This is a genomic window from Chloroflexota bacterium, assembly GCA_026706485.1.
GTDB lineage: Bacteria > Chloroflexota > UBA11872 > UBA11872 > UBA11872 > JAJECS01.
Genome location: JAPOYR010000002.1, coordinates 1 through 115,343 on the forward strand (window position 1 = coordinate 1; position 115,343 = coordinate 115,343).

General features: G+C 63.6%; 102 protein-coding genes, 4 tRNA genes and 3 pseudogenes (1 of these 109 running past the window's edge). 53 read left to right on the forward strand and 56 right to left on the reverse strand.

Annotated elements, in window-relative coordinates; translation table 11 throughout:
• Nucleotides 1-131 precede the first annotated feature (131 nt).
• A complete protein-coding gene (locus OXG79_00345; GenBank protein ID MCY3782221.1) occupies nucleotides 132-1,082 on the forward strand; it encodes an IS1595 family transposase in 951 nt (316 codons plus the stop codon).
• A 234-nt stretch (nucleotides 1,083-1,316) separates the two neighbouring features.
• Here the strand turns inward: OXG79_00345 and OXG79_00350 are convergent.
• The 13 genes from OXG79_00350 to OXG79_00410 all read right to left on the reverse strand — a co-directional run bounded on the left by OXG79_00350 (nucleotide 1,317) and on the right by OXG79_00410 (nucleotide 15,494).
• Nucleotides 1,317-1,411, reverse strand: a tRNA-Pro gene (locus OXG79_00350).
• A gap of 38 nt (nucleotides 1,412-1,449) precedes the next feature.
• Nucleotides 1,450-2,139, reverse strand: a complete 690-nt coding sequence (locus OXG79_00355) for a DNA methyltransferase (GenBank protein MCY3782222.1) — start codon at nucleotides 2,137-2,139, stop codon at nucleotides 1,450-1,452.
• Between the two features lie 703 nt (nucleotides 2,140-2,842).
• Nucleotides 2,843-3,187, reverse strand: a complete 345-nt coding sequence (locus tag OXG79_00360) for a hypothetical protein (protein MCY3782223.1) — start codon at nucleotides 3,185-3,187, stop codon at nucleotides 2,843-2,845.
• A 337-nt stretch (nucleotides 3,188-3,524) separates the two neighbouring features.
• Nucleotides 3,525-3,824: a M48 family metallopeptidase gene (locus OXG79_00365; protein ID MCY3782224.1), complete on the reverse strand. Its 300-nt coding sequence runs from the start codon at nucleotides 3,822-3,824 to the stop codon at nucleotides 3,525-3,527.
• Entirely contained in the window at nucleotides 3,811-6,816 is a 3,006-nt protein-coding gene (locus tag OXG79_00370; protein ID MCY3782225.1) for an HsdR family type I site-specific deoxyribonuclease, read from the reverse strand. The genes OXG79_00365 and OXG79_00370 overlap by 14 nt, the downstream gene beginning before the upstream one ends.
• 120 nt (nucleotides 6,817-6,936) lie before the next feature.
• Nucleotides 6,937-8,346 carry a putative DNA binding domain-containing protein gene (locus OXG79_00375; protein ID MCY3782226.1) on the reverse strand — a complete coding sequence of 470 codons (1,410 nt, stop codon included), beginning with the start codon at nucleotides 8,344-8,346 and terminating at the stop codon, nucleotides 6,937-6,939.
• Nucleotides 8,343-8,972, reverse strand: a complete 630-nt coding sequence (locus tag OXG79_00380) for a hypothetical protein (protein ID MCY3782227.1) — start codon at nucleotides 8,970-8,972, stop codon at nucleotides 8,343-8,345. Before OXG79_00380 ends, OXG79_00375 begins: the two co-directional genes overlap by 4 nt.
• A 186-nt stretch (nucleotides 8,973-9,158) precedes the next feature.
• Nucleotides 9,159-10,415: a restriction endonuclease subunit S gene (locus OXG79_00385; protein MCY3782228.1), complete on the reverse strand. Its 1,257-nt coding sequence runs from the start codon at nucleotides 10,413-10,415 to the stop codon at nucleotides 9,159-9,161.
• 34 nt (nucleotides 10,416-10,449) lie between these two features.
• Nucleotides 10,450-12,303, reverse strand: a complete 1,854-nt coding sequence (locus OXG79_00390; GenBank protein ID MCY3782229.1) for an N-6 DNA methylase — start codon at nucleotides 12,301-12,303, stop codon at nucleotides 10,450-10,452.
• A gap of 42 nt (nucleotides 12,304-12,345) precedes the next feature.
• Nucleotides 12,346-13,071 (reverse strand): hypothetical protein, encoded by a 726-nt coding sequence (locus tag OXG79_00395; protein ID MCY3782230.1) that lies wholly within the window; start codon nucleotides 13,069-13,071, stop codon nucleotides 12,346-12,348.
• Nucleotides 13,068-14,006 (reverse strand): AAA family ATPase, encoded by a 939-nt coding sequence (locus tag OXG79_00400; protein ID MCY3782231.1) that lies wholly within the window; start codon nucleotides 14,004-14,006, stop codon nucleotides 13,068-13,070. The genes OXG79_00395 and OXG79_00400 overlap by 4 nt, the downstream gene beginning before the upstream one ends.
• Nucleotides 14,003-14,521, reverse strand: a complete 519-nt coding sequence (locus OXG79_00405; GenBank protein MCY3782232.1) for a hypothetical protein — start codon at nucleotides 14,519-14,521, stop codon at nucleotides 14,003-14,005. The genes OXG79_00400 and OXG79_00405 overlap by 4 nt, the downstream gene beginning before the upstream one ends.
• A gap of 7 nt (nucleotides 14,522-14,528) precedes the next feature.
• Entirely contained in the window at nucleotides 14,529-15,494 is a 966-nt protein-coding gene (locus OXG79_00410; GenBank protein ID MCY3782233.1) for a CBASS oligonucleotide cyclase, read from the reverse strand.
• A 1,299-nt stretch (nucleotides 15,495-16,793) separates the two neighbouring features.
• Here OXG79_00410 and OXG79_00415 point away from each other — a divergent pair.
• The 3 genes from OXG79_00415 to OXG79_00425 all read left to right on the forward strand — a co-directional run bounded on the left by OXG79_00415 (nucleotide 16,794) and on the right by OXG79_00425 (nucleotide 21,354).
• Nucleotides 16,794-17,300: a hypothetical protein gene (locus OXG79_00415; protein MCY3782234.1), complete on the forward strand. Its 507-nt coding sequence runs from the start codon at nucleotides 16,794-16,796 to the stop codon at nucleotides 17,298-17,300.
• A 468-nt stretch (nucleotides 17,301-17,768) separates the two neighbouring features.
• Entirely contained in the window at nucleotides 17,769-19,574 is a 1,806-nt protein-coding gene (locus OXG79_00420; protein ID MCY3782235.1) for an ABC transporter ATP-binding protein, read from the forward strand.
• A complete protein-coding gene (locus OXG79_00425; protein MCY3782236.1) occupies nucleotides 19,567-21,354 on the forward strand; it encodes an ABC transporter ATP-binding protein in 1,788 nt (595 codons plus the stop codon). The genes OXG79_00420 and OXG79_00425 overlap by 8 nt, the downstream gene beginning before the upstream one ends.
• A gap of 367 nt (nucleotides 21,355-21,721) precedes the next feature.
• On the opposite strand, the gene OXG79_00430 is transcribed toward OXG79_00425, so the two are convergent.
• The 5 genes from OXG79_00430 to OXG79_00450 all read right to left on the reverse strand — a co-directional run bounded on the left by OXG79_00430 (nucleotide 21,722) and on the right by OXG79_00450 (nucleotide 27,424).
• Nucleotides 21,722-23,209: a serine/threonine-protein kinase gene (locus OXG79_00430; GenBank protein MCY3782237.1), complete on the reverse strand. Its 1,488-nt coding sequence runs from the start codon at nucleotides 23,207-23,209 to the stop codon at nucleotides 21,722-21,724.
• A 122-nt stretch (nucleotides 23,210-23,331) separates the two neighbouring features.
• On the reverse strand, nucleotides 23,332-23,493 hold the full coding sequence (locus tag OXG79_00435) for a hypothetical protein (protein MCY3782238.1): 162 nt from the start codon (nucleotides 23,491-23,493) through the stop codon (nucleotides 23,332-23,334).
• Nucleotides 23,494-23,767: 274 nt separating this feature from the next.
• The gene (locus OXG79_00440) at nucleotides 23,768-24,367 is read right to left on the reverse strand and encodes a hypothetical protein (GenBank protein MCY3782239.1); all 600 of its coding nucleotides are present in this window, start codon (nucleotides 24,365-24,367) and stop codon (nucleotides 23,768-23,770) included.
• Nucleotides 24,368-24,802: 435 nt separating this feature from the next.
• On the reverse strand, nucleotides 24,803-25,258 hold the full coding sequence (locus tag OXG79_00445; protein MCY3782240.1) for a hypothetical protein: 456 nt from the start codon (nucleotides 25,256-25,258) through the stop codon (nucleotides 24,803-24,805).
• 1,002 nt (nucleotides 25,259-26,260) lie between these two features.
• Entirely contained in the window at nucleotides 26,261-27,424 is a 1,164-nt protein-coding gene (locus OXG79_00450; protein MCY3782241.1) for a Fic family protein, read from the reverse strand.
• A gap of 53 nt (nucleotides 27,425-27,477) precedes the next feature.
• On the opposite strand from OXG79_00450, the gene OXG79_00455 reads away from it, so the two are divergent.
• The 4 genes from OXG79_00455 (at nucleotide 27,478) to OXG79_00470 (ending at nucleotide 30,413) form a co-directional block, all read left to right on the forward strand.
• Nucleotides 27,478-27,663: a hypothetical protein gene (locus tag OXG79_00455; GenBank protein ID MCY3782242.1), complete on the forward strand. Its 186-nt coding sequence runs from the start codon at nucleotides 27,478-27,480 to the stop codon at nucleotides 27,661-27,663.
• A gap of 175 nt (nucleotides 27,664-27,838) precedes the next feature.
• Nucleotides 27,839-28,432, forward strand: a complete 594-nt coding sequence (locus tag OXG79_00460) for a hypothetical protein (GenBank protein ID MCY3782243.1) — start codon at nucleotides 27,839-27,841, stop codon at nucleotides 28,430-28,432.
• The gene (locus OXG79_00465; protein ID MCY3782244.1) at nucleotides 28,425-29,042 is read left to right on the forward strand and encodes a redoxin domain-containing protein; all 618 of its coding nucleotides are present in this window, start codon (nucleotides 28,425-28,427) and stop codon (nucleotides 29,040-29,042) included. The genes OXG79_00460 and OXG79_00465 overlap by 8 nt, the downstream gene beginning before the upstream one ends.
• A 1,014-nt stretch (nucleotides 29,043-30,056) precedes the next feature.
• Nucleotides 30,057-30,413 carry a cytochrome c gene (locus OXG79_00470; protein ID MCY3782245.1) on the forward strand — a complete coding sequence of 119 codons (357 nt, stop codon included), beginning with the start codon at nucleotides 30,057-30,059 and terminating at the stop codon, nucleotides 30,411-30,413.
• Nucleotides 30,414-30,554: 141 nt separating this feature from the next.
• Here the strand turns inward: OXG79_00470 and OXG79_00475 are convergent, their stop codons facing one another.
• From OXG79_00475 to OXG79_00490, 4 genes are all read right to left on the reverse strand, one after another.
• The gene (locus tag OXG79_00475) at nucleotides 30,555-31,010 is read right to left on the reverse strand and encodes a hypothetical protein (GenBank protein ID MCY3782246.1); all 456 of its coding nucleotides are present in this window, start codon (nucleotides 31,008-31,010) and stop codon (nucleotides 30,555-30,557) included.
• Between the two features lie 83 nt (nucleotides 31,011-31,093).
• Nucleotides 31,094-31,270 (reverse strand): hypothetical protein, encoded by a 177-nt coding sequence (locus OXG79_00480; GenBank protein MCY3782247.1) that lies wholly within the window; start codon nucleotides 31,268-31,270, stop codon nucleotides 31,094-31,096.
• On the reverse strand, nucleotides 31,240-31,572 hold the full coding sequence (locus OXG79_00485; protein MCY3782248.1) for a transposase: 333 nt from the start codon (nucleotides 31,570-31,572) through the stop codon (nucleotides 31,240-31,242). Before OXG79_00485 ends, OXG79_00480 begins: the two co-directional genes overlap by 31 nt.
• A 250-nt stretch (nucleotides 31,573-31,822) precedes the next feature.
• Complete coding sequence (locus tag OXG79_00490) at nucleotides 31,823-32,158, reverse strand: hypothetical protein (GenBank protein ID MCY3782249.1); 336 nt, start codon at nucleotides 32,156-32,158, stop codon at nucleotides 31,823-31,825.
• Nucleotides 32,159-34,721: 2,563 nt separating this feature from the next.
• On the opposite strand from OXG79_00490, the gene OXG79_00495 reads away from it, so the two are divergent.
• Genes OXG79_00495 through OXG79_00510 form a run of 4 tightly spaced genes read left to right on the forward strand, consistent with a single transcriptional unit; the run spans nucleotide 34,722 to nucleotide 38,039 of the window.
• Nucleotides 34,722-35,315, forward strand: a complete 594-nt coding sequence (locus OXG79_00495) for an SIR2 family protein (GenBank protein MCY3782250.1) — start codon at nucleotides 34,722-34,724, stop codon at nucleotides 35,313-35,315.
• Nucleotides 35,299-35,982 carry an SIR2 family protein gene (locus tag OXG79_00500; protein ID MCY3782251.1) on the forward strand — a complete coding sequence of 228 codons (684 nt, stop codon included), beginning with the start codon at nucleotides 35,299-35,301 and terminating at the stop codon, nucleotides 35,980-35,982. The genes OXG79_00495 and OXG79_00500 overlap by 17 nt, the downstream gene beginning before the upstream one ends.
• Nucleotides 35,969-37,834: an ATP-binding protein gene (locus tag OXG79_00505; GenBank protein MCY3782252.1), complete on the forward strand. Its 1,866-nt coding sequence runs from the start codon at nucleotides 35,969-35,971 to the stop codon at nucleotides 37,832-37,834. The genes OXG79_00500 and OXG79_00505 overlap by 14 nt, the downstream gene beginning before the upstream one ends.
• Entirely contained in the window at nucleotides 37,827-38,039 is a 213-nt protein-coding gene (locus tag OXG79_00510) for a KTSC domain-containing protein (protein ID MCY3782253.1), read from the forward strand. Before OXG79_00505 ends, OXG79_00510 begins: the two co-directional genes overlap by 8 nt.
• Nucleotides 38,040-38,558: 519 nt before the next feature.
• Here OXG79_00510 and OXG79_00515 read toward each other — a convergent pair.
• Both OXG79_00515 and OXG79_00520 read right to left on the reverse strand, forming a co-directional pair.
• On the reverse strand, nucleotides 38,559-39,305 hold the full coding sequence (locus tag OXG79_00515) for a hypothetical protein (protein ID MCY3782254.1): 747 nt from the start codon (nucleotides 39,303-39,305) through the stop codon (nucleotides 38,559-38,561).
• Nucleotides 39,302-40,900 (reverse strand): annotated as a pseudogene (locus OXG79_00520) (N-6 DNA methylase). The gene OXG79_00515 and the pseudogene OXG79_00520 overlap by 4 nt, the downstream one beginning before the upstream one ends.
• Before the next feature lie 783 nt (nucleotides 40,901-41,683).
• On the opposite strand from OXG79_00520, the gene OXG79_00525 reads away from it, so the two are divergent.
• Nucleotides 41,684-42,601: a hypothetical protein gene (locus OXG79_00525; GenBank protein MCY3782255.1), complete on the forward strand. Its 918-nt coding sequence runs from the start codon at nucleotides 41,684-41,686 to the stop codon at nucleotides 42,599-42,601.
• Between the two features lie 7 nt (nucleotides 42,602-42,608).
• Here OXG79_00525 and OXG79_00530 read toward each other — a convergent pair whose 3' ends face one another.
• The 5 genes from OXG79_00530 to OXG79_00550 all read right to left on the reverse strand — a co-directional run bounded on the left by OXG79_00530 (nucleotide 42,609) and on the right by OXG79_00550 (nucleotide 49,636).
• Complete coding sequence (locus OXG79_00530; protein MCY3782256.1) at nucleotides 42,609-43,514, reverse strand: replication-relaxation family protein; 906 nt, start codon at nucleotides 43,512-43,514, stop codon at nucleotides 42,609-42,611.
• 990 nt (nucleotides 43,515-44,504) lie between these two features.
• Nucleotides 44,505-45,518, reverse strand: a complete 1,014-nt coding sequence (locus tag OXG79_00535) for a tyrosine-type recombinase/integrase (GenBank protein MCY3782257.1) — start codon at nucleotides 45,516-45,518, stop codon at nucleotides 44,505-44,507.
• A 208-nt stretch (nucleotides 45,519-45,726) separates the two neighbouring features.
• The gene (locus tag OXG79_00540; GenBank protein ID MCY3782258.1) at nucleotides 45,727-46,371 is read right to left on the reverse strand and encodes a M23 family metallopeptidase; all 645 of its coding nucleotides are present in this window, start codon (nucleotides 46,369-46,371) and stop codon (nucleotides 45,727-45,729) included.
• A gap of 80 nt (nucleotides 46,372-46,451) precedes the next feature.
• Entirely contained in the window at nucleotides 46,452-47,387 is a 936-nt protein-coding gene (locus tag OXG79_00545; protein MCY3782259.1) for a hypothetical protein, read from the reverse strand.
• Between the two features lie 335 nt (nucleotides 47,388-47,722).
• The gene (locus OXG79_00550) at nucleotides 47,723-49,636 is read right to left on the reverse strand and encodes an ATP-binding protein (protein ID MCY3782260.1); all 1,914 of its coding nucleotides are present in this window, start codon (nucleotides 49,634-49,636) and stop codon (nucleotides 47,723-47,725) included.
• A gap of 171 nt (nucleotides 49,637-49,807) precedes the next feature.
• Between OXG79_00550 and OXG79_00555 the strand changes: the two genes are divergently transcribed.
• Complete coding sequence (locus OXG79_00555; protein ID MCY3782261.1) at nucleotides 49,808-50,164, forward strand: hypothetical protein; 357 nt, start codon at nucleotides 49,808-49,810, stop codon at nucleotides 50,162-50,164.
• 82 nt (nucleotides 50,165-50,246) lie between these two features.
• Here OXG79_00555 and OXG79_00560 read toward each other — a convergent pair whose 3' ends face one another.
• The 4 genes from OXG79_00560 to OXG79_00575 all read right to left on the reverse strand — a co-directional run bounded on the left by OXG79_00560 (nucleotide 50,247) and on the right by OXG79_00575 (nucleotide 53,360).
• Complete coding sequence (locus OXG79_00560) at nucleotides 50,247-50,687, reverse strand: hypothetical protein (protein MCY3782262.1); 441 nt, start codon at nucleotides 50,685-50,687, stop codon at nucleotides 50,247-50,249.
• The gene (locus OXG79_00565) at nucleotides 50,684-51,019 is read right to left on the reverse strand and encodes a hypothetical protein (protein MCY3782263.1); all 336 of its coding nucleotides are present in this window, start codon (nucleotides 51,017-51,019) and stop codon (nucleotides 50,684-50,686) included. The genes OXG79_00560 and OXG79_00565 overlap by 4 nt, the downstream gene beginning before the upstream one ends.
• Complete coding sequence (locus OXG79_00570; GenBank protein ID MCY3782264.1) at nucleotides 51,016-52,383, reverse strand: AAA family ATPase; 1,368 nt, start codon at nucleotides 52,381-52,383, stop codon at nucleotides 51,016-51,018. Before OXG79_00570 ends, OXG79_00565 begins: the two co-directional genes overlap by 4 nt.
• A 341-nt stretch (nucleotides 52,384-52,724) precedes the next feature.
• Entirely contained in the window at nucleotides 52,725-53,360 is a 636-nt protein-coding gene (locus OXG79_00575) for a LuxR C-terminal-related transcriptional regulator (GenBank protein MCY3782265.1), read from the reverse strand.
• Between the two features lie 219 nt (nucleotides 53,361-53,579).
• Here OXG79_00575 and OXG79_00580 point away from each other — a divergent pair, with 219 nt between their 5' ends.
• Nucleotides 53,580-53,942 carry a helix-turn-helix transcriptional regulator gene (locus tag OXG79_00580; GenBank protein ID MCY3782266.1) on the forward strand — a complete coding sequence of 121 codons (363 nt, stop codon included), beginning with the start codon at nucleotides 53,580-53,582 and terminating at the stop codon, nucleotides 53,940-53,942.
• Complete coding sequence (locus tag OXG79_00585; protein MCY3782267.1) at nucleotides 53,939-54,436, forward strand: ImmA/IrrE family metallo-endopeptidase; 498 nt, start codon at nucleotides 53,939-53,941, stop codon at nucleotides 54,434-54,436. The genes OXG79_00580 and OXG79_00585 overlap by 4 nt, the downstream gene beginning before the upstream one ends.
• A 325-nt stretch (nucleotides 54,437-54,761) precedes the next feature.
• Here the strand turns inward: OXG79_00585 and OXG79_00590 are convergent, their stop codons facing one another.
• Both OXG79_00590 and OXG79_00595 read right to left on the reverse strand, forming a co-directional pair.
• Nucleotides 54,762-56,078 carry a hypothetical protein gene (locus OXG79_00590; protein MCY3782268.1) on the reverse strand — a complete coding sequence of 439 codons (1,317 nt, stop codon included), beginning with the start codon at nucleotides 56,076-56,078 and terminating at the stop codon, nucleotides 54,762-54,764.
• Nucleotides 56,079-56,242: 164 nt separating this feature from the next.
• Nucleotides 56,243-56,638, reverse strand: a pseudogene (locus tag OXG79_00595) (DDE-type integrase/transposase/recombinase).
• A 126-nt stretch (nucleotides 56,639-56,764) separates the two neighbouring features.
• Between OXG79_00595 and OXG79_00600 the strand changes: the two are divergent.
• Together OXG79_00600 and OXG79_00605 are read left to right on the forward strand one after the other, a co-directional pair.
• Nucleotides 56,765-56,875 (forward strand): annotated as a pseudogene (locus OXG79_00600) (NADP-dependent oxidoreductase).
• Between the two features lie 230 nt (nucleotides 56,876-57,105).
• Entirely contained in the window at nucleotides 57,106-58,017 is a 912-nt protein-coding gene (locus OXG79_00605) for a phosphotransferase (GenBank protein ID MCY3782269.1), read from the forward strand.
• A 958-nt stretch (nucleotides 58,018-58,975) separates the two neighbouring features.
• On the opposite strand, the gene OXG79_00610 is transcribed toward OXG79_00605, so the two are convergent.
• Nucleotides 58,976-59,254 carry a hypothetical protein gene (locus OXG79_00610; GenBank protein ID MCY3782270.1) on the reverse strand — a complete coding sequence of 93 codons (279 nt, stop codon included), beginning with the start codon at nucleotides 59,252-59,254 and terminating at the stop codon, nucleotides 58,976-58,978.
• Nucleotides 59,255-60,838: 1,584 nt separating this feature from the next.
• On the opposite strand from OXG79_00610, the gene OXG79_00615 reads away from it, so the two are divergent.
• Nucleotides 60,839-61,579: an HAD family hydrolase gene (locus OXG79_00615; GenBank protein ID MCY3782271.1), complete on the forward strand. Its 741-nt coding sequence runs from the start codon at nucleotides 60,839-60,841 to the stop codon at nucleotides 61,577-61,579.
• Between the two features lie 507 nt (nucleotides 61,580-62,086).
• On the opposite strand, the gene OXG79_00620 is transcribed toward OXG79_00615, so the two are convergent.
• The 3 genes from OXG79_00620 to OXG79_00630 form a co-directional block, all read right to left on the reverse strand.
• Entirely contained in the window at nucleotides 62,087-62,341 is a 255-nt protein-coding gene (locus tag OXG79_00620; protein ID MCY3782272.1) for a helix-turn-helix domain-containing protein, read from the reverse strand.
• 2,227 nt (nucleotides 62,342-64,568) lie between these two features.
• Nucleotides 64,569-64,645 (reverse strand) — tRNA-Arg (locus OXG79_00625).
• 66 nt (nucleotides 64,646-64,711) lie between these two features.
• Nucleotides 64,712-66,283 carry a M23 family metallopeptidase gene (locus tag OXG79_00630; protein ID MCY3782273.1) on the reverse strand — a complete coding sequence of 524 codons (1,572 nt, stop codon included), beginning with the start codon at nucleotides 66,281-66,283 and terminating at the stop codon, nucleotides 64,712-64,714.
• A 155-nt stretch (nucleotides 66,284-66,438) separates the two neighbouring features.
• Here OXG79_00630 and OXG79_00635 point away from each other — a divergent pair, with 155 nt between their 5' ends.
• The 7 genes from OXG79_00635 (at nucleotide 66,439) to OXG79_00665 (ending at nucleotide 73,102) form a co-directional block, all read left to right on the forward strand.
• Nucleotides 66,439-67,464: a YihY/virulence factor BrkB family protein gene (locus OXG79_00635; protein ID MCY3782274.1), complete on the forward strand. Its 1,026-nt coding sequence runs from the start codon at nucleotides 66,439-66,441 to the stop codon at nucleotides 67,462-67,464.
• A gap of 78 nt (nucleotides 67,465-67,542) precedes the next feature.
• On the forward strand, nucleotides 67,543-68,688 hold the full coding sequence (locus OXG79_00640) for a glycosyltransferase family 1 protein (GenBank protein MCY3782275.1): 1,146 nt from the start codon (nucleotides 67,543-67,545) through the stop codon (nucleotides 68,686-68,688).
• Nucleotides 68,689-68,714: 26 nt separating this feature from the next.
• Entirely contained in the window at nucleotides 68,715-70,157 is a 1,443-nt protein-coding gene (locus tag OXG79_00645; GenBank protein ID MCY3782276.1) for a sugar transferase, read from the forward strand.
• A gap of 28 nt (nucleotides 70,158-70,185) precedes the next feature.
• On the forward strand, nucleotides 70,186-71,295 hold the full coding sequence (locus OXG79_00650; GenBank protein ID MCY3782277.1) for a glycosyltransferase: 1,110 nt from the start codon (nucleotides 70,186-70,188) through the stop codon (nucleotides 71,293-71,295).
• The gene (locus tag OXG79_00655; GenBank protein ID MCY3782278.1) at nucleotides 71,296-71,967 is read left to right on the forward strand and encodes a hypothetical protein; all 672 of its coding nucleotides are present in this window, start codon (nucleotides 71,296-71,298) and stop codon (nucleotides 71,965-71,967) included. It begins immediately after the preceding gene.
• The gene (locus OXG79_00660) at nucleotides 71,964-72,575 is read left to right on the forward strand and encodes a hypothetical protein (protein MCY3782279.1); all 612 of its coding nucleotides are present in this window, start codon (nucleotides 71,964-71,966) and stop codon (nucleotides 72,573-72,575) included. The genes OXG79_00655 and OXG79_00660 overlap by 4 nt, the downstream gene beginning before the upstream one ends.
• A complete protein-coding gene (locus OXG79_00665; protein MCY3782280.1) occupies nucleotides 72,575-73,102 on the forward strand; it encodes a hypothetical protein in 528 nt (175 codons plus the stop codon). Before OXG79_00660 ends, OXG79_00665 begins: the two co-directional genes overlap by 1 nt.
• A 142-nt stretch (nucleotides 73,103-73,244) precedes the next feature.
• Here the strand turns inward: OXG79_00665 and OXG79_00670 are convergent, their stop codons facing one another.
• Complete coding sequence (locus OXG79_00670; protein MCY3782281.1) at nucleotides 73,245-74,261, reverse strand: aldo/keto reductase; 1,017 nt, start codon at nucleotides 74,259-74,261, stop codon at nucleotides 73,245-73,247.
• Between the two features lie 137 nt (nucleotides 74,262-74,398).
• Here OXG79_00670 and rplU point away from each other — a divergent pair, with 137 nt between their 5' ends.
• From rplU to OXG79_00720, 10 genes are all read left to right on the forward strand, one after another.
• Nucleotides 74,399-74,734: a 50S ribosomal protein L21 gene (gene rplU / locus OXG79_00675; protein ID MCY3782282.1), complete on the forward strand. Its 336-nt coding sequence runs from the start codon at nucleotides 74,399-74,401 to the stop codon at nucleotides 74,732-74,734.
• Nucleotides 74,735-74,754: 20 nt separating this feature from the next.
• Complete coding sequence (gene rpmA, locus OXG79_00680; GenBank protein ID MCY3782283.1) at nucleotides 74,755-75,009, forward strand: 50S ribosomal protein L27; 255 nt, start codon at nucleotides 74,755-74,757, stop codon at nucleotides 75,007-75,009.
• Between the two features lie 12 nt (nucleotides 75,010-75,021).
• Nucleotides 75,022-75,097 (forward strand) — tRNA-Ala (locus tag OXG79_00685).
• Nucleotides 75,098-75,459: 362 nt separating this feature from the next.
• The gene (locus OXG79_00690) at nucleotides 75,460-77,091 is read left to right on the forward strand and encodes a HEPN domain-containing protein (GenBank protein ID MCY3782284.1); all 1,632 of its coding nucleotides are present in this window, start codon (nucleotides 75,460-75,462) and stop codon (nucleotides 77,089-77,091) included.
• A gap of 234 nt (nucleotides 77,092-77,325) precedes the next feature.
• Complete coding sequence (locus OXG79_00695; GenBank protein ID MCY3782285.1) at nucleotides 77,326-77,553, forward strand: DUF6364 family protein; 228 nt, start codon at nucleotides 77,326-77,328, stop codon at nucleotides 77,551-77,553.
• On the forward strand, nucleotides 77,550-77,957 hold the full coding sequence (locus OXG79_00700) for a PIN domain-containing protein (protein ID MCY3782286.1): 408 nt from the start codon (nucleotides 77,550-77,552) through the stop codon (nucleotides 77,955-77,957). Before OXG79_00695 ends, OXG79_00700 begins: the two co-directional genes overlap by 4 nt.
• A gap of 43 nt (nucleotides 77,958-78,000) precedes the next feature.
• Nucleotides 78,001-78,076, forward strand: a tRNA-Ala gene (locus OXG79_00705).
• 139 nt (nucleotides 78,077-78,215) lie between these two features.
• Complete coding sequence (locus OXG79_00710) at nucleotides 78,216-79,205, forward strand: phosphoribosylaminoimidazolesuccinocarboxamide synthase (GenBank protein MCY3782287.1); 990 nt, start codon at nucleotides 78,216-78,218, stop codon at nucleotides 79,203-79,205.
• Between the two features lie 29 nt (nucleotides 79,206-79,234).
• Nucleotides 79,235-79,879, forward strand: a complete 645-nt coding sequence (locus OXG79_00715; protein ID MCY3782288.1) for an HAD family phosphatase — start codon at nucleotides 79,235-79,237, stop codon at nucleotides 79,877-79,879.
• 70 nt (nucleotides 79,880-79,949) lie between these two features.
• Nucleotides 79,950-81,317, forward strand: a complete 1,368-nt coding sequence (locus OXG79_00720; protein ID MCY3782289.1) for an FAD-dependent oxidoreductase — start codon at nucleotides 79,950-79,952, stop codon at nucleotides 81,315-81,317.
• Nucleotides 81,318-81,330: 13 nt separating this feature from the next.
• Here the strand turns inward: OXG79_00720 and OXG79_00725 are convergent, their stop codons facing one another.
• Nucleotides 81,331-82,044: a hypothetical protein gene (locus OXG79_00725; GenBank protein ID MCY3782290.1), complete on the reverse strand. Its 714-nt coding sequence runs from the start codon at nucleotides 82,042-82,044 to the stop codon at nucleotides 81,331-81,333.
• Between the two features lie 347 nt (nucleotides 82,045-82,391).
• On the opposite strand from OXG79_00725, the gene OXG79_00730 reads away from it, so the two are divergent.
• The 3 genes from OXG79_00730 (at nucleotide 82,392) to OXG79_00740 (ending at nucleotide 83,852) form a co-directional block, all read left to right on the forward strand.
• Nucleotides 82,392-83,066 (forward strand): class I SAM-dependent methyltransferase, encoded by a 675-nt coding sequence (locus tag OXG79_00730; protein MCY3782291.1) that lies wholly within the window; start codon nucleotides 82,392-82,394, stop codon nucleotides 83,064-83,066.
• Between the two features lie 109 nt (nucleotides 83,067-83,175).
• Nucleotides 83,176-83,457, forward strand: coding sequence for a type II toxin-antitoxin system prevent-host-death family antitoxin (locus OXG79_00735; protein ID MCY3782292.1), 282 nt, complete (start codon nucleotides 83,176-83,178; stop codon nucleotides 83,455-83,457).
• Entirely contained in the window at nucleotides 83,454-83,852 is a 399-nt protein-coding gene (locus OXG79_00740) for a type II toxin-antitoxin system VapC family toxin (protein ID MCY3782293.1), read from the forward strand. Before OXG79_00735 ends, OXG79_00740 begins: the two co-directional genes overlap by 4 nt.
• 117 nt (nucleotides 83,853-83,969) lie before the next feature.
• Here OXG79_00740 and OXG79_00745 read toward each other — a convergent pair whose 3' ends face one another.
• From OXG79_00745 to katG, 4 genes are all read right to left on the reverse strand, one after another.
• Nucleotides 83,970-84,992, reverse strand: a complete 1,023-nt coding sequence (locus tag OXG79_00745) for a succinylglutamate desuccinylase/aspartoacylase family protein (protein ID MCY3782294.1) — start codon at nucleotides 84,990-84,992, stop codon at nucleotides 83,970-83,972.
• 10 nt (nucleotides 84,993-85,002) lie between these two features.
• Entirely contained in the window at nucleotides 85,003-85,902 is a 900-nt protein-coding gene (rimK, locus tag OXG79_00750; GenBank protein ID MCY3782295.1) for a 30S ribosomal protein S6--L-glutamate ligase, read from the reverse strand.
• A complete protein-coding gene (locus OXG79_00755) occupies nucleotides 85,899-86,447 on the reverse strand; it encodes an ATP-dependent zinc protease (GenBank protein MCY3782296.1) in 549 nt (182 codons plus the stop codon). The genes rimK and OXG79_00755 overlap by 4 nt, the downstream gene beginning before the upstream one ends.
• A gap of 66 nt (nucleotides 86,448-86,513) precedes the next feature.
• Complete coding sequence (gene katG / locus OXG79_00760; GenBank protein ID MCY3782297.1) at nucleotides 86,514-88,718, reverse strand: catalase/peroxidase HPI; 2,205 nt, start codon at nucleotides 88,716-88,718, stop codon at nucleotides 86,514-86,516.
• 203 nt (nucleotides 88,719-88,921) lie between these two features.
• Here katG and OXG79_00765 point away from each other — a divergent pair, with 203 nt between their 5' ends.
• A complete protein-coding gene (locus tag OXG79_00765) occupies nucleotides 88,922-89,365 on the forward strand; it encodes a DUF1801 domain-containing protein (GenBank protein MCY3782298.1) in 444 nt (147 codons plus the stop codon).
• Between the two features lie 129 nt (nucleotides 89,366-89,494).
• Here OXG79_00765 and OXG79_00770 read toward each other — a convergent pair whose 3' ends face one another.
• Complete coding sequence (locus OXG79_00770) at nucleotides 89,495-90,100, reverse strand: class I SAM-dependent methyltransferase (protein ID MCY3782299.1); 606 nt, start codon at nucleotides 90,098-90,100, stop codon at nucleotides 89,495-89,497.
• Between the two features lie 118 nt (nucleotides 90,101-90,218).
• Between OXG79_00770 and OXG79_00775 the strand changes: the two genes are divergently transcribed.
• The gene (locus OXG79_00775) at nucleotides 90,219-91,091 is read left to right on the forward strand and encodes an amidohydrolase family protein (protein MCY3782300.1); all 873 of its coding nucleotides are present in this window, start codon (nucleotides 90,219-90,221) and stop codon (nucleotides 91,089-91,091) included.
• A 22-nt stretch (nucleotides 91,092-91,113) separates the two neighbouring features.
• On the opposite strand, the gene OXG79_00780 is transcribed toward OXG79_00775, so the two are convergent.
• The 5 genes from OXG79_00780 to OXG79_00800 form a co-directional block, all read right to left on the reverse strand.
• Nucleotides 91,114-92,253: a DUF1295 domain-containing protein gene (locus OXG79_00780; protein ID MCY3782301.1), complete on the reverse strand. Its 1,140-nt coding sequence runs from the start codon at nucleotides 92,251-92,253 to the stop codon at nucleotides 91,114-91,116.
• Nucleotides 92,254-92,388: 135 nt separating this feature from the next.
• A complete protein-coding gene (locus tag OXG79_00785) occupies nucleotides 92,389-93,528 on the reverse strand; it encodes an ergosterol biosynthesis protein (GenBank protein ID MCY3782302.1) in 1,140 nt (379 codons plus the stop codon).
• A gap of 163 nt (nucleotides 93,529-93,691) precedes the next feature.
• Nucleotides 93,692-94,114 (reverse strand): VOC family protein, encoded by a 423-nt coding sequence (locus OXG79_00790; protein ID MCY3782303.1) that lies wholly within the window; start codon nucleotides 94,112-94,114, stop codon nucleotides 93,692-93,694.
• A gap of 93 nt (nucleotides 94,115-94,207) precedes the next feature.
• Complete coding sequence (locus OXG79_00795) at nucleotides 94,208-95,386, reverse strand: SpoIIE family protein phosphatase (GenBank protein ID MCY3782304.1); 1,179 nt, start codon at nucleotides 95,384-95,386, stop codon at nucleotides 94,208-94,210.
• Between the two features lie 21 nt (nucleotides 95,387-95,407).
• Nucleotides 95,408-95,890, reverse strand: a complete 483-nt coding sequence (locus OXG79_00800) for a response regulator (protein MCY3782305.1) — start codon at nucleotides 95,888-95,890, stop codon at nucleotides 95,408-95,410.
• A 339-nt stretch (nucleotides 95,891-96,229) separates the two neighbouring features.
• Here OXG79_00800 and OXG79_00805 point away from each other — a divergent pair, with 339 nt between their 5' ends.
• The gene (locus tag OXG79_00805) at nucleotides 96,230-98,272 is read left to right on the forward strand and encodes an ABC transporter substrate-binding protein (protein ID MCY3782306.1); all 2,043 of its coding nucleotides are present in this window, start codon (nucleotides 96,230-96,232) and stop codon (nucleotides 98,270-98,272) included.
• Between the two features lie 408 nt (nucleotides 98,273-98,680).
• Here the strand turns inward: OXG79_00805 and OXG79_00810 are convergent, their stop codons facing one another.
• A complete protein-coding gene (locus tag OXG79_00810) occupies nucleotides 98,681-99,832 on the reverse strand; it encodes an FIST C-terminal domain-containing protein (GenBank protein MCY3782307.1) in 1,152 nt (383 codons plus the stop codon).
• Between the two features lie 178 nt (nucleotides 99,833-100,010).
• Here OXG79_00810 and OXG79_00815 point away from each other — a divergent pair, with 178 nt between their 5' ends.
• From OXG79_00815 to OXG79_00855, 9 genes are all read left to right on the forward strand, one after another.
• On the forward strand, nucleotides 100,011-100,451 hold the full coding sequence (locus OXG79_00815) for a DUF5069 domain-containing protein (protein MCY3782308.1): 441 nt from the start codon (nucleotides 100,011-100,013) through the stop codon (nucleotides 100,449-100,451).
• Between the two features lie 83 nt (nucleotides 100,452-100,534).
• Nucleotides 100,535-101,425 (forward strand): NAD(P)-dependent oxidoreductase, encoded by an 891-nt coding sequence (locus OXG79_00820; protein ID MCY3782309.1) that lies wholly within the window; start codon nucleotides 100,535-100,537, stop codon nucleotides 101,423-101,425.
• Between the two features lie 130 nt (nucleotides 101,426-101,555).
• Complete coding sequence (locus OXG79_00825; protein ID MCY3782310.1) at nucleotides 101,556-101,948, forward strand: cupin domain-containing protein; 393 nt, start codon at nucleotides 101,556-101,558, stop codon at nucleotides 101,946-101,948.
• Nucleotides 101,949-102,122: 174 nt separating this feature from the next.
• Nucleotides 102,123-103,301, forward strand: coding sequence for an ABC transporter substrate-binding protein (locus OXG79_00830; protein MCY3782311.1), 1,179 nt, complete (start codon nucleotides 102,123-102,125; stop codon nucleotides 103,299-103,301).
• 140 nt (nucleotides 103,302-103,441) lie between these two features.
• Nucleotides 103,442-104,827, forward strand: coding sequence for a branched-chain amino acid ABC transporter permease (locus OXG79_00835; GenBank protein ID MCY3782312.1), 1,386 nt, complete (start codon nucleotides 103,442-103,444; stop codon nucleotides 104,825-104,827).
• Nucleotides 104,828-104,831: 4 nt separating this feature from the next.
• Nucleotides 104,832-105,869 (forward strand): branched-chain amino acid ABC transporter permease, encoded by a 1,038-nt coding sequence (locus OXG79_00840; protein ID MCY3782313.1) that lies wholly within the window; start codon nucleotides 104,832-104,834, stop codon nucleotides 105,867-105,869.
• Complete coding sequence (locus tag OXG79_00845) at nucleotides 105,866-106,621, forward strand: ATP-binding cassette domain-containing protein (GenBank protein ID MCY3782314.1); 756 nt, start codon at nucleotides 105,866-105,868, stop codon at nucleotides 106,619-106,621. Before OXG79_00840 ends, OXG79_00845 begins: the two co-directional genes overlap by 4 nt.
• A 2-nt stretch (nucleotides 106,622-106,623) precedes the next feature.
• Nucleotides 106,624-107,382 (forward strand): ABC transporter ATP-binding protein, encoded by a 759-nt coding sequence (locus tag OXG79_00850; protein MCY3782315.1) that lies wholly within the window; start codon nucleotides 106,624-106,626, stop codon nucleotides 107,380-107,382.
• Nucleotides 107,383-107,450: 68 nt separating this feature from the next.
• On the forward strand, nucleotides 107,451-108,827 hold the full coding sequence (locus tag OXG79_00855; GenBank protein ID MCY3782316.1) for a hypothetical protein: 1,377 nt from the start codon (nucleotides 107,451-107,453) through the stop codon (nucleotides 108,825-108,827).
• 103 nt (nucleotides 108,828-108,930) lie between these two features.
• Here OXG79_00855 and OXG79_00860 read toward each other — a convergent pair whose 3' ends face one another.
• From OXG79_00860 to OXG79_00875, 4 genes are all read right to left on the reverse strand, one after another.
• Complete coding sequence (locus OXG79_00860; protein MCY3782317.1) at nucleotides 108,931-109,623, reverse strand: class I SAM-dependent methyltransferase; 693 nt, start codon at nucleotides 109,621-109,623, stop codon at nucleotides 108,931-108,933.
• Nucleotides 109,623-110,396, reverse strand: a complete 774-nt coding sequence (locus tag OXG79_00865) for a metallophosphoesterase family protein (GenBank protein MCY3782318.1) — start codon at nucleotides 110,394-110,396, stop codon at nucleotides 109,623-109,625. Before OXG79_00865 ends, OXG79_00860 begins: the two co-directional genes overlap by 1 nt.
• A 112-nt stretch (nucleotides 110,397-110,508) precedes the next feature.
• Nucleotides 110,509-110,865, reverse strand: coding sequence for a Rieske (2Fe-2S) protein (locus tag OXG79_00870; protein ID MCY3782319.1), 357 nt, complete (start codon nucleotides 110,863-110,865; stop codon nucleotides 110,509-110,511).
• 5 nt (nucleotides 110,866-110,870) lie between these two features.
• On the reverse strand, nucleotides 110,871-111,989 hold the full coding sequence (locus OXG79_00875) for an amidohydrolase family protein (GenBank protein MCY3782320.1): 1,119 nt from the start codon (nucleotides 111,987-111,989) through the stop codon (nucleotides 110,871-110,873).
• Between the two features lie 311 nt (nucleotides 111,990-112,300).
• Here OXG79_00875 and pyk point away from each other — a divergent pair, with 311 nt between their 5' ends.
• Nucleotides 112,301-113,731, forward strand: a complete 1,431-nt coding sequence (gene pyk, locus OXG79_00880; GenBank protein MCY3782321.1) for a pyruvate kinase — start codon at nucleotides 112,301-112,303, stop codon at nucleotides 113,729-113,731.
• Nucleotides 113,728-115,343 carry the 5' portion of an LUD domain-containing protein gene (locus OXG79_00885; protein ID MCY3782322.1) on the forward strand. It continues 514 nt past the right edge of the window, so the window shows 1,616 of its 2,130 coding nt (coding positions 1-1,616); the start codon lies at nucleotides 113,728-113,730; its stop codon lies beyond the right edge, outside the window. The genes pyk and OXG79_00885 overlap by 4 nt, the downstream gene beginning before the upstream one ends.

Below are 115,343 nucleotides of genomic sequence, written 5' to 3' on the forward strand. Positions count from 1 at the left end.
TAATCAGCAAGATCATCACCGTAATCGTGATGATAGTTCGCAGGACATTCAGTAAGGGGATTATATACTTGGCTTGACAACGGGGGCGGATTCCACTACTCTTAGGGTAGGTAGTGAAGGGAGCACACGACATGGCCGGACCTGGACGAGCACACCGCGAGGGCATCAGCCTGATGGAACTGGCCGACCGGTTCCCGACCGAGGATGCCGCCCGCCAGTGGTTCGAGAATCAGCGCTGGCCGGACGGCGTGCGTTGCGCCCGCTGCGATGGCGACAAGGTCACCCCGGTAGCCAGCGGCCAGCCCATGCCCTACCGCTGCCGCGACTGCCGCAAGTACTTCTCCGTCCGCACGAACAGCGTCATGGAGCGCTCCAAGATCACGCTGCGCAAGTGGGCGTGGGGCATCTACCTGAGCACCACGAACCTCAAGGGCGTGTCGAGCCTGAAGCTCCACCGTGACCTCAACATCACGCAGAAGTCCGCTTGGTTCATGGCTCACCGTATCCGCGAAGCGTTGACCGCCGACGGTCACCTGCTGGCCGGGCCGGTCGAAGTGGACGAGAGCTATTTCGGCGGACGCGAGAAGAACCGCCACGCGAAGGACCGCCAGCACGCGGGGCGCGGCACCGTCAACAAGGCTCCGGTCATCGCCATGCGCGACCGCACCACGCGCGAGGTTCGCGCCAAGGCGATCGCTACGGTCACCCGCTCCCTGCCAGCCAGCTTCATCGCCAGCAACGCGGCGCCCAACGCGATGATCTACACCGACGAGCACCCCATTTACTCGCACCTGTCCAACCACGAAACCGTCCGCCACAGCGTCGGCGAGTACGTCGCGGACCAGGCGCACACGAACGGCATCGAGTCGTTTTGGGCCATGCTCAAGCGGGCCTACCACGGCACGCATCACTACTTCAGCCCGAAGCACTTGCAGCGCTACGTGGACGAAATGGCGACGCGCCAGAGCTTGCGCGAGATGGACACGGCGGACCTCATGGGTGAGCTCGCGGCCCGCATGGTCGGTCAGCGGCTCACCTACACCGACCTCACCGCCGGCGGCCCGGCGTACCCCAAGCGGTAGCAGCGGGAGCGCTTGTCAAGAAATGATGGACGCGCTAGCGTACGGCTATCGCGTGAACGTGATTGCCCATGGGGAGTGGATAGGCCATGCGCAAACGGAGGGCCACCAAGCCAGCGCGACGGCTACCCGTCGTCGTGCCACCGAATACCGCAACGCCCGAGGAATTGGCCCAAGCCCTGTTGCGGCCGCCGGCCCCAGCCCCGAAAGTCTCCCAACCGCGCTAACATCCTGTTAGGCGGAGGGCGGCGGACTCGAACCGCACCGGATGGGTTAGCATCCGGCCGTGGGTGTCCAAGACCCCGGCAGATCCTCTCTGCTTCACCCTCCGCAAAACGCTAGCCGTAGGGATTGTGTGGGGAGCCTACGGCTAGCGCCCCAACTGGAGCTTGGCCCGCAGGTAGGCCATGCCGCGGTCACCCTTGACGCGGTTGCACGCGCCACAGAGCAGTTGGAGATTGCCCACGTGGTCGGTGCCGCCTGCGGCCCGCGCGATGATGTGGTCCACTTCAAGATTCTGGATGCGAAAGTGCTCGCCGCAGCCCGCGCAATCGCCCCCCTGCTCGCCGTATAGCGCCGTCTTGTGCGCCACTGGCGGCGGGAGCGGCCCGAGGTCCGTGCGAGCTGGCCCGTCCGTGCGCGTCGTGACGTAGCCGTGGTGAAACAGTGAGCCGATGCCTAGCGGCGGCGGCTCTTGGAGCCGGAGGTTTACCAGCTCGACGGCTTTAGGGCTGATATCGACACCCGCCCACTGGCGGTCCAGAAGTTCCGCCGCGACGCATGCCGTGGCGCAGCCGCAGAACGGGTCCAGCACGACGTCGCCAGGGTTGGAGCTGGCGGCGATCAGCCGCTGAAGGAGCGCGAGCGGTTTCTGCGTCGGGTAGCCGATGCGCTCCTTGGCGAAACCGGCAATAATCCCGATATTCCACACGTCGCGTTGTGGCGTCCCCTTGGATCGTTCGCCGGTTGTGAGCTTGCGGGAATCGGTGACGGGGTCTTGCAACACCTTCTCGCCCTTGAAGCGCCGAAGCGTGGACTCGCTGGGCGGCTCGAAGCTCACGTTGAACGGGTAATCCCCCCCCCCCCGTGTAGAACAGCAGCACGTCGTGCATGCGCTGAAAGCGCTTCTGCTTCGCCGGCCAGCGCCGATAGGACCAGATGACCTCATTTTGAAAGTTGCGCCGCCCAAAGATCGCGTCCATCAGTAGCCTGAGATAGGGGCTCATGGTCGGATCGCAGTGGACGTAGATCGACCCCGCCGGCTTGAGCACGCGGCGCAATTCGAGCAGCCTGGCGGCCATGTAGGCGAGATACGACTTGTCGCCGTCCGTCATGGCCGCCAGCAGCACGCGATAGACGCGCGGGTGCTTGGCCTCGATGAGATTGATCCACTCCGCGTCAACGTCGGAGAGCGTCCATGTGTCGCTGAATTCCGCCCCGGCCGCCCGTGAACCGATGGGCGCGGCATAGTCGGCGTTGGAGTTGAAGGGCGGGTCCAGGTAGATCAGGTCAACGCTGGCGGCATTCATCCCCCGCAGAATCGGCAGGTTGTCGCCGGTCCACAGCGTGCGATTGCGCCAGTTGGGAGCCATGGCGCGGAGGGTAGGCCGATTGGCTCACCGCGTCAAGCCAAGTATATAATCCCCTAAGCAAAACACAGGCGAAGTCCGCATCAGTCAGTGCCTCAAGCTTCTCTATCAGTGTATCCCCGACACCTGGAATATTCTGCAAGATGATCGGGTTTACCTGGACTCGTCGCAGGATCAGCTCCAAATCATCTCGAGCATCCGTGTTGTGACCGTACACGACGAACACCCTACGTTCAGATTCACTAGGAGCTTGGGGGGTTCCCTTTTCAATACCATGCTCTTGTCCCCAGCATCTGCCGCATCTGGCCCTGCCTTGACGAATTCCTCAACTGCCGACTTGAAATCGCTCTTGGGTCCACCGAATGTGAACTTTCCTGTGTTATACAGATTGACCTTTACACCCTTTATCAACTCGAACTCGACGGCGTGCTCTATGTCACGTGAGTCGAGAACCCAGCCTTTGCTATTGAGAGCAGCCTCTAACTCGTCCTTTCTCCATCGTGTCATCTTTGCCTCCACTCACGCCGGTTTGGGCCGTAAATCACCGACCAAGTCTCTATCGCGGCAGCACCACTTGGTAGCATACGACTCCCTAGTTGCCCTCTGTTATCGGCTCTGGTGCTTGGGGGGCTTCGACCGGGCGCAGTCCGAATCTCGCAACGACTTCAATGGTTCGACGGGCGCAGTCCGGTACGCTCACCCCGGCACTCTCGTACTCCCGGCGCAGATTCGATAGCTCACGGCGGACCAGATTGTTCCTGCCGATCGAGAGGGCTTGGTCTGCCTCGCGGAAAGGGACCATGTGCTCGGCCGACACGCTTGAGACGGCGAAAAGGGGAGCAACGGGTTCGTGCGTCTACTTCGCTATCTCGTGCGCCCTCCAAGCGGGCACATGCGCCGTCATAAGCGCCTTGAAGAGCTTCCCGTGGTTGGGCACGTGCAGATGGAGCAGTTCGTGCACGATCACGAAGTCTTGGAACCCGCCTTCCTGGTAGCTCAGGTCGGTCGCGAGCGTGATGATTCCAGACGTCGAGCAAGACCCCCACTTGCGTGTCATGTCGCGGACACGTACTCGCGGCGTGCCAACGTGCAGACGCTCCGCCCAATACTCCACGCGTTGTCGCATGTCCTCGTGCCGGTTGTCATGCGTCGGCATCAGCGTCTCCGCCCAGCAGGACTATTAGGACGTGATCGACGATTCGACCCCGCGCGTGACCGTCGACGCCCAACAAGGGGTGATACAGCGAAGCTCGCAACCGCCGCCGCTCGTCAGCGTTGACGGCGGCGTTGGGGAACCGACCCACAAGGGCCTGGGCCTCTGCCGCGAACTGCATCACGCTCACGCCGGCGGCTGTGAGCGCCGGGTCGTCCTTCAGCGTCCAGTAGATCGCGAAGGCTCTATTAGGGAGGGTACTCTCCCTCGCGGCGGACACGGCGATATCCTTCTCCCTGGCGAGGGTCTCGAGGACCTCCATCGCCGCGAGTCCGGTTGTCGTGCGCTCCTCAAGATCCTTGAGCACGTGCTCGGCGCGTTCCTTGATGGGTCGCAGCACAGACTCAAGTTCCGGCTCGCGTTCTACCTCTGCCTGAAGACCGCGCACCAGGTTGAACACCTTGGCTTCATCTGGCCCGGATTCCTTGCGGAGCGCGGCGAGCGTGCGGAGGTCGAAGGTCACGGCCTTGGTGAGGTTCCCCAGGCCATACATCGCCGCCGACTCTTCCACGAGCCGCTGCGTCTTGTGGGCCAGCTCGGTCACGAAGTCAGAACGGTCGGCGTAAGCGTTGCGGACAACCGCGTAGAGCCTGACCAGCCGCTGAAATGGTCTGATGTGGTCGCGCAACTCGGCTGATGGAGATAAAACCTCCCAGAGCGCTTCGATCTCCTTATAGGCCGAATAGAACTCCTCCCTAGCTTCAGGCGACAGGAAGCGACCAAAAACGATCTGCTCTAGGTGCGCGTCATCGTCGGCGCTCGTTACGTACTCGGCGCTCGCTTCGGCCGCTTGGAGCTGCCCTTCGGCGTGGTCAATCGGCACGTCCAGGTATTCCGCTCGGGCCTTGGACATCTTGGATCGAAAGTCCCGCATCAGCAGGTCCAGGTCCTCGATCACGCCGCTCACGTCCGACGAGTCGAATTGCAGCGCCTTCCTCAGTTCGCGCAGGACACCCACGAAGTCCACGACCAAGCCGATGGGCTTGCCAACGCCATTCTGGTCCACGTAGGGCCGGTTCACGCGTGCGATGGCCTGCAGCAGCACGTGGTCGCGCATGGGCTTGTCGAGGTACAGGCAGTACAGCAAGGGCGCATCGAAGCCGGTCAGCAGTTTGTCCGTGACGATAAGGATCTTCGGGTCCCCGTTCGCCTTCTTGAACGTCAGGCGGGTGTCCTTTTCTTGCACCTCCGATAGCTGCAGCTCCGCGACGAGCGGCCGTTCGACCACGTCATTGGTGTTCTCCGAGTACACCGGCACGGTCCATTCCGCGGGCAGCAGCTGGTCCAGCGCACGCTTGTACTTGGCGCAAGCCTCGCGGTTCACACCTACCAGGAACGCCTTGTAGCCGAGGGGCAACACGTTCTCCTGGAAATGCTGGGCCACGAACGCCGCGACCTTCTCGATCCGGTCGGCCGCGGTCAGAAATGTGCGCAGGCCCACGGCTCGGTCCAGCACGCGATTAAGCTCGTCGACGTCAGTGACGCCTTCCATTTCCGCCAAGGCGAAGAACTCCCGGTCGAGTTGTGCTGCGGGCACCGTCAACTCGCTGGGCGCCAACATGTGGCGAAGCGGCAGCGTCGTCTCATCCTCGATGGACTCGGCTATCGAGTACTTGTCGAGGTAGCCCTGATGGTCGTCGGCGCCGAAAATCTTGAAGGTGCCTTCGCCGTGCTCCGTTCGGGCGATTGGCGTGCCGGTGAATCCGACGATGGTCGAGTTCGGCACCGCCGCCATGAGGTACGTGCCCAGCTCCCTCGCCACCGATCGATGCGCCTCGTCGATGAACACGTAGATGTTGTCGCGGAGATTGGCGTCCTTCTCGATGCCCTCGAACTTGTGGATCATCGAGATGATCAGCCCTCGCTTGTCAGTGGCCAAATGCTCCCGCAGATGCTCCTTCGAGCTGGCGCGCCAGACGGTAATGTCCTGCTGCTGCATTTCGCCCAGCAGCCGCTCGACCCAACCGGCAAGTTGGCCCTCCAGCTCCCGGCGATCCACCACGACGACCACCGTCGAAGCGCCAAACCGGTCCTTGGATTCCAGGATCAACCGGGCGGCGGTCAGCAGCGTGAACGTCTTGCCGGAGCCCTGGGTGTGCCAGACGAGGCCCCGGCGCTTCGCCGGCTCGGCGCAACGTTCGACGATGCGGTCAACCGCGCGGCGCTGGTGCTGCCGCAGCACGGTCTTCCGCGTCTCGCCGTCCTCCACGTAGAAGAGAATCCAGTCGCGCAGCGTGCGCAAAAAGTCGGTCGGCTCGAAGAACGATTGGACGGCGAAGCGATAGCTCTCCTCGGGGCGCTCCTTCCACCGCGCCATGTAGCGACGAGACAGGTTCCAGGTGACGCCGTACCAGTAGTCCACCAGGTGGGTCACGTTGAAGAGCTGCGCCGCGCCCATCAGTTCGGGCGTCTCCGTCTCGTAGCGCCGCAGCTGCGTGAGGCCCCGCTCGATAGCGTCGGCGTCCGTCGGATTCTTGTGCTCGACGATGGCAACCGGCACGCCGTTAATCACGAACACCACGTCGGCGCGGTTGCCCTTGCGGGCAGGCGGCTTGAGCCGCCATTCCCAGGTCACGTGGGGGACGTTAGTCGACGGGTCGTCGAAGTCGATGAGCGTCACCCGCCGATTGCGCCGCTCGGCCTCGTCATACCATTGCCGCTCGCCTCGCAGCCAGGCGAGCATCCGCCGGTTGCCCTCGATGGTCGGCGGGAGCGCTTGCAAGTTTTCCACCACGGAACGCACGGCGTGGTCCGTCATCCAGGGGTTGAATTGGCGCAGCGCTTCTTCGAGCTCACCCCGGAACACCAGCCCGGCCTCGCCCTCTCGCATGGCCAGGGCATCCACTGGCCGCACAGGAATCCACCCGACCTCCGCCGCGTGGCGGACCATCGGAAACTGAACTGTGCCGGCTTCTGTGATGTTGAACTCAGTCATGGTCGGACTCTATAGGCCCTATCGCGTCCCCGATTGCACCCCATCGTGCCCCTGTCTCTGCTCTTGCCCAAGACGCCCTCATAACGCCCCCAAGACGCCCCTAAACGCTGTATAGCGCCCCTAGCACGCCCCCTGTTCACGTCTCCACCGCCCAGATCGCCCCCGACCTGGGGACATCACCAACCCTCTATCCCTCAATTCCTCCAATATCCTCCGCACCTGGCGCTCACTGACGCCAGGACCCAGCCGGGCATGAATCTCGCGGCGCGTCAAACCATCCGGCGCACCGTCCAGCAAGGCGAGGACATCCTCCTGCCTTTCGGCGGGGCCGGCCTCGCCGCTGCGTCGCTGTGGGACGAATCGACCATGCCGGAACCGGACAGTCACGGCCCCGCCGTCATCCTCGATCTCCGGGCCCGGAAGGCCGGCGCTGCTCGCGAGTTCCGCCATCTTCAGCGTCCCACTTCCCCACTCCTCGATGATCCCGCGCCGGTAGAAGGTGCGCGCGATCAACGGGTTCCACGGCCTGGACTCGTGTGGACCAAATAGCTTCTCCGGCGTCAGGCCAAAGTGCAGCGAGCCGGAGGACGTGACCTCAAGACGGTCGTCGTAGACCGCTATGCCAACCGAGCCGCCGCCGATGGAGTAGTCACGATGGCACAGGGCGTTTGCCAGCGCCTCCCGAGTGGCCAGGGGCGGGTACAGGGGCTCGTCAATCCGCTCGAAACGGTCCTGCTCGAACCGCCCGGCGATGGGCAGGGTATCCCGCAGGAATCGCTCCGCGTTCGCCAAGAGCATGAAGGCGTTGCCATTGAACTGGCGATTGTCCAGGAACTCCATCCGGTCGAGTCCCCGGAAACGGGCGATACGAAGCAGGCACTGCGGCATCTCGAACTCCAGCCGCTCCGTGCTGCCGAACAGCACCGCCGCCGCCCGAAGCAGCACGCCGTCACGCAGTAAGCCGAGTCCGCGTAGCAGGTCGGTTGGTTCTCCGCTTACAGGCTCCTCAAGCCGCCCGCGCCTGACCGCCTCCGCGACAGTCCGGCGAATCTCCGCCGCGTCAAGGTCGTCGACGGACCACCCGGCGGCGGGCTGGTTCTCCCAGCGCTGCTCGCTGTGCATCCGCTCGAAGAGCATTCGGTTGTACTCGTCGGCGGACATTCCCAGCGTGGTGTTCCCGATGCGGCGGTAAGCAGTACCCCGGTAGGAATACGGCCTCGATGCACCCCGGGCTGTGCTGACCAAGATGACTTCACGGCCGCCGTCCACGGGGACCCGCTCGACCTTCGGAAACGCTGGAGGGTCGATTCGCCGAAGCTCGGCGCTCAACTCCTCGATGGTGCGCTCGCTGACTTGCTGCCCAACCACGTCTCCGTCTGAGGTCACACCAAACAGCACCTGCCCGCCGCCCTGGTTCAGGAAGGCGCACGCTGTCCTGGTGGCATCCCGGCGCGTCCCGGTCGTAGTCTTCAATTCCAGCGTCTCAGACTCACCGGCTGCAACGAGAGCTGTGACTTCGTAGAGCCTCAAGGCAGAGACCTTGTACCAATCCAGTAGTTCAGATTATCGTGGAGATCGAGGTGGCGTGTCAGGTTAAAGAGAATATCCTTGGTTTCTTCCAGGTATTTCTCGGCTTCCATACCAGTAGGCCGATAGCCTCGTTTGTGAACGACAGCATTGCGTATTACATTGATATCTGTATGTTTCAACCGTACAAGAAACGGAACCATTTCCCTATCACTCAGATCTCTGATCCTGCATTCTGACGTGTTCTGAGAATTGAGGGATGCAATTCTTCTTTCAGACGTGTCTAAATCCGGCACTGGAAGTTGATCAGTGGCAACACTCAGAAAGATATTTCGCATTTTGCCAAAGGCCCATCCCCGTGTCTTACGTTCGAGCTTCCTGGATAGCGTATTCATCCGATCTAACTTCTCCGAATGCCTGAGATTAGGATCTGCGATAAAAAGTTTATACAGAAGTTCAACTCGTAGGAATAGACTGAAAAACATCTCATAGGCCATAGTCAAATTGAGAATGCAGTACATGTACTGCTTACGCTCAAAAAGCTGGTGGCAATCGAAAACAAGCATCTCGTGACGCTCGTTTGCCGTGTCACTAACAATACGGAACGGCTTTTGACAGCTGTCTTTCAAGCACTTCACATCCTCCCCCCATATAGGCTCAAATGTTCCAATATCAGACGCGCGGTTGAATATACACTCGTGACCGCACCAATGGCAGTCTGCTATGACATTCTCGTAATTGGCGTGCTTTATGTAGACTATTGGAAGCATGCATTCCCCCTTATGGCTGCGATGGCGCAGCTTCAACGTAGTCGGCTATCTGCCATTGGTCCTGTTTGAAGCCCTATGAAATGATAAGGGATCCAACTCCCTCGCCCGTACCTCACCCGTCATCAGCTTGTGCAGCAGAGTCTTGAACAACTCCTCTAGGATCATCTGCTTCCTTCTGTGCAGATCGATCTTGCGGTCGACCGAGTCGAGGACGGCGACGATACTCCGCTGCTCGTCGATGGCGGGCAGCGGAAACAGTACCGTACGGAGCTTGGTCGCATTGATGTTAGCTTGCCCGACGGCGCGGCTAGCGAGCTTCTTGATCTCCCCCTGCGTTCTCGGCCAGTTCATGAAATAATTCAGAAACTCCGGGATGCATCGGCCGGCATCAACCACAACGCGTACGAGATAGGACGCAAAGACAGCGGGTCTATCCTCGTCAATAATCGCCATGCGCCCAACCAAGTCGATGCTGTTTGTGCGATTGAAGAGGAGATCGCCAGGCTTTACCCGGAACCGGTCGTAACTCTCGGCATCTAGATCGACGAACTGGATATCTCGATAATGCACCTTGCCGTCTTCCTGGCAGTTCATTCGCAGGATTGGGTAGGTACCGGACGTTCGGCCGCGCATTGATAGGCCGTATTGAGTGGCCACGGCCACGTCGTTGATTGTCGTAATCTCCCAACTCTCCGGCACCGGCCCAATCTCCGTCTCCTTCTGCGCCTCTCCCCGCAGCCCGTGCGTGAACAGCGTCTGCATCGTGGCGCGCTTGAGAGATTGAGTTGTTTGAATCGATTGCGTCTCAAAAGCCTTCAGCCGTTGAATCATCTCCAAGGGGTCCGCGATTGCCGTTTGCTCTTCGGGCTCGAATCTTGGGAACGGCAGATTGAGGAGCACCTCGGTGGGTACGCGCTGTCGCCCGGTCGTGCCTTCCATACGCTCGGCGACGTGATGGCGGACATCAGGATGTAACAAATAGAAGAACAACAGCCGCCTGTCTTGTCCTTCCTCGCGCGGTCGAAGCGGGATCACCTCGGTAGTGGCGAAACCGAAGCGTGCCGGTAACTCGGTCGCTAGAGCTTGCTTTCCGTTCTCGAACGATGGCGTGATCTTGGCGATCAGAGCATCGCCACGCTCGAAGTAGGTTCCACTCCTGATTTCACCCGGCGATCTCAGTGCGTAGTCAGGCTCGTACGCACCGCCTTGCGGAACGGCGCCCATCGGCACGAACGGGACTACAGGCAACGAATCCATGTCAAGACCACGAGGCTTTTTCGTGACTTCGTAGGCGTCTCCCACTCGATCCCACTCGCGAGCTTCAGTGAGTGCAGCGTCAAGGAGACTCATCAGCAACCCCAGCCAAGAGTTTATGCAGCGAAGCTGAAAGCTTGTTCGCTTCCTCGTCGAGAGCGACAAGCTCCGCAAGCAGATCGCGAACCGAACCCGCTTCTGTTGAGTTTGTCTGCCCCACCCATCGACTCGGACTAAGGTTGTAGTCAGCCTCCGCCGCCTGCTCCCGCGTGACGACGGCCACCTCGCCCTCCACCGGCTCGCCTTTCAGGAACATCGCTGCCAGCGGACGAATGTCGTCCTCCGGGATGTAGTTCTTGGGCCGCCCTTTGCGCACACGCCGGCTGGCGTTCAGCAGCACGATCTTGCCCTGGCGCACAGCTGGCTTGCGCTTGGATAACACAATGATGATTCCGGCGGCGCTGGTGTTGTAGAAGAGGTTGTCCGGCAGCAGGATCACGCCGTCGACCAAGTCCCGCTCCACGAACCACCGGCGGATGTTGCGCTCCCGGTCCTCGTGCCGGCTGCCGGAGCCGCGCGTCACCGCGCCGGTGTCCAGTACCACCGCCGCCCGCCCGCGCTCGTTCAGGCAGGCCAGGGCGTGCTGCAGCCAGGCCCAGTCCCCCTTGCCGGTGGTGACGCCGCCGGCGCCGCGGAACCGGTCGAACGGGTCGTTTTCAAAGACATCGGGGCTGAAAGGCTGATTCCACATTGGATTGGCGACGACGATGTCATGGGTGGCGATGCGCCCGGCGGCATCCTTGAACTTGGGATTGAGCATCGTGTCGCCGCGCTCGATCCGGACTTCCATGTCGTGGACGATGGCGTTCATGTGGGCCGTTGCATAACTCTCGGCTTGCAGCTCCTGTCCGTACAGCTTCAGTGGGACGCGACTGGTCGGATCGAGTTCGCGGGCGGCGAGTTCAAGCTTGACCAGCAGCCCTGCCGAGCCGCACGCGTAGTCGTGGCAACTCTCGCCAGGCCGTGGGCGCATGATGTGCGCCATCAGGAATCCGACCTCAGTTGGCGTGAAGAACTCGCCGGAGCTGCGACCGGAGCCTTCCGCGAACTTCCTGAGCAGGTATTCGTAGGCACGACCCAGAAAGTCGGGCTGCACGTCGGCGAGGCCGAGGCGGTAGCGGGGGTCGGAGAAGGTCTCGACTACGGTCGCCAGGCGGGCCGGATTGACGTCCCGCTCCCCGCTGCGCTCAGCCGCAAAGTCCACCAGGTCGATCACGCCGGAGAGCGACGGGTTCCACCGCACGACCGCGCGCATCGCCCGCGTCAGGTGCTCGCCGATGTCGCGGGGGCGGGTGCTGCGGCCCTGGGCGTCCAGGGACCAGTCGTGAGTCTCTCGACCGTTGACCACGCTCCACCGAGCCTCAGGCGGCAAATAGAATCGCAGCAGGTCGTGGTCGCTCTCCGCGATCTCTTGCGCGACTACACGATCCCCGAACTCTTGGGCTAGACGCTCGATCTCGTCGTCGAACACGTCGGACAGGCGCTTGAGGAAGAGGAGCGGTAGCAGGTAGTCCTTGAACTTAGCTGCGTCCTTGGCCCCTCTGATCGAGCAGGCCGCATCCCACAGCATCTGCTCCATGGGCTTGGTTGTGGGAACTGCGGCTTGCCGGCGACGGGACCGCCGCCGAGTCACACTGGCCGCTGATTCCACCTCGTCAATGGCCAGATCAGTGGTGTCAATGCCTGCATCGGCAGCAAGGGCGGCGATCGCCGTCCGCGCCGCCCTCTGTGGCGTCGTGACACCCCCCTCCCACCGATTCACTGTGGCGAACGACACGCCAAGCCGCTCCGCCAGCTGCTCCTGTGTCAGATCCAGCTTGGCACGAACGGCGTGTAGGGTCGCTCGGACCGCCTGCTTGTCTGCTACACTTACCATGTACAAGTCTCAGGTCTTGTAATACCGCTTAATTCGGCTGAGTCATCGCGATAGCCACGCAGCATAGGCTTCAACGTCAATCATCGGGACCGTGCCGCTAAACTGAAGCTGCGAGATCAGCGTTAGCAGGAATGCAGTCGCGGTCTTACCACCTTCATAGGTCTCGTACCGCGAGTTGGCCTCATCGAATCTGAAGTACCCGTGAGCCGCAACACAACCAAGGTCGAGATGGTCATCACTCTTCCCATCACCAAGTGCTGTGCGCAAAGGTTCGCCAAGGGCGGGCTGCCAATCACTGTCTAAGGTCAACAGCCCTCCACATATTGGAATAAGCGGCTTCGGTGGATAGGTTCCTCCTGCATGGGGAATCGGTAGACTGGTTCGGTGAAGCTGACGAACACTGGCCACCTTCTCACGTGCATATTTGACGTGCTCTGCATTGAGCGTCTGCTTCGCCTCAAACGCAGCATAGACGCTTTCTGAGGGAATGATTTTCTGCTCTTCGTAGCGGAAGATGAAAGGTGAATACTGACGGTCGTATATGACCACATCGATCTGATCACTGAATGCTCCTTTGCTATCGACCACATGGGCTTTGGCGGCCTGGTATCGTTTGGGCAAGTACGTGTTGAGAAGGTCCAACCAAACACCCTCGGTGGCATCTCCCTTTGTGCCTGGGTGTGCGAAACTTTGGCGGGCGGTCTCCAGGCGTCGCTGGATGTCGTCGTGCAGTCCGGTGAGAAGTTGGTTCAGTGACCACTCGCTCACGATGCACCATCCCGAAACGGTGCTGTCGGGGACATGTTTCGAGCGATTTCCAGTGCTCGGTTGGGATCGGCTGGACTATCCGGATAAGCATCAAGCACGATGGCCGGCAAGAGCCGTTGCGTGAGATCCGAGAAAGTAAAGCCGTAGCCACAGTCCTGTTGAGGTCCCGTGGCTGCGATCAAGACCGAAACTTGTGGGTCTGAGAAACCCAACTGGTGCAAGGGCGGCTCTAGCATGGCCAAGCGCTGCTCGGCGTCCGGCCGGGCGAATGTCAGGATATCTGCTGCGCGGCGTTGTACCGCCGGGTCTAAGGCCCCGAGCCGGTTTGTGCACATGATGACGGCAGCGGGGAGTTTGCCACGGCCAAGGCGATCTATCCCTCGTATAAAAGCGTTGACGCCTGCCCTATCCTCATGGTGCATTTGATGTGCCTCGCGCGATTGGGCGATGGCGTCCGCCTCATCTACCAGGAGAATGACGGCTCCTCGTGAAGTCCCGCTGGAGTCCTTGAGCTTCCGAGCTTCCTCTAGAGTGTGATCGAAAGCAGCGGACAATAGCTGGGTCATCTCGCCCACGCGTCCCTGTCCACGCGTAGAGAGACTCATCGGGAAAAGGTTGATGCTAACGCCCTCCCGGCGGGCAACATCGTCGCCGATGGTCTCCGCGAGCTCAGATTTTCCGGATCCGACATCACCAGCAAGTACAACAAGAGGCGGCCTTCTCAGCACTACATCGAGCAGGCTATTAGCTCCAGGGTGGTACTTCCTCGCCCAAGAATCCAGGCCGGCCGGGTTGATGAGTAGTCCTAGGATTTTCGCTAAGCGTGCCTTATGTTCATCTAGCCCTACCAGGCGAGCCAAACGCTCCCGCGCATCCACATCTGGATAGGTGATTGGACGGTCAAACAGGACATCGATGGTCGGCCGAGTCGTCACCGGTAGCTCCTCAAGCTGGCGCGATCAAGGGCACGACCACCCGCCGAGTAGGTCAGATCTTGGCTCCAGTATCCGTTGATGCCGGGTTCTGCTCCCGCAGTTCTTTGGAAGGGGAGCCTCTTGGCGAACTCCTCCTGCTGCTTCCACGTCAACTGGTTCCACGCAGAGTTGTAGGTTAGGTAGCTGTAGAAGGACGCTCCGCTTACCTGGGCGCCGGGTCGAATCCGTCCGGGGTCATCATCGTTAGCAGTGATACCCATTAGATCTCGTGCTGTGTAGAACAGCGTCGGTTCGATCCAGTAGCCATTCCTTCGAAAGCCATAGGCCACAGTGTCAAGGAGACCTTCCTTGAGGCACTCGATGGCCTTCGCTTCAAAGGCGCCGATCCAGTCGTCCGATGGCTCGTCGTAGAACCTCTGCATCCGCTTGAGGTCGGTGGCGACCTTCGCTGCTATATGCCTCGCATGTGTCCGGGTGAAGCTTATGGTGTCGGCAACCGTATAGCTGTAAGTCATCTTCTCCTCACACTTGAAACGAAGGGTCAAAGACCTTCCGCCAGTAGTAGACTGTCTCCTGCTTTGTCGGCGCAGCGAGGGCTGCGTCGATAGCATCGCCCGCGTCGAGGGCGGCGTCTACTATCGCGTCAGCCTCCGCGTCGGTATACAGAGCGGCAACGTTGTTCTCCTCATTTACCGGGTCGATGATCTGCACCGGATCGGAGAACTGACCAACCGCCGATGCTCGGTAATAGTCGGTGAATATGATCTTTTCCCGCATGTCGGTACGGGCGACGTACGTGAAGAAGTGCTGAAGGGCCTCAGGGTAGTCGGAAAAGTCGAGCCCTTTGTCGCAAAGATGGGAGAGGATCATCTCTATCATGAAGGACTTGAATCGAAAGCCCGGTAACTCAGTCTTTACCCTATCTGCCCAGAACTTCACCAGGCGTACCACCTGGGCAAAATACTGCTCTTGCGCCTTCTTGCGCGTGCCTATGAATTCAAGGTGAAGCGGGATACTGGTCTCTAGGAAGGAACCATCGTCTTGGCTGACAAGCCTCCCGTACCACTGCGGATCCCCATCGTAGAGGATCGGAACCACATCAACGTCGAGTCCCGTCCCGCGAAAAGAGACCGTGACACTGTATGTCTGGGGCTCTACCTGGTCTGGACTGAAGTTGGGGAACGCCTTGCGGAGGCGCTCAGCCAGATAGTCGAGGAGATCTGCCACATCCTGGGGTGTGTCAGCACCGCTGATGTAGCAGGCCAGGTCGATATCATTCAGCGAGCGCAGCGCCGTCCCCTTCGCAAGGCTGCCGGATAGCAGCATCTTCTTGAGAGTGAAGTCGGGATTCTCACTCAGATATCCGTCGAGCTTCTCCCGGAGGCGGCGAGCCTGTGCCCGAAATTCACTCGCCTTGTCTCGCGGGAGGTTCACCCTGTCCTGGGCGAACCTCGCGATGTCGAGATGATCAACATGCTGTCGCGCCATAGCCCTTACCTTGACCGGTCACCAGACTCTTCGGCAGCCAGTGCGGGGTGTCCGCCCGCAGCCTTCTGGGGCATGGTCGCGCCGCCCTCCCAGCGGTTCACCGTGGTGGACGACACGCCGAACAGCTCGGCGAGCTGCTCCTGGGTGGGGTCTATCCGTGCCCGGTTCGTCTGCAGAGTCGGGAGAATATGCCGAAGGTCTGCCATATCTGCCATGTATGCAGTATAGCATTTCATCAGTCAATGGCCTATACACCCGCCGGTAGTGCCCCAGAGGGCGGAGCTTGATGCAACGAGGGCCGGCCCTGCCCTTACAGACTCAGGGCGAACCTCAGGGTGAAGGTTCTTGATTTTATCCAGTTTGGTGGGCCGAGCGAGACTCGAACTAGGAAGCCAAGCGATTAGAAGAACCGCGCCGACACGCGCCGCTTCTGAGCGAGGCCAAACCTGTTACGGCTTCGAGGCCGATTTACAGGCCGTTGCCCCCTTCTTGGAGCAATGGCACGGAAATTCTACGCTATTTCGAGGGTAATTCCGCCTACGCCGGCGCCAGGAACTCGCAGGTCACGGCCTCAACCACGGGTCGCCGATGTACGGCACACAGATGCGGGCGGCTACGCAGGCGCAGACGTGCCGCAATGGCGACCATTGGAGCCCTCGCAATAGAGCTTCAGTGCCAGACCTGCAGTGGCTCCAGCACCGCTGAGGCTCGCTCGGTGGCCTGCTGGAGAAGGGCTCGCGATGCATGCCCATCGGCGAAAGCGCTGGCGTGCCAGGCGCCTCACTCCAGCAAGGCCAGGCAGGGCCGAGCCGAGCAGGCGATTGCCATCCGCGCGATGGTGCAAGGCATCGTCGACCCACCAGTGGCACGCCGCAATCGGCCGGCAACTGCGACGCGGTGCACGGTGAGGACTTTTCTTCCCGACGAACGGCACGGTAGCGGCCTGAGGCTCTCGCAGCCTAGGTGTGCTCTGTCGGAATGCCCCAAGGGTGCCGGAACTTCGCCCCGCCCGGAAGACAGGATTCCGTAAGCCGCCAATTCCCCCTTGATCGTTCGAGACGCCCGAGGCAGCCACTCTTGGTACGCGTAGCCAAGAGTCACCGGCCATCGCCTCGAAAGTGACGACATGCGTCCATCTAGAGTCACTGACCTGAAGAGTCCAGAAACCTGAAGAGCGCCGTGGCGTTTGGTAACTGAGGAGTACTTGACCCATCGTTAGGCGTCTTAATAGTCTTGGGCAGAGAAGACGACCTGCTTCGTCAACGACTACGCCTCGTAGCGCACGGTCGGGGGAAAGACATGGCCAACCGGATTCGGCTGCCGCACGAGGGCGAATGGGTGGATCGACTGTTGCGCGAGGTCAAAGATGCCGTCTGGGAAACCCGGACGGTGGTAATCGCCGACGTCAAGGTCACGTATTCGATCTGCGACCCATGGCCACTTGGCGGAGAGATTGCGATCTACGATCACGACGGAGACATCTACCTGCCAGAGAGCTATGTCAGATCCCACCCGTCGAATGCGGATCTGGTCGCATACCACGAACAGATCGAGATCGGCCACAAGCTCGCTGGTAGGTCACACGCGTACGCCCACCGTCGTGCACTGCTAATGGAACTATTGGCAGCCAAACAGAGCTATGACGAGGTCGGGCTGAGAGCCTACGTTCACCAGAGGGTGTTTGGCTATCCAGACTGGAAGATTCCTGACAAGGACGCCATTGAGGAGAGACTGTACGAGCTTCTCTCAGCTGATCGGCCGTTGCGGGGCAGGCTGATAGCGGTGATCACCGAAGCCAAGATGTAGGGCGATGGCGAATGCCTGCGAATCTACGCCCTGCGAGCTCGTTACGGAGCATTGGCCGCACACACGGACGACCAATCCAGTGGAGTGATCCCCCGTCTTCCGCGCGCTTCGCACCGGAACGACCACCACGCCCAAGCACCGCCAGCGCAAGTGCGTAGGTTCAAGTGGCGCACACGACTCGCCATGCCAACCGCGGCGTCACTTTGACAGTGCGGCGGAGCGCTTACCGGGGACAGCGGGTCCCGGCGGCGCCGGCAGTGTCGCCATGTTCCCTCAAGCCAGCACCTATCTCTTTCCCACGCCAGGTGCGGGCTGAGTATCGGTGCAAACGGGCCGATCGTGATCAGAGTCCCGACTCCTTCGGCCGCGAGTTGCAGCACCTAAGCTAGGCAGATGGCATGGCGTAGGCCCTTGTCCTTTCGCCCAGGCCAGGATGCACGCTGGCTCCTAGCCCGTCGGCTCCCCGCGGTGAGCGGGCCTCTCACGACGTTGCTTGGCGCACTCATCGTGGTGGGCGTACTCCAAAGCCTCGGGTTCATTCTCGCGACGGGGGTGCTCGTCGGCGCGGTGCCAGACGCCATCGGCGGAGGGCTCGGCTCCGCCGCGGGAACTCGCCTGCTGACCGCCCTCGCGGTGGTCGTGGTTCTCTTTGTGGTTGGGCAGGTGGTCGAGCCGCTGCGGTCCACGGTGGCCGACACCCTCGGCAGGCAGCTTGAAGGACACCTGCGGACCAGGATCATCGCCGCCTCGGTCGGCCTCCATCCGCCGACGGGGATCGGGCATCTCGAGGATCCGAGGCTTCGCGATCTCATCGCACGGGCACGGGGTGCCGCGCTTGGACAGCACACGCCGGCGATGGCCTTGCACGGGCTCGTCTACGTTGCCACCACGCGCCTGGAGCTGGTCGGCGTGGTCGCCATGACCGCGATCTACTTCCACTGGTGGCTTGCCGCGGGACTGACTGGAGTCCTGCTGGCGGCGAGGGTCCTCGTGCGCCGCCCATCGGCAGGCGTAGTGGCGGCGGTCGCGGACACGACGGCCGATCTGTGGCGGTCGGACTACTACGCCGACTTGGCCCTCGCACCCGGCGTGGCCAAAGAGACGAGAGTCTTCGGACTCGGCGACTGGATCGTCGACCGGTTTCGCGGCCACTGGTTCGAAGGCATGGAACGACTCTGGGCCGCCCGGCGTGCGGGCACCCAGGCGGCCGCTCCGTGGGTCGTCGCGATTGTCTTCCTCTCCGTACTCGCCACCCTGGTCATCGCCGGGCGTGCGGCCGCGAACGGCGACCTGAGCTTGACGGCCCTCGCCATCGTGGGCCAGTCCGTGCTCGGCATGGCCGGCATCCTCTTCAGCTTTCCCCAGCAGGAGCGGTGGCTTGACGAGGGGTCCCTCACAGTGCCCGCCGTTGAGGAGTTCGAACGGGAGGCGCGGTCGCATCGGCTGACCTCCGGCACTAGGAATCCAAGGTCGGCGGCCGGCACAGATATTCGCTTCGCAAACGTGTCGTTCGGCTATCCGGGAACCGACGTCGAGGTCTTGCGTCATCTCGATCTCAGAATCCCCGTCGGTCGGTCGCTGGCGATCGTTGGGACCAACGGTGCGGGCAAGACGACCCTCATCAAGCTGCTGTGCCGACTCTACGAGCCGACGGACGGCCAAATCGCGCTGGGTGAATCGGACCTGCGTGACCTCGATCTCGTCGCCTGGCGGCGCGAGATCGCCGTCATATTTCAAGACTTCGTGCGCTACGAGCTTACCGCCGCCGACAACGTGGGTCTCGGTGCGGTCGAACGGCGCTGGGACCGTGCACTGCTGGAGCGGTCGGCGCAGCGGGCTGGAGCCGACGACCTGATTGCGGGGCTCCCACACGGGTGGGACACGGTGCTGTCGCGGCAGTACCGCAACGGCTCGGACATATCGGGGGGAGAGTGGCAGCGCGTGGCCATCGCTCGGGCGCTCGGTGCCCTGGAGGCAGGCAGCCGCGTGCTGGTCCTCGACGAGCCCACGGCGCACCTCGACGTGAGGGCGGAGGTCGAATTCTTCGATCGATTCCTGGAGCTCACGAGGGGCGTGACGACGATCCTGATCTCGCATCGCTTCTCGACGGTGCGAAGGGCCGATGCCATCTGTGTGCTCGACGGCGGCCGTGTCGTGGAGCGCGGTACCCATGACGAGCTGATGGATCTTGGCGGCCACTATGCGCGCATGTACTCGATCCAGGCCGAGCGGTTCAGGGAACAGGCGGCTGAAGGTGTGGACCCGGATGGGTAAGCCCCTGCGCTCGATATGGCTCGTCGTGACGTTGGCCGCGCGCGCCGACCCCCGGCGGGCTTTGCTGGTCGCGCTGATGGAGCTGGCGAACGGGCTCTGCGTCGCGACGTTGCCGCTGTGGCTGAAACTGCTGGCGGACGCCGCCGTCGACCGTGACGCGACCATGGCGCTCGTGGCGGCCGCGGGCGGAGCGTGCGCGGTCACGATCGGGATCTTCGCGGGTTGGCTGGGAGCCAACGGCCAGACGGTTCTGCGAGAGCGAACCGGTCTCGCGCTCGAGGAACGTCTGGCCCGGCTCAGCCTTGGCGTTCCCGGCCTGGAGCATCACGAACGCCCCGACTATCGGGACACGCTCGCCCTGCTGCGCGAAGAGCGAGGCAGGCTCGGCGACTCCTTCTACGCGACGATTTCGGGGCTGCAGCTGGTAGTGCGCTTCGGCGCGACCCTCGTCTTGCTGATCACGGTCCACTTCTCCCTGGTGCTCTTGCCCGTCTTTGGGCTCGTTCTCCTGGAGACTGGACGAAAGGCCGAGCGGCTCCGCCAATCGGCGATGGCGGAAACGGCAGAGCCGTTGCGAACGGCGAACCACCTCGTGGAGACCGCGACCTCCGCCGGGCCCGCGAGAGAGCTGCTGGTCTTCGGTCTTGGGGATGAGTTCCTGCGGCGGCATCGAGCCATCTGGGGCGGGATCGATCGGGCGCGGACCAGGGCGGCTATCCACGAGGTGGCGCTCAAGACCGCGGGCTGGGTGGTGCTCTCGGTCGGCTACGCGGCGGCGGTTGCGCTTGCCACGTGGCTGGCCGTCGAGGGTCGGGCAACTGCCGGTGACGTCCTGATGACGCTGAGTCTGGCCGGCCAGGTTCACGGGTACGTCGCGGGCGGCGCGGGCCTGTTCGCGTGGATATTGGGCACCCTCAAGGCTGTCGAGCGGCTTCTGTGGCTGTCCGACTACTCGTCGGATGCCGCCAGGACCGATACCGGTCACACGCCTTCGCCGCGACGGCTTACGGCCGGCATAGACCTCAAGGACGTGTCCTTCACATATCCGGGAACCGGCAATGAGGTGCTCTCTGATGTTTCCCTGCACCTGCCGGCTGGCAGCACGGTGGCGATCATCGGGGAAAACGGTGCCGGGAAGACGACGCTGGTCAAGCTCCTGTGTCGGTTCTACGACCCGTCGCAGGGGCGCATCGTCATTGATGGGACGGGGCTCGATCAGCACGACCTTGAAGACTGGCGAGCGGGAGTAACGGCGGCTTTCCAGGACTTCGCTCGCTTCCAGTTCGTCGCCCGGGAGACCGTCGGCGTTGGGGACCTGCAGGCTGTCGAAGACCTATCGGCCGTGGAACGGGCGGTTTCCCGGGCCGGCGCCGAAGATGTCTCAGCGGGTCTGCCTTCTGGCCTGGAGACGCAGTTGGGACGGGAATGGAAGTGTGGGGTTGAACTCTCCGAAGGTCAATGGCAGAAGCTGGCTCTGGCCAGGGCGCTGATGCGGGAGCGGCCCGTATTGCTGATCCTGGACGAGCCGACGGCCAGTCTGGACGCGGAGACGGAATATGCGCTGTTCGCCCGGTATGCGTCCGCGGTGAAGGCGACGGCTTCTGAGGTTGGGACGATCACGATTCTGGTCTCGCATCGCTTTTCCACCGTTCGCATGGCCGACTCAATCGTCGTGTTGGACAGCGGCCGGGTGATCGAGGTCGGCAACCATGACGCGCTGATGGCTCGTGGCGGGCTCTACGCGGAACTCTATGGGCTGCAGGAGAGGGCCTATCGCTAAGGACGATGACGTCTTTGAGACCATACCCCCAAAGTGATCAAGCTCGGACGACAGATCCAGAGCGAATCTCAAGCGAGAGTTCTCGATGTTATCAAGTGTGGTGGGCTAAGACGCACGGACTCGCAAACTCTTCGGTGGGAGGCACACGTTTCAGGACTAGACCAGACGGCACCCAATAGGCGCGGCGATCATCCAGCCTTCAGGGTTGGAGACTCTTCCTCTATCTCCGACCATGCCGAGACATCCCCTGCTGTGGGACTCGTCTTCGCGGCCTCACCCCGGCCAAGACTTGACCGTCCACTCGGATTCGCCGGGCGTGCCCTCCACTCGAAAGCCACGCTTCGCTCCTACCCTGACTGGAAGAACACTAGCTCGCCCGTCTCCAAGTGCCACTGGGGTCACTTTCTGGCAGGTGGATTGGACGGTGGAGGAGATCTTGTGCAGCCTGGCCAAACCAACCAAGCCAACGCTCAACAAAGTAGATCTCATCTCCCTGGTCAATCGCCTCAAACGGCCGGGCAACCTGGAATTCCGCTGTGATTGGCGCAAGCGCGATATACGCTTCGCGCCCGGGACCTAGTGCAAAGGGGTCAATACGGCCTCGTTTAGCAATGAACGCACTGATCATGAACGCAGTTTCGTACCACCGGAACACTCCGGCTTCTTGGGCGTCACAGTACCAAAGCGAATGAGATCGCCCTTCGAAGCCATGCGAATCTGGTTGAATCTGGAGCGTTATGCTCGAGTAAGCCACGATTTCAAACGGTGAGCCATGGGTATCACCGTCAGGGCATTCCTCCGCCATCCGAGAGGGTTCTACACTCAATTTCGCTTCATTCAAAGACCATGACCATCCTGGAATCGGTCCTGAATGCTCGGACGCGGGTGCATTCAACATGATCTGTGCGTGCAACAGACCGATTACACGCGCCAACGACCGATCTGCTGCCCTACACAGTTCAAGGCGTCGCATGGCTTCTGATCGAGCTACAGATTCTTGCCGATCTTCTTCGGCCTGCCGACTAACGGCAATTGCGTTCGCCCTTTGTAGGCTACCTGCTCCCTCCGAAGCTTCCCGTAAACTCTCGCCCAGTCTCGCCAATAGGTTGCGAGGCCGCGGTCTTGCTTCGGGACCTTTGTAAATGCACTCATCTATCAAGGATTGCATCTTCAGAGGAATACCTGAGATTGACTCTGGAGTCTCTTCGAGGTGCTGACGCCGGTAGTCATGCACCTCCGGGCCTACAAATGGCACCTGTCCGGCAAGCAACTCGTAGGCGACAATTCCCAGGGAATACACGTCTGTGGCACTGCTGGCTCGCTCTCCTCGCCACTGCTCAGGAGCCGCGTAGCGGGGAGTCATCGCATACTTATGCGTGTCTGGTGCCGTGGTGGCCTCGGCATATCTGGAGATTCCAAAGTCTGCCAGGCACCACTGTCCATTAAACAGGAGAATGTTGTCGGGCTTGATGTCCCGATGTACAACTCGTGCTTCGATTGCTGCTAGGGCTTGAGTGACATCAGAGAGCACTCGCACCGACTCATCAGCCGAGAGTTGTTCGACGTTTTCGCAAAGATACTCTCTCAGCGACTTTTCGGCCTTCGGCATGAGGAGGACCCAAAAGTCGTTCCACTCGCCCCGGTCGATGACAGGCACGATGTTTGGAACCCCGTCCAAGTCCTCAAACAGGATCTCTCGGTCGGCACCTGGGGCCTTCGGAATGAGCTTAATCACTGCGGTCTCACCGGATTCTGACCGAGCGAGGTGAACGCGCGCAAAGCCACCTGAACCGATTTCGTGCTCGATACACCACTTTCGGCCAAGGCAGATTTCGCCCCCGATGTGGTTGGGCATGACGTTCAGCGGCTGCACGCTTTCGAATGTCCGGATTCTGCGGAGCTTTCGCTAAGACGATGGTAGTCCAATTCTGATCCGAAACCGCGAATGAGGCCGATCCACCCAAGGGATTCCCGGGGTCAGGGCTTCCGACAATCCCGGGTCGTGATGTCGAAAAGGCCAGGCTGCACCACGCCCAGGTCCCCGTCCAACGACGTGTCGGACGTCTGGAGAAGCTCGCCGAAAACGGCTCGTAGCCGCGCGGTGGCCTCGTGCTGGAAGACCATGGTCGCGGTAGCCAAGCGACGATTCACCGCAGTGTCGTCCACCACGCACTGCTGCCATGCGTGCCGCAGACGGCCAAGTGTGATTACGGTCTCCCGCAGGCTGGCCTCCCCGTGCTTCGCCTCTTGTCGAAGGCTGCCGGCAATTCAGCCAACTCTGCCACCACCGTCCCAATCTCATCGGAAGGCGCGACAGCTCATGGATGAGGCTGTCGACCGCCGACCGACCCAAGGGGCGAAAGACTAGGCGCCAGCCCCGCCGTGCTCCGGTACCAGAATCCAGAATGAACCGCTAGACATAATCGTCCATGGACGGCTGTGCGTCGCGATATGCATCGATTGCGTCAATTGTTCCACTAAAGAGATTTCCCAGCCCCTCCATAACATGCGCGACGTTTGCCAGCGGAACCCTGTCCTTTTGTGTTTCGATCGGCTTACCGTCTTTACCAACGTCATATCGATAGGCCGTCGATGTTGGATCTACCTTCATAAACGCCTTAATGTTCGCTTCAACGACATCGTGTGGCTCGTTTGACTCAGGAAAGATCTCGTCAAGCATTGGCCTACACTCGCGCCACAACTTCCACAAGTTATGTCCCGTTGGATATGCACCACAGTGCCCGAGCAGAGAGCGCGCATCTACAATCACCGTCTTGAGCTTCAATTCGAGGTAATGCCTATAGGAAAACATGATTGGATACACGAGGGAATCTTGGTCCATCTGGGTAGAAGCCACATGTTCGACAAGCAGATCACCAGCCTGGAGAAAGCCGTCAGCTATTAGACTTACCCCGCCGGATTGTCCGACGATGGCAGTATTCCACCAGTCCTCGTCTTCCTTGAACAGTTCGTCATCCGGACTGGGCCACTTCGGGTCAGGCGAGTCGAACAATTGTCCTCCGAATCTTGATCGCATACAGGCTATGGTGGCATATCCTTGAGTCACCGTTCGGGTGCCGACGGCGAGAGCTCGACGGGGCGGTCGGGCCCCCATCCAAACTCTTCGTCATTGACCTCGAACCCGAGCACCTTGTCCTTGCCATCGTCTGCGTCCGTCAGATCTCTGCCTTCGGCGCTAGTCTTGGCTTGCCGACTCATTGAATGCGCTGACCCGGACTTGGCAAACCACCCACGAATGATCACGCTAGACGATCCGCTCGACGGCGATGCCCGCGCTCGCTAAGTCGATCAACGCGAATTCGACCTCGATCTTAGAAGAACCGCGGGAAAAACTGCCGCGTTTGCGCGACGCCAAACCTGATACGGCCTCGAGGCCGATCTACAGGCCGTTGCCCCCTTCTTGGAGCAATGGCACGGAAATTCTACGTTATTTCGAGGGAAATTCCGCCTGTGCAAGTGCCAGAAACTCGCGAGTCACGGCCTCAACCGCGGGTCGCCGATAGGCGGCCCATAGATGCTGGCGGCTCCGAAGTCCCAGGCGCGCCGCAATGGCGGCCATCGGTTGGCCCTCGCAATAGAGCTGCAAAGCCAGCACTTGCCGCGGCGTCAGGATCGCCGATGCCCGCTCGGTTGCCTGCTGAAGGAGCGTACGGGCCGCATGAATGTCGGCAAAGGCGCTTCGTCGAAAGCGCTGGCGTGCCAGGCGTTGCACGCCCGGCAGTCCGACGAGAGCAGAGTCGAGCAACCGATAGCCGTCCGCACGGTGACGCAACGCGTCGTCGACCCACCGGTAATAGGCGGCAAACGACCGCCGGCCGCGCCGCAGCGTTCGGCGGTGCGCAAGTCCACGCCCAAGAATTGGCATGTGGGCAGCCCCGGTCATCTGCAGGCTCCGATCGAACGAGTAGTACGGCTCTAGGATGCAGACGCAGAGTCCTGATGGGTATGCAGGATTCCATAAGGTCGGGGAGGCAGACGTCGCCGGGTGTCCCCTTGCTGAGTGCAGTCTTCGGACCTCGATGCCGCTCCAAAGTCGAGACTTAACCATCCAGTCCCGAGTACGGCGACAGCCAGCGTCCGCCCATTTTGAATGCGGATTGGCGTGTGGCAATTGGAGACGGACAAGTCCCGCACCAAGTGCAGGCACCGGGCGGGTGCCACGCTGAGGCACACGTTGGACTGCCTATGGCAGCTAACACTCACATCCTGGCACCACGACGCTCCTCCTTCCGCCCGTCCGCGGACCGTCAAGGCCCGCCGCGTCCTAGCGCTGGCGGGCCGCGAACACCATACGGCGGCACTCTGGCCGGCGGCTCGATCCGCCGCCAACGAAGTCTGAAGTCCCGAGCGACTTCCCACCGCTCGGGCATCTTTACACCGACGACGGGCACGACCTCCCGGGGCGTCGTCGTCCTCATTCTCGCGACGCGGACGACCTCCCGGCGTCCGGTCGCACTAGTCAGTGCCGCAGGCCCGCGTCGATTGCTCGCTGCGCGGGATATGCGGTACCCCCAGCATGCAGCTTCGGTCGTTGCGGCTACCCAGGCTTCCGCAATTGGCATTCCGCGGATGACCGACGGCACCGCAAACCGACACGTGGACGCTGCCGATGGTCGGTACGGCTGCGACGCGGTTGGAGGCGTGATACAGGGCCAGCCGGCACGATGCCGATCCGCCGGTCATGGAGTCATATACGCCCCGCGGTCGCGGCCATAGGGCTCCCCCACACGTCGAGAAGCTCGCGCGGTGTGTCCTCGTGCTAGTACGGCTGAGAGCGGGCCACGTCGGAGGTGCGGGCGGCGCCAGCCGAGCCGACCCCGAGAGCAGATCTACGCAGCGACGGGGTTCGACCGGCAAGAGGATCGGCCGCTTGATTCCGGGGCTGTCAGAGCGCCCGACGTAGGCGTGCCAGCCGCGGTGATGCGTCAGGGATACCCGCCGGTGGCACAAGTGGTGGCGCAAGTTTGGCGCGAGCTGTGGCGCAAGTCTTGACGCAAGCTCGGACCGCGCCGCCTGCCAGCACGTACTCCAGGCGGTTGGTCCGCCCGCAACGTTTAAGCGCACCCTTCTCGACCAGCGCCCGTAGATCCCGTTGCAGGGTGCGTCGCGGAGCTCCCGGAACTCGGTCTTGAAACTCGGCAATCGTGAGCCAGCCATGCGCAAGCACTGCGCCTAGCGCAACCACTTGCCGCCCGGTCAGGGCGTGACGGCGGGCCAGCACATCCTGCCGCATGGCGACTTCGCCGCGCTGTTTCACCTCGGCGCGTTGCGTGGCCAACCCGTGCGTAAAGAACTCGATCCACCGCGTCATGTCCATCTGCATCTGCCGTACGCTCTGGATGGCGTTGTAAAACGCGACCCGGTCCTGGTCGTGGTATTCGCTGATCGCAAAGAGCCGCTTGAAGTCGTAGCCGGCCCGGTAGAGACACAGCATCGACAGCAGCCGCGACGTGCGACCGTTGCCGTCAAGGAACGGATGAATGTGCACCAACTGAAACTGCGCGATGGCGCTGGCGATCACCGGATGCACGTCGTGCGGGTGGTTCGTGCACCGGATGAGATCGCGCATGAGCTCCGGCACGTCATCGGCCGGCGGGGCGGGACGTAGATCACATCGCCCGTGGCTGAGTCGATGGTGTAGTTCTGAATGGTTCGCTACTCGCCGGGCGCGGCAGCGCCACCACGGACGCCCCGCCACGAGGCGATGGTGAATCTCACGGACGAGGCTCTCCGTGATTGGCCCGCCATCGTTCAGATTCCGGCTGACGAATTCGAAGGCATCGCGGTAGTTGAGCAATTCGCGCGCGTCATCGGGATCGGCACTGGGAACCGAGGCTCCGGCAAGGAGCTCGGCCGCCTCGTCGATCGTGAGTTGCGTCACTTCGATGTGCGTCGCGTGGTGGGCTTCCAGTAAGGAAGCCGTGGACTGCATGGCGTGAATCCACGCATCTGAGAGCGTGGTGGCGTCGAGGAAGCCGCGGGCCCGTTCGATGTCGGTCAGCGCAGCCGCGATCCGATTCGTGATCGAAGAGCGCGGGACGAAGCTCATGGCAGGTGCTTTCGGGGCCGCGCGGCCGCCGGAGCGCTGCGGAGACGGCGGGGGTGCCGCTGTTACGCGAGATCCCACTGGACCCAGGCATTCGAATGGGCGGCGACCAGGGCCGACCGCCCGCCGCAGCGGGCGCCGACGACGCACTCAGGTCGGCGTATTTCGACGCCGCGAAGCGCATGACCGCCCAACTGAGCCCGCTCACCTCCGCCAAGCCGGAGCCGTTGCCGGTGCTCTAGCTCGTTCGACTCCCCCGAGATGCGCGCACGGCCGGTACCTCGGGCGAGCGGCTGCGAACGCACCACTAAGTTCACGCGCTTCCGGCAACCACGCAATATTTCTGGCCCGAATTGTTTGACAGCGTATATGCTTCGGTCTAGAATCAACGTCCGAACACGAGGTTGAATCCGTCAGATGGACGTTGCGCTGCTTGGCCTTGCCGAAGGGGCTCAGTTGGCGCTTTCGGCAGTGTTCTTGGCCGCTGGCGCCGGCAAGTGGCGCAACTACGACGAATTCCGTGAGGCGGTAGACGCACACAATCTTGGCCCTGCGGCCGCACGGAATGCCGCCTCCCGTGTGATACCGGGACTGGAAATAGCTCTTGGCCTCGCCTGGTTGATCCCCGGTTTGTGGCCGATTACTTCGAGCGTCTCGATAGGCCTCTTGGCCTTCTTCACGGCCGCAATCGTGATCAACGTATTCCGGGGTAACCGCGTCTCCTGTGGATGCTTTGGGATTATGCAGTCAAATACGATTGGCTGGCACTCTGTCGGTCGCAACGCGGCTCTCGTCACCTTGGCTCTCCTTCCATGCGTCGCATATGGAACTTCATCACAATCCGACGTATTCCAATTCATGCTTTCGCTTAACGCGACGCCCGTTACGCTCGCATCGCTGGCATTATTTGTTCTTCTTCCAATATGGATCGATGGATACGTTCTTCTGCACTCGCACAGCAACAAATACACGGCTTTTTTGAAGATGCACCAGGCAGGAACAAATGGCTGACAATCTGCCGCTCTTGATCTCATACATAGTTTTGTGGGTTTTCGTGATAATTCTGGGGATTCTGATGGTCGCGACGCTACGACATTTGGGAGTGATGTTCGAGGCCGTGGATCCTGTACTCCAGTTCAGTCGTAGCGGTTTTCGGCTTCGTCCAGACGAACCGCTGCCTCAAGCGGAGCTAGCAGATTCAAGCGGATCTGTCGTAGGAATAGAGCAACTTGGCGACTCCAACCTGGTGCTTTTGCTGGTCGATCAGGGCTGCCCAACATGTGCGGACGCACTTGCCGCGCTTAGCAATGGTGAGACCGAACGCTGGAGCGACAAATGGATGCCAGTCGTTGTTGTTCGATCGAATCCACAAGATGTATCGGCGATCACAGAGTCATATAGTATCCATGAAGGTATTAGAGTATTGTTTGATGTGGCAGGCAAGACGTCGAAAGCATGGGGGATCACCACCACGCCATTTGTGATAGTCGTTGATAGCGCACGACTCGTGCGGCGAACATATCCGGTTGTAAGTGGTAGCCAGATTCGCGAAATCCTTCAGAATGATCCAAAGGACCTACTTCGCCCGGCGATTTGGGATTCTAAGTCAATAGAAGCTTAGCACGAAGCTTGAAAGGAGGAGGCGTCAGGTCGAAACCCCGAAGAGAGGAGGCATCCCATTGATGGCATGGTGGGGTAGGCATCTTCTCTGTGAAGGACTAAGGAGGTTTGAATGAGCGAAGGTGGAGTGACCGGGTTGTATGTCGGACTCGCTCGGCGCTTCTCGCGGAGGGGGTTTCTTGGCACCGTTGGTATTGGAGCTACGGCTGGTGTAGCTGCCGTATTGACTCGGATGGGCGTCGGTGCTCCCCCGGTGTTTGCTGCCTCAAACTGCACTGCTGCTAACGGGCCGTGCCATCCCTGCGCATCCATTGTGCACACGATCAGCCCGGACACAAGCTGCTACTGCCGGATGATTTGTGTGTGTTACAAGTGGGAGCAAGGAACTGGAAGTTGTGGACGTGCTATCGCGCTACTTCTCTGCTGCAATAACTGCATCGGCAACGTCGGCGCATGCATTCAGTGCTAGGGGCAGCTGCAATCCCTGCTCACAGTATGCTTGTGAGCTCATACTAGAAAGGTAAGGGGGACACATGGCTGAAGATTCTGCTGCGAGTGGCTCGGTCGAGACAGTCACGAAGCGATACCCGAGCGGTTGGGAGGCGACAAGCACCTTCCGACGCACAAGCGGCGGCTCACTTGGGCCGCCGCCCCGAATGGGTGCTGATGACGCCGCCTACCAGGGCCACCTGGAGATCGAGTTGTGGAATCCCAGCGATCAATACGATGACGGCGTGCGAATGTCCGTGCAACTTCCAAACCTCGCGACGGGATCCACAGACGAGGTCGTCAGGCAAACGCATGAATTCGCTCTCGCGGCGATTGATCGTCTGCGCCCACGGTTGTTGAGAGTGCTCGGTCGGGAGTAGGAGTAGCCGTAGGTATTGTCGTCTCCGCAGCTCCGGCGCGGCGTGCTTGGGGGGCTGCAACACGACAGTGTGCAATAGGCGGCGGTCGCGCGGCGATTCTGTTCCTGGTCTGGATTGGGCTCACGGTCAGCGGCTGCTCAGCGTCGGTGCCCGTTGACGGAGACACCGCGCACGGTGCGATGCTCTATGCCAAGCACTGTCAAGAATGTCATGGCGACCGGCATGGCGTGGGCAAGCATGCCCAGGCGCCCTACCACGGTCCCAGCGGCCACACATGGCTCCACGCGGACAGCGTGTTGGAGTGGATAATCCTCGAGGGTCTGGGGCCGCGTGAGGATGGGACCGGGGGTGACGGTGAAGTTCGCCTGAGCATGCCGGCCTGGCGAGGCGTACTATCCGACGAGGAGATTCGAGACGTCCTCAGCTACCTCAAGACTTGGTGGACGCCGCAAGTCTGTGAGGTGCGCGTAGAGATGTTCGGCGCGGCCGAGGGCAGTTGCTAGGCAAGTCTTGCTGCGAGCGTCGTCTGCGACTCAAGCCAGCGGCCATTAGTGTTGGCCTGGCGACGAATTGCCTTGCATCCTCCCTGGAGCTCGAATTGGCCTGTGCAAACTCCGCCACGAGTGGTGACGTCAGTCCGTCGCCTACCGCACGCTCCCGCCGCTTCCGTACTGGCGACCCAGCAGCAGCGGGCAGGTGGCGCAATCCGGCGTCGAGCCGCAATGCGCCTTGCCCAGCCGCACGAACAGCCCGTGCGCCTCGGCAAGCTGCCACGGATCCCGCGGCAGCGCCTCCAAGAGCAGCGCTCGCAGCGCCGCCCGTAGGACGCTGCCGGGAATGACGCCCAGCCGCTCCAACGCGCGCTGCGTGTAGGCGTCCACCACGAAGCTCGGATTTCGCGCGGCGTGGAGCAGGATGGCGTCGGCCGTCTCCGGCCCAACGCCCCAGATGCCGAGCAGCTCGCGCCGCAGCGGTTCCATGGGGGCGCGCAACATGTGGTCGAGGTCGCCGTCGTGGGCATCATGCACGTGCCCGGCGAAGGCCTTCAGCTTGGCGGTCTTCTGCCGAAAGGGCCGCTCGGACGTACCAGCTCTTGGCACCGCAGCTCGTCCAAGCCCAGCACGCCGTAGACCGACAGCGCGCCGGCGGCTTGAGGGTTCTCGATCGCCTTCGCCGCCCCCGCTCATGCAGTGTTCTGCACCAGCAGCGCGCCGGCGATCACCTCGAACGGGTCGGTATCGGTCCACCATCGCTGCGGGCCAAAGTGGTCCGCCAGCACCTCGAGCAGCGGGTCCAGCCGTTCGGTGAGCGCCGCCGGCGAGGGGAGCTTTACTCGATGCGAATCACGCTGTGCACGCATGCGGCAGCGGCGCCCCGCGCCGTCAACCCCACAAACCGCTGCTCCGCCACGCTGTCGTACAGCGTGTCTTCCATCGCCGCGTCGCTGAGGTTGTAGAACAACTGAACGCAGCGAATCCGCAGCAGCAGGGCCAGCGGATACTGCGGCCGCCCGCTCTCGCCGGTGGGGTAGACCGGGCGGATGCGCGCTTCGAGCCGTGCCCACGGCAGCCGCGCGTCCATGCGCTGGAGAAAGCGTTCGCGCCGAGTCTGGCGCGGCTGTCCGTCACACTCCACGTCGGCAAATGAGCGATGGGGATGCATCGAGGCCCGCACCGGCTAGCGGTCACCCCTGAACATAGGTCCTGCCGTCGGGCCGCGACCGGGGACTAAATCAGAGCTTTCCTGGGTGTTCGGCCAGTTGTTCTTCCGACAACTCATGCCCACTGGCACCGCAGCCGATGGTTGCCATGAGATTGTTGGCCGCGACGGCCAAGTCGGCCGCGTGGGTGGGCGAGGCGGGACGGCCGTACGCTTGGATCGTCCAGTCGAGCGTCCGGCTCTCGCCGCCACGCTACAAGGTCGGCAGACGCGCCTCGGGAATTGGCTCAGCGAGCACGCGGGCGGCGGTGCTGATGCCGGCCAGCGTGTCCGTGAAGTCGTCGGCGGTTACGCGGTGGGGGGCCGCCACCGCCAGAATCACAAGAGCGCGATAAGCCAAGATGGCGCGCCCCAGCTTGCGGGGAGCGCCCACGTCCTCAATGTTGGTTGGCGGCTTTCGGTCGACGTCGTTGTCGGGGGACGCTTCGGCAGCCACCATGTGCTCCTTCTGCGCGGCGGCAGGCGTCACGACAGTCAGCAGCCCCGGGTAGTAGCCACCTGGCGGAGTCCATAGCCCCCGGACGCTCAAGCAGTCTGCGCAGCGGCCGATGGAAGACCACACCCATGCGTCGGCGCACGTGGCAATCTCGTGGCTTGGCCGGACGGGTACCAGCGGCGTGTGATGAGGCGCACCAGGGCTCGATCAAGCAGGGCGCGGCGGTACCTGCCGAGGCCGCCACCCCCTACGCCCTCCTCAGGGCGTATCACGTGTGCGCAGCGTGCCCGACGTCCCCACCAAGAGTTGCAGGAGCCGGGCGACCACGATGCCGCTAGAGATAACCACGTCTCGATGCTGATCACCTCGCCCGAGTGAAATTGAGCGAAGCGGGCATCCTGCCACATTCACACTCACGAATTGCCGACCAGCTGCGCTGCATTGCCTAACAGCCGCAAGCTGACCGATTGGGCGATGAGCTGGCTCGCTGCCACGGGTAGCGGGAGTTAACCGGCTCTATGACCTGGGTGACTGCCACTCTTCGGTTGTCCACAAGGCTACACGGGCCTCGGGACAACGCCTGCAAGCCTGCAAAACTCGATAGCACTACGTCTCGCACGGCGACATTGGCTGTCGTGGGCATCCAAATGTCTGCGGGCAAGCCGCCGCGCCGGGACCGGGTCTCCGGGTGGGGATCCTAAGGTCGATCGCGCCAGCGGGTGTCCGCTCCATGTCTGGTCCGAGTCTGGCCTAGGTCGGGTCGAGGCGAGGAAAAGGCCATTGGCTCCCTTATGTGAGACGCACCACACGGGATACGGGCCGCTTCCTCAGTCCGAGACCCAACTTGCGCGTCTCGGATGTTCGCCACTCCGGGTCACTGGCACCGACTTGAGTGCGCAAGCCCCCGACCATTGGCTTAGAAGAACCGCGGGAAAATCTGCCGCGTTTGAGCGACGCCAAACCTGTTACGGCATCGAGGCCGATCTACAGGCCGTTGCCCCTTTCTTGGAGCAATGGCACGGAAATTCTACGTTAATTCGAGGGAAAGTCCGCCTGCGCCAGTGCCAGGAACTCCCGAGTCACGGCCTCAACCGCAGGTCGCCGATAAGCGGCCCACAGATGCTGGCGACTACGCAGGCCCAGACGCGCCGCAATGGCAACCATTGGCTCCCCCTCGCAATAGAGCTTCAGTGCCAGGACCTGTCGTGGCGTCAGCACCACCGAGGCTCGCTCGGTGGCCTGCTGGAGAAGCGCTCGCGCCGCATGCACATCGGCGAAGGCCCTCCGTCCAAAACGCTGGCGTGCCAGGCGTCTTACTCCGGGAAGGCCTATCAGGGCTGAATCCAGCAAGCGATAGCCGTCCGCGCGATGGCGCAGAGCGTCGTCGTCCCACCGATAGTACGTCGCAAACGATCGCCGGCCGCGGCGTGCCGCATGGTGGGCATGCGGTCGTCGTGGGATTGGTATCGCAGCAGTCTCCGGCATCCGCCGACTCCGGTGAACGAGCACTGTGGCATCAGGATGCCGACGCAAAGCTGGCGGTGAGAATGCAGGATTCCGTAAGCGCCGGACGGCGTCCCCGAGATTGAGAGGTGCATTGCGGGCCTTTACTCAGACCCTCAAGCGGATTCTCCCTGCGACCCGGGAGCATTGGACCACCCTAGTCCTCAGCGAATGGATCTATCTGAACCCAGAACATCTGCCTTCGACTGTCAGCGTTCGCCGACTCAAAGTCAGCGCCAGCATCAGCATCTGTCGCCGGGCACCGAGCGTTGGCAACTTGGCTCCGCTGACAGCCAAGCTGAGTACCGCTCACCTCGGCCGTTCCCGGCGGACTGCCGGGGTCTCGGGGTTCCTTCCGACACTTCGCTCACCCATGTGTCCGATCACTGAGCACTTCATTCACTCATCGAAATGTCACTCCCCGAACCTGTTCCCCAATGGCAGTCATCGCGCTGGCTCCCGGTGGATGGGGAGCGTCATGTCACCTGCAACTGCAGACGAGTCGCCATCCTTGCACCGCCACCAGCAAGCTGAACGCACGTAAACAGCCCGCTTGTGTAGGCGTCCGACCATCCGCGTACTCTTGGACCCAATCCCCGCACTCCTCTCCTCGTCCCTGCTCCCGCTTCCTGAACAGCAGCGTTGCAGGAGATAGGCTGCAGAACCTAGCTTGACTCCCGGCTACAATATTGTTGACGGCCACAGGCTAGTTCCCGTTCAAGACCGCCAACTCGGGCAGACCTCATCGAGCCCATCCAACACTCGGAGCCGACTCAGCTGACTCACGATCTTTGCGAGCACACCCGCTGTACCACGAATTGGCAACCCGACGACTCCGGCCGAAATCTACCAAGACGCATGTATTGCGCATTCACGAAGTGGTCGAGAAGCCGATCAAGCGATCACCAAAATTATCAGCGCAACGCATCGTGACCTGCACAGCAATCAACCATCCATACGCACTCCCAGATGGAAGTGTGCAGGCCGCTCCCGGAAGACTCATGGACCTCTCGACAACACCGCCACCGCGAGATCATTGCGTTCCGAATCCTGCCACCTTCCTATTGCCGCCCACCCTTCCGCGTGCACGGCGAGACCAGCATTCCAAGAACTCTCGGCCTCCGAGACCACAGACACTTAAGTAGACTTTCCTATGCTGATGCACGCAACCGTCCACAATCCCGATCGCTTTATGGGCGATCTGCGTCAGATTCTCGCTCAAGGCCGTAAGCGCATTGGCCTCCTCATCGGCGCGGGTGCACCTACAGCTCTTCTCGTGGACGACGCCAATCAGGTTGTAGACGAAGGTAATCCCCTCATACCGGATGTTGAAGGTCTCACAGACATCGTCATATCCCGCCTGTCACAAGACGACCAACATGCTATTGAGAGTATCAAGGAAGAGATTCGAAAAACTGGAGAAATAATCAATATCGAAACAATTCTAACCCAGATCCGTAGGCTCGCTCAGGCTATTGGTACCGAAAGCGTCCGTGGATTGACAGGCCACGAGTACAGCCAGTTGGCCGACCGGATCTGCCAAGGGATCGGAAAGGTGGTCTCCGCGATCCTTCCCGAGTCACCCAACCCTTACTCAGAGTTGGTTTCTTGGATATCCGGCACTCAGCGGGAACATTCTATAGAGATATTTACAGCAAATTACGATCTCCTCATTGAAGAGGCGCTTGAGCGGTCTCGGATTCCCTATTTCGACGGATTCGTAGGCGCACATGTTCCCTTTTTTTGATGCCGCAAGCGTGTCATCTGACGATTTGCCACCAAGATGGTCACGATTGTGGACGCTCCACGGGTCACTCGGATGGGCAATATCCAAAGGTATAGTTGTACGATCCGGTGGTCGAGAAGCCACGGAGTTGATATATCCAGACCACTTGAAGTATGAGCGTGTAACTCGCCTTCCATATTCCGCTCTTTTTGAGCGGCTGCGAAAATTCCTCATGACACCGGATACACTCCTGCTATGTTCGGGGTTTTCATTTCGCGATTCCCACATCTGCGCAATATTGGACGAAGCCCTAGCCGCTAATTCGCACGCAGCAATCCTGGCCATTCAATATGGTCCATTGGAAAGCGAATCGGAAGCAAGACAGCTAGCGTCTACTAGGCCGAACATGAGCGTCTATGCGCGGGACGGAGCTGTGATCAGTGGAATACCAGGCTCCTGGCGTTGCGGTGAGGCACCAAGTGAATACTGGGAAGATATACGATCCACCTTTTGGCGCCCACATACTGACGATACCCTTGGAGAGTTCGTTCTTGGAGACTTCGCCGAGTTTTGTAGATTCCTTGCGTTGACCAGAGCTCAGCAAGTCACGTCAACCGAATCGGGGAGTCCTCCTACCACCGAGGCGTCGCTAAACGTCGTTGACTCCCGGCCAGATGCCGAAGCTTAGCAACGACCCTACCTTTCTTGGCGAAGTGGCCTCTGTTTCTGGAGCTGCCATTAACGTACAGCTGGCGCCCTCAGTCGCTTCCGGTACCTCAATCATCAAAGGCCACACTTACCGCGTAGCCCAAGTCGGCAGCTTTGTGCGCATTCCGCAGGGCTATCAGGATCTCTTCGGTGTGGTATCCGAAGTTGGAGCCGCTGCCGTACCTGATCACGTGCAGGCAGTAGATGAAACTGGACGCTGGATGAGAATCGAGCTGGTCGGCGAAACTACCGGCGGAATGTTCGAGCGCGGCGTAAGTCAATATCCAAATATTGGCGATCCCGTCCACATTGCAATTGAGGAGCACCTCCGCAAGATCTATGAAATAGACGGCCAAGGTCACATAACCATAGGAACCCTGTCCAGCGCAGAGAGCATTTCGGCCAAGGTTTCCTTAAACGAGCTCGTCACGCGCCACTCAGCCGTACTTGGATCGACCGGATCTGGAAAGTCCACCACAATTGCCAGCTTGCTGCGGGCCGTTACGTCGGGCACGGACCCCGATCCTCACTATCCGAGTGCCCGTGTACTCATGCTTGATATCCACGGCGAATACTCAGAGCCACTAGCCGATGTTGCCCAAGTGTATAGCGTCGAGCCTCAGTACGGAGAGGAGCGCTTGTATATCCCCTATTGGGCACTCGAAGCGAACGACCTTTTGGGTTTTCTGGCCGGCGGCCTGGAAGGCCCTCGCGAGACGGCATTTACTGACAAGATATTTGAACTAAAACTCAAATCTCATACCGACATGCAATTCCCTGGTATTGATCCGACTTCCATCACCGTGGATTCTCCACTACGTTTCAGCCTCAAGAAGCTCTGGTATGATCTCATAGACTTTGAACTTACGACATTTGAAGGACAGAACCGCGACGAGCCGACACTTCAGGAATACGGAGACCCGGATACACTTTCACCGCCAGTTTACAAACCACATGGCTTGGGAACTGTTGGACCATTCTTAAATCAGCGCGCAATTGGTATATTGCGTCCATTAAACTTACTACGATCCCGCCTTCTCGATCGACGATATGACTTTATGCTCCGACCAGGGCCATGGGAACCTAACCTTGACGGCGAGCCATCCAGGGACCTCGATGCACTCTTGGCAGGATGGCTCGGCGGTCCACGGCCAATTACAATACTGGATCTTTCTGGCATACCTAGTTCAGTCCTAGAGCGCCTTGTCGGATCAATTCTAAAAATTGTATACGAAGCGTTGTTTTGGAGCCGTGAGAAAACAGAAGGTGGAATTGAGCGACCGCTCTTGATTGTCATGGAAGAAGCACACCGTTACCTTTCAGATGACTCAGGTGGTTCCGATGCTACTGCGACAGCATTGGTGCAGCGAATCGCAAAAGAAGGCCGAAAGTACGGTGTAGGAGCTATGGTAGTGAGTCAACGACCGTCAGAAGTCAATGAGACTATTCTCTCGCAGTGCGGAACCTACTTTGCCCTGCGTCTCTCCAATCCGACCGATCGAGCTCGGGTCCAAGGCACCCTCCCCGACGGCCTTGTTGGACTACTTGACGTGTTGCCCATCCTTCGCACAGGGGAGGCTGTAGTTACCGGCGAGGCAGCTAAGCTGCCGATGCGGTGCCGGGTGACGCTACCGCCGAAGGAGCATAGGCCCCGTAGCGAGGATCCAGAAGTGAGTCTAAAATGGCAGCTCTCACGGCGAGACGAAAGCTATGAGCGAGTTGTCACTTCGTGGCGCTCCCAGAGCCCACTCGCAGTTCCGCATCAATTGGATATAACCCGCGTTGAGGTAGACGACGAATCCGACGTCGAGATAGGGGGGGATTATGAATAGATCACTGGTAGCGTCATCGAACGTTCGCTCGATAGGGTATGATCGCGATAGCGAAACCCTTGAGATTGAATTCAACAGCGGATCGATCTATCAGTATTTCGGTGTACCGGAACAAATGTATGACGAGATTATGCGAGCCCCATCGAAGGGACGTTTTGTCCACCAGTACATCAGAAACCAATATGCGTATTCCCGGGTCGGTTGACCGAACACTTGCTGTTGGTTCTTTAGGTGCCAATTCCTAGGCCGGTGACCGGCGGGTCGGTTCGCCTCCCACTTAGTCGCGTGCTGAACCTACAGCGCACCACCGGCCAAGCGATACTGCCAAGGCACGGCAGGTACGTTGTCGGCACGTCCCCAGAGCGACCCGCCGGCAAGGACCACAGTTGTCCACCTGGCGGCCAGGGCGAGGGTAGACCGAATTCCGCTGATTGTGAGTCGGAACGGGCACACCAATCGATGGACTTCAGTAGCCAGACTGGTAGCCTCTGGAGCTTGTAGCCGCTCTCTGAGATCAATCACATAGGTCGACCATTAGACTAGCCAGCCGCCGATAGCTACCCCGCCGCAGACACTCCTGATTCTCCACCAGATAATCTATGGTCTCACCGAGCCACATCGATTGCCTAATCCTAGACGTGAATACCTTTGGCGAACATATCAAGGGACGAGATCCAAATTCGCGTTGCGATGACTCGATCGAGGAGAAAGAGCGATGCTCGATCTATCGTGAGCGGCGCAGGCTTAGTCCATGTCCGTCATAATCATAGGCATCTCCGTTACGCTCCGCCACAGTCCCGAGTGCTTCGGTTATGACTTCGTCCAACGCAAGTTCCGACTCAGGTTCACCGGCCCTCGCAAACGACATTTCCGATCTCTCTGCACTTGCCGATACCAACCCCAAATAGAATTTCTCATATTGCTCGTCCCGACCTGCCGGATCATCACGGCCAGTAAACAGTCTGAGGCCTCGATGCGCATTCTCGATTGTCGAGGCACGCCGCTCGGTGCCGTCAAATTGAGCACCGTTGTCGAATACGAATATGCCAACCAAAGTCGCGTAGGGGAATCTTCGATGGAGAGTGACTGCCTCAAATAACATATCTCCGCGCCTATTGGTGAAGTTCTTTTGATAATTCCTCGACCGCCTGTCAGCGAAATTGATACACTTCACCGAAAATGCAATGAGCAATCCAGATTCTTCGGTTGCCCAAGTGACATCTACTTTCTTGTCACCAATCCCCCCGGCCATTCTGCGTTCCGAACCAGAAGTACCCCGATTTCCCGGATACGGCCGAGCCTCACCTAAACCACGATTCCTGAGCGATTCGGCGATGACTTGAGCAAGCGCTGCTGACATCAACTCCGAATAGCCCTTCTTAGCGCTCGCACCAGCCTCCAGAGGCGGCTTGGGGTCAAGCTTACAGAGTGCATCGATCAGCCGCTCATGATCACTAGGTATCATGGTCATGTTCGCGAAAACCTACGCGATCGGAGCGCGTCCCTTGCCCTCTTTACCTGAGAAAGCCGGGCAGTTGTAGCACTACGCCTTCGATTAAGAACTACTTCATCGACCCGAACGCGAACTGCGTCGTGCATGCCGTCTCGAAGCAATTCCTCCGCCGATGCTTCCATTGACACCAGTTTATCTGCCAAAGATACGACGGCTTTAGGCGACGGTACAGGCAAGTCGGCAGCTTCACGTGGCTCCATCTTAAGTACACCGCCACCATATGAACGACCGATAATCTCTGCACCCAAGGCGGTTACCGAGTTAAGCATCGCAAGTGGAAGCAGCTCACGTGCAAATCGAGTCTCGGCGTTTAGACACAGACCGTGTACCGAGTTGAGGGCATGAACTTCCGCTGTGTTTGATACAAGACGTGGCGAGTCGTGGCTCATATAGCTAATGAAGATGTCGGCTATCTTTGGGAGCGGAATTCTCCACCACGGACGCCGCACCTTGCACTTGTAGGCTTCATGGACACACTGTTGTTCACCAACAGCTACGTATGCACGAGCTGCAGACGAGGTAAGATTGTCATCCGGATAGAACAAGAGAGTTTGAGCTTTTCGTTCAGCAAGGTGGCGGTGCACTTCAGAGGAATATTTTAGGCCGTGAAGAGCATGAGAACCCGGCGGCAAGACATCAATGAGATCGTTGGAGTCCAGGGCCAATTTCTCTGCGCGGTCGTGCGACATTCGAAAATAGGAGTTGTTTCCGCTAACTGCTCCCAGCTGGATTGTTCCCCAGGTTGAAAGAGGCACAAAGTCTTCCGAGTCCAGCAACGTGCGGTAAACGTCGAGTGACTCCGGCGGAACTAGCGCAGGCGTCCACTTTATCTCTTCCGGGGCAGGCGTCCACGCTCTCCGTCTAACTCTGCCGTTCTGAAGACCATCGATATCTTCAACCTGCATTAGATCAATTGAGGTAGTAGAGCCAGTTCCTTGAGCAAGTAACAAGACAATCTCGCTGAGCACTCCTGGAAATACTCGCTTTTCGAATGTGACCAAGGTCACTCGGGCAAACCTTCCCATCAGATACTTGCGGACGGGCGCCGCATACCTGACGTGTAGTAATTCGGCAGGAAGGATGAGTGCCATTCTGCCGTCGTGCCTGAGGAAGCGAGAAGCGTGAATGACGAATGCCGCCCAGGAACTGGCGAGGCCATTGAGTCTGACTCCGGCTGCCAGCGCCGCTCGTTGCGCTTTCGCCCGGGCAGCGCCCGCAAATTCCTGATAGCGAACAAATGGAGGATTCCCGACCACTGCGTCTGCGGTCGGCGCGGGAGCGACATCAAAAAAGTCAGCCGTCTCGATGCGCACGCGCGCACCCAAGGCGGCAACAGCCGAACGAGCGGTGTCGCTAGCCGCCGGATCAAGCTCGAATCCGATGATGGACTCGCCCTGCGGGGTATCAGGAAGGCTCAGGGCCTGTATTCGCTTCCACGCAGCCTTCAGGAATACGCCCTCTCCGCAGGAAGGCTCAATAACCTCGTCGCACGGCGTGCAAATCGCCCAGGCAGCCAAGTATTCGGCAATCTGCGGCGGCGTGTAGAACGCACCGCGAGCCTTCCGAAACGAGCCAGCGACCGTCTAGTCCCTCCGAAGGCTGCCTGATGCACCGTAGCACGCTTGTTGCGCGCGTTCGAAGTCGGTGTCGCTGGTAGGCAGCCGCCGGAGTTTCAAAACTTTCGGCCCGGACCCTGAACATTCTGGCTGCCGAGGAGAACGTCATGAACGTTGAAAGCCAGAGTCAGCCGACGGCGAACCAGAGTGGCTGACCCTCACGCGGCGTGACGCACGATGGCCGTGCAACGGTGTCCTGTCCCAGGCCATGGCTGACCCTCACGCGGCGTGACGCACGTCTTGCCTTGGCGGACGGCGTGAACCTCAAAGGCCTGATGCACGACCCCTTGGTCCTGTACTAGGTCAGCGGTCAGCAGACCCTAGGATTGGGACTGGCATAGTCGAGGTTGAGGACGTTTCCGAGCCCCTTGGGTGCCCAAGAGATCTCACCAGTTGGACCCCAGTGGCCTGGACTTCGCCGCAAGTCTTCGAGATCTGTCTCGGCAATTCTCGGAAACCACGCGAACGTTGCCCATCCGCCCGAGCCGTCCACATAGTGCAACTCTACGAGGACACTGAGACGTGAGCCAGCCATTGCAAATGACCAACCACCGGATCCCGGCGTTGAGAGGGCACGCGATTTTGGAGCCACCGGACAGCCTGTACAACGAGTGCGCCATTTGTTCAGAGACGTGCCCGCAAGTGGCACGAAATCGCCATTCCTCGGCAGCCAACCGGACGCTAGTTGGACGGCAGCTTCCGTGCCCGTAGCGTGTGCGCATGAGCATTGACTTCGAAAGCCCGTTTCGCACGGAGCTTGCCGCCGGCCTGCGGCGCATCGCCGAACGCACCGGGATCGCAGAGGAACACCATCGCCGCTCGTTCCTCGTCGAACAACTGCTAGTCCGACTTCTGGCCGACGCTCCCGACCGCTGGGTCCGTTTCGACGATTGGCGGCTGGAATACCGCTACGACGGCAGAGTTTCCGCACAGGGCGTGTCTGAAGAGGCCCGTGAGCATGCTCGCGCGGCCGTGGACGCTGCGTTGCGGCGGGCCACCGAGTACCAGGGACTTGAGCCGGTGCAGCTGGCGGTCCGTCACAGCCATCGGTGGCCACAGGTTCTCCATGGGCCCGCCCTGGCCTACCACGTCGAGGCCTCCGACGGCGATGAGGATATCGGCGACGTCGACCTGCTGGTGGGGTTTGCATTCCCCGCCGAAGACGAGATCGAGCGGATCGCCGGCCTCGACGTGCTGGCGGCCAAGGACGAACCGCCGCCGTTGCTCCCGACGCGCACTCGGCTAGCAAAGAGCGCGGACCGCTTTGGGGCCTACACGGGCCTCACGAGCCGCTTTCCCGGCTGCCAGGACCTGCTGACCATCGCGCGTTTTGCGCAGCATCTGACCTGTACGGCGCATGAGGTGCGGCAGGCGCTGGCGCGCACGTGGCCGTGCAATGCCTCGCCGACCTGGCCGCTGGCAGTGCCGGCGCCGCCGCCATGGTGGGCCGACGAATATCGACTCAGCGCGGTCGAACTCGGTCTAACGCCAACTCTGGCTGTCGGTCACGCGTGGGCCGCGGCCCTGCTGGATCCCATCCTCAGCAGCACGGTTCCGCCGGGGGCGCAGTGGGATCCCACGGAGGCCCGGTGGGATCAAAGTGTCCCGGAGGGCTGCCGTAGTGCCTCCGGGGCATGAAATCGCCTCAGTCGCCCGCAGAGGCGCCTAAGGACGGGCCTGCGGACGCCGAGGGGCCGTCGACGCACCACGCGTGCCTGGCATCGCGGGGACCGTAGGCCGGCCGCCAGATGGCCCCGAATGGATCGGCCACCAGCTCCGCCTCCGAGGTCGCCGCCACGTACATCCCGTTCCGTAGGCGCTCGTAGGGCAACTGGTCGAACTGGTCGATGACATCCGTCGCCAGTTCCGCGATCGCCGCCGCCCGCGTCGCCGTGATGCTCACCACCCGCAAGGCCGGGAACATCGGGTAGACGGACGGCCAGGTCTTGGAGAGCCAGAAGCGGGCGTAGCGCCGGACCTTGGCGGCATAGCGCTTCAGGGGCTGGGTCCCCCGGTCGATCTCCAGGAACGCCCAGTGCTCACGATCATGGACCTGCAACATGACGATGGCGTCGGGATGCACGCTCCGCTGGAGCTTCGCTCCCCGTGGCAGGTACCGCACGCGACTGAAGGGGTCTGAGGTCCACTGGTGGACGTGGGTTCCGGGACTCTGCCTAGAGGCTTGCCAAACAGCCACGAGACAACGATTGGCAGCGAGCTGGTGATGCACGAAGACTGATTTGGCGGTGGGAGCATCGGGATCTACGGGGATGTCCACGATCGGAATGTCGGCAGCCTGGGAGAGCACCTGAGCGCCTGCAGGGGCGAGTGCATAGATGTAACTGGAACGACCACCACCAAGACCACCACGAGTGAGTTCAAAGCGGTGAACGTAGCCTTTGCGATGGAGCTTGGTGCAACAGGCCTGACAGGCGCGCCGGCTGGAGGTGGTGAAGACGAGGGCGGCAATCTGCTCCACGGAGAGATAGCGGTGAAGACGAAGCACCCGCAGGACTTGAAGTTGCCGGGCGAAGGGGTGCTGGGCGGGCATCGGGCAGCAGAGGTTATTCCAAGGATTCGGAGCTCTGAAGGAGAAACGGATCCGGGAATAACGTTCGGCGATGCGTACCCCCGGAATCTGGGGGGCCGAGGCGTCCAGGGACAGACCGGCCCTTCAAGAGATGGTCTCGGGTGGGCCGAAATTCGCGAGGCGACGGTGTTTGGCTCCAGATGCAATGCAGGGCGCACCGGTTGCCGTACCAGACGGCGCAACGATCGCTGGGGCAACGCTTGACTCGCAGGGCTGAATGCATGGAGTCCAAGGGCTGCGTTGCTCGGACACCGGGACGCCGGATGCAGGCATGAACCGGCTTGGCCGGCGCCGGCAGTCGGACGGCGAGCACGGCCAGAGCCGAAGAGTGCCCGGCCGCAAGCGGCGCGGCAACGGATGCCAAGTCGCAGGCCATGACCTGAGGATGCCTCCCGATGACCGGGCGGACGAGGGCATGTCCGGCCGGCGTCCGGTCGCGCCGGCTTGCTCGCCCGGCCGGCAGTCGATGTAGCCGAGGCCTGCGCCACGTACAGAAAAACCCAGGCTGCATCGAGGTACTCGCCGTGGCACGGCGCTCTGGGCGGTCCAGAGGCGCCCCAGCGTGCCCCTCTGATCATGCTGCCGACCACAAGCGCTCGCCTCCGGGGCGCGGCGCTCGCCTGTCGCCGGTTGGGACCATCTGTGCAAGGCCCGTCGGACACCCGGATGGCGGGGCTTGGCCGACACGACGGTCGCCCAGCTGCGGCGAGCCGTTGCCGCGTCGCCGCTGCGGGCGATGCGTAGCCCCGTCGACTTCGACGCCTCAGTAACAGACGGCGCCGTCCTTCTCGAAGCACTGAGGCCCTGCGGAGCCACCTAATCGCCGCCGCGGCGGTTCGCGATCGATGCAGCAGTTCGCGTAGCGGCCGGCACAACATCGAGCCGGCCATGGGCACCGGGCGACAAAGGAATGACGCCTTTGCCAGCTCCGCAGCCCAATGGGCCGTCGGCCTAGAGATTGTCGAGTGGGCTGCTGCGTCGGTGGGCCTCCACCAGGTCGCCCGTCGCCAGCGTCACGTAGCGGTTGGTGGTCGCCAGCGAGGCGTGCCCCAGCAGCCGCTGCAGCGTCAACGGGTTGCCGCCGTTGCGCAGGAAGTGCACCGCGAAGGTGTGCCGCAGCAGGTGGGCATAGAGCCGCGGGATGCGGGTGCGGCGACGCAGCCGGCGCACGATGTGGCTGACCTGCGCGGTGTCCAGCGCCCGTCCCGAGGCCGTCACGAAGAGCCGGTCGCTGGATTGGCCCAGGCCGGGCGGGCGGTGATGCAGATAGCGCCGCAGCAGGCTCAGGGCGCGGCGCCCCGCCACCACCACGCGGGACTTCTCCCCCTTGCCCACCACCCGCAACTCGCCGATGTGGAGATTGACGTCCCCGTGGCGCAGGGCCACGAGTTCGCCGGTCCGCATGCCGGTGTCCACCAGGAGTCCCACGATCGCCGCCGTGCGCCGGTCGTAGGTCTTGCGCGGATCGAACACCGCCAGCAGCCGTTCCACCTCGGCGGCGGTCAGCGGTTGGATCTCGGCCTGCGGCACCTTGGGGAGTCGCAGTCGCTCCAGCCGGTGCTCCGGCGTGATGCCCTCGTCCCACAGCCAGCGGGCGAAGGCGCGCAGGGCGCGCGCGTGCTGGTTGAGGGTGGCCGGCGCCAGCTTCCCGCCGCACCGCTCCGGCACGTCGACGAAGCGCGGTTGCTGCTGCAGGTGCACCAGGTAGCCTCGGGCCGCGTGGCGGCTGAGCGCGTCGCCCGTGGGCGCGTGCCCCAACTGCGCCTCCAGGAACCGCGTGAAGCGGTCCAGGATGCGCGTGTACATCACGATGGTGCCGCGGCTGCGGCGGGAGGCCTGGAGGTGCAGCAGGAAGGACTCGCCAAGGTCGGCCAGGGGTGGGCTGGCGTGCGGCGGCCGCGGCGTGTGCATGGGTCCCAGGATGGGGATCCGCAGGTCGATCGGGCGAGCGCCCGTCCGATCCATGTCCGGTCCGGGTCCGCCGCCGGTCGGGTCGAGGCCAGAAAAAGGCCGTTGATCACTTCGCATGAGACGCACCGTCTGGGCACGGCCTGCAGATGCGCTCCGAGACCCGGCTAACAGGTTTGGATCGCGCGTCACCTCTGATGAGCGGCACCCCCGGCGGGATTCGAACCCACGACCGTCGGCTTAGAAGGCCGGTGGTTGCCACGAGCTAGGCTCCAAGGATTCGCGTCGGATCGACGTGAGCTCCGTTCTGCCTAACTTCGAAGTGCAGATGCGGACCCGTCGACGCGCCCGAGCTTCCCAGCCCGCCAATGGCATCTCCTCGGTGAACCGCCATTCGAATGGTCATTCCGTAGCCACTCAACGTGCCCGGCTGGAGATGCGCATAGAGCGTCTGCCAGCCACTGCCATGGTCCAGAACGATGAAATGTCCGTAACCGTCAGGATCCCAGCCGATCGTGGTGATCACGCCATCAGCGGCCGCCCGCACCGGCGTGCCGAGCTGAGCCGCGATATCGATGCCCCAGTGAGGACACATGGCGGCCGTGCAGCCTCCGTAATGCGTGGTCATGCGCCCAACCACCGGCCACAGCCAAGTCCGGGGAGGTTCCTCGCCGACGATCAATGAGTCGGGTTCGACCTGTTGACGCCAACCCGGCGAGCCGTGGTCGATCCCTGCCACGCCTGTGCCGAAGGGCCCAAACACGGCGGCCAGGAAAAGAGACGCGGCCAGTAACACGGTCATCGCAGGCAGCACACCTATCACCGCAGCTGCCCCGAGTGCACACGCGGCCGCAGGATGCACGTCGCGCGATTCCTCCCGCGTGCGCGCGACCAAGATCTGCGCCGCCATTCGTAGCCCGAAACCGACTAGGCGCCGGCCTACAGCACCGAGCCAAGGCGCAGGCATCGCGACGTGCTAGTCCTGCATCATCAGCGACCGGGTGGTCGTCGCGGCGCCGTGCCGGCTGCACGGACAGTTCGCGCGTCGCGCACCAGATTTCGGACGGCCACGTATTGATGGACCCCACGGCCCCACACGGTCTGCGGCGTGATGGCCGGCAATTGCGACATTCCGGCCATGAGCCATCGCGGGAATTGGAGCACCACCCCGAGACTCACGATCAGCATGGCGATCGAGAGCAAGCTCGGCGGCTGCGCCGCGATGATTCCGAATACCACCACCAATCCAAAGACGATGGCCGCCTTTTCGAAGACCACGTGCGCGACTCGCTTCACCCAGGCATCCATCAGCCCGCGGGCAAATGGCAGCAGACTGAGCACCATGACCAGTGGCGCCGCCACCACCAATACCCAGATCCAGATCATTCGCAGGGCGAACTTCATGGCCAGCAGCACAACTTCGAGCAAGAGGATCAAGTAGAGCAGCGTGCGGAACAGGGTCGTCCAGAGCCCGCCGACGACGCCTCCGGTTCCCGCGGTGCCCCAGCCCCAGCGCTCGAAAAGCTCAATTGGGCTATCGCGGTCGATCACATCGCCCCCAAGGGTCACGAACGCCTGCACCAACAGATTGTTGAGCTGCAACATGGCTTCGACCATGGCGTAGCTCGCCAGGGCAAACCCCACAGCCACCACCGTCTGCCCGGCGAAGGCTCGCAGATCGACCGGCGCTCCCATGAACACCTTGTAGAGCGCGAAACCGACGAAGATCACCACTACCAGGGAGATCAACGGTGTCTGCGCATTCAACGCCAGATCGCGCGTGCGATCCCACATGGCGCGAAGCGCCTGGTTGGCTTTGGAAGGGACGTAGAAGTCCTTGAGGGCCGTACCGCCCGGCACGGCGGCAAACGCGCGGTCCATCGCACCGCCCGGGTCCGGCTCGATACTGTCCGGAACGGTCAGCATCCAGCGCCAGGACTAGGCCAAGGGGGCATGCAGAGCCTGGGTCAGCGAGGTGGTGGCACCCAGACTCGCCGTCGCGGCGACGGATCCGGGATCGCGCCACACCGGTGGAAACAGTGAGGTTAGCGTCACTCGGAGCGTCTCACCCAGGCGGTCTGCCAAGGGCTCGGTTAGCTCATCGGCGATATCGTCCGCCGAGTCGGATGAGACCGTATCGCCAGGCGTAGTCGTATCGGCGGTCGCAGGCGTGTCGGCCAATACCGGAGCCGGCAAGCAACAGACGAGCACCGTCGCCAGACCGAGCACGGCCGCGACGAGCCACCGGCACATCGCGGCCGCTAGGCGCCGGGCTTGGGCGCGACACCGGCGCGACGGCGCGCGCCCACTGCATCCACCCTAAACGCCGGTGTCTCCAACGCCACCCGCTCGCCGGCGCCAACGAGCGCCAGCCCTTGACCGCGACGCGCCTGCGCGAGGATGGCGAGCTCTTCGTTGCTCAGGGCAAAGGCCTCGCGCAACGCCCGCTCGTGCGTCCGATGTTGGCGGAATAACAGAGTCGCGGCGCAGTTCGCGAGGATCGCGCGCGCCTTCGGCTCCTCGACGAGGTCGGAGACATCCTGCGACACCAGCAGCAGCATGGTCTGCAACGCCCGCGCCGTCTTGGCCAACTCAAGAAGGAAGTCGGCGCCCTGCTCGCAGCCGAGCAGCGTCCACGCCTCGTCCACCACGATCACGCGCCGCCGGTGCTCGCGATCCATCCAGTTTCGGAGATGGAGCAGGATCACGTAGTAGACCAGCGGCAGAATCTCGGCCTGGTCGGCCCGCTGGTCGCGCAGGGCAAACACCGTGCAGTCGTTGCTCAGATCGACGTTGGTTGGACGATTGAAGAGCTCGGCCAACTGCCCGGTCGTAAAGCGCTTCAGCCGCTCCAGCAGATCTCGCGCGGCTTGGCCGTACATGGCGTCGTGGCCATATCGATCCTCGATGAGCCTCACGAAGTCGGATGTGGTGGGTGGCGACCGGCCGTAAGTCGACGGATCGGCCGCCTCAATGTGCCGTCTTCGGAAGGTGGGCTCGATGGCGTTGTCGATGATGGTCCGCTGCTGCTCGCTGAGACCCCCGAGGGCCAGCCGCCAGAATCCGCGCAGGCCGCTCGCCACCCGTGCGAAGCCGCGGGCGTCGCTCACGCCGGCCAGGTCCCAGACGTTGATGGCCTGCGACGACGCCATCGCCGGCTTGAGCATCTGTCCGTTGCAGACTCGGGCGAGGGCGCCGTATTCATTCTTGGGGTCGAGGACGGTGAGGCTGGCCCCTGAGAGCCACAACCCAAAGGCGATCTGCTTGGCGCAGTGGCTCTTGCCGCCGCCGCTCTGGCCCAACACCGCGAGGTGGGGATTCTCGTGGCGTTCGGCAAAGGGATCGATGATGACCGGGGCATGGCCGTGGCCGCCACCCACCGTCGTGCCCAGGAAGATGCCACCGGGCTCCGCGAGACCCGGCGCATGAAATGGAACTGCGGCCGCCAGCGGGCCGGTGGTCAGTCCACGCCAGCGGCCGAGGCGATCCTCTGCCAACGGCAGCAAGCTGTGCAGGCCGTCCTGCTGGTAGCCGACCACGCGAGAGGCCGACATTCCGTGTCCCGCAAGCTCCGCCTCGACATCCTGGGTGGCCTGCTGAAGGGATTCCGCACTGTCCGCAGCAACTCCGATCACCAGCGAGGTGCGAACGTAGCGCTCGCGGGCCCGGAATGCCTCGTGGACGTCTTCGAGATCTTCCAGCCGCTGACGCGAGGCGCGGGCGGCCGCGGGGTTCAGTTCTTCGCCAGCTGCCACCTCGCTGAGCAGCTCGCGCTCGGTGCTGGACAGACGACGGCGAATCGTGCGGTCGTCGACCGGCGAGACGAAGAGCGCCAGGTCGAGGTCGTGCTTCAGCGTGGCGAACCAGCGCAGCCAGCCGGCGTCGACTTCCCGCGGGTAGCCACGCAGCGCCAGGATGCGCAGGTGGCGGGCCTTCGGCCCTGGACCCTGGACAACCAGATGGTCCGGTTGGCACGCGATCCACTCCGGAAACGGATCGGCAAGGTCAAAGCCGAAACGCGTGACCGGGAGCGCCCCGCTCCGGTATTTGATTCGGCCACCGGAGCCGTTCGCTCTCATCGCATCCTGCACTTGCTGCACGGGCGAAGATTCCGATCGAAATAGGCCCTCGACCAACTCAATGAGGTCGAGCCCCTCGAGGCGCCGACTGCTCATGCCGGCTCTTGCTAGGCCCTCGCAGACCAACCGCACCCGCGCCTCAAGCGCGCCGGGATTCACAGGTCCGTGGTCGGAGGACGGTCGCCTCGACCACCATCGACGTGAGCGTGACGGCTGGCCGTGCGCCAGCAATACAAAGCAGCGCACCTGCCGCATGTGCCAGCGACCGTGGGCAGCACGTACGGCCTCGGCATACGTCGTCGGCCGTGGGGCGTCACCATCGACCTCGGCGGTCGCCACTCCCAGCAGCCGGTGCCGCAGGTCGAGCTTGTCATCCCACGTCGCCGACCAATGGCGGACTGCATCGGTCAAGTGAGTGGCCGGTTCGAACGCGCGATTGCGCAGTACGATCTGGACCGGACACGGGAGACTTGTCAGCAGTTGCGCCAGCCCGGACACGGCCGATGCCATTCGCGCTTCGGCCAGCAGATCGAGATTGAGTGGCCGGACTTCGAGCGCGGCGACCAGCGCGCCGTCGGACCGCAGAATGCCCTGCTGCCCGATCCCGCGCACTCCCAGCGGTAGCGGTGGATGGTCGTACGGGCCGTCATCAAGGTCTTGCAGACGTCGGAGCTGGGGCTCTCCGCTCGACGGCTCCCTCGACCGGCTATCCGTCGACACGGAATCCCCACCTGTGCCGGATGACGGTGGCAGACGCTTGATCCGGCAACTCCAGGAGATAGAGCGGATCGGGAATTCGCAGACGCCGTGGTGCCCGCAGCGGTGGTCGGCGTCGGGCGACGAGACGCGGACGCAGCCAGAACCGGCCCAGCGCCACGAGGTGTCGGTCGAGCGGTTGATCATCGACCCGCACCCGCATGAGCGACCACCCAAGCAAGACCGGAAGCGCGAGGGCGAACCCCACCAGCGGGCCGAGACCGAGCCACGGCACCAGGACCGCGATCAGCCCGAGCTCGAACCCACCCAGAGCCACCAGCCAGAGCAGCTCGCGGTTGGTCAGGCGAAAGCCACCCAACGGCCAGCGGGCCGGCACATGTTCCAGATCCTCCGGGATGACGAAGCGCAGGGGCGAGGCCGGCGACGTCACGTCCGGCCACCCATCGTGTCGACCAGAAACTCGACCGCGGCCTGCAGCAGCCCGAAGTTGAAGGCCATCACCAACCCGTAGACCACCAGCGCCTGCATGGCGAAGCGGCGGGCCTCGAGCTGCGCCTCGACGCTATTAGAGGTCCAGGCGGCAATCGCCTTCCAGCCAATCGCCGCAGCCACCGCCAGGCTGGCAATCGCGGCCAGAAAGCCCTTGAGGGACTCCACCGCAAATGTGATTGGGTCGGTCGTCTGCGCAAACGCAGGCACGGCCGGCAATAGCATCAAGGCCAACAGGGTGATCGCCAGGCATGCGCGTCGACCTATGCTCACGGCTGCACCTCGCACGCCGCCTCGGGCACGGAGGCAAAACTCCGCACGACGCGGCGCAGCACGGCACGCAGTCCGCCGGGGCCGCTTCCAGGATGCGGGGGCCTCGACTGCATGAGCCCCAGGCGCTCGGCCACCTCGTCGATGGCCGAGCGAAAGGCCTCGAGCTCGTCGATCATCCAGCTGTGCGGGAGCTCACCGCGACTCTGGGCCACCCCCACGTAGGGATGTGCGTCCGGGATCACCCCGATGACTGGGATCTCGAATCCCACGCCCTCGGCAACCAGCTTGGCGATTTCTGAGACGCGGCGGCGGTCGCGGGGTCGAACGCGGTTCAGCAATAGGAATAGCCGGTCCTCAGGCATGAATTCCGGCCCAATGTCGCGGCGGACCATCGTGATATCGCGAATGGCATTGACGATGTCGGCCTGTGCCGGAGTGACCACGTAGAGAATGCGATCCGCCCGCGCCAGCGGCTGGAACCGCCAGTGGCCGTATTCGGTGGGCAGGGTGACCACCACGGCTCCATAGGGAAAGTCACGCGCCGTGACCAGCAGCTCGCGGATCAGGTTCGGCTCTTCGCGCTCGAAGCGCGCGTTCCACTGCGCGGCTAGGTGGTCGTCGGCCAGGCCGACCATCACATGAAAGTTGCGGAATCTCTGTAGACCCGCCTGAAAACCGTCACGATTGGGCTGGCGCAGAAACGCCGCGACGCCGGGAGTCGCATCGACCCCGCAGTAGGCCGCTAAGTCATCCTTGGGATCGCTCCCCATCAGTAGGACCGGCACGTTGCGCTCGGCGATCGCCCAGGCCAGGTTGGAGGCGAGGGTGTCCTTGCCAATCCCTCCCTTGCGCGCCGTGAGGCAGACGATCGATCGCCCCGCCGGCGGCACGGCCAATCGCTCCGCCAATTGCTCGGCGGCGGCCGTCTCATGCTGTCGTGCCCGCTGCTGCGCGGCCCGTGTGGCGCAACCGAGCGTCCAGGCCCGTCCGATCACCTCGGCGGCGTCGACGGGCCGATAGTGCACGGCATCGACGGCTGGCAAGCGCTCTAGGTCGTCGTTCATGCCGTCGTGCCAAACCTCGATGAGCACTATTGCGCGCGTGCCCTGTGCTTGAAGATCGGTCAAGAACACCAGCAAGCCGTTGTCGGCGTCCTCGGGGAATAGCTCGGTCCCGACGATGACAACGTCGGGCTGGCTCGCCGCTACGTGGGCCGCGGCGTCGGCGCCATCCGTGGAGAGGCCGGCCAGCTCGAGTTGGCCGGCCGGCCGCTGGGCCATGGCGGCACGGACCTCCTGAATCTCGGCGGCGCGCAGCAGACACAGGTGTACCCGGATCGGCAGGCTGGTCCCCTGATCGCTCACGACCGGGTCGGGCTCCTTCGCTCACGCAGGGCGGCGGCGTCGGGGAGGCGCGACGCCGCCGCCGGCGTGCGGGTGCGCGCCAATTGCGCGCTGAGATCAATCTAGAAGCGCGCGAAGGGTTCTGGAATCCAGGATTCCGTAATCGTCGCGGTCAGGGGGGACTACCGCGGATCGAGTGGTCGACACGTTCGTCGTGCGAGCGGATCGGCCTAAGCATCCATGGATCACGGCGCACGGGACCGTGCCGCGGCGTTGCTCGCCACACCTGTTGCCTGCACCCCGACCGATCCAACCGTCCCGTGTACCTCCCAACAGAGTCGGAGTCTGAGTCGAGCACCGATCTAGCGAACTAGTCCGCGCCGTGCGGCGATCAGACAGGCCTCGGCTCGATTCCGGGTGCCGAGCTTCCGGTAGATCACCGTGAGAGCCTTGTCCACGGTATTCACGGCGATATGCAATTGGTCCGCGATCTCACGCGACGTCAGGCCACGGGCACCGGCGGATATGATTTCGGTCTGGCGCGGCGTGAGCTCTTCCAGGACCATTTCAGGTTGCTCACCGGCAGGCGCGCACGCGTTGAAGAAAGCATCGCGCACGGACTGCCCGATGGTGACGTGCCCAGCGGCGGCGCCGCCCACAACCTCGTGCACTTCCTGCGATGGAGCCGTGGCGGCCAGCAGGCCGTCGGGCCTCGTCAGCAGCGTGTCCCACAGGCGCTGCTTGCTGTGTAGCGCCACAACTACTCGGGTGGCCGGGTAGCGGGTCCGGATCGAAATCGCCCGTTGCAATAGCCGGGTACGGGTGGCCTGCGCCTCGGACACTGTCACCACGACGTCAACGCGGCGACGTGCGCACGCGACGACCGCCGCATCGGCACTGTGCACAATCCCGATCACCTCAATCGACGGTTGATCCTCCAACTGGCATCGAACCCTGTTGGCCGTGTCTGGAACCGTAGCCAGCACCAGCACACGCACGCGGGGTGGCCGATCACCAGAGGCACCAGCCACTGTTGCTAGAGAGACCGCCGGCGGTCGTCGGGTGGGACCCGCCCTCCAGCCTCGTGCGTGTGTTGACATCGCAGACCAGATCACTATGGTGGTGACCGATTATCGTAGTGACGGCCGGGAGGCCCTGTCAATACTATTGTGCCGATAGTTCACAATAGTGATTCACAGCTCGGGGACCTGGAAGACATGTCCCTGCGCATGCGCTATCTGTTTGCCACGGTTCGCAAGTCCGATAACACCGCCTACACCGTCGAGGAGGTCGCGCACGGAACCGGCGTCTCCCTGACCTACCTTCGCAACATGCTGGCCGGACGCCAGGACAATCCCAGCCGAAAGGTCATCGCTGCAATTGCCCGCTTCTTTCGCGTCTCGCCCGCCTATTTCTTTGACATGGATGGCGAGAGCAACGCGGAGCGTGAGGCACCGGCATCCGAGATCGAGGTGGCCCTTCGATCGGCCGATCGCCTGGGGCCGGAAGGGCGGCAAATCCTGCTTGACATGATTCGACTCGCCCAGCGGATTGTGGGGCAACGCAGTCCGGACTCGTGAACGCGCTGCTCGAGGCGCGGACGCTGTTGTGCAAGCTGGGACTCAGTGGCTGCCACTTCAATCGCGATCTCTTCCTGGAGCGGCTGGAGTCGCGTATTGAGATCAAGGTCGTCGCAGTGCCGGACTCTCGATTGCCGGCCGGTGGAATCTCCGGCGCGCGAATCACAACCGACGGATCCCACGTGGTGTTCTATCCCGCCGGCGCCTCCCACCGACTGCAACTGGCAGTCATCTGCCACGAGTGCGCTCACCTGGTGCTCGACCACACCAGCCGATCCGTCAATGATGTTCTCGCCGGGACCAACACATCGTCGCCCAACGACGAACTCGCCGCCGAAGCGTTAGGGGCCGCCCTCGTGCACTTCGCCGAACGGCCGGAGCGGCTACGGTCGCTCGTAGAGGGCGTGGGTCTGCAGGGAGAAAGCCAAGGGCACCGGGAATTACGCGCGAGTCTTCGAGACTTCTTTAGACCACACGCACCGCGTAATTCTTAGGAACTCTGCTCAGTCGGCATCGGCCCGCTAGCGCCTCACCCCACGGTTCACGCTGGCTTATCGTCGGCGATCTCCAGCCAATCGTTGCCGGAGGTCACGCCTCACTTCGCCCCATGACGCAAGCGTAGCGACCCGTACGTGGCGGCGTCACGCCGTCCCAAGGGGTAGCGCCGCCTGAGCCCTGTCACAGCCGGGGGAATCGACTGTTCGCGCCGTGCGACAGCACGCAAAGACCTGAAGGATCTGAGAGCCAAATCCCTCCCCCAACCGTTGGACCAAGGGACCGGCAAGCGGCCGCGCGTAGGTAGGTAATCCCTGCTGGGCCCTAACCCGTTTCATTCTCGACGAGCACGCGCCGAAGCGCCGCTGTTTCTTCCCAGCCTGGGTATCGCCGCTCGACCAACGCCAGCGCCGGCCTTGAACCGCCTAGCACTCCGCTACCTCGATGCCACGATTCCGCGACCGCGACGTAGCTGTCGACCACCTTCAGCACCCGCGCAACTCGTGTTCTCGGCATCGGCAGCTCCACCTCACCCAACGCGTGGATCACGTCGGCTGGCACCCACACCGTCCGTGCGACGGCGGAATGCACCCCATGGTTCTGTCCGCCGGCCGAATCCCTGCTCCCGTCCAGCGTGTCGTCAGGCAGTGGACAATTCACAGCACGCAGCACCAAGTCCGTGTGCATCAGCGCGGCAGACAGGCGCAAACAGGCGATTTCGTCGTAGCTGCACTGCATCGTCCGGGCCACGTGGTCAACGAGCGCGATCAGTTCAGCGCGCCATCCCAAATCGCGACCACGAACGAGATCGTCCTTGGTCTGGAGCGCAAAGGCGATGGCAAAGTCCCGCGCCACCGTAGCGTCGATTCGGGCCGCCAATGTCATCAGGATGCGTGGCGGCGCGAGAGCCAGCCAAGACAGCACGCCATATCCGGATAGGAACTCAGAGAGTGTTCCCTCGGCTGCCTCAGGGCTCAGACCAAGCCACTTCGCCTGAACGCTAACGAAGAGCAGGCCCTTCATTCCCGCGTATGCCAGAGCGGCCACCGCCGCCGCATGGAGGAATCGCAAGTTCATCAGCTTCGACAGGGGCAGTCCGACTCGATAGCGGGACCTGCCAACTTCGAGCAGGCTTCCCGCGATGACAGCCATACAGACCAGGTGCAGCCCCATGCCTAGCCAGATACTCCAGGTGGAAGTCTGGCCGAGCTCCACGACCGAACCATGACCGGGCAGCCACCAAACCAAGAGTGCTGCGGCTAGGGCCGAGACTAGAAAGATCGGACGGTGGCGTTCGCGTATTCCGAACGTGGTGGTAACCAGCGCCAGAACCAGGAGCACCGCCACATTGCACAGATTCTTGACCAATTGACGGTGATCGACATCTGCGCCCACTTGCAGGAAGAGGGGCCAGAGGACTTCGATCACTGCGGCGCCCAACCAAGCACAGAAGCCAACCAGAACCAGCAATTGAGCCGCTGTCGGCCGCCCACCGCGAATCCGGCCGACCACGGTCACCATCCCGTATGCGGCACAGGCCATCTGCACCACCTGCCAAAGACTTGACGACGGCACGCTCGAACTCACCTTCAGATCGGGCGCCTCGCTTGCCAGAACCGCGGTCGCCTTGAAGTCGACCACCGGTAGTCACCAGACTCTGTCTAGCTGTACTGACCACAAGGGTGTGCGACACGGCGAACGGGTGGGAGGCCGCCCAACGAGCCGTGGGGACGCCGCCGGTTATACCACTGCAACCAGCCGAGGAGCGCCCGCGTGCAGTGAGCGCTGGTTGGGTAGGCGAAGGCTTAGGCACACGTGTGTAAGAGGATTTGAACGAAGCGTTCGGCTTTGCCGGTGGTCCTGGGCGAATAGGGCCGGGTGCCCAGGTGCCGCAGGCCGTGCGTCATGCATTGCCGGCGCCACGCGGCGGAGCGATAGGCCGAGCCGTTGTCCGGCATTACCGCCTGCACCGAGATCCCCTGGGCGCGGAAGCACGCCGGCACCCGCTCCACGAAGGCGAGGGCGTCGCCGCGCCGGTCCGTGGGCCGCACCTTCGCATAGGCCAGTCGCGAGTGGTCGTCGACGGCCACATGCACGTGCTGCCACCCGGCGCGGGGGCCGCGCTGGACTCCGTCGCGGGTGATACGGTCGCCCACGTGCCAGAAGCAGCCCAACTTCTTGGTGTCCAGGTGCAGCAGCTCCGGGGGCCGCGGGACTCGGGGGCGGCGGCCCGAGAATCTCCCTCACCGAATTCGCCGATGTCGCCGAGTCTGAATGACCGGCGGCACAAGTGCCTTGGCCGCGCTCACCGAGGGGGCACGACCCGTCAACTCACCCACCGCAAGAACATCGTGGCGGGGATCGAAAGTGCGCCGGCAGCCTTCGCGGGCCTGTTTGCGGGGGAGAACATCGGCAAGCAACTCGTGCGCGTGAGCTCCGAAGAGGTATCGGTAGTCGAGACGGTGTGGCCGATTCTTTCGGCGAGAGCTAGTCCGGATCAACACGCGCGGCCACCCACCGCCAGCGGAGCTGACCTCACGAGCGCACTCTCTAATTGTCTTTTCACGAAGGGTTGGGCTTAGGAGCGTGACTCATCGGTAGAGCATGCAACGAGGAAGGCATGGGACTGGCACCGCCGGATCGGGGCGCCAGAATTGAATGGGCGGAAATGCCTAGGCACGTCCGTAGCGAGATCGAACGGTGGCTGGGTGGTGCGGTCGTCGGCGCAGTTACTCAGCCCACCGGCTTTACACCTGGGGTGGCAGCGCGGCTGACCGTGGACGACGGCCGCCGATTATTCGTCAAGGCGGCCGGTCCCGAGCCCAACACGGCCACGCCTAAGGCGCACAAGAGCGAGATCAATATAGTGACCGCTCTACCTCGTGCCGCACCCGTCCCGCGGTTGCTGTGGTCCCACGACGAGGGAGAGGGCGGTTGGGTCGTGCGGGCCTTCGAGGACGTGGACGGTCACCACCCGATGCAACCGTGGCGAATCGACGAGCTAGACCGCGTGGTCGCAGCCTTGGAGGAGCTCAGCACCCTGCTGACTCCAGCACCGCTGCCAGCCGCTGTGAACGGGAGGGCCCGCGACAACTTCTCTCGAGGCTGGCGTCAACTCCTCGATGAGCGCTCGTCCCTGCTGGAGTACTTGGATGGGTGGTCGCGCCGTCACATTCAAACTCTGGTGGCGATCGAAGAGACGATCGGGCCTGCGCTGGAGGGCGATACACTGCTGAACCACGACATCCGCGCAGACAACATCTTGCTCGCGCCCGACCGTGTCTGGTTCGTTGACTGGCCCCATGCCTTTGTCGGTCCTTCGTGGTTGGACGCCGTCGGCTTTGCGCCCAGCGTGACGATGCAGGGTGGTCCACCTCCCGAGGCGGTGATCTCCCGGCACTCCGCATGTCGCCACGCCAATCGTGACGCTCTTACGGCGGCGGTTGTGGCGCTGGCCGGATTCTTCACCCACCGGGCCGTGCAGCCACCACCGCCCGGCCTACCCACGGTGCGCGCGTTCCAGGACGCGCAGGGCGTAGTGGCACGCGAGTGGGCCGCCCAACGCACAGGGCTCACTTGATGGACGGCTACACGAAAAATCTGAGTCATGGAGCGGGGCCTATTGGATAGCGTCGACCTCCGGCCATGCGACTGCGTGGCGAGGCGCGACGTTAGACAGGGTCTCCGGATACGGACAAGCGCCAGCCGCTTGCGATGAGGTGAGACTGGATCCTCATGGGTTCGGCGACCATCTGCATTTGCAGTGCGTTGTACGGCGGAGACATCGGGGGCGATCACATCGTTACAGGTTCGCCGCGCCGCCCGGCTATCAGATCTCGACGCCGTGTTGAACGTACGGCAATGACAATCCCAGATCCCGCACCATCGCTCTCGGGCCCAGAGTTGCTGTGGCGCCAGGTCCGGTAGTATTCCTTGCCGAAGCGGACGAAGCAGCGAACTGTGCGGCAGGTGCAGGGGCATGGTCGTGGGATTGGGATGTTGACAGTGATTCCAGACCATGAAGTGCACTTCCAGACGCCGAACTTCTTAGGACGATTCGACTGGTGAATATCCAGACCCTGGAAGAGAGTCCTAGAAACCATAGAGGCGGGCAGATTTCTCACCTGCTGCTCGCCCCGGATCGGTTTGCGGCAAAGAATGTCGCCATTACGTGGGCGGAAGGCCAGCCCGGAAGCGCGCAGCCGATCCACTCGCACCCAAGCAGTGATCAGGTATATGTGATTGTTAAGGGGCACGGTGCAATGACCGTAGGGGACGAAACGCGGGAAGTCGGGCCGGGAACTGCAGTCCTCGTGCCGCCCGGGACAGGCCACTCCATACGCAATGTCGGAGAATACCGGCTCGTCTTCATCACAGCGACCTCGCCGCCCTTCGAGATGCCCACACCCGATAGCCCATTCGCATACTCCACGGCACCGTAGTCACACCGTTGGCCGTAAAAGGCCTCTTAATCCACGAGCGTGCCGGATGTACTGCATGGATAGCTGGCAATCACTTCGCACCCTAGGAGAACATTTCTAGATAGCCGAGTACAGTACCGACTTCTTCGAATCTTCGAGTGCGCGGCCGAAGCTATCCCGACGGCGGGCCGACTTTGGGGTACCGATGCGTACCACGTCGGCAGAACTTATGTGCCGAGACTGGCACCAAAGCCCGTCCTGGACATGGTGCCAATAGCCACAGGCCGGGCAGAACGCCTCGAAGCCTTCGAACTGATGCCCGCACTCTTCTACCGGTACCGTGGTAAGAATGGGATTGGCGGACAGTTTTTCTTTGATCGAGTCGTAGCGTCGCACACGCTCCTCAGCGACGCCGCCTATCCAAGTCCTTTACAAGGCCAAGCCGTTGCTCAATGCCGAGTCCAAGCCGTTGGTGTAGGAAGCGCTGGCCCTCGCGGATACGATCGTGCTGCTTGACGAGGGCCACGTGCTTGATACCCGCCGACTTTGCAAATCCGCATTCACTCCAGCAGAACACTTCTGATTTGGGCAATTTGGCTGTCGGTAAGGCCGATGTGTTCTGCGTATGGCTGAACGCCGCCATATTGAGCCATAAGGTATTGAAGCGTATTCTCCATTGCGACTCGTGGGGCAAGTCTCATTGGATGATTGATGTCTTTTCCGACCAAGTATTCCGGTCTTCCTTCACACAAGACTCGACGTCTCACTCCGATAGCACTAAGCGCGTAATCCTCAGCGATGGTCTCCTCGGACACTCCTACAAGACCCAGCAACAACCCGGCAATGATTCCTGTTCGGTCAGTCTCCGTCGCGCAATGAAAGATCGAGGTATGCCCAGCTGTCTCGGCGAGCGTGACTAGAGCCTCGCAAATCTCTTCCTGTCGCCCGTCGACAAGCACACGGTATAGCCTTGATGTCCACTCAGCGGTCGACAGTCTAGCCGACTGAAGCTCAGCGTATCCGGGAGGATCCGTATCTCCAATTATGTTCACATGGTAACACTCGACGCCTTCCACGCTTAAGAAGGCGCTCGGAGCATCAATGGTCTCCTGGGTGCAGCGAAGGTCAACAGCTGTCCGAACACCGTACGCGACCAGGCGATTCGCGTCCCACTCGGTCAGATTATCGAGACTGTCTGCCCGAAGGAACGCATGCCAGCGCGTTGTGTTGCCGTCCTTCGTCGGGTAACCCCCGAGGTCACGTACGTTGTACATCCCAGGAACATGCAGCCAACGAGAGTTGGTCACGAAGGATTCCCTTTGCCAACGGTCTGACTAATGTAATTGATCTCGCCCATACGGTTCTGACTATATCCATAAGTCTTCCGGGTAGCGGGTTGACTCATCAGGTATTCTAAGCTGATCTGACCTACCAGAACCTTTGCCATTCCTATCATCCCAACAAAGCGGCGAAGAGTTAGGGGGCAAATCGTTTCCTTTCCAATCCACTGGACTGCTCCCAATATCAAAAGCGTCGACCCCATATCTTTCGCGACCCAACTCCTTCGTCAAGATGAATTCTAGTACTTAGTGGAGCCCTTCTATTGTTGACGGGTTATCTGCCCTGATCTCGGGATGACTTCCGATATCCCACTTCGAACCACGGTGATGAATCACGATCTACAGAGTCTATCACGAGCTGCGCACGATATATCTTGTTATATGACCTGTCACCCGCCAGAACTCTCCTCACACACATCGCCATCCATCTGGTGATGCGGCAGCGGCATGTGTGACTCCTTCGACGAATTGACGGTCCTTCAAATGAACTTAAGTCGACTAGGCGCATGCCTGCCGTTGGAGTTTTTCACAAATCGATGCGCAGTACCTGGCCGCTGCCTCGGAGAGGCGCGGACACCAACGATAAGCCACGCTCACGCACGTTTGGTGCGAGCGTGTCGACTCATTGCCGAGGAATGGGATGGCTGATCAGCGTCAAGTATCAGGTAACCCGACATCCGTGGCGGCGGTAGTCTTCGACCTCTTCAACACGCTCACCGCCCCGATCGACGATTTGGTGTTCCGATCATCGCTCAAGGAGATGGCCCGTGCCGTCGGCACGGGCCCCGTCGCCTTCACGCAGGGCTGGCTCGACCTATGGCGGCAGCTATTCGATGGCACATTGCCGACGACCGAGGCTGGTGTGCGGGCCGTATGCGACGCGATCGGAGTTCCGGTCCATGCGGAGGCCATCAGCGAGGCAGTGAAGATTCGCGCCGAGTTCTTACGGGGCACCCTGCGACCGCGGGTGGACGCAGTTGCCACGCTGACTCAGCTGCGCGCGCTGGGCCTCCGAACGGCGCTGATTAGCAACTGCTCGCCTGGCGTGCCCGTCCTTCGGCCCACGACGCCGTACGCCGACGTGATGGGCCTACCGTTGTTCTCCTGCGTGGAGGGACTGCTCAAGCCCGATCCCGCCATCTTCTTGCGCGCCTGCCAACGTCTCGACGTGGACCCGCAGGCCTGCGTGTACGTTGGCGACGGAGGCGATCATGAGTTAACAAGCGCTGAGAGCGTTGGGATGCGGGCGGTCCTGATTACGACCCCAGAGGAAAGGACCGCTGCATACGATTCAGAACGAGCCTCATGGCGGGGAGAAGCGATCGAAGCGCTCAGCAAACTCTCAGGTCTCACCACCGGAGCGGAAGCCGCCGCCGATTGACTAGGAGCAACGGTCACGGTTGGCTGTGACTAGCACGACAGACATTGCCGTGGTGTGAGAGATCTCATCCGCTCGGCAGCGGTTTTCAGACAGTTGCAGCAATCGGCCAGCAGAGTCCTTCACTGGGTTGCGGGAATCTAACCACTGCCAGACCAGGCGAGACAGCACCCACCACTCTCAGCCCGACGCCCTTGCCCAACCGGCGCTATGTCACCTATTTTGCCTCAAAGGGTGCGACCGACCGGGCTAAGTTTCATCGGACACTCTGACCTCCATCCCAACCAGGCTGCCAACGTCCTGCCAACATTCGGGCCCAACTGCCGTCCTACCCGTGGCCCTTGGGACGCATTCGGCACAGCGGATTACAGGAGTGGCAGGGGTTGGCGCCCGCTGGGTAAAGTTGCGGAGTACCCGAGACTCTGGACTCTCAATCCGACGGCGGCTGCGGCCGCCGCGGTGCACAGAGACCGCCCGGCAGCAGTGGCCGCATCTGCGCCTGCGCCCCCGTCATGCGGTCCAAGTCTCGTCGGGGCGGTGTCTCGGCCCCGGCTGCCCGGCATCGAGCAGCGCGTGCAGGTCTTCGTGCAGCGTATGGCTGGGGATGCGGATCCAGCGACCGATGCGGATGTGGCGGATCAACCCGGCATGGCACATGCGGCGGACACGTACCTCATGGAGCTGCCACAGGTCGGCCACCTGCTTCACGGTGAGCAATCGCGGACCGTGGTCCGCGGCCGTGGTCCGGCGGCGGGTCGGCGTCACGCCGGCCGGGCCCGGTCGCGTCGGCGAACGCCGGCTGCCGTCGCAGCGGTGAAACGCAGCGCAGCGGGCGCTCGCCGCGGTCCGACCGGGCCGTGTCGATGCGCCGGCTTGCGATGTGGATGCCGTCCGTGCACGGCCCCATGATCCGCGCCGGTGCGACATCGGCCACCCCAGGTTTCCGTACATTCTGTGAAGACGGGCGACCCCGCAACCTTGATCGTCTGCGCACCGCAAGGCGGCACACGTTCTGCTGCTTGGGCGAGACTTGGCACCTCCGTGGTCAGTACAGCTAGCAGAGTGATGCGAGGGTAGCGGCGAGAATTCGTGTCGGGGTGCGCGCGAGCTGGGGCAATTCACGAATCGGTCACTGAACGGTCCGTGCCTGGAGGCTCGGTTCTCAGTTTCGAGTTTCAGAACCCAAGTCCAGCACGCTCATCTGGGCTTCTGTCGGCCGCGAGTCAAGTGTGTGACATAGCCTGGATCTTCCAGCCGAGCGTCGTGCATCTCGACGACCACCTGAACGGGCACCGGTCGGGTCGACACCTAGTCAATCTGTTGCACGGCGCTCGCGTCAACGACATCGCAGGACTACGGAATCCTTGCTTCCATCTTCCCAGCCCACGTCTGAGACTCGAGTGATTCGAGCCACTTGAGTGCTTGAACGCGTGGACGCAACCAACTATCGATGACTGACCTTGACATGGTTCGGGCCACAGAGCCGGAATCCTCACGCGACCTTCGGCGTGCCATTTCGCCTGACCGGGATCGACTTACCGTTGCCCCTCGCGAGGCGGCAACGATGCTCGGTGTGGACGTCAGCTTTGTCTACACTTGGGTTCGGACCGGCGAGTTGCCCCACTTCATGGCCGGTCGGGCGATCAAGATCCCAATCGAGGGACTTCGGGAGTTCATCCGGCAGAAGTCCGGTCAAACCAGCCGCCGATCTTTAGCCTCCAGAGTCAACGAAACGACCTGAAATGCCGACCTTTCGCCGACGCGGCGACCACTGGGAGTGCCGCATCTTCAGCCCGCAACTCAACCGACAGGTGTCGCGCAGCGCACGCAGCAAGCGCGCCGCGCGCCAGTTGGCCGAAGCTCAGCTTCGCGATCTGGAGACCGGCGCGACCGCTCCAACAGATCCCACCACGGTTGCCGAGTTCCTCGATCTATGGCTTGACCAGCACGGCACCAATATCTGGACGAACACACGCACCCGCTATGGCTATCTTGCCCGTCTGCACGTCAAGCCTTACCTCGGTGGGACACGTTTGTCGAAACTTCAGCCGCTAGATCTGGTCCAGCTCTATTCGACGCTCCTGACTAAGGGGAGACGTGACGGGAAACCCGGCGGACTCCATCCGCGCCATGTGGGACACGTACACCGCATGTTGCACAAGGCGCTGGGGGATGCCGAGGCCTGGGGCCTTGTCGCACGCAACGTTGCTGACGCCGTGAGTCCGCCGAAGGTCCCGCGGACCCCGGTGCGGCCGCCGAGCCAAGCCGAAGCCCGCGCGGTGCTAGCCCTGGCCAAGGACGCTGGCATCTACGCGGAGATCGCGACGGCTGTGGCGACCGGCATGCGGCCAGGCGAACTACTCGCCTTGCGCTGGCGGGACGTCGATCTCGACGCCGGAGTCGCCTGGGTGCGTCAAGCAGTCCAGCGCGTTCCCGGTACGGGGCTCGTCTTCAAGGACACGAAAACACACCGGAGCACGCGGCCGGTTGCGCTGCCGCCGTTTCTGGCCGCGGTTCTCCGAGAACATAGAGCGGCGATCCGGCAGCGCCGCCGGACGGCCGGCCCGGCCTGGCAGGACGAGGACCTCGTCTTTCCCACTGCCCAGGGCACTGTGCGGTGTCCCCGCAACTTCCGACGGGCATTTCAGGCAATGTTGAAGAAGGGCGGACTGGCCCCCAGGCGCCTTTACGAATTGCGGCACTGGTTTGCCAGCTTGCTCCTCAACGCCGGTGCGCCGATCAGCGTAGTCAGCGAAGCCATGGGCCATGCGGGGATTCAGGTGACGAAGGATGTCTACGGCCACATCTCGCTGGGTGCCCAGCGTCGGGCTGTCGCCCGACTCGCCCCGCTGTTTCCCGACGCGCCCGGACAGCCGTCTCCGGCGGAATATCGCAACCGTACTCAAATTGTTACTAGAGCAAAACTAGAGCAAGGCCGATTTGGCGAGCCGCGGCTCGATCACTGGATGGTCGCGCAACAGGTTTGGGAGCGTGGCACGCCCGGAGGGATTCGAACCCCCGACCCCTGGTTCCGAAGACCAGTGCTCTAATCCGCTGAGCTACGGGCGCCTGGCGGCGTGACGATTCTAGCGAGGTGCGTGAGCGCCGCGGCGGACTCGGACTCTGGCCGGCGCGCTATCCGGCTACGGGTTCGTCTTCGCCGACCGGGGCGCGAATATAGGACTCGGCATCGCCGAGCATCTCGAACGGACCTTCGATCCACCGGACGGGATCGACGGCGGCGCCGGCGACGTACATCTCCCAGTGGATATGCGGGCCGGTTGAGCGCCCGGTCGAGCCCACCAGACCGACCGTGGCGCCGCGCTCGACCACCTGACCGAGCAAGACTGAGAAGTCGTGCAGGTGATAGAAGAGCGTAAACACGCCAAAGCCGTGATCCAGGATCACCGTGTTGCCGCGGATCGTGAGCGGCCCGACAAAGGCGACGCGCCCTCGGTTCGGCGCGGGGATTGGGGCTCCGGTCGGCGCCGCGTAGTCGACACCCTCGTGCACCGACATGAACGACCCCGGCTGCAGCGTGCGGCGCTCGCCGTAGGGCGAGGTGACCCGCCCGCCGCCGGGCCGCTGGAACGGCCCGGTCCACAGCGGCCCTCCATTTACCCGCTGGACGATGCTGTGGAGAAACTCGCGCTCTTCCTGCGCGACCTCGGCGTCGAGCAGGTCTTCGTGGCTTTCGGGGATATGGAACTCCGCGGAGGGGTACTCACGCTCCGCGAGCTCGACCGAGATGTCGACCATGCGCTCGCCGACGCTCACCCGAAGGTCCTGCGGGCCCGTCATGGCCGTGGAGGCCGTCCCGATCATGGCGTGCCAGGTGCCGTCAAGGCAGAGCAGCGGGGCGGCCTGCCCATTCCACGTCACCGACACACCGGGGGCCGCCGTGTGGACGCGAATGCCGATCGCATCACCCGGCTGCGGCATCTCGGAGTTGATGGTCACCAAGTCCGCGTCGGCAGGCGGAGCGTGGGGGTCAATGGGCGTGATCGCCGCCGCCGGAAACAGGCCGGCTTCCTTGGCCAGATCACCCGAATTGGCGAAGACGACCTGCCCGGCGCGGGCCCACGGGACATCCACCAGCCACTGTTGCAGCACGGCGCGCTGGGTCCGCATCGCGACCATGCTGCCGTAGTCGCCGTAGGCGATGGGCAGCCCGAGACGCGTGAGCCAACTGGGCACGGCGAAGTAGGCGTCGCGAATGGCCGGATTCACGTCCAGCAGGGCCAGGTGGTTCTCCATGATCTGGGAGAACGGCACGCCGGCATCCTCGGGCAGGGTGGCGTGCCGGGGAACCTGCCGGAACGACTCCAGCCAATCGTCGTGGCCCTCTCGATTCATGACGTCCATGGTGTTGGCCACGTTGACGCCGTCCTTGGACGGGTCCCACTGCAGCACCATCTTTTGAAACGCTTGCACGAGAAAGCCATGCAGGAGGAATCGGTGCGACACCGGATAGCCGACGACCTGGATGCCGCCGAGTTCCTGAAACGCCGTCCAAAACTTGGCGGCGTCGTCATCCCGCACGGGATAGCCGCCGCCGGTTCCGCCCCCCGTCTGGGTGAAGAAGCGACCGCCGTTGATCGGAAAGTCGGGGCCGAAGCCACAGGCGGTACCGAACGGCACCTCGGGCACCTCGGCCGCCAGCGGCACGGGCAGCGCGGCCAGCGCGAGGGCAAGGACGAGAGCCACGGCCACACGGCGCATGGCGGACCGAGTGCGGGGGGATTTCACAGGCGATTAGCCTAGCATCGGAACGGCGGCGGCACCGGTGATCAAACGCCGGCGCACGCCCGGCGTGACGCGCCGCCGCGCGCCCGCGACTCTGGCACTCTTGGTCGCAGATCATGGACGGCGACGCACCCGTGAAGCAGCGCGGATTCCGACGGCGGGCGGTCGGGCTGGCTCGGGCGGCGCGAACGATGTGGCGGAGCGTTCCGGACATCGCGCGGCGGGCCCAAGATCACGTCGGCGGAACCGTTGAGTCGACCACCGACGCGACGATGGCGTGGATCGAAGCCCATGCGCAACTCCGCGTGCTGTATCTGACGGCCGACCGGTTTGGCACGCAGCAACTGCCCACGTTCGCCGCCGCCATCAGCTTTCAGACCTTCGTCTCCCTGTTTCCGCTGATTGGGTTCATCACGGCGATCGCCGCGTTTCTGGTGGAGCCCGACGTGTTGGTGCAATTCGTCGCGGATCAGTCCGCTGACCTGGCCCCCGGGGCGGAGGATTTTCTGGAGAGCACGCTGCCGTCCATGGCCGCCGTCCGCGAGAGCGTCGGCGTCATCTCCCTGATCGCGCTGTTGTGGACCGGCAGCAATCTGTTTGGCGCGCTGCGTCGCGGTCTCGACGCGGCGACGGGCGCGACGCGGCGGCGCACGTTCGTTCAGGGCCGCGCGCTGGATCTCGCCACCACCATGGCTACCGGCGTGTTGCTCGGCGTGTCCGTAACCGTGACCGCGGTGCTGACGTTTCTGCTGCAATCCGAGCTGCTCGGCGGCGGATCGCCGTTTGCCTGGCTTGGGTGGCTGCTGCGCTGGCTTGGCGTGCTGCTGCCGATCCTCTTCGCCACCGGCGTGTTCGGTCTGATGTATCACCTGGTGCCGGCCGAGCGCCTAGCGTGGCGTCCGGCGCTGGCGGGCGGACTGGTGGGAGCCGTCGGGTTCGAGATCGGGAAGAACGCCTTCGTCTGGTACACGGCAAACTTCGGTTCGTTCAACGCGATCTACGGCCCGATTGCGACGGTTGTCCTGCTGCTGATCTGGCTCTATTTCAGCAGCATGATCTTCCTGGCCGGAGCGGCGTTCGGCTCGGCGGTGTCCGCCGCGATGGCGCCCGGTGAGCCCCCTCGCGCCGGCGCGGGCGCCTAAGGCGCCACAGGAACGTTACATTCGTCACCTGTGAGACACATGCGTCACGAGCGCGGCGTTGTAGGGTAGGCATTTGGGATGGCTCACATCGCTCTCAACGCGCTGCCGGTATACACCGAAGCCACATTTCGCAACGCGGGCGTGAGCCGCTTCAGCGCGCGCCTCATCGATGCCGTGCTCGAGGCCGACGCCACGCACCGGTACTCGGTCTTCCTCAACGACCGCGTGCGCGAGCCGCCGTTTCGCACCCGGCCCGGCGTCCGTCTGCGGCGCACGCGGCTCCCAACGTCGCGCACCTGGGTGCGGATTCTCTGGGAACACCTGGTGGCGCCAGGGCATCTCGCCCTGGCCGGCGCCGACGTCGTGCATTCGTTTCTGAATGTGACGCCACTGGCCGCGCCGGGGCGGCATGTGGTGGTCGTTCACGACCTGTCCTTCCTGCGGGCGCCCGAAACTCACCCGGCCCACCGACGGTGGTATCTGCATGCGGCTACCCGGTTGTCCACCCGGCGAGCGAGCGCCGTGCTGGCGGATTCCAAGTCGACGCGCGACGATCTCATTGAGCTGTTCGGCGTGCCGCCGGACAAGATTTCCGTGGTCTACGCCGGAGTGGAACCGCAGTTCCATCCGCGCCCCGAGGCCGAGGTCGAGGCATTCTGCGCGGCGCACGGCGTGCGGCAGCCCTTCGTGCTCAGCGTGGGAACCATCGAGCCCCGCAAAAACGTCGACGTGCTGATACGCGCATTCGCCCGTCTGCGGCGCGAGGGCCGTTACGCGGGCTCGCTGGTCATCGTTGGAGGACGTGGATGGATGGGCGTTGATGTTCCCGACCTCATCCAAGCGGCACAGGTGGTCGATCACGCACGCTGGCTCGGTTACGTCGATCAAAGGGAGCTTCCCTTTTGGTACAGTGCAGCGGACTTGCTGGTGTACCCCTCCAGCTATGAGGGGTTCGGCATGCCACCGCTTGAAGCCATGGCCTGCGGCACGCCCGTGATCACGTCCAACCGGTCGTCCTTGCCGGAAGTCGTGGGCGACGCCGGGATCACCGTCGAGCCACGAGATGAAGCCACCCTGGCCGACGCCATGCACCGAGTCCTTCAGTCACGGGAACGCCGCGACGCCATGCGCTCGCGGGGCCTCGTCCAAGCCCAGCGATTCAACTGGCCAGCGGCAGCTGAGACATGTCTCAACGCGTATCAGAGCGTCCTGAAATCGCGGTAACCGCACCGGCGCCCCCACCGGAGCCTGTGGGCCGCGTCCGCGGGACGCCGTGGCGCGTCCTCACCTCGCGGTGGTTGACCGCCGTGGGCGATGTGGCGGTGCTGTTCGGCGCGTTCGTGTTCGCTTACGCCCTGCGCTACGTCTGGCGCCTGGGTCCGGAACTCAACGAGTTTCAGTTCACGCCCATCGACGCCTATTGGGTCGTCGCCGGTCTTTTCATCCCCGTCACGGTGCTGAGCTTCTACGTGCTGGGGCGCTATTCGGGGCGGCGCAGCGTGTCGCTCCTGGACGAGTTGCCACGGATTGCAGCGGGCGTGGTGATTGGCACGGCGGCGGTGGTCTTCGTGTTCTTCGTGTCGCGGCCGTTGTTCTTCTCGCGCCTGATGTTCATGTACCTCGGGGCGGCCGGCGCGGTGGGCACGCTGGTGTGGCTGGGTTTGCGGCTGGGCCTGGTGCAGGTGGTGCGCCGGGCCGGCTTCGACAACCAGCGCATCCTGGTCGTGGGCAGCGGGGTGGTGGCCAAATATCTGATGCAGCAGCTGTCCGCGTCGCCGGCGTCGGGCAACCGGGTGATCGGCTACCTGGAGGAAAACGACGACCAGGTCAATGGCGCGGGGTTCGGCCGGTTTCAGCGACTGGGCGACCTCAACGACCTCGAGGTGCTGATTCGAACCGAGACGATCGACGTGGTGTATATCGCACTGTCGGGAACCACCCAGCACAACTTGCAACCGCTCATCGAGCGCTGCCGCGTCCATGGCGTGCGGTTCCGGGCGGTGCCCGATCTCCTTGAGGCGCAGTTTGGCCGCATGGAGATCCACCCGTTGGCGGGAATCCCCCTGGTCACCCTGAGCGACAACGCCATCGTCGGATTCAAGTTCGTGCAAAAGCGCGCGCTGGACATCGTGGTAAGCCTGGTTGGGCTCATTCTCAGCGCGCCGCTGTGCCTCGTGATCGCGATTGCCATTCGGGTGGATTCGCGCGGCCCCGTCCTGTTTCGCCAGACGCGCATCGGCAAAGACGGCGCCGAGTTCACCCTGTTCAAGTTCCGGTCGATGGTGGTGGACGCCGAGGCCTTGAAGCGCCAGATGATCGCCGGCGGGCCGCACCCCGCGCTCTTCAAGATTCGCGACGACTCGCGGCGCACCCGGGTGGGACGCGTCCTGCGCCGCATGAGCCTCGACGAGCTGCCGCAGCTCTTCAACGTCCTGACCGGCAGCATGAGCCTGATCGGACCGCGGGCCCAGGTTTCCGACGAGGTGGCCCAGTACGACGAGTGGGCGCGGCACCGCCTGCGCGTGCATCCCGGCCTCACCGGGCTGTGGCAGGTCAGCGGACGCAGCGACCTTCCCTTCGAGGAAATGGTGATGCTCGACACGTACTACGTCGCGAACTGGTCGCTCGGCCTCGACCTGAAGATCCTGGTGAAGACGATTCCGGCCGTGCTGTCTGGACGCGGCGCATTCTGAGATCGCGCCGAGCCGCCGGTGCACCGGAATGAGCGTCGCCCTCGTCCACGACTGGCTCAATCAGCAGGGCGGCGCCGAAGTGGTGCTGGACCAGCTGCACGCGATGTATCCGGACGCTCCCGTCTACACCTCGTTCTATGCCCCCGACCTCGTGGACCCCGGCTTTCGCCGCCTGGACGTTCGCACCAGCTGGCTGCAACACCTGCCCGGCTGGCGCACGCGGCATCAGGCCTTTCTCCCGCTCTACCCGCTCGCGTTTCAGTCGACGCGGGTACGAGACGCCGAAGTCGTGGTGAGCAATGTGAGCGCGTTTTGCAAGGGCATTCAGTCGCCGCCAGGGTCGGTGCACGTCTGCTACTGCCTCACCCCGACGCGATTCATCTGGATGCCGGAGGCGTATCTGCTGCGCGAGGGCTATCCCGCCTGGCTGCCCCGAGCGCTGGCGCCGCTGCTCTGGTGGATGCGGCGGTGGGACCGCGCGGCGGCGCAGAAGGTGACGCAGTTCGTCGCCATCTCGCAGGCCGTGGCCGAGCGCATCCGCCGTTTCTACGGGCGGGAGGCCCTGGTGGTGCACCCGCCGGTGCACACGACCCGGTTTGCGCCCTCGACGGAGGTGGACGACTACTTTCTCGTCGTGTCCCGCCTGATTCCCTACAAGCGCATCGACCTGGCCGTGCGCGCGTGCACCGAGGCCTCGCTGCCGCTTCTGGTCGTGGGCGACGGCCGCGACCTACACTCCCTGCGTCGGATGGCCGGTCCGACCGTCAAGTTCGCCGGCCGCGTGTCCGACGACGAAGTGCGACGGCACATGGCGCGCTGCCGCGCGTTCGTGTTCCCCGGTGAGGAGGATTTCGGCATCGCTCCGGTAGAGGCCCAGGCCGCCGGCCGCCCGGTGGTGGCATACGCCGCCGGCGGCGCGCTGGAGACCGTGCGCGACGGCGAGACGGGCGTGCTGTTTCCCGAGCCGACCGTGCCCAGCCTGCGGCAGGCCCTGGAGCGCGTCACCGACGTGACGATCGATTCCGCACGCCTCGTCGAACATGCCGCGCAGTTCGACGCCTCCGTGTTCCGGTCCAAACTGCGGCGGGCCATCGAGTTGACCATCGAGCGGGCGCGCGCGCCCGAGGCGGCGGCGTAAATGTCGTCGGCACGCTTCGCGCGAGTGGTGCAGCGCTGGTGGATTTTCATCGCCGCCGTCACCGGCGCCACCCTCATCGCCGCCATCCTATGGCAGCTCGTGGGACCGGTGGGGCTGCGCGCTGAGGCTGAACTGGTCCTCACGCTGAACCTGCCGGAGGAAAGCCAGCGCCTGCAGTACGGCGCCGAAAGCAGCCGGGCGCAGGCGGCGGGAATCGTCATCGAAGACTTGGCGCGCCTCACGCGCGGCCGAGAGTTGCTGCGGCTGGCGCACGCCGAAGTGACCGACGCCGGCCACACCATGGACTTCCGCACCATGTTCGAGACCATCGACGTCTATCCGCTCTCGCGCGGGCTGCGCATCGAGCTGGATTGGGGCGACGGCCCGGCGGCGCAGGCGCTGATCGACAGCATCGTGACGCAGCTGATCGACAACCAGAATTCCTACTACCCCACGCTCGGTGAGATCGGCACGCTGCGTCTGATCGACAAGACCGACGAGCCCGAGCGCCCGCCGCGGGCGCTGGCGGCGCTGGACGTGGTGCTCAAGTCCGCGGTGGCGCTGATTCTGGCCGTTGCCGTGGCGCTCGTCGCGGATTGGCGGCTCAACCGGCTGCACGAGTCCGACGTGACCGACCTGATCGACGCACCGGTGATCGGCCGCCTGCCGTGACGGAATCCCACCCCGGATCGACGCGTTGGCCATTCGTCGCCATCGCGGGCGCGGCGGCGGCCGTGATCGCTGTGATCGTGAGCGCCGTCGTGGTGGCGGTGGCCGAGCCGGTCTACCGCGCGTCGACGGATGTCTCGATCCGACCAAGAATTGCCGACCTTGGAGCCTCGGAAGCCGCGTCGCGCCTAATCCGCAACTACGCCGTCTGGGTCGACTCGGAGGACTACGCCATGCGGCTGAGCTCGGAGGCTCGGGGCGGCCTATCCGACGCCGAGGTCGTCAAGCGCGTGCGGACCAACGGCGACTCCGACCGGCTGGTGGTGACCATTCAATCCGAGGACGAGGACGCCGACCGCGCGGCGGCGGTGGTGAACGGGCTGGCCGACGCGCTGGTGGCCGAAGTGGCCACGCCGGCGCGCTTGAACGACCCGGAAAAGGGACTCGAGATCGCGGTCATCGACGCAGCGAAAGCGCCCGGCGCCCCGACGTGGCCGCGGGGCGAGGTGGTGATCCCGGTCGCGGCCATCGTGGGCGCCGTGGTGGGCGCTGCCGTGGCCTGGCTGATCACGCCGACGCTGCCGCCCGCGCGCAACGAGGGCGGCGCCTGATGAGCCAAAGCGGCGGCGGAGCAGCCATGCCCGGCATCGACGAGTTGCGTACCAATGTGCTTGTGGCCCTGGCGGATGCTCCCCACCCGCTGGTGGCCGTGACCAGCCCCCGCGCCGATACGCGGCGGCTGGACGTGGCGGCGGCGCTGGCGGCATCGGTGGAGCAAACCGGACGCCGGGTCGCCCTGATCGACGCGGACGTTTACGAACCGCGCGACGGCTCGGCGGCGCCCGCCAGCACCGCGACCACGACTGCGCCGGCCGTCTCCGAATCGAATGCCGCGCTGCTCGTGGCCGAGGCCTTCCGGGATCTGCTGGCCGACACCGCCGACGCCAATGACCTGGTGGTGGTGGCGTGCCCGCCGGTGCTCGACGTGGCCGAGACGCGAGCCGTCACCGCGGCGTGCACCGCCACCGTGCTCGTTGCGTCGCAGCGCACCTCACGTCGCGATTCGACGGTGCAGGCCGCCGGGGTGCTGCGCGAGGCCGGGGCGCGGCTCCTCGGCGTGGCGCTGCGCGGGTCCTAGCGTTGCTTCCCAGGGGCCTGGTCTTCAGGGCCAATCCGTTCGCCCTGAGCTTGTCGAAGGGCGTAGTTCGACAGGCTCACCACGAACGGTGCCGGAGTCGGCGCACCGACGGGGTCCTCACGAAGGCTCGCGGGCACCGCTCTTAGGCGTTTCGGCGCAGCGGACCGAGGTCGGCCGGCGGCAACTCATCCGCCAGCATGCGCTCGTAGGCCGTACGCGTGGCGGCGTCGGCTTCCTGCATGACGGCGGCGGGAACGTCTGCCTCCGCCGCGGCCGCCGCCGCGGCGACCTCATCGGGGTTGCGGAATCCCACAAGCGCGGTCGAGACGGTCGGATTCTCGATGACCCAGCGCAGGGCGAGCTGCGGCAGGTCCAGACCCGCCTGCTTCGCGAGCGCTCGAATCTGCTCCACCACGACCAGGTTTTGCGGCAGGTGATCGGCGTGAAAGATCGGCAGTCCGAAGGCGTAGCCGGTGGCGCGCCAGTCGTCGTCGTTGAGCTTGGTGTCGAGCCTGAACTGCCCGGCCAGCACGCCGTGCGCCAGCGATCCGTAGGCCATCACCCCCACGCCGTGCTCCTCGCACGACGGGAATATCCGCTCGGCGTGGCGCCGGTCGAGCATGTGATAGCCGACCTGGTTGGCGACGATGGGCAGGACGGCCGACGCCTCGGCCATTTGTGCGGGCGTGTAGTTGGAGACGCCGACGAACCGCACCTTGCCCTCGTCGATCAGCTCCTTGGCGGCGCCCATGGTGTCGGCGATGGGCGTGTCGGGGTCGGGCCAGTGGTGCAGAAACACGTCGATATGGTCTATGCCTAGGTGCCGCAGGCTGCTTTCGCAGCCCCGGCGGACCGCCGAGGGGCGCCCGTCGCGGCGGTAGGCGTGCACCGACTCATCCCGGTATATGCCGAACTTGGTGACCACGATCACCTCGTCGCGCCGCCCGCGCAGCGCCGCGCCCATCAGCGCCTCGGAGTGCCCCATGCCATAGCCGGCGGCGGTGTCGAACAGGTTGATGCCCTGGTCAATCGCCGCGTGAATCGTGGCCGTGGCCTCGGCGTCCATGTCCGCGCCGTAGAAGCGCCCGCCCATGGGCCAGCCGCCAAACCCGACCACGCTGACCAGAAGCTCCGGCGTTCCCATCTCGCGGTACTGCACGCCCACACCCTTTCCCCGACCTGTTTCGTGCGAAGCATGCGCCCGGCACCGGCGCGGGTCAACCGCGGCTGATACCATATGGGCGGTGCGCCTTGCCCGACATCCGGCGCCCGCCCCACGCATCCACGAGGAGTCCTATGTCGTTCGCGGTGATCCGCTCGGGTGGCCAGCAGTTCCGCGTGCAGCCCGGCGACGTGATCGACGTGGAGCTGCGGGACGAGTCGTCCGGACCGGTGGCGTTCGAGGACGTGCTGCTGATCGATGACGACGACGGCCGGCACGTCGGCACGCCCACGCTGGATGGCGCGACCGTGCGCGGCACGGCGCTGGGCGAAGTCAAGGGGCGCAAGGTGCGGATCTTCACCTACCACGCCAAGAAACGACACCGGCGGCGCATGGGCCACCGGCAACGCTACACGCGGGTTCGCATCGACGGCATCGACCGAGAGCCGTCGGCGGCGACCGCCGAATAGACAGAGGAGCGCAGCAAGTCATGGCACATAAGAAAGGCCTCGGCAGCAGCCGCAACGGGCGCGACAGCAACCCCAAGATGCTGGGCGTCAAGCGCTCGGACGGTGAGTTCGTGCGCCCCGGCGAGATCATCGTGCGGCAGCGCGGCACCAAGCTGCTGCCCGGACCCAACATCGGCGTCGGCCGCGACCACACCCTTTTCGCGCTCATCGAGGGCCACGTAGTCTTCGAGCGCATGCGCGGGCGCACCCGCGTGCGCGTGGCGGACGCGGCCTAAACTACAGCCTCAGGGCCGATAGCTCAGTCGGAAGAGCGCCGCACTCGCATTGCGGAGGTCGTGGGTTCGAGTCCCATTCGGTCCACCAGCCATCTCATCATGCCCGCAGAATGATGCCCATCGCCGTAGTCTCCCTGCGCCGAAAGTCCGACCTACATCTTCGCCGAGCCACTTGTCGGTTACCGAGGTGACAACGGAAGTTTGAGAATCCACCGAGAATGTCACGGATGAGCACTTCAAAGAGCTTGCAGTTTCGATGCTCAATTTCTTCAACGAGTTGCGCTTCCGGGCACACGCAGGAGAAAAGGAGCTATGCCCTTGATGGAAGTACCCCTCAATAGCATTGAGGAGCGATTGCGACATTTGCCGCTGCATTCCGTAGACCAACTATCTGGTATCACCATTCCTCTCCCCGGAGACTTGCAGTTCATCCGCCAGCTTGGGCGAGCTATGGAGAGCATGGTCCGCCGGAAAGGCGAAATCCTAGCCAGTATTCCCGCGTTCCTCGATGTGATGGAGTGGGTTGAGGTGCACTGGAGTAGCGAGCGGGGACTGCGACCCCCGGCAGGTACGATCCCGCGGGATAGTGGAGTGCGTCAGGAAGTTGTGCAACCAGACTCTATGGCCGCCGCCTCTAGGCTTTATTTGGCAGCAGCCCGGTACGGAGCGGAGGAGGTAGCGACGCACGCGACCCGGTTCGCTTCTCACGGCATGGTGGAGACGCAAAACACCTTCTTGCTCCGGGGGCAGCCACCAAAGAGGGTGATTGATCTGGATGACCATACCGTTCTAATCCCGTACCGGGAGGCAATGTCAGATGGAGAGCTTCGGCGTCTGGCAAGTGACTCGGGGCAACGCGACTTTTGGCCTCCGGACGGAGCAACTGATGTGTACATCCTGAGAACCACGGTATTCGAGAACAAGGGCAGATGGATAGGGGAGCCAGAACAGCACATAAGTCCCCTCCTTCGTCTCGGGATTGAGCCGCTAGTGCTGCTGCTGGGTCTCGTGTGGGGAGTAGGTCTTCGCCCATTTGGGGGTTTGTACTCCATCCCAGAGCCCATAGCAGCGACTCTGCCACATGTCTTTTCGTTGCAGAATGGATCGTGGGCTCAACGCACTTCGCTTCTCTCGCCTGGATTCGGTCATCAGCCCACTACTCGCCCCTTTGACGCCCGCGAGCTTGCGGACCTGGTGGAGAGGCATACTGCGCTGCCAGACCAAGAAAGAAACCGGGCAGCTCTCGCGCTCAGGAGGCTGCGGGACAGCAGAGAGAGGGACGGCGAAGACGCGATGAGCGACCGGGCCATTGACTTGACCATCGCTCTGGAAGCCATGTTCATGGAGGGTGAGAGATACAACCACGGGAAGTTTGTCTCCGGGCGGGCTTCCTGGCACTACGCCGACTCAACGCAGGAGAGAGATGCCGTCAGGAATCAGTTGAAGGAATTCTATAGCTACAGGAATGACGTAGCCCACGGGAAGTCGGCGGGGAGAAGCCAGACCGTTTGGGACATGCTCGACAAGATAGACAACATAGCGCGTGCTTGCCTCAAAACCATGATAATCAAGGGAAGACCGGGGGATTGGGAGGCTAGCAAAGACTTCAAGCAAATCCGACAGAACCCCCCTCGGAAGGACACGGAGATTCCATCTACCAAGTCCGATTCCCTGAGTTGGTCGGTAGCAGAGCAAAGGGCGATTGACGCGGCACTAGTAGCTGTCTGGAGGCCAGAAGTAGACAATGCGCCCGACCCGGTTCCAGGAGCGGTTGTGCATATAACCCAAGGTATTGTCTCCGAGGGGATCGAGCGTTGCCGGCGGGAAGGGACCGCCTTCACCATAGTAGCCCCCATCCGTCTCTACCTCGCCCACCCGATGTGGCCAAAGGAAGGAGAAGACCCGGACCAAAGGGTTATGCACTACTGTGGACAAGACGTAGAGAGGCATCTGCGAATGTGGCACTCTGCGGCGCAGGAGAAGGTGATGCACATATTTGAGCTCGAATCTGAGAGTCCAGAGTTCTTTCTTCCACGCGTATTGCCCCATTGGCGCGAGCTGCTGCAAAGAGCGGGGTTATGAAGGATTCCATATTGTCGGTATGCGCGAGCCTGCCCTTCTGCCGTAGCGCGATAAAAGGGTAAGCCAACTTAGAGTCGCGCCAGCCGCATCTCGAAGACCGTGCCATCTACCGTCCACGCAGGCCCACCGACGACATCGCGCAGTCCAAGTGCTCACGGGCGTGTTGCAGCCGATAGCCGCTATACGTATACTTGCTATGCGGTACCGTATACTTCCCAGAGGGGCCAACTCCCGATGAAGCAAAAGCTCACCATCACCGTGGACGCCGAGCTGCTCCCGGCGGCCAAACGGTATGCCCGCTCCCGCGGCGTGTCCCTCTCGTCGCTGGTCGAGCAATCGCTCAGGGAAATGGCCGGCGGGAACATGCAATCGTTCTCCATGCGGTGGCGAGGGAAGTTTCGGGCCGCGGAGCGTCACGATGACCCGCGCTACGACGCGTTGGCCAAGAAGTTCCTCCAGTGATTCTCCTGGACACCGACGTGCTCATCGACGTCGCGCTCGACAGGCTTCCACACTCAGACCCGGCTTCCGAACTCTTGGATCGGATCGAGCATGGCGCAGAGGCCGCCTACATCGCGTGGCACTCCGCGTCGAACTTCTATTACATCGTCTCGCCAGTGCTCGGAGGCACAAGCACCCGAGAGTTCATTGCCGAGCTCACCCGCTTTGTATCGGTGGCTACCACCGACACGGAGAGTGTCCGGTATGCCACCGCGCTGCCAATGGCCGATTTCGAGGACGCCATACAGGTAGCCGCCGCCCGTGCCTGCGGGGCTCGCCATATCGTCACGAGGAATGTCGCGGACTACGAACGCTCCCCCATCCGTGCAATCAGCCCTCAGGAATCGCTCAGTGAATTGTTCTGATGCTCGGCGAGTCTGCCCCGAGAGGGACACGTGAACAGCCCCGGGGCCGATTGCTCAGTCGGACGAGCGCCGCACTCGCATTGCGGAGGTCGTGGGTTCGAGTCCCATTCGGTCCACCATCACTACTTGAAGAAGCCATCTCAAGAAGCCGCCATTTGGCCCGTTCCAAGCCCCTCCTACGGGACGGGAATCTTCCGTCAGGCCGGTAGTACATTGGGCAATCGGGCCATCCTCTTGATCTCGCGGAGGCGACAGTAGATGGAGAACGTCATTTACACCCCAGAGGGCTATACGGATCGAATACGACAAGTGCTCGGAAACTGCCTCGTTGAGACGAATCATTCTCAAGGTGAGAAGTCCATAGGCAAAGTACGGGATCGATACGATCTTGGAGACCGTTTGGCCCTCATCACCACCGACCGGCAGAGTGCATTCGACCGGGTGCTCGCCGCTATCCCCTTCAAAGGGCAGGTCCTCAACCTGACGAGCGCCTGGTGGTTTGAACAGACCCGCCATATCGTGCCAAATCACGTGCTATCCATTCCCGATCCAAACGTCACGATTGCCAAGCAATGCATCGTCTTCCCAATTGAGTTCGTGGTGCGTGGGTACATCACCGGAACCACGAGCACCGCCCTGTGGACGGTCTATAAGAGTGGCCGGCGCGAGTACTGCGGCATCGATCTGCCCGAAGGCCTGGTGAAAAACCAGAAGCTCCCGTCGAACTACCTCACACCGACCACCAAGTCGGAGGATCACGACCGTCCGATCAGCCCCGACGAGATCGTGTCCGAAAACTGGATGACGGCCGCCGATTGGGAACAATGCAGCCGCATCGCGCTGGAACTTTTCGCGTTCGGTCAAGCCAAGGCAGCCGAGCATGGCCTGATTCTTGTGGATACCAAATATGAGATGGGCCGTGACGAGAACGGTGAGATCCTTCTGATCGACGAGATCCACACCCCCGACTCCAGTCGTTACTGGATCGCCGACACCTATCAACAGCGCATGCGCGAGGGACGGGAACCCGACAACGTCGACAAGGAGTTCCTCCGGCTCTGGTTCACGGAGAACTGCAACCCCTACGAGGATGAGGTCCTCCCGCCGGCGCCGGACGACCTTGTCGTCGAGCTCTCACGACGCTACATCTACCTCTACGAGAAGATCACCGGTCGCTCCTTCGAGTTTCCAGAGTCGGACCAACCCATCGAGACGCGTTTGGCCAGCAACCTGCAAGGAATCACATGACGGTGTCCGCGGGCCAATAGCGACCACCGGTGAAGAAATACATTCTCTTCGACCATGACGGGGTTCTGGTGGAAACCGAGTTCTGGTATTTCAAAGCCGGCGAGCGCGCCCTGGCTGACATCGGATTCACCATGGATCGAGATCAATACCTCCGAGACATGACCCACGGAAATGCCACCTGGGCCCAAGCCATAGCGGCAGGCATTGATGAACAGTCCATCGACAGACAGCGCGAGGTCCGTAACGCCTATTACCAGGAGTATCTTCGAACCGAAGACATCGAGATCGATGGAGTCTTGGAAACGCTGGACGTACTTGCAGGCACGTACCGGATGGGCATCATTACCACGTCCAAACCAGATGATTTCGCCCTCATACACAAAGAGCGAGCAATCGTGGACTATATGGAATTCTATTTGGCCAGGGATGACTACGAACGAGCCAAACCACATCCCGAACCCTACCTGAAAGGGCTCCAGCGCTTTGGCGCGACTGCCGCTGAAACGGTGGTCATTGAAGACTCGGCGAGAGGGTTGGAGTCGGCAATTGCGGCGGGTATTGACTGCATCGTGGTTGCGAACGAGTTCACGGCATCTCACGACTTGTCCAAAGCAACCGCCAAGGTCGCGACGTTTAGGGAATTGCCAACTGCTATAAAGGAATTAGCAAGCTAGCCAGGCGCTATCGCCGCTCCGCCGTACGCCTGCACGCTAAACGGCGAGTGGCGAGATGGGAGCCGCGTATATGAGCGCCAAGCGGGTCGTCATCGTTGGCGGGGGATTCGCCGGGCTCAGCGCCGCCTACACGCTGATGCGGCGCGGCATCACGCCCCTGCTGCTCGAGGCCAACGAGCGCGTGGGGGGACGCGGCCGCGGCGAGCGGGTGGACGGGTTCTCCCTGGACATGGGCGCCTTCGTCTTCACCTCCACCTACGACACCGCCTTCCGCATGTGCGAGGAGTTGGGCCTGCCGCTCGTGCCGTCGATGATGAAGTTCGGCCACCACCGCAATGGACGCTGGGTGACGACGACGCCGGACCAATCGCTCTGGAATTTCATCCGGCACCTGCGGACGGCCATCGCCATGGGCTTTCTCTCGCCCGCGGGCATGCGGGCGGGGTTCAAGGTGATGCGGGAAATTCATCGCCAGGCCGACTACATGAGCTTCGCCAGCGACAGCCCCATCGCCGCGATCGACGACGACGAGTCCTTCGGCGATTACATGCAGCGGCTCAACGTGCCCGAGAACTTGCAGCTGACGCTCGAGGCGCCTCTCAAGATGATTCTGGGCGATCCGAGGCCCGCGGGACAGGCACTGATGCGGGCCTACATCGGCGAAACGATGCTGCACGAGGGCAGGGTCTCCATGCCCGAGCGCGGCATCGGCTCCCTGAGCGAGGCGCTGGCCACGTACTGCGCCGACGCGATTCGCGTATCGACCCCGGTCAGGAGGATCGTCGTCGCGGACGGGTCGGCGACCGGCGTGGTCACGGACGGCGAGACGATCGAGGCGGACGCGGTCATCTGCGCCGTCCCCGGCACCAAGGTCGCGGACCTCGTCCCCGAGCTGCCGGCGGAAACGCGCCGTGCGCTCGGCGCCGTCAGCTACTCGACCGGTTGCCGGGTGGTGATCGGCCTCGACCGCTCCCCGCTCCCTCCCGGCTGGCACGGCGCGCTATTCCCGGAGGACGACGACGCCCCGCTGCTGCTCGACCGGACGGCCTTCCTGCCCTCCTGCGCGCCGCCGGGCAAGGGCATTCTCGACCTGCTTATCGGGCGCGACCGCGCCAAGGAGCTCATCCCGCTCGCCGACGAGGAGATCAAGCGCCGCATGCTGGGCGCCGCGCGCCGCAACGCGCCGCCAGGCTCGGCGTTTCCCGGCGACGACGAGGGCCTCTTCTATCGCGTCTACCGCTGGGAAGAGGCGCTGTGCATGGGAACGCCGGGAATGCTCGCCGCGGTGGCGAAGATCCCGGAGCAGCTCGCTGGGCGCATCGACAACCTGTTCCTGGCCGGCGACTACATGAGCGTGCCGTCGGTCAACGGCGCACTCTCCAGCGGCCAAAGCGCCGCAATTGAGGTCGCGGACCGCTTAAAGTCTCGCGTCAGCTAGGCCGGGCGTCCGCTTAGGGTTGGCTCGCCTCGTCGTCTGTCGATCGTGCGAGTCCCCAGCCCAACAGACCCATGTAGACGAGCCCGGCTATGGACATCAGGGCGAACACGGGCGCGAAGGCCAGCTCCAGGGCGTTCGAATGCCACGCGGCGATGAACACCACCAGCGACGCCACGGACAGCACCGCCACGATGGGGTGCAGGACCTTCGGCAGACGGATGGGTTCAGGCCGGGCGGCCAGGCCCAGCGCGAAGATCGCCGTCCCGACAGAACCGGAGACGCCGGACGTGAAGTGGAACCCCCAGACCATCCGCTGCATCGCCAGCGCCGAATCGAGCCATTCCTGCGATTTCGCCGCCTCGCTCTCCAGCGCGGCCAGCCCCATGCCGACGATCATGTAGTCGAGGCCCCGCATCACCATCTGCAAGGTCGCGGCGATAACCATCCCCAGCAGGCCGAGCCGCGCCACGGGGCCGGCATACCGCCGCAGGGTCAGGAGTCCGTGCAGCATGAGCAGGGCGCCGCAGATGAGCACCACCGGCACGGTGTAAGACAGCGTCGCGTTGCGCGCCATCGCCAGCGTGAGGTCGCTGAGGCTGGTGCTCGGCACCGTGTCCACTACGCCACGGCCCGGCGAGAGCGCATAGCCCACCCCCACCGCCACCATCCCCAGCAGCAACGACCAGCCGCCGAGCTGCTTGTCGGTCAGACATCTGAGGTGTTTCACGTTATGTTTCCGCCGCGACCGAGTGGACGCCGCCTATGGTCATACTGAGTCGCCCACCGAGGCAAGGTCGCTTCCGGCCTAGAGCGCCCGCAGGACGGCGATTGCCTCTCCGCTAGCCGCCTCCACCTTCAAACCTTGACCCGGCTTCGGCGAATTTCCTTTGCGACACTATGCGAAAGAGCATTCGCCGGTCGCGGTTTGTGAGTCTTGTGGAACTGGAGCAAGAGAAGCTAGCAGCCATATTAGAGGCCTGCCACTCCTACTATCGGCGAACCGAGAGTTCTCGTGAGGACGACCGCATCAGCCCGAATGCACGTGAGTTCATCGCCTCACAGCTTCGTCCAGATATGCGTGTCCTGGACATCGGGTGCGGCAACGGCGCCACGCTGCTCGAGCACTGCCACCGATTCGCATCGGGCCTGGGCGTCGACCATGACCTCGCGCACGTCGACTTGGCCGAGGAGGCGCTGCGGGAGAGCGAGTGCACCAACGTTGAGTTCAGGCTGCTCGAATTTCCAGGCGACGCACACGAGTTGGAGCCAGGGGCATTCGACTTTGCGTTCACCGAGCGTGGGCCGATCGGCTGTGACAGCCATGGCATCCAGGCGGCGCTGCGGATCCTCAAGGACGACGCCCTGCTGTTCTGCGAGGTGATCGGCAACCTGCATCACCAGGAAGTGACCGAGACATTTGGTCCTGGGCAGACGCGCCAACCGCACCACGAGACGATTCGGACGCTGGATCAGGCGCGGGCTGCGATGGAGCAGAATGGGGTCAGCATCAGGATCGCGGCCGATATCGTCAGAAAGCGCTACTACCCGAGCATCTACGACTGGCTGCAATTTCAGTGCCGCATCTGGACCTGGAGCGGCAAACCGCTTCCATCGCCTGACGACGTACGATTCCGCCTCTTTGCCGAGCGGAATACGCTTCAGTCGGGGGAGATTGAAACCACGCACCACGTCGTTTGGGTAGGCGGAGTGAAGCGGTCAGGCGGTTCCCATTACGACGAGCGCGGCTAGTTCGCGGATCCGTTAGTGGCGCTATTAGCTCAGGGCCTCCTTACCGAAATATGACCATGGTCATGACCATGGTAGGATCGCGGGCGGAGATTGAGTTGAATAGCGAGCTATGACGACAGAAACCGCTGGCAAACCCGGACCGCGGACGATCAAGGCGTCGGAGTTCAAGGCCAAGTGCCTCAAGCTTATGGACGAGGTGGCGGAGAGCGGTGAGGAGATTGTCATCACCAAGAACGGCCGCCCGGTGTCGCGGCTGACGCCCTATCGGGAGCGGCCCGCGAGTCTCTTCGGCATCGACCGAGGCCGGATCGAGATTCTCGGCGACATCATCGAGCCGCTCGACGTTGAATGGGAGGCCCAGTCCGACCCGGACCGCGTGTTGAACCCGTGATCCTGCTCGATACGCACGTCATGCTCTGGCTGCGACTGGGCGACGCGCGGCTCGGACCGGGCGCACGCTCCGCCATCGACCGGGCCTGGCGGTCGGCTGAGCTCTGCGTTTCCGCTGTCTCGTTCTGGGAAGCGGCCTTGCTCAAGGCGAAGCGGCGGATCCAGTTCCCCGAGGAAGTCGGTCGTTGGCGCCGGGAGCAATTGGAGCAAGGCGTCGTCGAGATTCCCATGAACGGCGAGATTGGCATCCGCGCGGCGACGCTCCCAGACTTCCACGCCGATCCGGCCGACCGGCTGATCGTGGCCACCGCGCTGGAGGGCCATCGCCTGGTGACCGCCGACCGGCGGATTCTGGATTGGCCGGGGCAGGTGAGCCGGCTGGACGCTGCGCGGTAGATGTCGAAGCGGCCCAGGCGGCCGCCCGCCCGGAAGTCCCGCTTGGGGCACCTGTGCGTTTTGCGGACGGGCGGTTCGCGAACCGCCCCTACTCGTGGGGATTAAGCCTCCATCGCGTCACTCGAACAGGTGGTGAAAGGGCTTGGACGTTGCCTCTGGCTCGGCTTCCCCCGTGGAGCCGATGTGGAAGAGCGCGTCGCCTTCGTGGGCGAGGGGCAGGTTCGTGCGGCCCACGATCACGCCGTGCATGGGCGACTTGATATCGGTTTCCGACTCGCCCAGCGGATCCGAGACGACGGCCAGCAGCTCTCCGTCCTCGACCTTCGCGCCTATCGGCTGTCGCATCCTGACCACGCCGCTGGCCGGCGCCCGCACCCAGCTGCTCTCGCGCAGGATCACGGGAGCTTTCGATTCGCTGCCCCGCTTTTGCTTGGGCAACATGCCCAGATGCTCCATGACCCCGATCACGCCCCATAGGCCGGTGCGAATCGCCGTCTCGTCGAAGCGGAGCGCTTCGCCGGCTTCGTAGACGATCACGGGAACGTCTCGCTTGTCGGCCGCCTCGCGCAGGCTTCCATCTCGGGATGCGGAGTTCACGACCAGCGGAGCGCCGAACGCGCGCGCCATAGGCTCGGCCGCGGGATTGTCCAGATCGACGCGAATCTGCGGATAGTTCTCCCGGTGCACGGCGCCGGTGTGGAGATCGATGCCGTGCGTGGCATTCGAAAGGATCTGCTCGACGAACATCTCGGCGAGGCGGGCCGCCAGCGAGCCCTTGGCCGATCCCGGGAAGGAGCGGTTGAGGTCGCGCCGGTCCGGAAGATATCGACTGAGATTCAAGAACCCGGGCACGTTCACGATTGGAACGGCGATCAGTGCTCCCTTGAGGCGTCGCAGGGCGGCCAGCTTGATGATGCGGCGGATGATTTCGACGCCGTTGAGCTCGTCGCCGTGGATGGCGGCCGAGATGAACAACACCGGGCCGTCCTCGGCGCCGTTGATGACGTGCACCGGCATCGCCAGGGGGACGTGAATCGACAGATCGGCGATCGGCAGGTCCACCTGGGTTCGATACCCAGGGTCGACTTGGACATCGCCGATCGTGATGGGATCGGATGACCCGCCGGCGGGAGTGCTCATCAGCCGGTCCCTACCCGACCGTCTTGGCAAGGGTGGGGTCGGCGCGCGATTCCAGGAAGGCGATGATCTGATCGGCGATATCGGTCCCGGTCGCCTCTTCGATTCCCTTCAGGCCCGGGGTTGAGTTCACCTCGATGAGCACCGGTCCGCGGCTGGATCGGAGCATGTCAACGCCGGCCACGTTGAGTCCCAATGCCCGGCAGGCGCGCACCGCGGCCGAATCTTCCTCGGGCGTGATTTCAAGCTTCTCCGCCGTGCCGCCGCGATGCAGATTGGACCGAAACTCGCCGGGTCCGCTCTGGCGCTTCATGGCGCCAACCACGCGGTCGCCGATGACGAACGCGCGAATGTCGGCCCCGCCCGCTTCCTTCACATATTCCTGAACCAGGATGTTGATATTGGCCTCCCGGAACGCCTCGAACGTGCTTTTGGCGGAGGGCATGGTCTCGCCAAGCACCACGCCCAAGCCTTGCGTCCCTTCCACCAGCTTGATGACGACCGGCGGGCCGCCGACCATGCGGATCAAGTCCTCGGCGCGCCGCGCGGAGTTGGCGAAACCGGTGACCGGCAACCCGATCCCCAGGCGAGACATGATCTGCAGCGCCCAGAGCTTGTCGCGGGCGCGACCGATGGCCTCCGATTCGTTGAGCGGCCACACGCCCATCGTCTCGAACTGGCGCAACACCGCCAGCCCGTAGAAGGTGATCGATGCGCCAATGCGCGGAATCACCGCGTCATAGCCGGAAAGGACGGCGCCGCGGTAGAGCACCTGTGGACGGTCGGCGGTTATGTTGGCGTAGCACTGGGTCGTGTTGATGATGTCGATGGCGTGACCCCTGGCCTCCGCGGCTTCCACCAGGCGCTTGTGGCTATAGAGGTCGGGATTGCGCGCCAGCATTGCGATTCTCACGTGTCCGCTCTTCCTGCCTTGGGGCCGCCCTGGTCCTTCGATGCACCATTGACGGCTTGTCTTGGCTTCCTGCCTGCGCGGTATGAGGCGTGAGGATCGACGATCAGGCGGTCCCGCATGGCTTCCCGGCCGATGATCATGGGGAACCCCATGGCGTCACGATTGGCCAGGCTCAATTCGATCGGCCAACGGCTGGAACCGATCTGAAGGTTCGTGGTGATGATGTACCGGCGCTCGCGCGTACCGCTTGAGTTCATGACCCATCGCTGATCGCTGACCGGCGCCTCGCAGACCACGGACGTGACCTTGTCACGCTGCATGGGATGGACGCGAAACCGTATCCACTGCCGACCCTCGACCATGCGAAGGCTGAGATCCCACGCGTGTAGGGCGGAGGTCTTGGCGCCCGTGTCGAGCTTGGCCTTGATGGCGGCAATGCCGAGGCCCGGCAAGGATGCCCATTCCCGCCAGCCGAGGACTCGTCGGTTCTTGACGCCGGAAGCCATTGAACGCTTAGCGCGAGCCGATTTCCGCTCGTTCGCCACTTCTCACTCTACCCACCGCCGAATGGCTGGTCATCGGGCGCCCGCCGTGGCGGGCGCCCACCGAGATCAGGCGAGGTCGTAGCGATCCAGACTCATCACCTTGTTCCAGGCGCTCACGAAGTCGCGCACAAAGGACTCCTGCGCGTCGTCGCAGGCGTAGACCTCGGCGAGGGCTCGAAGCTCGGAGTTCGAACCGAAGACCAGGTCCACTCGCGTGCCGGTCCACTTGACCTCGCCGGTCGCGCTATCGCGTCCTTCGAACACGCCGTCCGACTCGGAGGCCTCGCTCCACTCAGTGCTCATATCGAGCAGATTGACGAAGAAGTCGTTGCTGAGGGTTCCGGGGCGATCGGTGAGGACTCCGTGCGGGGATTGCCCGGTGTTTGCATCGAGGGCGCGCAAGCCGCCAACGAGCGCCGTCATCTCGGGAGCCGTGAGCGTGAGCATGTAGGCCCGCTCCACCAGCAATTCCTCCGGCGCGCCGTCCTGCCCCGCCTGGAGGTAATTGCGGAATCCGTCCGCGGTGGGCTCGAGCACGGCGAACGACTCCTCGTCGGTCCACTCCTGGGAGGCGTCCGTGCGCCCTGGGGCAAACGGGACTTCCACGTCATGGCCGGCGCTCCGGGCCGCCTGCTCGACGCCCGCGCATCCGGCCAGGACGATCAGGTCGGCCAGCGAGACCGTTGCGCCGCCGTTCTGCGAGCCGTTGAATCCGGCCTGAATCTGCTCCAGCGTTCCCAGCACCTGGCTGAGGCCGTCCGGATCGTTAGCCGCCCAGTCCCTTTGCGGCGCAAGCCGGAGGCGCGCGCCATTGGCCCCGCCGCGTTTGTCGGTGCCGCGGAACGACGCGGCCGCCGCCCAGGCGGTCGAGACCAACTGGGAAACGGAAAGTCCCGAGGCGAGGACCTTCGCCTTGAGCTCGGCGATCTCCGACGCCCCGATCAGCTCGTGGTCAACCTCCGGGACGGGGTCTTGCCACAGCAGCGCTTCGCTGGGGACCAAGGGCCCGAGATACCGGCTGCGGGGTCCCATGTCGCGGTGAATCAGCTTGAACCACGCCCTGGCGAAGGCGTCCTCGAACTCCTCAAAGTTCTCAAGGAAGCGTTTCGCGATCGGCCCGTACACCGGGTCCTCCCGCAGCGAGAGATCCGTCGTCAGCATCATCGGGGCGTGCTTCTTGGCGGCATCGTGCGCATCGGGCACGGTGGCCACCGACGCGGCATTCGTGGGTTCGTATTGCGATTTGCCGGCGGGGCTCTTCGTCAGTTCCCACTCGTGCTTGTGCAGGTTCTCGAAGAAATTGTTGTCCCACTTCACGGGATCGTTGGTCCACGCGCCTTCCAGGCCGCTGGTGAACGTGTCGCCGCCCTTGCCGCTGCCGTGGCTGTTCTTCCAGCCAAACCCTTGCTCCTCGAGCGTGGCGCCCTCAGGCTCTGGGCCGACATTGCTTTCGGCGCCGGCGCCATGCGCCTTGCCGAAGGTGTGTCCGCCGGCGATGAGCGCGACGGTTTCCTCGTCGTTCATCGCCATGCGCTTGAACGTGTTGCGAATGTAGTTCGCGGCTGCGAGGGGATCGGGGTTTCCGTTCGGCCCCTCCGGATTCACGTAGATGAGCCCCATGTGGTCGGCGCCGTAAGGTCCCTCGATTTCCCCGTCGTCGCTGTGGCGCTCGTCGCCAAGCCAGGTCTCCTCAGACCCCCAATCGGTCTCGTCGGCCTCCCAGACGTCCTCGCGGCCGAAGGCGAAGCCAAAGGTCTTGAACCCCATGGACTCGAGCGCGCAGTTGCCGGCGAAGATGATGAGGTCGGCCCAGGAGAGGCTCCGGCCGTACTTCTGCTTGACCGGCCAGAGCAAGCGGCGCGCCTTGTCGAGACTGGCGTTGTCCGGCCAGCTGTTGAGCGGCGCAAAGCGCTGGTGGCCCGAGCCGCCGCCGCCGCGGCCGTCGCTGATGCGATAGGTGCCTGCCGCGTGCCAGGTCATGCGAATGAAAAGCGGACCGTAATGACCATAGTCAGCCGGCCACCAATCCTGCGACGTAGTCATAACTTGTTCGATATCTTGCTTCAATTCATCGACGTCAATAGACTTCACTGCATCGGCATAGTTGAAATCTTTGTCCATCGGATCAGATAGCGGAGAGTTGTGGCGGAGAACTTTCAGGTTCAACTGATCCGGCCACCAGTATTGATTGGAAGTCATCGTCGATCCGTCCTTTGAAGTCTTCGGCGACTGGCGCGGACTTTCAGAATTCGTGGCCCGCCCCGATATCATAGCCACAATGGCCGCCCTGCCGCAGCCGCGTCCGACTTACGCGCGAGGTGATGAAGTATGCCGATGAGACGATCGCGAATTTCGGCCCTCGCGGCCCACGGAGATTTGACGCTCGGAGCCGAACGGAGCCAAATTCGCCGGACTCACCGCGGATCGGGGTGAGCGCATTGGCGGGCAAACGATCCAGGAGGGCATCGACCGGCATGAAAAAACCCGCGGCGAAGGGCGGCGACGGGAAGGTGGTGCTGCTCTCGGGCGGCAACCCGCAGATCGCCAAGGCCGACGGCGACGCCCCGGTACAGGCCTACATCGCCGCAATGCCGGGCTGGAAGAGCGACCTCGGGCGCCGCCTGGACGAGCTGATCGTGTGCACCGTCCCCGACGTGCGCAAGGCGGTGCGGTGGAACTCGCCCTGGTACGGCATCGACGGCATGGGCTGGTTCCTGAGCACCCACGTCTTCACTCGTTATGTAAAGGTGACATTTCTCAACGGCGCGTCGTTGCAACCCGAGCCACCCGGTTCGGGCAAGGACCCGGATGCGCGCTGGTGCGACATCTACGAGGACGGCTTCGACGAGGACCAGATGACGGAGTGGGTGCGGCAGTCCGCCGCGTTGCCCGGATGGGATGGGTTCGACACGCTGTGAAGTCTGGTTCGTCGGAGTTCACGGGACTGGGACGGGGCACACTGCGGCGACTCGCTGCGCTCCGCGCTATCGACCAGGGATTGCCGGACTAGCCCCTGGGCGAACACCGTCGTGTACAGCTCGTCCCCGTCACTGCCGCTGCGCGAGCACCAGGGGATGGTCCTCGACAGTCCCTCGGTCCGTCTCGTCGCAGCCGCAGGCGGTCGATGACGTCTCAAGCACCACGAATCCGGAATTGGCCAGAGTGCCGAGGTATTCGCCGAGGCCGTAGTTGCTCCAGTACATCGTCACTCCATGGAAGTCGCCTTCGGTGTATCCCGGTTCGCTGTGGTGACTCAGCGTGCACAGCAGATATCCGCCGGCCTTGAGCCAGCGGTGCAAGCGCCGAAACAACGCCAGCTGCGCCTCTCTGGGAATGTGAAAGATCGAGTACAGGGCGACGACGGCATCAAAGCTGGACGGCTCGAAGGTGGTCGACACCACGTCAGCGCATCTGAAGTCGCCGGATGGAACCTGGCGCCGCGCCAGACGGACCATCTTCCCGGAGACGTCCACTCCGGTGACCCGGTGACGTTCGGCCAGCGACTTCGCGATCGGGACACCGGACCCGCAGCCCACGTCGAGCACCGCGGCTCCATCCTCCAGGCGCTCCAGGAGTCCCCGTATCTCAGTCGGTGCCTGGGCCTTGCGCGACTCGTGGTAGGCCCGAGCGCACGCGTCATATCCTCGTCTCACAAGTGCTCGGTAGTCGACCTCAGGATCAGTCGCAGGCTTCACCGCGCCACGCCCCTCGATGCCGCCGTGTCACTGTAGGAGCAGTGCCGCGATATCGTAGGAGGTAGGAGGCTCGCTCATGGACAAGCTGGCGTTCGTCGATACGCACGTTCATTTCTACGACCTGCAGCATCCCGAGCTGGTGTACGAGCACTGGAAGCCGGGGGTTCCGCACCCGACGATGGGATGGAGGCTGCAGAAGCTGGCCGAGCGGAGTTACCTGGCCGAGGACTATATCGCCGAGACGCGGAACGCGAACGTGACGAAGTCGGTGCACGTGCAGGCGGCCATCGGCAGCCCGGATCCGGTGACCGAGACGGAGTGGCTGCAGGAGGCGGCGGACCGGACCGGGTTTCCGCACGGGATCGTCGCCTATGCGGACTTAAGGGACCCGGGCGTGCGGGCGGTGCTGGAGCGTCACGCCGAGTCGCCCAACATGCGGGGAATCCGCGACTTCTCCTACGGGGACTACCTGGTGGAGCCGGACTTCCACCGGGGATTCGCGCTGCTGGAGACGTTCAACCTGGTGTCGAGCCTGTCGGTGCAATGGCAGGACATGGAGAAGGTGCGGGATCTGGCGCACATGTTTCCGAACATCACGATCGTGGTGGATCACACGGGATGGCCGACGGAGCGGACGGATGAGTATTTCGCGAAGTGGACGCGCGGGGTGGCCGCCGCGGCCAGCTGCGACAACATCCGCTGGAAGATCTCGGGCCTGGGCATGGGCGACAACGACTGGACGGTCGACAGCATCCGGCCGTACGTGCTGACGTCGATCGAGACATTTGGCGTCGAGCGCTGTTTCTTTGGCACCAACTGGCCGGTGGACTGGCTGTGGAGTGCGTACGACGAGTTGATCGACGCCTACACGGAGATCATCGCGGATTTCAGCCGGGACGAGCAGGCCCGGCTCTTCTCCGGGACGGCTGAGGAGATTTACCGCATCTGAGAGCGGCCGCTGTCGCGCCGGCTCAGTAGACCCAGGGACAGATCCGGTACTTGACTCGCGCCTTGTATTCCGCCCACTTCTCCTCACCGTACTTCTCGACGCAGTGCTCCTCGTCGTCCCGTTGACGCCAGGTGAAGAGGGAGACGATGAAGATCAAGTACGTCCAGGCCCAGAGATTCGTGAAGTGACCAAACGATAGGGCGATGCCAAGGCAGATGATGCCCTCGCCCATGTAGTTGAAGTGGCGGGCCGCGCCCCAGAATCCGCTGCAGAGGATTTTTCGATCGCCGGCCTGGATGTATTGGGGCTCGATAATTCCCAGGAACTTCCGGTCGGGCCAGCGCTTGAAGGTGTACTTCTGCCAGTTGCCGCCGCGCGTGATGGTCCATCCGAAGAAAAGCAGCACGCCTAACCCGATCAGCCACACGTACGTCCATGGCTCCGAGAACCCGGGGTGCGGATAGGCGGCCATGCCCCAAAGCGGGAGGATGTAGAGCCAGCCGTAGATGACAAGCCCGCCCCAAATCAGCTTGAACCCCAGCTTCTCATGAATCAGGTCGTAGGTGTAGAGCTGAACGCGCTCGAAAAAAAAGTAGTCCATGATGTAGAGCCCAAAAAATCCAGCATACAGAAACACGCCGGGATTGACGTTATCTCCGAATTGCTGGACGTGCCAGGCGGCGCCCGACAGGGCGTTTAGCGTCAGCATCGTCCCGCCGACAACGTACAGGTACATCTTGAGATCGAATCGTTCGTTGAAGAGCGGGTGCTCCAAGGATCGCCCGGTCCAGAACGCGTGAAACGGATTCTTGATCTCGCCTTGCGGCTGGCTCAGCATGGCTACGAGTGCGATAAGCGCCGCGAAGACGGTTCCTCCAGCCACGGCGTAGATCGCGGACCGGTAGAACCAGTCACGCGGCATTCCGGTGACTTCGGTCGCCCACACGGCGATCGCGATGGCGAATACCAGGAGGCCGTTGAGCCGATAGTTGCGAGGTTCGCCGGTTTCGGGATTGATGACATAGCCGGGAACCCGCCGCGCCGGCAGGACGATCTGCGCCACGAAGAACACGGCGAAGACAATCAGCGGGGTGAAGAATCCCCACAGGGCTTCCGCCCCGGAAAGCTCGACTAGATGCTCGATACCAAGCCATTCAATCATGGGCGAATATCCCGGCTTCTAAACATGCGGCGATTATGGGCACCGTCCAGGTGGCGGTCAATCAGGCGCCGGGAGGTGAAACATGACCGAATCCACGCGCGTGGAGTGGGTCGACGGCGACTGCCGCCCGATATTTCAGTAGAGCCAGGGACAGATGCGGTACTTCACGCGGGCCTGGTACTCGGCCCACTTCTCCGGCCCATACTTCTCCGCGCAGTAGTGATCGTCCTCGCGCTGGCGCAGAATGAATAGAGCGACGATCCAGATGAAGTAGGTCCAGGCCCACAGATTGGTGAAGTGACCAAACGCCAGTGCGATCGCCGCCGAATGGAACCATTCGCCCAGGTAGTTCATGTGGCGGGCCCTTCCCCAAAAGCCGCTCACCAGGATCTTGCGGTCGCCGGCCTGGATGTACTCGGGTTCGATGAGTCCCAGGAACTTGCGTTCGGGCCAGCGCTTGAACGTGTATTTCTGCATGTTCGCGCCACGGCAGATGGCCCATCCGGCCAGGTACAACAAGGCCGTGCCGATGAGCCAGCCATAGGTTGCTTCCGTTGAAAACCCTGGCGTCGGCTGCGCGGCCATGCCCCACCACGGGAGGATGTAGAGCCAGCCGTAGATCATCAGACCACCCCAGAACATCTTGAAGCCGAGCTTTTCGTAAATCACATCGAAGGTGTAGAGCTGGACACGCTCAAAGATAAAGTAGTCCACCACGTAGAAGGTATAGAACGCCGCGCACAGGAACACGCCTGGATTGGCGACTTCCCCAAAGCGCTCGACGTTCCACGCGGCCCCGGAAAGAGCGTTGAGTGAAAACATGGTTCCGCCGACGACGTAGAGGTACATCTTGAGATCAATGCGTTCTCTCAGAAACGACAGCTCCTGGATTCGCCCAAGCCAGAAGGCCGCAATCGGGTTCCTGGTTTCGTCTCGAGGCTGGGTAAACACCGCGATCAGCGTGAACACCGTGACGGTAATTGTCCCGCCGGCGAACGCAGGGATGGCCGACCGATAGAACCAATCACGCGGCATTCCGGTGACTTCGGTCGCCCACACGATCACCGCGAGTGCAAACACCAAGAGCCCGTTGAGCCGATATGTTCGAGGCTCCCCGGTCTGGGGATTGATGACGTAACCGGGCACGCGAAGACCCGGCATGACGAGCTGCACGACGAAGAATATGGCGAAGATAATCAGCGGCGTGAAGAAGCCGAGGATCGCTTCCGGCGGGGAAAGCTCGAACAGGTGTTCGATACCGAGCCACTCGATCATGACTGGCTACCCCTACCGCCGGTGGCGTGGCGAGGATACGTCACCCGCGAGAGCTCCGGCCATCTGGCGCTAGTGGGAGGCTCACACCTTGAGATTCTTAAGTAGTGCGAGAGGGGCGACGCATGCGTCGCCCCTACGCGCGAGTCAACAGGTAGAGCGGCGGCTAGCCTTGCGGCTCCTCGCAGTTGAGCATCCAGTTGACGCCGAACCTGTCGATGCAGGCGCCGAAGTAGGCGCCCCAGAACATTTCCTGGAGCGGCATCGTGACGGTGCCGCCGTCCGAGAGCTTGGCGAACAGCGCGTCGGTCTCCTCCCGGCTGTGCGCGGCGTAGGAGATTGAGACATTGCTGACCGATGGCGCCGGCTCGCCGAACGTCGTCGGCACGTCGCTGCCCATCAGCACGCTCGTTCCCATGGGAAGCGAGACATGCATGACGTTGTTCCGTTCGTCTTCCGGAACCTGCATGTCGGCGGGACCGTCGCCAAACGTCTCCAGGACGAGAAATTCGCCCCCAAAGGCCGCCCGGTAGAACTCGAACGCCTCGCGGCAGTTGCCGTTGAAGTGCAGATAGGGGCTCAGGCTCATGGTGGCCTCCTCAAGGCTTGCCCGCGCAAGCTACCAGAGCGCGAATGGCCCTGCCGGACCGTCGTGTCCGAGGCGCCGGCGACGGACTCGGGCCTAGGCGCCGTCTGCGGCGCGCCGCAGCACCAGGCAGGTGATGTCGTCGGATTGGGGCGTATCGCCGACGAATTCCCGCACCGCCTCGAACAGCGCATGGGTGGCCTGCTCGGAATCGGTGGGCGGATTCGCCTCGAAGACCTCCTGAATACGGTCGACGCCAAACTGTTCACCGTCGCCGTTCATGGCTTCGGTGACGCCGTCCGTGTAGAGCACGATGGTGTCGCCGGGATCGAGCTGAACGGTCTGGCTTGGGAAGTCGATGTCGGGCGCCACGCCAAGCGCGACCCCGCCGGTCAGCGACAGGAGTTCCGCGCCCCCTCCAGCGCGAACCAGAACCGGCGCGTCGTGCCCGCCGTTGGAATAGGTGAGCGTGCCGGTCGCCGGGTCGAAGATCGAGTACAGCACGGTCACGAACATCATGGTTTCGTTTTCTTCGTACAGCAGCTCATTCACTTCGCGCAGGGCCTCGCCCGGCTCGCCGAGGCCGATCGCCGCGCCTTTGAGCAGAGTCCGGCTCGACATCATGAACAGGGCGGCCGGAACGCCCTTGTCGGAGACATCCGCTATCGCCAGCCCGACCTTGCCGCTTTCCAAACGAATCACGTCGTAGAAGTCGCCGCCGACGTTTCGCGCCGGCTCCATGTTGGCGAACACCTGGTATTCATCGCTCTTCGGAAACGTCTTGGGCAGGATCGACTGCTGGGTGCTGCTCGCGACTTCGAGCTCGTTCTGCAGGGCCACCAGCGCGTCGCGCGAGGAGAGCGCGGCTCGCCACTCCTCGAGGTGGTGCAGCGCCCGCTCCATGGTGATTTGCAGGTCTTCGAAGTCGATCGGCTTGGTGACGAAGTCGAAGGCCCCACGATTCATCGCCGTGCGAATGTTCTGCATATCGCCGTAAGCCGAGACCACGATGCATCTGACGTCGATATCGGTGACATTCGGTATCTGGTCGAGCAGCGTAAGCCCGTCCATGCGCGGCATATTGATGTCCGTGATGACCATGTCGATTTCGGGGTTCGCGTCCAGCTTTTCAAGCGCCTCGATGCCGTCGTTCGCAAAGTCGAAGCTATGCGTGCCGCGGCGAATCCGGCGCCGCATGCGCTGCTTGATCAGCGGTTCCAGGTCCGGCTCATCATCAACGACGAGAATGTTGTAGGGCCGCTTCATGGCGCTCATATCGAGAGTCATATCACCATCTCAGTTCGCCGCTCCAGGGTCTGAAGCCGGCTGAGGATCGGTCTGGCCTTGGGCCGTTACCAGCGCGTCGCGCGACGACAGGGCCATCCGCCAGGCGTCGAGATGGTGCCGCGTGCGCTCGATGGTCTCTTGCAGGTCGTCGAAATCGATCGGCTTCATGATGAAATCGAACGCGCCTCGCCGCATCGCCGTGCGGATATTCTTCATGTCGCCGTACGCCGACAGGATCACGGCGCGGACTGAGGGATCGACTCGTGGAATCTGCTCCAGCAGCGTCAGGCCGTCCATGTGTGGCATGTTGATATCGGAGATGACGATGTCGATGTCCTGGTCGTCTTGCAGCATGTCAAGCGCCTCGACGCCGTTGCTGGCGAAGACGAATCGGTATTCGCCGGCCTGAATCTTGCGCCGCATGCGCTGCCGCACCAGCGGCTCGAGATCGGGCTCGTCATCGACCATGAGGATCTTGTAGGGTCGTCCCATCGTCGGCCCTCCTGCTTCGCCGTCCCTGCGGTTCGCTGAACTCCAACAGCCGCCCCGCACTCAGAAGCAGGCGAATCCACGCACTCTCGCCCAGAAGCGTCGTCACTGTAGCGAATTCGGCAGGTCCATTGGCCACCTCTGGCCCCCGTGACCCAGTCGATGTCGACGAACGCCTCTCACGCCGTGCATCCCGCGATCCCGTGCGGCCGGTCCCGGATTACCGTCATGGGTCACCCCCGCCCTTTGGACAGTCGCCACGATAAGCTGCGAATCTGCATCAATTGCGACCGCGAGACTTTCCGGCACGCTCGGAATCGGCCCCGAATCAAGGAACGCAACATGCGAAACAGGTTGATGGCACTGCTCGTCGTCGGGCTCTTGGTGGCGCTCGCCGCACCGGTTGGCGCCACTGAGGAGTGCGAATTCGTCCTCGGCTTCGCCAGCCTCAAGTCGCTGATCGACGACGCCGAGGGACCGGCCGTCGTCGGCGAGTGCCTGGAGAACGAGGGCTTCAACCCGATGTTGGGCGAGGCGCATCAGCAGACCACCGGCGGGTTGATGGTCTGGCGCAAGGCCGACAACTGGACCGGATTCAGCGACGGGCAGCGCACCTGGATTCACGGGCCCGAGGGGCTCCAATCCCGCCTCGACACCGAGTTGCTCGACTGGGAACGCATTGCCCAGCTCCGCCTGAACGCCTCCAGTTTCGAGTACGCGGTCGGCCAACCGGGCGGATCGTTGAACATTGCGACCATTTCCGAGCCGCTCACGTTCAACCTGGCCCTCGCCAACGACGCCTCGTCGTCGGGCATCCTGGGCTATCTCTTCGACGGGCTCACGGAGATTTCGTGGCTCACGGACGAGGTCGAACCGTCGCTGGCGGAGTCCTGGGAACACTCAGCGGACGGCTTGACGTGGACCTTCCACCTCCGGCGTGACGTCACCTGGCACGACGGGCAACCCTTCACCGCCCACGACGTGGACTTCACGTTCAACCGGCTCATCTACAACGACGACATCGCCGCCAGCAGCCGCCCCTCGTTCCAATTCCGCGTCTTTGATGAGGCGTCCGGCACGTGGCGGGAGTCGCCGATGACGGTGACGGCACTGGACGACTACACGGTCCAGTGCGTGCTGCCGGTGCCGTTCGCCACCTTTCTACGCTCCATGGGAACCGCGATCTACCCCAAGCACATCCTCGAGTCGCACGTGGACGACGGCACGTTCGCCGAGGTGTGGAATATCGACACCGACCCGGCCGAGATCATCGGCACCGGGCCCTTCACCATCGCCAGCTATGTACCCGGCGAGGAGATTGTGCTGCGGCGCAATCCGAGCTACTGGCTCAAGGACGCCGCCGGAAACTCCCTGCCGTACCTGGAGACGATCGACTACACGATCGTTGAAGATCTCGAATCCGAGCTCGCCAGGTTCCTGGCCGGCGAGGCCGACATCCACGGCGTGCTGGGCGAGGAGTTCGCGGACCTCGAGCCGCTGCAGGCCGACGGCGACTTCACCATCCACCGCCGCGGGCCGGCGTTTGGGACGACCTTTCTCGGATTCAACATGAACCCCGGCGCCAACCCTGACACCGGCGAGGCGTATCTCGCGCCGGAGAAGCTGCAGTGGTTCCAAAACGTGCAATTCCGCCAGGCCGTCGCGCACAGCATCGACAAGGACGCGATCATCAACGACGTGCTGCACGGACTGGGCTATCCGCAGTGGTCGTCCGTCAGCCCCGCGGCCGGCGACTTCCACAACCCCGACGTGCGCCGCTATCCCTTCGACGTCGCCCGGGCCAACCGGATCCTGGATGACCTGGGATGGGTGGACACCGACGGGGACGGCGTCCGCGAAGACGATGCCGGCAATCCGATCTCGTTCACGCTGGTGACCAACACCGGCAACACCGTGCGCAGCAGCGCCGGCGAGGTCATCCACCAAGGTCTGACCGCGATCGGCCTTCAGGTGGACTATCAGCTGATCGACTTCGGCGTGCTCGTCGGCCAGCTGGTCAGCACCTACGACTGGGAAGCCATGATCATTGGCTTCACCGGCGGATCCGACCCGCACAGCGGCATCTCCTTCTGGCACACCAGCGAGGCGCTGCACCTCTGGAATCCGAACCAGCCGGAGCCCGCGACGGCGTGGGAGGCGGAGATCGATGAGCTGTACATCAAGGCCAGCCAGGAGCTCGACCGCGACCAGCGCGTGGCCTACTACCACCGCGCGCAGGCCATCGCCGCCGAGAACGTGCCGGTGATCTACACCACGCTTTCGGAACGGCTGACCGCGGTGCGCAACGTCTTCGGCAACACCACCCCCACGCTGTACGGGCTATGGGACATCCGCTATCTCTACCGGACCGACCTGGCCGAATAGGATCCGCAAGGGCCTGACGCCGGTGTAGGGGCGCCCCTTGTGGGCGCCCGCGCCCGATTTCCCTTCGCCGGCGCGGTCCGGCTCCCTCTCCCACGGGGAGAGGGTCGGGGTGAGGGGGTCCGGCACCGCGACCCGAGATCCGCGTAGGGGCGCCCCTGTCCGGTGGCCCGCGCTGCGTGCAGCGTGGGACTCGCCGCTGGTTTGTCGCAGCGCGTTCTTCGGGCACCGTCCGGCTCCCTCTCCCCGCGGGAGAGGGTCGGGGTGAGGGGTCCGCCCGGTGGCCCGCGCTGCGTGCAGCGTGGGACTCGCCGCGGATGATTCGCCTAACGCACTAATCCCATTTGGCGGCACGGCCCGGCTCCCTCTCCCCAGCGTGGGAGAGGGTTGGGGTGAGGGGGTCGGCCCCGGTCAGCCCGCCTTCGGTCGAAAGATCGCCAGGCTCGCCGTGAACCCGTGCACGAAGTTGGCCCCGCCGATCGGTCCCAGCTCCCCACCGCAGAAGAATCCGCTCACCGGCACCTCGCTGCCCAGCGCCTGTCGGACCAGCGAGATATCTCCATCGGGCCGGCCATACATCCGCGCCCCGCGTCCATTGCAGGTGAACAGCAACGCCCCGGCCGCCTCGGGCTCGAACGCCTGGGGCGTCAGCAGCAGCTCCAGGTCCTCCTGGGCAGTCGCGGCGTCGCGCACGTGAAACTGCACCGTGTCCTGCTCGCTCACGATGCCGGTCACCGCCAGCGCGCCGGACCCGGCGTCGGCGCCCATCAGACCGCGGATGAGGAATCCGCCGCGGCCCCAATCGTCGGCGTCGGTCGAGATCGCGTGGCCCAGCATCACGCCCGCGCGCATCAGCTCCTGGTCGTTCTCCGCGGCATCGGCAAACACTTGCCGCAGCGTGTCGATCGGCGACTGCCCGTCGAGCTCGGTGATGATGTTGCCCCTCGCACCGGTGACGGTGCGCGGCGAGCCGACGGGCCGGCATCCCTGCGAGACCACGATGCTCACGTCCACCGCGCCCCGCAGCGCCACGCCAACGGCGCCCCGGTCCGAAATGCGGTCGTTCTGGGCCATGCGATTGCCGCCGGCCGCGCGCCCCCAACTGGCGATGCCGCCGATGAGCGGCACGCCGGGCGCCAGCTCGTTCATGCGCTCCACGAGCTGTTCCGTGTGCACCGAGAAGGGGTCCACCAGCGCCACCACTGCCGCCGCGCCTTGCAACTGCGCCGCGGCCGCCTCGCGGTCTTCGAGCAGCGACGCCAGGTCGGGCAGCGGATCGATCTGGACGCCCGGCAACGAGCCCAGCAGCAGCGCCGTCGCCGGCTCGTCCTCGATCTCACGCCCGGCGGCCACCACGCTCTCGGCCGTGCAGGCCAGGAAGTGCCGCGCCGGCAACGCCTCGCGAACCGCCTCAATGACGGGGCCGATCTCGGTGTTGTCCGGCGGCCGCACAAACGCCACCGCCAGGTCCAGCGCCCAGTCCGCACTCAGCACCTGGTCCCGCAGGTCCGCCGCAATGGCCTCAGGCGCATGCTCCAACGACGCCGCCGACCAGAACTTCATCGGATCCAGGTCCCTAGCTTGGTGCCCCGCATACCCGAATCTACACCGTTAGGACGAATCGGCTTAGACGGCCCGGGCATGAGCGTGAATTGGACCCCGATGCTTCACCTCCGCAACGGTTTGTTGGTATCGTCTAGACACCGTTTGAGGCTGCCGGGGCGACCGGAGGAGCAAGCAGATGGCGAAGATGATTCCGATGATTGGATCAAGCGAAGCCGGACCGCTGGGGGCGATCCACCTGCCGAGGCTGTGGCTCAAAGTGACGCTGTCGGCCGCCGGTCAGCTCAACGACGAATACGACGCCTGCGGCGCCGGGTTCGACCAGATGGTGTTGGACGGCCTGGGCGTTGACCGCGACGCGGCGGTGGACTTCATTTCGAGCAGCCGGCCGACCTACCCGCAGTTCGAGCAGTGGGTCGTGGACCAGAACGGCGGCAGCATCGACCAGTCGGTGATCGACGCGTCGAATGCGGCGATTGCGGGCTACGAGCACGGCGACGACATCGTGGCGGCGATCTCCGCGGGGGCCGGGACCAACGCGGACCACGCCATCAAGGACGCCGTGACGCTGAACGCGCTCGAGGACTGGAGCGACTTCCACGCGTCCCTGAGCGGATAAGCGTTCAACCAGCGACGGAAGACGGGGTGCGGGCAGTCCTTCGCGGCTTGTCCGTACCCCGCATCACTTAAAGGGGTCTAGCGATGGCGGACACGGCGCAGCGGATTGGGTTTGTGGGCGTGGGGCGCATGGGCGCCAACATGGCGCGCCACCTGAACGACGAGGGCTATACGGTTTCGGCCGTCTACGACGCCCAGCGCGAGCTGGCCGAGTCGCTGGCGGGCGAGCTTGGGTGCGAGGCGCCGGACACGCTTGCCGGCGTGACGGCGGCCTCCGACGTCATCATCACCGTGGTCACCGACGATTCGTCGATGCGGGACATCTTCGGCGAGAGCGGCGACAGCCTGCTCACCGGCGCCGAGGGCCGGGTGTTCGTCAACTGCGCCACCATCACGCCGCAGGTCCACGTGGACGTGGAGGCCCTGGCCGAGGGCGCGGGCGCGAGCAGCCTGGAAGCCTGCATGGCCAGCAGCATTACGCAGGCCCGTGACGGCACCCTCTACCTGATGTGCGGCGGGCGGGAAGCGGTCTACCAGCAGGTCGAGCCGCTGCTGGAAACCCTGAGCGTCTCGCGGCGCTACATCGGACCCGCGGGCACGGCGGCGCAGGTGAAGGCGCTGGTCAACATGGTGATGAACATCAACACCGCCGGGCTGGCCGAGGGCCTGGGACTCGGGTCGGCGCTGGGTCTGGACCTGGACGTGCTCCAGGAAGTGTTCTCGCAGACCGGGGCTAACTCGCGGGTGCTCGAAACCGACGGCGAGGACATGGTCATTCGCGACCACGAGACCTATTTCTCGTCGGCGCACGCGGCCAAGGACTCGGGCATTGCTCTGTCGCTGGCCGACGACGCCGGGCTCGACCTGCCGCTGGCGCAGGCCACGAAGGCGCAGTACGACAAGATGATCGCCGTGGGCAAGGGCGATCTGGACAAGTCGGGCGTGGCGGAGCTGACGTTCCCCGGGCGAAACTGAAGCCGTGGGTCGATCTGCTTCCTCGGCATGTGGCCGGCGGAAGCGCCCCCGGATCTCACCCTCACCCTAGCCCTCTCCCATCGAGGGAGAGGGGACCGGACGGCGTGGGAGTTCTGAGGAGGACTGCCTCGTGCCCATCGTGCGCATCGCCGACCAGCCGGAGGCCGCGTGGCGGCCCGGGCAGTCGCTGCGTCATGTCATGGGAGTCGCGGAGGGATCCACTTCGCTCTCCATGCAGCACTTCAGGGTGGCGCCCGGCGCCGAGACGCCGCTCCACTTTCACGACGTGGACGAGGCGCTGCTGCCGCTGAGCGGCTGCATTCAGGTTTACCTGGACGACGCGTGGCACGCGGTGGGGCCGGGAGAAATCTGCGTGTTTCCGGCCGGAAGCCAACACGGCTTTGTGGGGACCGGCGACAAACCCGCGGAAATCCTGACCGTGTTTCCGGTTCCGGACGCCTTGACGGCTGTGCACACCACCTATCTCGAAGGCGAGCCGCCGATTCCCTGGTCGAAACCCTAGGGCGAAGGAAATTCCACGACCGCCCACGCTGGCAATGCCCTTCCAACCAAGGTCGGACGGCGTTGCATGTTTGCCTATCCGCCGGACGCGCTCCTACACTTCCAACTCGAATTGAATGGCTAGTGCTAAATGTAGGGGCGGACCTGGATGGTCTCGGTCCGAGGAGGGAATCTTGTGAGCGTATTTTCATGGAAGCGAACCGCCTCGCTGGGGCTGCTGGCCGTGCTCGTGGTGGCCGCTCTGGGATGCGGTGAGGCCGGCAGCGACGAACCGTTTCGGATCGGCGTGATGGAGTCCGTCACCGGTCCGGGCGAAACCTACGGCACGGTTGCGGTGCAATCCAAGGAAATGGCCGTAGCCGAGATCAACGCCGCCGGCGGCATCAACGGGCGCATGCTGGAGTTGGTCGTCGAAGACTCGAAGTGCAACGCCCAGGACGCCATCACGGCCTACACCAAGCTCACCGACGTGGACGGGGTGAAGATCATCCTCGGCACGTCGTGCAGCGGCGCGATGCTCGGGGCCGCGCCCCTGGCCGAAGCCGATGGCGTGGTCATGTTCTCCGGATTGGCCACCAACCCGGACATCGCCGAGGCCGGCGACTACATCTTCCGCACGTCGTTGAGTGACGCCACCGTGGGTGTCGACACGGGCAACGTGCTCTGGGCCGACGGGATTCGCCGGCTGGCGACCATCAGCGAGTCGACCGACTACGCCGAGGGAGTCCGGCGAACCACGGCTGAACACTTCCAGAGCCTGGGCGGCGAGGTCGTGGCCGAGGAGCGGTACGCCTCCGACACCACGGACTTCCGCACCCAGCTGGAGAAGCTGCTCGGCGCGAACCCGGACGCCGTGCACATCGCCGCACAGTCCGAGTTCACCGGCGGAACCGTCATCAAGCAGCTCCGAGAACTGGGCTACGACGGTCCGATCTACGCCGACGTGGTGCCGATCGGGACGACCGCGCTGGAAATCGCGGGCGAAGCCGCGACGGGCGTGAAGGCCATTACGCCGGACCTCGATCCGGCCAACGCCAAAGCGCAGGAAGTGCTGGCGAATTTCAAGGACCGCTATGACTACGTCACGCTGCCCTGGTTCCTCGGTTCGGCGTATGACAACGTCTACATCGCCGCCGAGTGCCTCAAGCAGACTGGCGACGACCAGGATGCCGACGGATTCCGCGACTGCCTCTACGAGATCACGTGGAGCGGGACCATCGGCGACAACTACAGCTTCGACGAGAAAGGCGAAGTCGTCGGCCTGTCCAATGCGGTGCTGGAGGTGCTGCCGGTAGCCGAGCGCACCGAGGAGAACGGGGGCTACAAGGTCCTGGGCGCCGCACCGACCGGGTGAGCCCGTCCGCGTCGTCCGTAGATCCGAGGGGGCGGCCCAGCTACGGTGGGCCGCCCCACGGTCGCCTCAGCTGAACCCGTGGGCCGCCAGTCTTCCGCACCCGGAATGCTAGCGAGGCAACGCCCAAGTCCTGTTGCCCGATGAGTTTGGCCCAACTCAAGGTGACCGCGCTGTCCGGCGCGCTGCGCATTCGCGACCACCACAGCCGGGCGTTGGCGACCACGCTGACCACGGCAGTCATCGCCTACGTCATCTGGAAGATCGTCCAGTCGCCCGAACAAGCCTTGCAGTTCGCCTTCAACGGCCTGCCCGTGGGCGCCGTCTATACGCTGCTGGCGCTGGGATTCACCCTCGTCTACAGCACGGTGTGGTTCTTCGACCTGTACTACGGAGCCGCCGCGGCGCTCGGCGCTTACGGCGTCTTCTACCTACGATCCCAGGACTTCCTCGGCGGTCGATACGACGTCAACAATCACTTCGTCAACATCGTCTTCGCGGCCGTGGTCGCCGGGGTCGTCGCATGGGCGCTCCATGAGAACTTCCACAGCCGTCTTCGGAGCCGCTTCAAACCGAACGTGCTGCTCACCTTTGGGGCCCTGCTTTGCGGGATGGTTGGCGTCTATATGTGGCTGGTCCTTGCCAACCCAAGCAACCTCAACGTCCTGCTCAGCCCGGTCATCGGCGTCGCGGTTGCGGCGGTGGCGCTCTGGGTGCTGCATCGGACCTACCGGAGCCTTGCCAACAGTGCTCGGCCGGTTTCGCCTCTTGCTCTTGCCGTGCCCGCGGCAGCCCTGGGCGCCTTTTGCGGCTACCTGGTGGCAAGCACGCCGGAATCAAATCTCTACTTGAGCTGGGGCGTCTCCTGCCTGCTGGCGGGAGCCGTGAGCCTGGCCCTCTACCGAGGTCTCTACGTCTACATGCGCCTCAGGGCCAAGTCGCCCCTAATCATGCTGGTGGCCTCGCTCGGAGTCCTGCTGGCGATCACCGCCATCATCACCATCGTCTTTCGCGCCGCGCCGCGCCCGCTGCCGGAAGCCTTCGGCAGCGACGTTTGGACCATTGCCGGGGCGAACATCAAGGGTTTCAACGTCTTCGCGATCGGCGTGTCCCTCGCGGGTTTTGCCGGCCTGCTGGTCCTCCTCAAGCGGACCGCCTTCGGTACTGCGGTGCGAGCCATCGGCGACGACGAGGAAGTGTCCAAGGTGGTGGGCATCAACACCACGGTCGTCATTGCCGTCGTGTTTTTCATTGGCGCGATGTTCGCCGCCCTGGCCGGAATTCTCAGCGGCCACGACACCGCCATTCAGCCCCGAATGGGCCTGCTGCTGCTCTTGAAGGGCTGGATCGCCTCGGTCATCGGCGGCATCGGGAATCTGCACGGCGCCATCATCGGCGGCTTCGCCCTGGGCATGATCGAGCAGTTCGGTATCTGGGACCTGGCCGGCGAGTGGAAGGACGTCATCTCGTTCGTGGTCCTCATCATCTTCCTGTCGTTCTGGCCCCAGGGCCTCCTGCCGCGGAGATAGCGTCGTGGCACTGAGCACCCAGGCCATCGGCAATCTGCTGCGGCGGCGCCCGCGCTTCGCCAGTCGAAACATCGAGCTCTGGGCAAACCTGGTCATCCTGTCCTGGGCGGCGGGGTTCATGCTGTGGCAAGGCCTCGGCTTTGCCATCACCGTGAGCACGGTCTTCGCCATCTGGGCGATCCTGGCGGTCAGCCTGAATCTGGTGGTGGGATACACCGGTCTGCTGTCCGTGGGGCATATCGGGTTCTTCGGCATCGGGGCCTACGCGATGGCGATCCTCAGTTCCGACGCGTCGTACGAGCAGCTGCGCACGGAGGCCATTCCCACCTTCGGCTGGCCCTTCTTTGCCGCGCTGCCGATCAGCGTGATCCTGGCCGGGTTGGTGGCGATCGTCGTGGGCGTTGCCTTCAACCGGTTCAGAGACGACATCTACGTCCTGGTCTCATTCGGATTCGCCGTCATCGCCTTCAACCTCTTCTTGAATTGGCGCCCGCTCACCAGGGGCGCGTTCGGCATCCACGAGATTGCCCGGCCCGAGATCGGCGGGTGGACGCTCAACGGCCCGTTCGAGTTCCTGGTTTTGGCGCTCGTGTTTCTCGCGATCGTGGTGCTCATCTCGTGGTTCATCGTGACCTCATCGTTTGGACGGGTGCTCACCGCCATCCGCGAGGACGAGCAGGCCATCGAGGTCTTCGGCTACCAGACCGCCCACTACAAGCTGGCCATCTGGGTCATCTCGGCCATGATGGCCGGGCTGGCGGGCGCCCTGTTCGGGAGCTGGACCAGCTTCATCGATCCCAACTCCTTCATCCTGCTGGAATCGATCCTCTTGGTCTCCATCGTCATCCTGGGCGGGCTGGCCACGATCTGGGGATCGCTGCTCGGGGCCATGGCCTTCGTCATGCTCGAAGAGGGCATGCGCTTCCTGCCGTTCTTGCCCACCGAGTTCATCGGCCAGGCGCGGCAGGTCGTGCTGGGGATCCTGCTGGTGCTGCTCATGCTGTTCCGGCCGCAAGGCCTGGTCGGGAAGTTCCGCCTGTGACCACCGAGGTCGATCCCCGTGTCTTCGCCCTGGAGACGAAGGCAATCTCCAAGAGCTTCGGCGCGGTGCGCGCCGTGGACCAACTCTCGATTTCCATCTTCCGGGAGTGGATCACCTGCATCGTCGGTCCAAACGGCTCGGGCAAGTCGACGTTGATCAACCTGCTGAGCGGCATGCTGCCCATCGACGAGGGCATCGTCGTCATCGACACCGTCGGCATCCGCGTCCTGAAGGCGCACGAGACGCCCGACCACGGCATCACCCGGACGTTCCAGGAGGTGCGGCTCTTCGACCAGATCACGGTGTGGGACAACATCATGGTCGGCCTCACGGAGCGCCGCCTGTTCCCCTCGCTGCTGGAGCGGACGAGGCCTCGCCATGAAGCGAGGGCCGAGGAAATCCTGCGGAGCGTCGGGATGTGGGAGAAGCGCGACGCCATGGCCGGCGATTTGTCCTACGGCCAGCGCAAGCTGCTGGAGATCGGCCGCGTGATGGCACTGGACGTGAACATCTATCTGTTCGACGAGCCCTTCGCCGGGCTGTTTCCCCGGATGCTGGAACGGGTCAAGGCCATCCTGAAGGAAATGCGGGCGCAGAAGCGCACCGTCATTTTCGTCTCCCACAACATGGACATCGTCCGCGAGCTGTCGGACCACATCTTTGTGCTGGACAGCGGCGGCCTCCTGGCCGTGGGAGAGGTCGACGAGGTGCTCGGTCGTTCCACGGTCATCGACGCCTACCTGGGCCACTAGCGATGAACGGCAACGCCGGAACGATGTTCCTCGAGATGGTCGACATTTCCGTGCGCTACGGGGCCGTGCGCGCCCTGACCGACGTATCGCTCGGAGTCCAGAAGGGCGAGGTCGTCGCAGTGATGGGTCCCAACGGGGCCGGGAAGTCCACCGTGCTCAAGGCCATCATGGGCCTCGCGCCCGTGGTCGGCGGCGAGGTGTACTGGCGTCAGGAACCGCTGGTGGCGGCGACCCACGAGATCGTCAAGCAGGGCATCGCCTTCGTGCCGCAAGGACGGCGCGTCTTTACCCATCTCACCATTCAAGAAAACCTGGAGATGGGCTGCCTCTACCTGAACGACACGGCGGAAAAAGCCCGCCGCCTGGATTCAGTGCTGGAGCTCTTCCCGATCCTGCATGAGAAGCGCGCCGACTACGCCAGCCAGATGTCCGGGGGGCAGCAGCAGATGCTGGCCCTGGGTCGCGGGCTCATGGCCGCGCCGGACGTGCTGCTGCTCGACGAGCCCACCCTGGGCCTGGCGCCGGTCGTGGTCAAAGAGGTGTTTCAGAAAGTCGCCGAGATCAGCCAGCGGCTCAACACCACGATCATGGTCGTGGAGCACAACATCAAGGGCGTGCTGGACATCGTCGACCGCGCCTACGTCCTCGACATGGGCCGCGTCGTCCACGACGGCACGCCCCAATCGGTCCAAGAAACCGACATCCTGACCCAGGTCTTCCTCGGCAAGGTCGACGCGGGGGAAGACCAGGACGCGGAGTAGGGGACATTCGAACCGCATTCGGCGCTGAATCTTCAATGAAATCCTGGATGATTGATTGGGCGATTGGGATGACCGGTCTACGCCGGAGGCAAACGCTGGCGGCTGCGGCAGTGCTCGTGGTTTTAGGTATTGCCGGGTGCGGGGAGGAAGAGGAGCTCTTGGTCCAATTCACCAGTACGTCGCCGTGCCATGTCTCGTGGTCGGACACACAGGTTGTGGCGTGGCACCCCGACGGTTCGGAGATCTACTTCAGCACCGTGGGGTCAGGGGGCGCGATCTTCGCGGTGGCCGCGGATGCGTCGCGGATCGAAGGCATTGCTCGCACGGGGCCGCCCGGCGAGCTTTACGTCGGATTGGCGACAAGCTTTTCACTTTCGCCGGCGGGCTGGTATCTGGTCTACGACACTTGCGCTTATCCCGTCTTCTATCCCGACACTCGAGGAGCGCCGCCGTGGCATCGATACCAGCGGGAACTTGTCCGCGTGTCGACCGACGGCACGGGCGACACCCGGTTGACGACGGATGCCGCGTTTGACGCATATCCGTCCTGGTCACCCGACGGCAGCCGGATTGCGTTCATCTCCGATCGCCATTACGCAGCATCCGGGAGATACCCGGGCCCGCGTCTCTACACTATGTCGGTCACCGGTGCCGACGTGCAGGTCCTCGATACCCGGCTGGAGAATTCCGCGGCTGGGCTGACTGCGAGCAGCGACGCCGCCGGGCGTGCCGGTTCCGACTCGCCGGACGGCTATGAGTCCCTTGCCGAGCATCCGCCCCAATGGTCGCCGGACGGTCGGCGTCTCGCCTTTGTGGGTGTCGAAGACAATCGGCGACGCGCCATATACACCGTCGATGCCGAAGGCGGGGACCTGCGCCGGCTCACCGATACGGTGAGCGGGCCGTCGTGGTCGCCGGACGGCAAACGCCTAGCGTTTGCCAAGCCTGAGACCAATGACGTGGCGCTTTACACCATTGCCGCGGACGGCTCGGACGCGCGGCGGCTGACGCACATCCCCCGCAAGACCTGGCGCCCGCAGCGCGGGGAGCCCGATCCGCAGCGAGCCTGGATCGAGCTGGTGGCCTGGTCACCCGACGGCTCCAACATCCTCTATGCGTGTGGCGGTATCTGCGTGGTCGCCGAGGACGGCACACCGACGAACGAGATTCTCCTACCGGGCGATGCAGCAGCCTGGTCGCCGGACGGATCGCGCATCGCGATCAGCCTCATCCGAGAGAAACTAAAGCTCGGCGACGTCATGCTGTATAGCGCGGCGGCGGACGGCAGCGAAAGGCGGGACCTCGTCTATAGGGGGCTCGGGGAACCAGTGATAGCGCCGGTTGCGATGCAAGCGGGCTTTGTGCGCGTAACGGCAGACCTGGTGCCGGGTGCCATCGGGATTGCTATGCACGAACCCAGCGCGAATGCCAGGCCTGTGCCGTGACTGCGAGGCGCTTCGGGGCCGGCCAGCCGGCCGTTCCGCAGCAAGACGTGGACGCTCCGGTCGCCGTCGTCGACCTCGCCGTTCTACGACCTGAGCCACACCCTCACGGTCCGTGCCGAACCAACTCAAGCAGCATGATCTTGGGCACCGGATCGTCAGGTAGGTGCGGATCGGACGGGTTGGGCCGGATGTCCACCAGGCTCCGAAGTAGGAATCCCTGCCGCCGAAACTCGGCCATCAGGTCCTTGAACGAGCGGTAGTAGAACGGGACCTCATATCGCGCTTGGTCTGTGCCAAACGTCTGCGCGAGCGCTCCCGATCTGAAGTAGTCGTCCACCTTTCCGCGTGCGGCGACCGCGTAGGGATTGTTCAGCGACAGCAGAAACCGACCGTCGGGATTGAGGGCATCGGCGATACCGGCGAGAACGCCAGCGTGATCCTCGCAGTCCTCGAGCACCATGTTCGCGATCGCCAGATCGAATGCCCCGCAGTGGGACGGCAACCCATCGGCCAAGTCCGCCTCGACATACTCAATGGCGAGTTGATCCTGCTCCTCGAAGGTCCGCGCGAGGTGCAGCAGCTTCGGCGAAATGTCGACGGCCACCACCTCGGCCCCGTGGCGCGCGAATAAGCGGGCCACGTGACCTTCGCCACAGCCCGCATCCAGGACCCGCTTGCCGGAGACCTCGCCCGCCATCTCGAGGAGACGGCAGGCGAGGTGGGAAAGAAAGGCATTCAGCGAGCCCGAGCGAACCTGGGCCGCGTACCAATCGGCAATGGGGTCGTAGGCGGCCATCACGTCAGAGCCCTCAGGTCGGACCAGCTCGGATCGCGCGGCCCGAAGGGCGCCCACTCGAACCCAATGCGCCAACGGGCGAAGCCGGTCAACGGACCGCCGCTATCCGTCAGCACGCAAATTCCCTGATACCACGGCCCCGGACCGTCGCCGGGCCGGTACCCCGAGCTGCGAACCACGAGCGCCGCCCGGCCATTCGGAAGCGCGACTCGCAGGAGCGTTGGGCCCGGCGTGTGGCCGCACAAGATGAGGTCGGCCGACGCGACGCCTTCGCGGGATAGCGCCACCTCGATCTCCTGCTCGGTAAAGGCGGGAGTGAAGGCCGGGTCCGTGTCCCAGATCGTGGCGAACGGATTGCCCGGCATGCCGTGGCACACGAACACGTCCCCTTCCCGCGCCCCGCCCAGCGACAACTCCGCAGGCAAGGCCCGCAGCCACTCGAGGTCCGTGGCGCTGATCTCAGCCTGACCCCGCTCGATATGCGACAAGAAATAGTCCGGTGAGTCCGGCCGGCGCCGGCGGGCGGCCACGGTCGAATCCCAGCGAGGCGTTCCCCAGTCGCGCAGATAGGCCTCGTTGTTGCCGTAGATGACGTCGACTCCCTCCGCGCGCAAGAGATCCATCGTCTCGCCGGGCGGGTCGGGCGAAAACGGCGAGGTCAGAAAGTCACCGCAATGCACGACGCGATCGGGGGCGTGGCGCCGGCATGCCTCGATCGCGGCATCGAGACCCGGCACGAAGCCGTGCGTGTCACCGATCAGGCATATCCGCATGCCGCGCACCACAAGACACTGCCAGGTACAAACCGAATTTGGGCAAGTCTACGGATGGTGCTCCGCGTCCATCCTTCGACCGCGGCGTCGCGCCTACTGTGGAAGGCCCGGCCTAAACGTGGACGTACAGCTCACCGTCGTCCACCTCGACGGTGTATGACCTGAGGCGCTCACCGAGGCCGCGAATGCGCTCGCCGGTGTCGAGGTCGAACTCGACCTGGTGCCAGGGGCAGAGCAGCACGCGTCCGTCGAGGACCCACTCCAGCTGCCAGTCGGTGTCCGCCGAGCCCATCAGCGTGCCGCTGATCGCGCCTTCGCAGGCGGGTCCCAACTGATGCGGGCAGCGGTTGCGGTAGGCCCGGAACTTGCCATTGACGTTGAAGACCCCGATCTCGAAGTTGCGGTGCTTGACGAACGTGCGCTCGCCGGGCGCCAGCGCGTCGGCGGGTCCCGCGTGAATGCGCGCCATGTGAGCTAGCCAGCTCGCACGGGCGCGTCGATGCCGAACAGCGCCAGCGCGTTCTCGCCCATGATCTTCCGCTTCGCGTCCGCCGGGAACGGCATGTTGAGCACCTGGCGCGGATGATCGAAGTCGTGGTGGGGCCAATCGGACGCGAACAGGACCTGGTCGGCGCCGTCGAACATGTCGAGCATCGTCACCAGGTCCTGGGGACGCTCGGGTTCCTCGATTGGCTGGGTCGAGAAGTAGAACTTCCGGATGTAGTGGCTCGGCGGGTGTTCAAGCAGCGGCGCCAGCGAGCGGTATTCGTGGTACTCCTTGTCCAGCCGCCACATCGTAAAGGGCACCCACGAGATGCCGCCCTCGGTGAAGACGATGCGTAGGTCGGGGAATCGCGCCGGTATGGCCGATTCGAGCATGCTGAACATATTCGCCATCAGGGCAAACTCGTGCTGGATGGGGTGGCGGAACAGAATGGTGCGGAACTGCTCGACGTTGAAGGGGAACGCGGCGTGAATCAGGCCCACGCTGTGCAGCATCACCGGCAGCCCCATCTCGGCGGCGGCTTCGAAGATCGGCGTATAGCGCCGAGCGCCCCACAGCGGACTGACGCCCGCCGTCGGCAGGTACACACCGACAAACTCATCGAGCGCGCCGTAGCGGCGGATTTCGCGCGCGGCGTCCTCCGGGTCGTGCGGGGCGGCGACCACGGCCCCGTACAGCCCATCCGCGCGGCTCACCCACTCCTCGGCCAGCCAGGCGTTGTAGGCCCGGCCCAGCGCCGCCGCGTAGACGTCGTCCGGCAGCGCCGCCATCGTCAGCAGGTGGTCCGGGAACAGGATGCCGATATCGACCGCCAGCGCGTCCAGGTCCTCCCGCATCTGCTGCGGCGTGTGCACGGACCGCGCGCCCGCCCCGCGATCGGGCAGGGGCAGATCGATTGCGAGCCGGAGCGCGTATCCCGGAATGTCCAGATAGCGTCGCGGCAGCGTGCTGATGTGCTCCAGCACGCGGCGATACGGCGGGTCAACGTAGGGCGCCAACGCCTCGGGCGTGTCGTTGACGTGGACGTCGACATCCACGATGACCATATCGTCACGGGTGGTGGCCGGTCGATCGGCGGTGACCGCCATGCGTCAAGCCCCCTGGCAGCGTGCCAAGCGGGCCATTCTATGCCGGATCGCGAGCGGCGACCTACCGGCGAGCGGAGACCTTTGCCTGGATGGTCGACATCCGACGTCCGAGACTCGGAACATCCCCACCCCTGTATCAAGTACGGGGCAGGCTCTATCCCTCTCCCATCAATAGTCCTGTGCAATACGCAGCCGAGTTTGAGGATGACCGGGCGCATCCTATCGGCACCCAGGTTCAATGATGGGTGGATTCCCGCCTTCGCGGGAATGACGAACGGGTACGCAAAGGTCTCCGGCTGTCGGAGTGCGGCATGACTGCCGACGGCATGGCGCGGCGCCGGACCAAGATCGTCGCCACGATCGGTCCCGCCAGCGTTGGTCGGGTCGATGAGCTGGTGGCGGCCGGCATGGACGTGGCGCGCCTCAACTTCTCTCACGGCACACCGGCTGACCACCGGGCCGCCGCGCGGGCAGTGCGTGAGGCGTCCGCGCGCGCCGGCCGGCCGGTGGCCGTGTTGGTGGACCTGGCCGGCCCGAAAGTGCGGCTCGGCCGGCTGCCACCTGGCGGCGTGACGCTCACGACCGGAGCCACGTTCACGCTGCGGCGCGGCACGGAGATCGGCGATGCCCACGGTGCGGCAACCAACCACGGTGGGCTGGGGCGCGACCTGGAGCCGGGCGATCGGATATCGCTGGCCGACGGCGCGGTCGAGCTGCGCGTGACCTCCACCGGCGACGACGTGGCGTGCGCGGTGGTGACCGGGGGCGTCCTGCGATCGCACGCCGGCGTCAACGTGCCTTCCGTGAGACTCTCGCTGCCGGCCATCACGGACCGTGATCGGTCGGATCTCGCGCGAGCCCGCGCGCTCGGCGCCGACTACATCGCGCAGTCCTTCGTGCGCCAAGCGTCCGACGTGGACGCCCTGCGCGCGGCGCTTGGCGAGCCGAAGATCCCCATCGTCGCCAAGATCGAGACCGGCGCCGCCGTCCAGGCGGCAGCGGCTATCCTTCAGGCGGCCGACGCCGTGATGCTCGCCCGCGGCGACCTGGGCGTGGACGTGGACCTGGAGCGCGTGCCCCTGATCCAGAAGCGCCTGACCCGCCAGGCCGTCGCGATGGGCGTTCCGGCAATCATCGCGACACATATGCTGGAGTCCATGATCGAGGAACCGCGTCCCACGCGCGCCGAGGTGAGCGATGTCGCCAACGCCGTCCTGGACGACGCCGACGCCGTGATGCTGTCGGCCGAGACGGCCATCGGACGGCATCCCGTCGCCGCCGTCCAAACGGCCGCGCGCATCGCCACCGAAACCGAGCGCCATAGCGACGAGTTTTCGACCCCGGCACTACAGCCGGAACCCGGCGATCCAGCCGCGGCCGTGGCCCGCGCGGCGGCGGACGTGACGGCTGCCAACTCGGAGGTCGCCGCGATCGCCTGCTTCACCGAGACCGGTTCCACGGCGGAACTGCTGGCGGCGGCACGGCCACGCGTCCCCATCGCGGCCTTCTGCGCGGACGAAGCCGTTGCTCGCCGCCTGACACTCCACCGCGCCGTGAACCCGATAGTCACCGATCCCATGCCCGATACGGACGCCGTGATTGGAATGCTGGACGCCGGCTTGAGCCGCGACTTCGGGCTCGCGGCGGGAACCCCGGTGGTGTTGGTGGCGGCGTCACCGGTGGGCAAAGCCAGCACCAACCTGCTCAAGCTGCATCGCGTCGGCGAATGGATCGCGCCGTGAGCCACGCCGTTGCGCCGTTCAAGCGGCGGCTGCGGGACGCCCTGGAGTCGGACTCGCTGCCAATGGCGCTGGGACGGGTGCTGCCGCTGCTGGACGGACGCCGGCGCGAGGCGTTTCACGGACGCGACTTCCCCGCCGAGCAGGCGCGGCTGGCGGCGATCCGCAAGCGGGACGTCGCCGACGGTCCTCGTCTGCTCGAGCAGTTCACCGCGGTTGCCGAGAAGGCGGGCATGGTGGTGCATCCACCGGCCGACGCGGAAGCGGTGCGCGAAACCGTGGCGGAGCTGTTGCGCCAGGCATCGGCGCGCATGGTCGTGAAGAGCAAGTCCATGGCCACCGAGGAGATCGGCCTGCGCCAGGCGCTCGAAGCCGACGGTTTGGAAGTGGTCGAGACCGACCTGGGCGAGTTCCTGGTGCAGGTGGCGGATGAGCTGCCCTCGCACATCGTCGCGCCGGCGCTGCACATCACCCGCGAGCGCGCCGCCGAGCTGATCGGCAGCGCCACGGGACAGGACTTGCCGCCAGATCCCGACACGCTGGTGCGGGCGGCGCGCGAGTACCTGCGCGACAAGTTCATCACCGCCGACGCCGGCATCACGGGCGCCAACGCCCTGGTGGCCAGCACCGGCAGCGTGATGCTGGTGAGCAACGAGGGCAACGCCCGGCTGTGCAGCAGCCTGCCGTCGCTGCACATCGTGGTCGCGGGCGTGGACAAGCTCGTCGCCACCATGACCGACGCGGCGGCGACGCTGGACCTGCTCCCGGCGAGCGCCACGGGACAGACCATGTCCAGCTACGTCTCGTTCATCAGCGGACCCAGCCGCAGCGCCGACATCGAGATGTCGCTGTCGCTGGGCGTCCATGGACCGCGCGACGTGCACGTCGTGCTGCTCGACAACGGTCGCGAGGCCATGCGCCGCGACCCGATGTTCCAGACCGCGCTGCAGTGCGTGCGCTGCGGGGCCTGCTCGAACGTCTGCCCGACATATCAGCAGGTGGGCGGCCACGCCATGGGCCACATCTATACCGGACCCATCGGCCTGCTGCTCACGTCGTTTCACCACGGCATGGAGAACGTCGCCGGACCGCAGTCGCTCTGCGCCGGCTGCGGCGCCTGCGCCACCGTGTGCCCAGCCGGCATACCGATTCCCCAACTGATCCAGGAGGTGCGCACGCGGGCCGTCGGCGACGGCGCGGCGAAGAACCGGCTCAAATCGATGGCGCTACGGGTGCTCGCCGACCCTCGGGCGTTCGAAAAGGGCCTGCGTACCTTCACCCGGATTCCTGGGGCGCAGGGGCTGGCACGCCGGCTGCCGGGATCGCCGCTGCGGGCGCGTCCCCTGCCGCCCGTGGCGGCGCGTCCCTTCCGCGATCGACTGCCCACTCTGATCGCCCAGGACGGCGAACAGGCCCAGGTGGCCTACTTTCCCGGCTGCCTCACCGACTGGCTCGCGCCGGAGACCGGCGAGGCGGCGGTGCAGGTGCTTGGCGCCGACGCCGTCGCGCCCATCGTCTTCGAGTCTTGCTGCGGGCTGCCGGCCATCAACGCCGGCTACCGCGAGCCGGCCCTGCGCATGGCCAAGCAGACCATCGAGGCCATCGAGGACTCCGG

Excerpts from the sequence above, each read along its gene's own strand:
- OXG79_00345 (MCY3782221.1), top strand. The coding sequence starts at position 132 with ATGGCCGGACCTGGACGAGCACACCGCGAGGGCATCAGCCTGATGGAA.
- OXG79_00365 (MCY3782224.1), bottom strand. The coding sequence starts at position 3,824 with ATGCCGACGCATGACAACCGGCACGAGGACATGCGACAACGCGTGGAG.
- OXG79_00370 (MCY3782225.1), bottom strand. The coding sequence starts at position 6,816 with ATGACTGAGTTCAACATCACAGAAGCCGGCACAGTTCAGTTTCCGATG.
- OXG79_00390 (MCY3782229.1), bottom strand. The coding sequence starts at position 12,303 with ATGGTAAGTGTAGCAGACAAGCAGGCGGTCCGAGCGACCCTACACGCC.
- OXG79_00405 (MCY3782232.1), bottom strand. The coding sequence starts at position 14,521 with ATGACTTACAGCTATACGGTTGCCGACACCATAAGCTTCACCCGGACA.
- OXG79_00410 (MCY3782233.1), bottom strand. The coding sequence starts at position 15,494 with ATGGCGCGACAGCATGTTGATCATCTCGACATCGCGAGGTTCGCCCAG.
- OXG79_00415 (MCY3782234.1), top strand. The coding sequence starts at position 16,794 with ATGGCCAACCGGATTCGGCTGCCGCACGAGGGCGAATGGGTGGATCGA.
- OXG79_00425 (MCY3782236.1), top strand. The coding sequence starts at position 19,567 with ATGGGTAAGCCCCTGCGCTCGATATGGCTCGTCGTGACGTTGGCCGCG.
- OXG79_00430 (MCY3782237.1), bottom strand. The coding sequence starts at position 23,209 with ATGCCCAACCACATCGGGGGCGAAATCTGCCTTGGCCGAAAGTGGTGT.
- OXG79_00445 (MCY3782240.1), bottom strand. The coding sequence starts at position 25,258 with ATGACCGGGGCTGCCCACATGCCAATTCTTGGGCGTGGACTTGCGCAC.
- OXG79_00450 (MCY3782241.1), bottom strand. The coding sequence starts at position 27,424 with ATGAGCTTCGTCCCGCGCTCTTCGATCACGAATCGGATCGCGGCTGCG.
- OXG79_00460 (MCY3782243.1), top strand. The coding sequence starts at position 27,839 with ATGGACGTTGCGCTGCTTGGCCTTGCCGAAGGGGCTCAGTTGGCGCTT.
- OXG79_00465 (MCY3782244.1), top strand. The coding sequence starts at position 28,425 with ATGGCTGACAATCTGCCGCTCTTGATCTCATACATAGTTTTGTGGGTT.
- OXG79_00480 (MCY3782247.1), bottom strand. The coding sequence starts at position 31,270 with ATGCGTGCACAGCGTGATTCGCATCGAGTAAAGCTCCCCTCGCCGGCG.
- OXG79_00485 (MCY3782248.1), bottom strand. The coding sequence starts at position 31,572 with ATGCATCCCCATCGCTCATTTGCCGACGTGGAGTGTGACGGACAGCCG.
- OXG79_00495 (MCY3782250.1), top strand. The coding sequence starts at position 34,722 with ATGCTGATGCACGCAACCGTCCACAATCCCGATCGCTTTATGGGCGAT.
- OXG79_00500 (MCY3782251.1), top strand. The coding sequence starts at position 35,299 with ATGTTCCCTTTTTTTGATGCCGCAAGCGTGTCATCTGACGATTTGCCA.
- OXG79_00505 (MCY3782252.1), top strand. The coding sequence starts at position 35,969 with ATGCCGAAGCTTAGCAACGACCCTACCTTTCTTGGCGAAGTGGCCTCT.
- OXG79_00510 (MCY3782253.1), top strand. The coding sequence starts at position 37,827 with ATGAATAGATCACTGGTAGCGTCATCGAACGTTCGCTCGATAGGGTAT.
- OXG79_00515 (MCY3782254.1), bottom strand. The coding sequence starts at position 39,305 with ATGACCATGATACCTAGTGATCATGAGCGGCTGATCGATGCACTCTGT.
- OXG79_00525 (MCY3782255.1), top strand. The coding sequence starts at position 41,684 with ATGAGCATTGACTTCGAAAGCCCGTTTCGCACGGAGCTTGCCGCCGGC.
- OXG79_00530 (MCY3782256.1), bottom strand. The coding sequence starts at position 43,514 with ATGCCCGCCCAGCACCCCTTCGCCCGGCAACTTCAAGTCCTGCGGGTG.
- OXG79_00535 (MCY3782257.1), bottom strand. The coding sequence starts at position 45,518 with ATGGATCGGACGGGCGCTCGCCCGATCGACCTGCGGATCCCCATCCTG.
- OXG79_00540 (MCY3782258.1), bottom strand. The coding sequence starts at position 46,371 with ATGGCGGCGCAGATCTTGGTCGCGCGCACGCGGGAGGAATCGCGCGAC.
- OXG79_00545 (MCY3782259.1), bottom strand. The coding sequence starts at position 47,387 with ATGCTGACCGTTCCGGACAGTATCGAGCCGGACCCGGGCGGTGCGATG.
- OXG79_00550 (MCY3782260.1), bottom strand. The coding sequence starts at position 49,636 with ATGAGCAGTCGGCGCCTCGAGGGGCTCGACCTCATTGAGTTGGTCGAG.
- OXG79_00580 (MCY3782266.1), top strand. The coding sequence starts at position 53,580 with ATGTCCCTGCGCATGCGCTATCTGTTTGCCACGGTTCGCAAGTCCGAT.
- OXG79_00605 (MCY3782269.1), top strand. The coding sequence starts at position 57,106 with ATGCCTAGGCACGTCCGTAGCGAGATCGAACGGTGGCTGGGTGGTGCG.
- OXG79_00615 (MCY3782271.1), top strand. The coding sequence starts at position 60,839 with ATGGCTGATCAGCGTCAAGTATCAGGTAACCCGACATCCGTGGCGGCG.
- OXG79_00635 (MCY3782274.1), top strand. The coding sequence starts at position 66,439 with ATGGACGGCGACGCACCCGTGAAGCAGCGCGGATTCCGACGGCGGGCG.
- OXG79_00640 (MCY3782275.1), top strand. The coding sequence starts at position 67,543 with ATGGCTCACATCGCTCTCAACGCGCTGCCGGTATACACCGAAGCCACA.
- OXG79_00650 (MCY3782277.1), top strand. The coding sequence starts at position 70,186 with ATGAGCGTCGCCCTCGTCCACGACTGGCTCAATCAGCAGGGCGGCGCC.
- OXG79_00655 (MCY3782278.1), top strand. The coding sequence starts at position 71,296 with ATGTCGTCGGCACGCTTCGCGCGAGTGGTGCAGCGCTGGTGGATTTTC.
- OXG79_00665 (MCY3782280.1), top strand. The coding sequence starts at position 72,575 with ATGAGCCAAAGCGGCGGCGGAGCAGCCATGCCCGGCATCGACGAGTTG.
- rplU (MCY3782282.1), top strand. The coding sequence starts at position 74,399 with ATGTCGTTCGCGGTGATCCGCTCGGGTGGCCAGCAGTTCCGCGTGCAG.
- rpmA (MCY3782283.1), top strand. The coding sequence starts at position 74,755 with ATGGCACATAAGAAAGGCCTCGGCAGCAGCCGCAACGGGCGCGACAGC.
- OXG79_00690 (MCY3782284.1), top strand. The coding sequence starts at position 75,460 with ATGGAGAGCATGGTCCGCCGGAAAGGCGAAATCCTAGCCAGTATTCCC.
- OXG79_00695 (MCY3782285.1), top strand. The coding sequence starts at position 77,326 with ATGAAGCAAAAGCTCACCATCACCGTGGACGCCGAGCTGCTCCCGGCG.
- OXG79_00710 (MCY3782287.1), top strand. The coding sequence starts at position 78,216 with ATGGAGAACGTCATTTACACCCCAGAGGGCTATACGGATCGAATACGA.
- OXG79_00720 (MCY3782289.1), top strand. The coding sequence starts at position 79,950 with ATGAGCGCCAAGCGGGTCGTCATCGTTGGCGGGGGATTCGCCGGGCTC.
- OXG79_00730 (MCY3782291.1), top strand. The coding sequence starts at position 82,392 with ATGCGTGTCCTGGACATCGGGTGCGGCAACGGCGCCACGCTGCTCGAG.
- OXG79_00735 (MCY3782292.1), top strand. The coding sequence starts at position 83,176 with ATGACGACAGAAACCGCTGGCAAACCCGGACCGCGGACGATCAAGGCG.
- OXG79_00745 (MCY3782294.1), bottom strand. The coding sequence starts at position 84,992 with ATGAGCACTCCCGCCGGCGGGTCATCCGATCCCATCACGATCGGCGAT.
- katG (MCY3782297.1), bottom strand. The coding sequence starts at position 88,718 with ATGATATCGGGGCGGGCCACGAATTCTGAAAGTCCGCGCCAGTCGCCG.
- OXG79_00765 (MCY3782298.1), top strand. The coding sequence starts at position 88,922 with ATGAAAAAACCCGCGGCGAAGGGCGGCGACGGGAAGGTGGTGCTGCTC.
- OXG79_00775 (MCY3782300.1), top strand. The coding sequence starts at position 90,219 with ATGGACAAGCTGGCGTTCGTCGATACGCACGTTCATTTCTACGACCTG.
- OXG79_00780 (MCY3782301.1), bottom strand. The coding sequence starts at position 92,253 with ATGATTGAATGGCTTGGTATCGAGCATCTAGTCGAGCTTTCCGGGGCG.
- OXG79_00785 (MCY3782302.1), bottom strand. The coding sequence starts at position 93,528 with ATGATCGAGTGGCTCGGTATCGAACACCTGTTCGAGCTTTCCCCGCCG.
- OXG79_00790 (MCY3782303.1), bottom strand. The coding sequence starts at position 94,114 with ATGAGCCTGAGCCCCTATCTGCACTTCAACGGCAACTGCCGCGAGGCG.
- OXG79_00795 (MCY3782304.1), bottom strand. The coding sequence starts at position 95,386 with ATGAGCGCCATGAAGCGGCCCTACAACATTCTCGTCGTTGATGATGAG.
- OXG79_00800 (MCY3782305.1), bottom strand. The coding sequence starts at position 95,890 with ATGGGACGACCCTACAAGATCCTCATGGTCGATGACGAGCCCGATCTC.
- OXG79_00805 (MCY3782306.1), top strand. The coding sequence starts at position 96,230 with ATGCGAAACAGGTTGATGGCACTGCTCGTCGTCGGGCTCTTGGTGGCG.
- OXG79_00810 (MCY3782307.1), bottom strand. The coding sequence starts at position 99,832 with ATGAAGTTCTGGTCGGCGGCGTCGTTGGAGCATGCGCCTGAGGCCATT.
- OXG79_00815 (MCY3782308.1), top strand. The coding sequence starts at position 100,011 with ATGGCGAAGATGATTCCGATGATTGGATCAAGCGAAGCCGGACCGCTG.
- OXG79_00820 (MCY3782309.1), top strand. The coding sequence starts at position 100,535 with ATGGCGGACACGGCGCAGCGGATTGGGTTTGTGGGCGTGGGGCGCATG.
- OXG79_00835 (MCY3782312.1), top strand. The coding sequence starts at position 103,442 with ATGAGTTTGGCCCAACTCAAGGTGACCGCGCTGTCCGGCGCGCTGCGC.
- OXG79_00850 (MCY3782315.1), top strand. The coding sequence starts at position 106,624 with ATGAACGGCAACGCCGGAACGATGTTCCTCGAGATGGTCGACATTTCC.
- OXG79_00855 (MCY3782316.1), top strand. The coding sequence starts at position 107,451 with ATGACCGGTCTACGCCGGAGGCAAACGCTGGCGGCTGCGGCAGTGCTC.
- OXG79_00860 (MCY3782317.1), bottom strand. The coding sequence starts at position 109,623 with ATGGCCGCCTACGACCCCATTGCCGATTGGTACGCGGCCCAGGTTCGC.
- OXG79_00865 (MCY3782318.1), bottom strand. The coding sequence starts at position 110,396 with ATGCGGATATGCCTGATCGGTGACACGCACGGCTTCGTGCCGGGTCTC.
- OXG79_00870 (MCY3782319.1), bottom strand. The coding sequence starts at position 110,865 with ATGGCGCGCATTCACGCGGGACCCGCCGACGCGCTGGCGCCCGGCGAG.
- OXG79_00875 (MCY3782320.1), bottom strand. The coding sequence starts at position 111,989 with ATGGCGGTCACCGCCGATCGACCGGCCACCACCCGTGACGATATGGTC.
- pyk (MCY3782321.1), top strand. The coding sequence starts at position 112,301 with ATGACTGCCGACGGCATGGCGCGGCGCCGGACCAAGATCGTCGCCACG.